Below are 113,954 nucleotides of genomic sequence, written 5' to 3'. Positions count from 1 at the left end.
CCGAAGCCAAGGAACTTAACGAAGACGTCATGCTCGGCGCCGTCATGTTCGGCCACAGGGGCTTCCAGCCGGTCCTCGATGCGATCATCAAGCTCGCCGAAGTGGCCGCCAAGGAGCCGCGCGACTTCCAGCCGGCAGACTACTCCGCTCTCGAAACCGAAATGCTCGGCCTTGCCGAAGGTGAACTTCGCGAAGCCTACAAGATCACCCAGAAGGCCGACCGCTACGCCGCCGTCGACGCCGTCAAGGCGAAGGTGAAGGCGCACTTCCTCCCCGAGGAAGGCGAAGCCCGGTACACGGCCGAAGAAGTCGGCGCGATCTTCAAGCATCTGCAGGCGAAGATCGTCCGCTGGAATATCCTCGACACCAAGAGCCGCATCGACGGCCGCAACCTCGAAACCGTCCGTCCGATCGTTTCGGAAGTCGGTCTTCTGCCGCGCACCCACGGTTCGGCGCTCTTCACCCGCGGCGAAACCCAGGCGATCGTGGTTGCCACCCTCGGCACCGGCGAAGACGAGCAGTATGTCGACAGCCTGACGGGCATGTACAAGGAGCGCTTCCTGCTCCATTACAACTTCCCTCCCTACTCGGTTGGCGAGACCGGCCGCATGGGCTCCCCGGGCCGCCGCGAAATCGGCCACGGCAAGCTCGCATGGCGCGCGATCCGTCCGATGCTGCCGACGCCTGAGCAGTTCCCCTACACGCTACGCGTCGTCTCCGAGATCACCGAGTCGAATGGCTCGTCCTCGATGGCGACCGTCTGCGGTACCTCGCTCGCTCTGATGGACGCCGGCGTTCCGCTGGCAAAGCCGGTGGCCGGTATCGCCATGGGTCTGATCCTGGAAGGCGATCGCTTCGCTGTCCTTTCCGACATTCTCGGCGACGAAGACCACCTCGGCGATATGGACTTCAAGGTCGCCGGTACCGCCGACGGCATCACCTCGCTGCAGATGGACATCAAGATCACTGGTATCACCGAAGAGATCATGAAGGTCGCCCTTGGCCAGGCCCAAGGCGGTCGCGTCCACATTCTCGGTGAAATGTCCAAGGCGATCACCGAAAGCCGCGGCCAGCTCGGCGAATTCGCTCCGCGCATCGAAGTCATGAACATCCCGGTCGACAAGATCCGTGAAGTCATCGGCTCCGGCGGCAAGGTCATTCGCGAAATCGTCGAAAAGACCGGCGCGAAGATCAACATCGAGGATGACGGCACCGTCAAGATCGCTTCGTCCTCCGGCAAGGAGATCGAAGCGGCCCGCAAGTGGATCCACTCGATCGTCGCCGAGCCTGAGATCGGCCAGGTCTACGAAGGCACGGTCGTCAAGACCGCCGACTTCGGCGCCTTCGTCAACTTCTTCGGCGCCCGTGACGGCCTCGTCCACATCTCGCAGCTCGCTTCCGAGCGTGTTGCCAAGACGCAGGACGTCGTCAAGGAAGGCGACAAGGTCTGGGTCAAGCTGCTCGGCTTCGACGAACGCGGCAAGGTTCGCCTGTCGATGAAGGTCGTCGACCAGGCCACCGGCCAGGAAATCCCGAACGAGAAGAAGAAGGAAGAAGCGGCCGAATAAGCCGCCTTCCAAATTTGCTACCGGGCGCGGGAATGCTTCCGCGCCCTTTTTCGTATGAGAAGACGAGACGAGACCATGAGCAGCGAGACGCTGAAGACCCTGTTCCATCCCTTTGCCAGCGGCACAGTCGCGGCGCCCGGCGAGGGCGAGCGCGTGCTCTTCCTCGGCGCCGAGGCAGGCTTTGCGCTGCCGGAAGGCTTTGCCGCCTCGCTCAGCGCCGTCCAGGGCTTTCGGCCGCTCTATCGGCAGTTGCTGGCCCAGCGGATCGAAGCGAAGCCCGAGATAGACGGCGAGGACTACGATGCGGCTCTGGTGCTCTGCACCAAGCACAAGGGTGAGAACGAGGCCAATCTTGCCGCTGCTATCGCCCGTACGCGGCTCGGCGGCCTGATCGTCGTTGCCGGCGCCAAGGAAGACGGCATCCAGCCGCTGCGCAAGCGGATGGAAGGTTTCAATCTCGCCGTCGACCATATGCCGAAATATCACGGCGTCGCCTTCTGGTTTGGCCGGCCGGCGGATGCAGACGAGATTATTTCCAAGCTGGCAAAGGCGCCGGTGCGCGTCGACGGCCGTTTCAATGCAACCGCCGGCATGTTCTCGCATGACCGCATCGATGCCGGATCAGAGCTGCTCGCCTCGCGCCTGCCTGAGGATTTCACCGGCGACGTTGCGGATTTCGGTGCCGGATGGGGCTATCTCTCCGTCGAGATGGCGCGGAAGTCGCGTGGACTGACGCGCCTCGACCTCTACGAGGCCGATCACGCGGCTCTGGAGGCTGCCAGGGATAATCTGGCTAAGAACTGCCCGAACGCGCCTGTGCGCTTCTTCTGGCACGATCTGGCGGGTGAGCTGGTCAAAGATAAATACGATCTCGTCATCATGAACCCGCCCTTCCATGAGGGGCACGCGGCCGAGCCGGCGCTCGGCCAGGCAATTATCAAGACTGCCGCATCCGCCCTTCGCGGCGGCGGCCGCCTGATGCTCGTCGCCAATCGCGGCCTGCCTTACGAGCCGGTTCTGGCGGCGAATTTCAGGGAAAGCGGCGAAACCTGCCGCAACGCCCGGTTCAAGGTGCTGTGGGCGAAGAAATAAGCCTACGCGGCTTCGACGCTGATCCCATCATCGAACAACAAAAAGGCCGTGCGCATCATCTGCGCACGGCCTTTGAGTTTCAAAACGGGTAGCGTTTACTCGACGTCCGCTTTGCGCAGCGTTTCCAGCGTCGGCATGGACGTGACGTTGAAGCCGGCGTCGACGAAGTGGATTTCGCCGGTGACGCCGGAGGAAAGGTCGGAGAGCAGGTAGAGAGCCGAGCTGCCGACCTGATCGATGGTCACGGTCTTGCGCAGCGGCGAATTGCGCTGGTTCCAGGAGAGGATCGCGCGCGCATCGGAGATGCCGGCGCCGGCAAGCGTGCGGATCGGACCGGCGGAAATGGCATTGACGCGGATGCCGCGCGGGCCGTAATCGGCGGCGAGATAGCGCACCGAAGCCTCGAGCGCTGCCTTGGCAACGCCCATGACGTTGTAATTCGGGATGACGCGCGTCGAGCCATTATAGGTCAGCGTCAGCATCGCACCACCATCTTCCATCAACGGAGCGCAGCGCTTGGCGATCTCGGTGAAGGAGAAACAGGAAATGACCATGGTGCGGCTGAAATTCTCACGCGTCGTATCGGCGTAGAGACCCTTCAACTCGTTCTTGTCGGAAAAACCGATGGCATGGACGATGAAATCGAGCTTGCCCCAGCGCTCGCTTATCGCGTCGACCACGGCATCGACCGAGGCGAGGTCCTCGACGTCGCAGGGCAGGACGAAATCCGAGCCGACCTCGGCGGCAAGCGGCCTGACGCGCTTGCCGAGCGCATCGCCCTGATAGGTGAAGGCGAGTTCCGCACCCTGTGCGGCGAGAGCTTTTGAAATTCCCCAGGCGATCGAGTGGTTGTTGGCGACGCCCATGACGAGCCCGCGCTTACCCTGCATGATTCCCGTCATATTATTATTATCCGTTATAGCGCTGGAAGACGAGCGTAGCGTTGGTGCCGCCGAAGCCGAAGGAATTGGAGAGGGCAATGTCGATTTTCGCGTCGTCGATACGCTTGCGCACGATCGGGACACCTTCGAATTCGGGATCGAGCTCGGTGATATGGGCGCTTTCGCCGATGAAGCCTTGCTGCATCATCAGCAGGGAATAGATCGATTCCTGCACGCCGGCAGCGCCAAGCGAATGGCCGGTCAGCGACTTGGTCGACTGGATATGCGGGATCTTCGAGCCGAATACTTCGCGGATGGCGCCGATTTCCTTGCTGTCGCCGACCGGCGTCGAGGTGCCGTGGGTGTTGACGTAGTCGACATCGCCTTTGACGGTGGCGAGCGCCTGGCGCATGCAGCGGATAGCGCCTTCGCCCGACGGGGCGACCATGTCGTATCCATCAGAGGTTGCGCCGTAGCCGACGATTTCGGCATAGATCTTGGCACCGCGGGCCTTGGCGCGTTCCAGCTCCTCGAGCACTAGCACGCCGGCGCCGCCGGCAATGACGAAACCATCGCGGTTGACGTCATAGGCGCGCGAGGCGCTGTCCGGCGTGTCGTTATATTTGGAGGACATGGCGCCCATGGCGTCGAAGAGGTTGGACATCGTCCAGTCGAGATCCTCGTGGCCGCCGGCGAACATCACGTCCTGCTTGCCCCACTGGATCATCTCGGCGGCGTTGCCGATGCAATGCGCCGACGTCGAGCAGGCCGACGAGATCGAATAATTGACGCCGTGGATCTTGAACCAGGTGGCGAGCGTGGCCGATGCAGTCGAGGACATCGCCTTCGGCACGGCAAAGGGGCCGATGCGCTTCGGGCTGTTGTTCTTCACGGTGATCTCGGCAGCTTCGATCAAGGTGCGGGTGGACGGGCCGCCGGAGCCCATGATGATACCGGTGCGCTCGTTGTTGCCGATATCCTTGTCCTCGAGACCGGAATCGGCAATCGCCTGCTTCATGGCGACATGGTTCCAGGCGCCGCCCTGCGACAGGAAACGCATGGCGCGGCGGTCGACCAGTTCGGCAAGTTCCGCCGAACCGAGCTTGGGACTGCCCCAGACCTGGCACTTGAATCCATGTTCGGCGAAATCGCTCGAAAAGGAGATACCCGACTTTGCCTGCCGCAAGGATTCGGTGACTTCGGCCGCGTCGTTTCCGATCGAGGACACGACACCCAGACCTGTGACAACTACCCGTCTCATCTGATCAAACCTTTGTTGTTTTCGTCAGCCGCTCGAAATGCGGTTTCAGGCCGTCTTGTCTTTCGATAGACCGACGCGAAGGTCGGCCGCCTGATATATGGTCTCGCCGTCCGCCTTTAGCCAGCCGTCGGCGGTGCCGAGGACCAGACGGCCGCGCATGACACGCTTGAAGTCGATGCCATATTCGATCAGCTTCGTCTGCGGCCGGACCATGCCCTTGAATTTTACTTCGCCGGTCGAAAGCGCCATGCCGCGGCCTTCTTCGCCGAGCCAACCCAGAAAGAAACCGGTCAGCTGCCACATGCCGTCGAGACCGAGGCAGCCCGGCATGATCGGATTGCCTTCGAAATGGCAGGGAAAATACCAGTCGTCCGGGCGTACGTCGTATTCCGCCCTGAGGTAGCCCTTATCGAAGGTGCCGCCCGTTTCGGAAATGTCCGTGATGCGGTGAACCATCAGCATGGGCGGCAAGGGCAGCTGCGCATTGCCTGGGCCGAACAGCTCGCCATGTGCGCAAGCGATGAGTTCTTCATACGAGAAGCTGGACTGTCTGGTCGTCATAAAGTTTCTTCTTCCCCCCGCGTCAAGCCGATGGATGTGAACGTGTAGTCCAAGTTCTTCAGAAAATGAAGCACAAGCAAGGCAGCTTCATTCATCGCCCCGGACCAGGCTTGCGCCATTATTTGGTGGTCGCATACAGGAAGGCTAGGGCTGGGACCAGACCTAATTGCGTCAAAAGCCCGTTTTTGCCGCGTTTATCAGGCTCCCGTCCCCATTGAACTATTGAAAGGCTCCGATGCAAAAGTTATACCGCTTAAAGAAACATGATTGCTTTATGCCAGAATAACCGGAGTTGGTTTTGATGACGGGTGCACTCCCGATCGCAATAGAGGTAAGGCTGCGCGGTGCAGGCCTGCGCCCCACCCGCCAGCGCGTCGCGCTCGGCGACCTCCTGTTTGCCAAGGGCGACCGGCATTTGACCGTCGAGGAACTGCACGAGGAGGCGGTTGCCGCCAGCGTGCCGGTGTCCTTGGCAACCGTCTACAACACGCTGCACCAGTTCACGGAAGCCGGTCTCATCCGCGTTCTCGCCGTCGAGAGCGCCAAGACCTATTTCGACACCAATGTTTCCGATCATCATCACTTCTTCGTCGAAGGCGAGAACGAGGTGCTCGACATTCCCGTCAGCAACCTGACGATCGCCAATCTGCCGGAACCGCCCGAAGGCATGGAGATCGCCCATGTCGACGTGGTGATCCGCCTGCGGGCGAAGCAGAGCTGACGACGCCTCTAAAGCGCGTCGCGATCTTTCAGATTCGCTCCTTTCGCTTTAGATCTTTGTTTTTACGCATGTCGTTGTCGCAAAACCGCTTCACACTTTTGCGCGACATGCTTTAGCGCGTCGCACCGAATCGGCCTCATGCGACGCCCTCTAGATCTTTATTTTTATGCATGTCGTTGTCCCAAAACCGCTGCGCACTTTTGGGCGACATGCATTAGGCTTCACATGACATCGTCGGGATGCCGGCCGGGCTTGTGCCTGTAGGTCGGGAAGGTCCAGCCAAACCACAGGGCTCCACCGCGCACCGCAAAGGCGGCCACGACGCCGCAGGCAGACGCCAGATAGAGCTGCATTCCAAGCGCATTGGCGAGTGTGAACACGCTGGCGCCGATGAGGGCTGCGGTCACGTAGATTTCCGGCCTCAACAGCACCGAAGGCTCGTTTGCCATCAGATCGCGCAGGATGCCGCCGAAGGTCGCCGTCAGCGTGCCGGTGACGATCGCAATTGTCGGCGAACCGGTGGCGGCGAGGCCCTTGGCAGCGCCGATCACGCAATAGGCGGCAAGGCCGATCGCATCCAGCCAGATCAGCAGCCGATAGCGCGATTCCAGCAAGTGGGCGGTGAAGAAAACGATGACGCCCACGATGCAGCAGACGAGGATATAGGCGGGGTTCAGCACCCAGAAGACCGGCACGCGGCCGAGCACGATATCGCGCACGGTGCCGCCGCCGGTTCCCGTCACCATGGCGAAAAACAAAAAACCGATCAGGTCCAGTTGCTTGCGCGAGGCGGCAAGTGCGCCTGTTGCGGCAAACAGCGCAATACCGGCATAATCGAGATAGACGAGCAGAGACATGCGAGCCCCGGAACCGGCGGAAGTTCAGAGCATGATGCCGAAAAGTGTGAGCGGTTTTCGGACGACATCATGCTCTCACTCTTGAATTGAGAACAGGATTCAGATTTTAGGCCAACTAGGCCTAAAATCATCCTGTTCTCGGGAATCAATCACGGCGGCAAGGGCGGCGCAAGGCGGCGCGGCCATAAAGCTGAAGTCTTTGATTTGATGCATGTCGCTGTCCCAAAACCGCTGCATACTTTTGGGCGACACGCATTAGGAGCCTTTATCCAAAGAGGAAAGCCGTGAAAACGCTGGTGCTCGCCGTTCTGAATATCGTCCTGCTGCTTGCCATGCCGGCTGTCGCCCTCAGTCAGCAATCACTGATCTCCGACCCTGAGATCTACGAGAAGAAACATTTCCAGGAGCAGTGCAAGACGGCCGAGTTTGCCGACGGTTTCATCATCCGGCAGGACATCAACAATGACGGCCTGATCGACGCGGTGGTCAACGAGGGCCAGCTGACCTGCGACGGGCAGAAGGGGCCGCAATGCAATGACGACGGCTGCACCTATAATTTCTACCTGCAGGTTGCCGAAGGCGGTTATTTCATGATCGCGACGGCACAGATCTATGGCTACGATTTCGTCCAGCGCTTCGGCAACATGGTCCTGGCGATGAAGATGCATCCGCGCTTCTGCGACCGCACCGAAGGTGATCCCTGCATCGTGACGGCCCGCGTCCGCGGCACGAAATTCGTCACCATCTCGAAGAAGTAGCTCTCAGTGTATAATCCCGAAAATCTTTCGGGATTATACACTGATTCAAAGTGATAGAGCGTCCTTTGCGCGTCCTATCGGACGCGCGGCGCTCTATTGCGGATAAAGCTCCGACGTGCGGCCGGCGAGATAATAGCCGACCAGGCCGTACCATTCGCGGATCGCCGTCGCCATGTTCTGCGCATTGAGGTTCGGCTGAGTAAAATCCAACCCCGGCCTCACCTGGCCGTCGGTGCGATAATCGGTCGGCCAGGGCACGATATCGATGCCGAGCTTGCGGAAGATGCCGACTGAGCGCGGCATGTGGAAACCCGACGTGATCAGCAGGCAATTGGAAAGGCCCTGGCTTGCCAGGAATTCCCTGGTGTTGACGGCGTTTTCGAAGGTCGTGCGCGATTGCCTCTCCTCGATCAGGCGCTCCCTGCCAACGCCGAAGAGCGGGAAGAAACGCTCGGATGCCGCCGCATCGCCTTCATAGATGCCTGAGATGGAGCCGTCGCCGCCGGATACCAGAATGCGTGACTGCGGAAATTTCTGCGCGAGCCGCAGGGCTTCGACGAAGCGGTCGGCTCCACCGTTGAATTCTATGCCGTGGCGCGCCGTGTTCACCTCGTTTTCAAAGCCGCCGCCGAGCACGATCATGCATTGCAGGCTATCGGGATCTGCGGCAGGCTTTGCGAAGCGCTGCTCGAGACCCTGCATCAGCAGGTTGCCGGCCGTGGTGTAGAGCGTGACGAAGAGGATGAGGGCCGAACCAGCTGCGCAGAGGATGCTTAGGGTACGCCAGCGCAGAAGGCCGGCAAGCAGGGCAAGGAAGACGAAGAAGAATGCCAGCGACAGCGGCTGAGCGAAAATCCAGACAAGCTTCGAAATCAGGAACAAGACCCACTCCTTGAGGATTGGCGGCGATCCTTGCTATCCGATTCGACGGTAACAGGAATGCGACGGTTTTATTTCGCGCGCGTGATGGCCGATCCGCTCGGTGCGATCTTCTGGTTGAAGCGGCGCTGAAGCGGCCGCGGGATGAGCATGGCGGCAAGCGCAAGCACCATGGCGAAGAGGGAGACCAGCCACAGCGCATGTGCGCCCGTCAGCCGTGTCAGGACGGCGCCGGCGATCGCGCCGAGCACCATACCGCCCCAGGGCACGATCTGGATCGTCCATTCGACACGACGATCGCCGATGATCCAGCGGCCGATGCCGCGGCCGAAACGCGACAGGGCGCCGGTCACGTAGGTCAGCCCGATCGGCAGGCCTTCGATGTGTTCGACGGCAGCATTCACCATGCCCATGGAAAAAACGATCATGTAGAACCGTGCGAAGAGCATGTTCTGCACCGTCATCATCGAGGCGAGCGCCAGAACCAGACCGACGCAGCCAAGCACCACGAAAATGCGGCGTTGCGAAACATGAGAGATGACGATGCCTGCCGCATTGCCAAGCACGAAAACGATGATGGCGGAGATCAGGACCGCGGCGTGATAAAGATTGCCATCGCTCAAGGCCAGTGCCGCCCGCGTCGTGTTCCCCGTCATGAAGGAGACGAAATCGCCGGTCAGCAGAAGACCGGTCGCATCGGTCATGCCGGCCAGAAACGAAATCGAGCCGACGAGGGCAAGCCCGGTCAGGGTTCGTCGGGTCCGGATGATGCGGCGGCGTCTTGCTCTGGTCATTGGCTGAAGGTCCTGGAGCCGAATCGCTGAGATTGCGGCAACAAGCATACATCGTCCTATTGAGGAAATGGCAAAGGCGATCGGAAGGGGATTGGAGGCGGACTTGAACGGCAAGACATTTTCGATGTTTGAGAGCCCAGCCTTGTGTTTTGCCAGGCGCGACTTCAGATCACTCGCAAGTCAAGCCTCTTAGGCCGGCTAAGCGCGTATCGACGCATGAAGCTGGCCGCAGACCGTAAGGCTTTCGCGCATTGCCTTCACGCGCATCTCGGCATCTTCGAATGAATAGGCCCAGATTTTGGCAGACCAAGTCGAGAGGCCCATCTTGTATTCGAGGGCGAACAGATAGATTGCCCGCCCGTGTTCGTCCATTCGGACGAACTGAGCGTCGGGCCTTTCGCGGGCGTCGCGAAGTTTGTTGAAACTGATTACGCTCATATTTGAACTCATTTAACACTGAGGCAGGAAGACAATCGTCTATCGCTGGCCTGTCGCCGCCGACAGTTCCAACAGTTGCCAACACCTGTTGTTCCCGGCCTGCCGCCATTTTTCACCGGATTCGAGCGCAGCTCTCTGATGCACGGCGGATAATGCGAAGGTTATCAATACTGTGCGACATCGCACTGGAACGATCTGGCCGGATTGCCGTTCCAAAGTCGAATCGCGCCGCGAAAATCCCTTCCGGCAACGCTAGTGCGCGCGGTCCGCCACAGCCTCCCGGCATCGTTGTGTTTCCGTCGCTTGGGGAGAGGTCCGCCGATGAGCGAAACGACATGTTTGTCCGATACCGCACGGCAACGATTAGGATGTTCGGGACTTTCCTTTCAATCCCAGGAGAGAAAAATGACGTCTCTATCTTCACCACGTCCTGCGTCACATTGCGAAGAAACATCCTCGATCGAGCTGGAGATTGTCGAACTGACACCGGCGTTGCGCGCCTTTGCCCGAAGATTCCTGCGCAGTGAGGACGACATCGATGATCTCGTGCAGGAAACGCTGCTGAAAGCGTTCAATTCAATTCATCTTTACCATCCCGGCACTTCTCTCAAATCCTGGCTCTTCACAATCCTTCGAAATACGTTCTGCAGCAACTATCGCCGGCGGCAGCGTGAGCCGGTCGGAATGGACGTGACGATGGAGCAAGTCGCAATTGCCCCGAGCCAGGAATGGGCGCTTCGCGAGCGCGAGCTGCAACAGGCGCTGACCCGCCTCTCCGACGACAGACGCCGTGCGCTAACGCTGGTGGCGGCCGGAACGAGCTATGAAGATGCCGCCAAGATCTGCGGCTGCCGGGTTGGCACCTTGAAAAGCCGCGTCAGCCGCGCCCGCGAGACCCTGCAGTCGCTGCTGGGGAACCAACTCATCGACTAATCGCGCTTCTGTTTCCGTCGCCGCCAATCAGCAATCATCACACAGCCGTCCTTTGTGAGGCTGAACGTCGGGAGCCACATGGCGCATCCGCCGAGGCTCCCGCACCGCACGCCGAGACGCCGCCCGCCGGAACATATCCTCTCTTTTCAGGTTTGGTGGCTTCAGCTTTTTCCGAACTCTAGGAGACCAAACATGGATAGGAATGAACTTGGAAAAGGTCTCGCGGTGATCACCGGCGCCTCGACGGGCATTGGCTATGAACTTGCCAAATGCGCGGCGCAGGAAGGCTATGATCTGATTATCGCCGCCGACGAGACACGCATCCAGCAGGCAGCGGCGAACCTGAAGAAGTTTGGCACGTCGGTCCAGGCGATCGAAACCGACCTCTCCACCGAAGACGGCGTCGACCGGCTGATGGAAGCCATCGAAGCTTCCGGGCGTTCGGTCGATTTGCTGATGGCCAATGCCGGGCGCGGCCTCGGCAAGGGTTTCCTCGACCAGGATTTTGCGGAAGCGCGAAAAGTCGTCGATACGAACATCGTCGGCACCATCTATCTCGTCCAGCAGGTCGGCAACCTGATGCGCAGCCGCGGCGAGGGTCGCATTCTGCTGACCGGCTCCATCGCCGGCTTCATGCCCGGCTCCTACCAGGCCGTCTACAATGGAACGAAGGCCTTCATCAACAGCTTCTCCTTCGCCCTGCGCGAGGAATTGAAAGAGACTGGCGTGACCGTCAGCTGCCTGATGCCCGGCGCGACCGATACCGAATTTTTCGAGCGCGCCGATCTCATGGATACCTCCGTCGGGCAGGCCAAGAAGGATGATCCGGCTGACGTCGCCAAGATCGGCTTCGATGCCATGATGGACGGTGAAGGGGATATCGTCAGCGGCTGGAAGAATAAACTGCAGGCGGCCGTCGCCAATGTGACGCCGGCAAGCATTCTTGCTCATCAGCATGCCAAAATGGCTGAACCAGGTTCAGGCAAGGAGTAGATTACCCTGACGCGTCGATCCAGACGAGATCGGCAATCCCGTCTACTTCTCACGCGGCTGCTTCAATCGTCTTCCGGCCGCCACCATCTTGCCGTTGCGGCGTAACGTGATGCCCTCCAAAAGCGTTCGGGCGGCATTGCGCACCTCCTCCTGAAAGGCTTTGTCTCTTTCAAAAGCATTGTGGCTAGTGGCGTAGGGCTCCCAATAACCGATGTAACGTTCGACCTCGGCCAATGCTCCGGCCGGGATGAGGTCCATCGACGTCAGCCAGTTGGAGACGCTGCGCCGGACATTCTCGACCCCTTCGGTATCACCGTGAACGACGACCGAAAAAAGGCGGCCGGAAAGATGGCGTGTATAGTCCCATCCCTGCATCTCAAGCTCCTTGGCCTCCTTGGCATGTTTGCCATGCGTGCTTGTCGGGTCCGGATTGCCGCCGTCGGCGCAGACGAGCCGGTCGATCATCAGTTTCAGCGGCGAGGGCGTCTGGTACCAGTTCACCGGGCTGACGATCATGATGCCATGGGCCTCGACCCACATCGGGTAGATATCGTTCATCCAATCGTGGATCTGTCCGAGCGAGTAATTCGGATAACAGGAGCACGGCCAGTGACAGAGTGCGGCCGATGTCGAGAAGCACGCCTTGCACGGATGGATCTGGCGGCCGTATTCGGAAGCGATGCGACTGAGATCGAGGACGCTGACCATGACGCCGGCGGCGGCAAACACCTCCCTTGCGATTTCGACCATCCGAAAACTTTTGGAAAGCTCGCCCGGACAGCTATGTTCGCTTCGCGACGAACCGTTGATGAGGAGGACGCGCAATGGCGCGCTCTCATCCTCGAAGCGCGCTTGCGCAGCGCGGATTTCGTCTCTCGCCGCGAGCCAATCGACGGCGAGATCATAGTCGGGATCGGCAAAACCTGGTCCAGCTTTCCTGGTTATCGGGCTCTTTCGCGAATGGGCGTAAGCATCCCATGCAGCCGCAGCGACTTTGCCGAGTTCGTGTTCCAAAGTCTCGTACGCCCGGTCCTTGAACTGGCTCAGGAAACGCTTCTTGAACTCGCTCTCGTCGAGACGAGGGCTCGGGCTGCCCTTTCGCGGTTCGAGGTCAGGTGCGGTTGCGGCAGGTTCGTCAGGCATGGGGCCTCCACGCATCTATGCGCTCGAAACAACGCAAGCGAGCCAGCTTCTGTTCCGCTGCCTCCAAGCGGTATGCGTCTATCGGGGATCGTGGTTCAGGCCGGAACAATCGGCCGTTGTCCTGGTTCGCAAATAAAGCCGATCGGATATTCCATGCAGCAAGGGGCTTTGGGATCATGAACTCTCGCAGCCAGGCCGTCTTTTCCAACGCAAGACCCGCCGGCTTCGCCCGTATAAATCGCGCCAACTGGATCGACACATTGCGCGTGGTTGCGGCTGTCATGGTTCCGACGGCGGCCAAAGGCGTCATCATTCGCCGCCCGATCATGGAACGCCTGGCACAGCGGCAGGGTCTGGATACCAGCGCCGTCAGGCAGATGCAGCGGCTGGTGAAAAAATATGGCCGGGCACCCCTCCTCTTGCCTATACCGTTCCGGCCGCAGCTGCTTATCCTTGACCCTGCCGACGTCTCCACGGTGCTCCACTGTTCGCCCCAGCCATTTGCCACGGCAACCTGGGAGAAGCGCGCCGCTCTTGCGCATTTCGAACCGAAAAACGTGCTGATCTCAGATGCCTCGCGGCGGGCCGAGCTTCGGCCGATTCATGAACATGCTTTGGCAAGCGCGGACCGGCTGCATCCCTCTTCGGCCCGCTTCAAGACGATCGTCGATTCCGAACTCCCGGAGATTTTGGACGGCATTGGTGCCGACCGGCCGAACGAACTCGATTGGTCTGCGTTCTCGCAAGCCTGGTTCCGGATTGTTCGCCGGACCGTACTCGGCGATCGCGCGCGCAACGACGTCACTTTGACGAAGACCTTGAACGACCTTCGAAGTCGGGCGAATTGGGCTTTTGCAGCTTCCATCGATCGGCGCAAGCTTCGGCAGTTTCAGCAGCAGCTGGGTCAATATCTGCGCCAGCCGGAGGAGGGCAGCCTGATTGGTCGGCTGCCGAAAGGCAGCGATTTCGATTTAGAAAGTCAGGTGGCCCAATGGCTGTTTGCCTTCGACGCTGCTGGAATTGCCGTTTTCCGGACGCTTGCGCTGCTTGCCTGCCATCCGAGCTACTGGGCCAAAGCCGTTGACGAAGTTAAAGATCCCGAACTTGATCGTCCCTTCACGCGCAGTTGCCTGCTCGAGGCTCTGCGCCTCTGGCCGACGACACCCGTCATCCTCAGAGAGCTGACCGAGGAGATCAAAGGCGACAGGACCGTGGCGCGCGGCACGGGCGTCATCATCTTCGCGCCCTTCTTTCACCGTGATCCCGAGCTGGCTTATGCAAACCGGATGGAACCAAGTATCTGGGGACCAAACGACACCTTGCCGACAGTCGGATTCGTACCTTTCAGCGCTGGTGCTGCCATTTGTCCAGCCCACAATCTCGTACCGGCGATTGCAAGCTTCGCCATCGGCGCGCTGTTGTCGGAGGCGGATATCACGCTGCTTCAACCGTCTCTGACGGTCGACAACCTGCCCGGCACCCTCAACCACTTCGATATTCGGCTACGGCTAAGCAGGCAGCGGGTTGGAGCCGGTGCGCCGCATGCTGCGGCAGGCTTTCCGCCTCATTGAAATCCATTCTTTGTCGCAGTGGCGATCCGCAGAAGCGATAGTCTTTAGGTCTTAGCTGCCGGCGGCGGCTCAACTGCATAATGGCGTTGGCCTCGCCGGCACAAATAGACCTCCCGTTCCGGATGATCGTCGATTCGAAAGCCGGCGCTGCGCAGCATCGCCTCGACCGCCGCCTGGTTGGGAATGAACCAGTTTGTCGGATCGGACGCATAACGTTCCTCGACAAAGAAGAGCTTCGGATATTCAGGCTGGTCGAAGATGCTCCATTCGGAAAAGTCGTAATTTTTCCTAAGGTCGGGAATGCGCTCGTCGCCGCGTTGGAGGCATTGGAACAGCATCATGTCACCGACAGCGTGTTCATAGAGAAGATCCAGCGCCAGCAGGGGGTGGCGCAGGTGGTAGAGCACGCCCATGAAAATCACCAGATCGAATTTTTCACCCAGTTGGGCGACGTCATAGACCGACATCTGCCGGAACTCGATCTCCGCTCCCGCTTGTTCCGCCGCGAAGCGGGCCTGCGCCAGGTAGCGCGGGTCGGAATCGATGCCGACGACACGGGCGGCGTTGCGGCGTTTCATCTCGAGGGCATAGAAGCCGGCGTTGCAGCCGACGTCGAGCACGCTGAGGCCGCTGAGATCGGCCGGCAGCACATGCTGAAACCCTTTCCACTTGAAGGTGGGATAGTCTCCGAGGAAATGATCGGCCGCTGTCATGTGGCCGCCGATGTTCAAATTCTGAAACCACGGCCCGAGTTCCTGAATCCGCTTTTGCAGGTCCTGATCTCTCGTCGGCTGTGCTGCACCCATCTCGGCTCTCCTTTGTTATTCATCGCTCACACGTCAGACGCCGATCGCGGTGCGTCCGGTTTTTGCACGTTGCCGCCAGTTCGAGCGCCGCGTGACCTTCGCGCCATCGAAGCCGCCGTCAGGACGAGCCGTGGCGATGAACCAATCGGCCGTCAGGCGCAGACCTTCGGCAAGCGGGACCGTCGGCTGCCAGTCGAGAAGGTCTTTTGCCCGCGAAATGTCGGGCCGTCTGCGCTGCGGGTCGTCTTGCGGCAGCGGCTTGTGGACGACGATCGAAGTCGACGGCACCATGGCCATCACCATGTCGACCAGCTGGTTGATCGTGAATTCGCCGGGATTGCCGAGATTAACCGGGGCGGCCGGATTGGGATCGACATCCATCAGCGCCATCAGACCTGCAACGAGGTCGCTGACGAAGCAGAAGGAGCGCGTCTGGTCGCCGCTTCCGTAAATCGTCAGCGGCGCGCCTGATATGGCTTGTACCAGCAGATTGGAGATGATCCGCCCGTCGCTCGGCTGCATACGCGGCCCATAGGTGTTGAAGATGCGGGCGACACGTGCGTCCACTTTGCCGGTCCGCAGCATATCGAAGCAAAGTGCTTCCGCCGCCCGCTTGCCCTCGTCGTAGCAGGCGCGCGGGCCTATGCAGCTGACATTGCCGCGGTAGTCCTCCGTCTGCGGATGCTGGACGGGATCGCCGTAGACCTCGCTCGTCGACGCCTGCAGAAACGAGGCGCGGTGCCGTTCGGCCAGCGAAAGCAGATTGCCGGTGCCGGCAACACAGGTCATCATCGTATGCACCGGGTCTGCCTGATACTGTGGGGGCGATGCCGCACAGGCGAGATTGTAGATCTGGTCTAAAGGCTCGTCGATTCTATCCAGATGGCAGATGTCCTTTTCGATCAGACGGAACTTCGGATGGTTGATCAGCGGCCGGATATTGTCCTCAGATCCGGTGATATAGCTGTCGACACAGATTACCCGATCGCCGCGGGCAAGCAGCGCATCGCATAAATGCGAGCCGACGAAACCGGCTCCTCCGGCGACAAGCACAGTCTTCACTCTTCCGTTTCGCGTCCTTTGCAGCATCATGCGTCTCCTAGGCTGAAATGGATTGAGGTTCGGGGGCGCTGTCGTTCACCCCTTCTTCTGGCAGTTCTCGCAAGGCGGCGGCGAGTTCACGAGCCCGCACCTCGCCGGTATGGCGCTCAAGCACCGTCGCCCTAGCGGCCGATGCCAGCGCACGACGCCCCTCGGGAGAGATTGTCGTCAGGGCGTCGATCACATGCTCCGATCCTTTGGCGACGACGATTGCCTGACCGTCGGCAAAGAGCTCGTCCAGGCCGCGCCAGTCGTCGCTGATGATCGGCGTGCCGCAGGCAGCGGCCTCGAACAGCCGCACGCTGGGCGACCAGCCCGCTGCAATCATGTCGCTTCGCGTGACGTTCAGCGTAAAACGCTGCCGGCTGTAGAAGCTCGGATGATCGGTAGGAGGCAGGTGCTCGATCCGTTCGACGTTTGCCGGCCAGTCGATATTCCCCGGATATTGAGGACCGGCAACCACGAAGCTCAGATGCGGCAGCTGCCTGGCAGGCGCAACCAGCAGCCGCTCCAGTGTTGGCTGCCGGTCGGGGCTATAGGTGCCGAGATAGCCGAAATCCCATTGGAAGGCTTCGCCGGTCGGCCGGTATCGGCTCGCATCGACGGAGCAGTAGAGAGCGATCGCCTTACGCGCGCCGTATCGGCGTTCGAGCCGCGCCAAAACCTCTCCGCCCGAAAACGAGAAGTAGGCGTCGAAGGTCGCAAGCTGTCGGCGCGCCAGATATTCCTCGTCGCCGCGGTCGAGTTTCGCCAGCGTGACCGGCGTGTCGACATCATAAAAGCACAGCCGTCGCGGCTTAAGGGCGGCGATCGTGTCGATAACCGCCACGCCGGATGGAACGTAAGACCCGATGATGACCGCGTCCGCCGCCTTTATCCGATCGGCATGGTTTTCGATCATCTCATCGATGTCGCTGTAGTGGACGAGCTGGCAGAAGTCGGGATCGGGAAGATCTCGATGCGCTGCATACCAGGGCACGTCGCGCTCCAGGAACAGCACCCGGTGCCCCTCAGCGTGCAAGCCGCCGATGAGGGCGCGATAGGTCGTTGCGTGACCATTGCCCCAGGACGACGACAAGGAGAGGCCGAGGATGACGATATCGAGCGGACTGGTCATTCGGCAGCCTCCGCTCGCGTGGCCCGGGCGCGGAAGATGGCATTGGCGGTCTCGGCGCGATTGCTATAGGTATGTTCGGCAAGCACGCGTCTCAGCGCCCGCTGTCCGATCGCCCTGGCCTGCTGCCATGTCAGGCCGGCCAAAAGATCGGCGACATCCTGGCCGTCGCGCGCCACCAGGATTTCGTCGCCGGGCTTGAGAAACAGGTCGATGCCCTGCCAATAGTCGGTGATCAGGCAGGCGCCTGCGCCGGCCGCTTCGAAAACGCGGGTTGCCGGCGAAAAGCCATTTTCCGCCATGCTTGCACGCGAGATATTGAGCACCGCTTTCGGCGTCGCGTTGAAAGCGTTGTGGTCGCGGGTCGGGACATGCCCGATGTGAACGATGTTCGACGACAACGCTTTGTCACTCCAGCCGGACCCGCCGAGCAGAAACTTTTGCTGCGGCAGGCGTGCAGCCGGTTCGAGGAAAAATTGCTCGACCCGCGCTTCACGATCGGGCAGACGGTTGCCGAGAAAGGCAAGATCTGCGGTGAACCGCGCCTCTTCCTGCACCGGATGATGGGTTTCAGGATCGAGCGCGTTATAGATCGGCACGCAGTCGGCTGCACCGAGGCTGCGATAGGCGTCGACCACGGGATTGCCGCCGCCATAGGTGAGGATGAGGTCTATCCGGCTCAAGGATTTGCGAAGCGGGTGCTCGGGGCTCTGCCGCAGCTCTGAGAGCGTTGCCGGCGCATCCACATCCCAAAAGATTTTCAGAGCCCGTTGTCTGGCGTGGCGAAGAACTTCCTGCAGCAGGAGATCGTCCTCGAAACCGACGCCGCTGGCTTTGACGACGATATCGGCCTCGGCCGCAGCCGCCGTCACCTCCTTCAGCGCCTCGATTGTGCCTTGGTAGACGACGACCTTGCACCATTCCGGCGGATCGATATCGCGGTTTTTCTGCCGGTCGTAGACGTCGGGCTCGTAGAAGGTGATGTCATAGCCCTTCTGCGCCAGAGCGCGCAGCAGGCCGCGATAATAAGTGGCGGCACCGTTCCAATAGGCTGAAACCAGGCTTGATCCGTAAAAGGCGATTTTCATTCGGCAGCCTCCTTGGCTGGCAGCTGCCCGACGACGCCCGCCGTGCCGCATTGCTCCAGAATCGAGAAGAGTTCATCGACGCGATGCCGGCAGGTGTGCCGCGCGCGGATCGTCTCGAGGCCGGATGTGACCAGCGCAGCCGCGAGAGCATCGTCCGCCATCACTTCGCGCAGCAGGCGCGTCATCTCTCGGCCATTTTTGGCAACGAGATAATCCCTGCCCGGCCTGAAAAGCGCTTCGGCATCGTGCCAGGGGGCTGAGATCAGCGGGATGCCGCAGGCCAACGCTTCGAAGACACGGATCGTTGGAATGCCGGGCAGGTTTTCGACATAGGGGCGTCGCGGGATATGCACGGTCACTTTGTGGCCGGCGAAAGCGAGCGGCGCCTCTGCATTGGCGATCCAGCCGCCATAGGCGATGCCTGCATCTTCGAGAGCATCGAGCGCCTGTTGAGGGTAGCGCACACCGCGAACGGTCGTCGTCAGCCCGAGCTCATGCGCGGGGTGGACGAGGAATTCCATCAACTCGGTGGAGCGCTCGTCATCGCCCCAATTGCCGATCCAGATGAGATCGCCGGTCTTTTCGATTTCCGGCCTCGGATAAAACAACGCGTCGTCGGCCGCCTCATGCCAGGTAAAGACCGATCTGCCCCAACCGGCCTGCAGATAGCGCTGCCGTAGCGTCTCGCCGAAGGCGAGCACGCCGTCATAATCTTCAAGCGTCAGTCCGGCGATATCGCCTTTTGCCGACACGGCCCGGTGATGTGTGTCGTGGAACAACAGGGTGAAATCGGCGCCGCTGCGCCGGGCTCGGCCGATCCGTTCCACCAGCGCCGGTTCCGTCCATTCGTGGACGACAACGACGTCGGCCTCGGCGATCGCCGCTTCGTGATCGAAATGCGGTCCGTAAATTTGCGAACGGAGCTGCGGGAACAGTTCGTGAAATTTCTCGACCGCCCTCGGCCCTTGATCGCTGAGCAGGTTGCTGCGGCTCCAGGATTCCTCGGGTTCGAGCGCCAGCGCCTCGTGATGCCGGCGGGTCAGCTCGCGCATGATGCCGCGCAGGAAGTGGGCGTTGCCATGGTTCCAGTCGGAAACCAGCGAATGGGTGTAAAACAGGAATTTCATGATTGCTCCGCCGCTACCGGGGTAAATTTGTCGTTCAGCAGCTGCGCATAGGTTTCGAGCACCGCTGCCGCCTGCCGTTCCAAACCGAAGGCTCGCGAGCGCTCCAGCGATCGCACCACGAGTTCGCCGCGCAATTGCTCGTCTTCGCTGAGGCGCATGCACACTGCTGCCAGGGACCGGGGATCATTCGGATCGAAGAACAGCGCGCATCCGTGCCATAACTCGCGATAGGTCGGGATATCGGACAGCACCAGAGCCGCGCCGCATCGCGCCGCCTCCAGGGCGGTCAGGCCGAAAGGCTCGTAAACGGATGGCGATACGACGATTTGCGCGCGCTGCATCAGGGCGATGGTCTTCGGATAGGACAGCGGTCCGCGATCGTCGGCGTCATTGAGCTGCAGTCGCTGTCCGTTGGGACCTGAGCAAGAACCTGCCATGACGACGGGCAGAGGCATCACCGCTGCCGCCCTGTCGAGCACAGCCCCGTTCTTTCCCTCGTCCCACCAGCGACCGGCCGCGAAGACAAAGATCTTCTTTGGACGCTGGTTGGATCCGACGCGGCTGGCGTTGTGGACCACCTTCAGCCGGGATACAGGACCATAGACGGCCTGCAGCGCATTCGCATGGCTCATGCTCGGCGACAGCACCGCATCGGCGCGGTCGAAGCCCTCACGGTTTGCCTCGCGCTGCCAGACCCAGTCCGGCGGCACCGGCGTCCCGCGCACCGCGGCAAACCACGTGACGACGCAGGAATGGGAAACCGCGACAACGGGCAGCGGCGTATCGATGCCGGCGGCCTGGGACGGCAGGTTGAGATGCAGCAGATCGACGCGATAGTCTCTGGCGATCCGAGAGATTTCGGCGGGCGCGGCTGATATTTCGGCGCTGCTCGCCGCCATCCAGTCGAGAGGGGCATCGAGCCACACCAGCTGTCCCAGCGCTTTCGCCTCTGCGGTCTGCGTTGCCGACGGTGCGGGTCCGAGGCCTGCAAAGACGATTTCCATCCCCTGGCACCGAAACCCGGCGGCGAGATCCATCGTATAACGCCAGACGCCGCCAACCGCATCGAGGGTCATCAATATCCGGTTTCGTCGACGAATCATGCGGAGACCTTTCGATCGCGGCGCGGGATCGGCCGGCCGCCGAAACGGTTTTCGATGAGCCACTCCGCCAGGTGCTGCAGTCCGCTTTCCCAGCCGACACGCGCGCTCCAGCCAAGCGTGTGCTGGAGCGCGCGGGTGTCTGCGACGAAGAAATACTGGTCGCCGGCTCGCCAGTCGTCGAAGGAAGCTTCGACCGGGCGCCCAATCAGCCTGCCGATCTCGCGCAGGACTGCGAGCACGCTGACGGCATTCGCCGGACCGCCTCCGAGGTTGAAGACGCGGCCCTTGATCCCGTCAATGCCATCGAGGACGCCGCGATAGGCGGCAATCGCATCCGCGACATGCAGAATATCTCGGACCTGCTTGCCGTCACCGTAGATCGAGATAGGTTCGCCAGCGAGCGCCCGGATCAGGAAATGCGCCACCCAGCCCTGGTCCTCGGTTCCGAACTGGCGTGGGCCATAGATGCAGCTCATCCGCAGCACAGCCGTCGGGATGCCAAAGGATTTTGCATAATCCAGCACATACTGGTCGGCCACGCCTTTCGAGCAGCCATAGGGGGTGCAGAAATCGAGCGGCCTGTCTTCGCCGATCCCGTATGACCGGATGGTCGCGTCGACCGGCAGGTAGCGATCCTCGGCCTCACGCATGGCAATGTCATCGAGCCCGCCATAGACTTTGTTGGTGCTGGCAAAGATCACCGGAGCCTGGCGGCCGGCCTTGCGCACCGATTCCAGCACGTTGATCGTGCCGCGCGCATTGGCCTCGAAGTCGTCGATCGGATGGATGAGGCTCGTCGTGACCGCAGTCTGGGCGGCGAAGTGAAAGACCGCCTTGGCGTCGGCAAAGGCTGCTTCGATGCTTCTCGCGTCGCGCACGTCGGCAAGGACGGGATGTACGTTTGAGCCATGTCTTTCGGTCAGCCAGCCGAGATTCTGATCGACGCCCGGCCGGCCGAGATTGTCGAGCACGACAACGTCTTCACCGTCCTGAAGGTAGCTGTCGGCAAGGTTGGAGCCGATGAAGCCGCAGCCTCCGGTGATGACGATCGGGGCGGCTCCCTTGGCGACGTTGGGGGTAGCGAGCCGGGCGACCTGCTCGAGCCGTTCGACGCCGCCTTCCATCAGCAGGCGCGCGAGCAGCTTCGGCTGGTTCTCATGGGTGACGGCACCGAGATGGTAATGCCGGGGGTCGAACCAGAGGCCTTCCTGCACCGGCACATCCGGCGGCACATCCCGCCAGGAATACCAATACATCCGGTCGGCCGGCACGCTCAGGGCCTTTACGAAACGCCGTGCCTGTTCCATCTCGTCGTTGCGCCAGGTCGAATAACCGGTTTCGGTGATCCAGATCTCGGCCTTGTCGTTGAAGCGGCCGATAATTTTCCGCATCTCGCCGAGATGCATGTCCCAGCCGCCCCAGGTGCCTTCCTCACTGTCCCATGTGCCGGGGAACCCGTGGAAGCCGACGGCATCGACGACGCCGAGCACGCCGCGCTCGCCCATCAGGTTGAGCCAATAGGGATCAAAGGGGCATGGTCCGCCGAGCACCGGCCGCCAGCCGCGATGTTTGGCCCAATAGGCGGCGGCGCCGACCATCTCGCAAAACAGCAGAAAGTCCTTGTCTTCGCGCCAGTCCCAGTCGAGCAGGTTGTTGGGCTCGTTCCACAATTCGATGTGACTGAAATACCGACCGTATCGGCTGAGCACGTGGTCGACGAAGTCGGCATAGGATTTGAGATCGGCCGGTGCGCCGGAAGACCGTCCTGTCCGGGATAAGGACGGCGGCGTGTAGTGAATGCAGGGCAGAAGATCAATCTCGCGCCCAAGCTTCGGGATCAGCCAATCAAACCATGCTTCGCCTCCTGGAGCGAGATATTCGGCCCATGAGAGATGCGTGCGCAAGTAGCTGGCGCCGCTTATACCGACATCTGCGATCGTCTGCGACGTCCGCTCGTATTCGCCCGGGCGAAACCACTCGACGAAGCCATAGGATCTCGAGGACGCGCCGGTTCCGGCGGACAATGCGGATATGGTCATGATACCAGCCCTCTTTCCTCCAACTGCCGTTTCATCTCTGCGCCGCGATCGATCGCTCCGGTATGTCTCACCCAATCGGCGAAAGGCCCGAGCGCGTTTTCCAGCTTGAAGCGCGGCTCGAAGCCGAGCAGTTCGCGCGCCTTTGCGATGTCGGCAAAGCAGTTGCGGATATCGCCGGAGCGCGCCTTGTTCATGATCTCGGGCCGTATTTCCGGCACGCCCATAGCATCGGCGAGAAGCGTTGCGACCTCAGCGATCGTATAGGCCTGGCCGCTGCCGATATTGATGACATGTCCCGGCGCATTGGGTTTTTCGAGCGCGAGGCGGAAGGCGCGCGCCACGTCGCGCACATGCACGAAATCCCGCCGCTGCTCGCCATCTTCGAAGATCATCGGCGGCTGGCCATTGGCGAGCCTGGAGGCGAAGTTTGCCAAGACGCCGGTATAGGGGTTGGACAAAGCCTGGCCGGCACCGAATACGTTGAAGAGACGGAGCGCCACCGCCTCGACGCCATAGGCTTCGCCAAAAATCAGGACCTGTTTTTCCTGCGCATATTTGGTCAGCGCATAGATCGAGGCGAGATCGACGGGCTTTTCTTCATCCGTTGCAACCGGCCTCAGGACTTTGCCGTCAGCGCCGCGCAGGTTCCATTGGCCGGCCTTGATCTGGTCGCCGCGTCGCCTGACCAGATCGAGCTGCGCACCGTCGGCGGTTTCATAGCGGCCCTCGCCATAGACACTCATGGACGAGGCGACGACAACGCGTTTGGGCCGGCGACCGATCATCGCCTCCAGAAGGACCGCCGTGCCGAGATCATTGCCGCCGACATATCGGGCGATCTCGTACATCGACTGTCCGACGCCGACCTCCGCAGCGAGATGGATGACGCCATCGGCACCCAACAAAGCCCGTTCGACCGCAGTCTTATCCCTGACGTCGCCGCGCATTATTTCGGCAGCCTCGGGCAGCGCCGTTTCAGCATCGCCGTGAACCTGATCGATCAACGCATCGAGGACCCGCACCTCATAGCCGTTGTCGAGAAGTTCCTCGACGACATGCCTTCCGATGAAGCCGCAGCCGCCGGTTACAAGGATCATCGCCATCTGATTTCCGTCCGCTCAAGTTGAAGATGACCTGCCGAACCAAGCGCGGCGAAGATTGTTCCGGCTTCAATGTCATCTTCTTTGACATGTTCTTTGACATCATCCGGAACATCTGGCGGCGTCGCTGGTTCGGCGGCCAATCCATGAGCGAAATATTCCTCGAAGATTGAGAAGCGGCCACCGGCGTCTGCCGGCAAGCAGACCGGCCATGCCAAACGAAGGAGCAATTCATGAACATGTTGGCAAGAGCGGCCGAGGGAGCAATCCGGGCGGCGATCATCACCGGCCCCGGAGAAGTGTCCGTCGAAGAGAGACCTCTTGCCCAGCCGGGACCGGGCCAGGTCAGGATCAGGCTCGAAGGCTCGGGCGTGTGCGCTTCCAATCTTGGCCCTTGGGCCGGCCCGGAATGGATGACCTTTCCGACTGAGCCGGGCGGTCTCGGTCACGAGGGCTGGGGCAGGATCGATGCGCTGGGCGACGGGGTGTCTGGCCTCAATCCGGGAGACCGGGTCGCTGCGCTCTCATATCATGCCTACGCCACCCACGACATCGCGGATGCCGACGTGGTCGTGCCGCTGCCGCCGGCGCTCGACGGCCAGCCTTTCCCTGGCGAGCCGCTCGGCTGCGCGATGAACATATTCCGGCGCAGCCGCATCGAGGCGGGCCAGACCGTCGCCATCATCGGGATCGGATTTCTCGGCGCCTTGCTGACGCAGCTTGTTAGCGGCGCCGGCGCGCGCGTCATCGCCGTCTCGCGCCGTCCGTTTTCCCTCGAAATCGCCAAGCGCATGGGCGCCGCCGAGACGCTGGCGATGGACGACCACTGGCGGATCATCGAAGCTGTAAGAGAGTTGACCGACGGTGCTTTCTGCCACCGCGTCATCGAGGCGGTCGGCAAGCAGTGGCCGCTCGACCTGGCCGGCGAACTGACAGCCGAGCGCGGCCGGCTGGTGGTGGCCGGATACCATCAGGACGGTCCGAGGCAAGTTAATATGCAGCTCTGGAATTGGCGTGGCCTCGACGTCATCAATGCTCACGAACGCGATCCCAGGATATATATCAGCGGCATGCGCGAGGCGATCGAAGCGGTCGTTTCCGGCAGGCTCGACCCGTCATCGCTCTATACCCATTCCTATCCGCTCGAAGGCCTGGGCGAAGCGCTCGACGCCACCCGGGACAGGCCAGATGGTTTTCTCAAGGCGATGGTGACGTGCTGATGAATAGGATGGCAGAGCGCTTCCTGCAGACGCGGGTCAAGCCCTTGAGACTCGGCTTTCTCGGTGTCGGCTGGATCGGCAGAAACCGAATGGAAGCGATCCTCCGCACGCAAATGGCCGAAGCCGTTGCCATCGCCGACCCCTCCGAGGACATGCTGGAAGAAGCCCTGCGCCTTGCGCCCGATGCGGAAATCGTCGGCGGTCTCGATGCGCTCCTGTCGCTCGACCTCGACGGCGTCGTCATCGCCACGCCGAGCGCTCTGCACGCCGAGCAGTCGATCCGGGTGCTGCAGGCGGGCGTTGCGGTGTTTTGCCAGAAACCGCTCGGCCGATCCGCGGCGGAGGCGGCGGCGGTCGTGGCCGCCGCCAGATCAGCCGATAGGCTGTTGGGCGTCGATCTCTCCTACCGTTATACGGAAGGCATGCAGCGCATCCGCGATCTGACCAGAAGTGGCGAGCTTGGCACGGTCTTCGCTGCCGATCTGGTCTTCCACAATGCCTACGGTCCCGATAAATCCTGGTTTTACGACAAGTCGCTGTCGGGTGGCGGATGCGTGATCGACCTCGGCGTCCACCTCATCGACATGGCGCTCTGGTGCCTCGACTTTCCCGAGGTGGTCGACACCACGAGTACGCTGATGAAAGGCGGCGCGCCGATTAGCGCAGCGGGGGATGTCGAAGATTTCGCCGTCGCCACTCTGGCGGTGGCAAATGGTGCTGTCATCCGCCTCGCCTGCTCCTGGCGGCTGCAGGCAGGATGCGATGCGGTTATCGGCGCCGACTTCTTCGGCACATCCGGGGGTGCATCCTTCAGGAATGTCGGCGGGTCGTTCTATGACTTTGCCGCCCATCGCTTCCGCGGCACATCGACTGAAGAAATTGTCCGGCCTCCCGACGACTGGGGTGGCCGGGCGGCAGCGGACTGGGCGGCGCTTCTCGCCAGTGGTCAGGCTTACGATCCGTCCTGCGAACGACTTGTCGATGTCGCCGAAATTATCGACGACATCTATCGGCACGCATGAAGCAGCGGTGTCGGACCGGCCGGACGAAATTGTTTGCAGTCAGCGGTGAATCGGCTGGAACCGCCGAGCCTCTCGCCGGTTTTGGCGGTCGCAAATCATCTGCGGGATGAATATGGCCTCTCGACCAGTAGGGACGACGTCGAAGCCGCGGGCAGCCTCGAGCGATATGCTCGCCCGCAGCAAAATCCCTGTCTGGATCGTCAAGGCGCTTCTTTCCAGCGGCATTAAGCGTGTCAGTCAATTGTCTTCGATGACCGACGACGAACTTCTGGCGCTTCCCGGCATCGGCAAGCGGGCGGTCGAACTCATCCGGTTGTCTCAGAGTACACCCTAAAGCGGCGAGAGCCAGCTGCCAACCAATCCGCAATCGTCGGCTCGCCGATGACTTGAGCGGCGGTTTTTAAAGGCGGAACTCTCCGCCTTCACAGAGGTTGGATTTGCTTAACATGGAAGCATTCAATGTCGGCACCGAGATCCGAGCAGCAGCAGAGCACGATATCCAGACGTCTCGATCGCAACATCGAGGCTCTGCTGAAGCGGCGGGAGCAAGAGGCGGGGCAATCGAGCCGGCAGGAGCGGGCGGCCGATGCCATTACCCGTTTTGCGGGATCGATGATGTTCGTCTACCTGCACCTGCTGGTCGTCACGCTCTGGATCGTCGTCAATACCGGCCTGCTTCCGCTGATACCCGCCTTCGACCCGTCATTCGTCATTCTGGCGATGGTCGCGTCTGTCGAAGCGATTTTCATCTCGACATTCGTGCTGATCAGCCAAAACCGTATGGCGGAGGCCGACGACAAGCGCGCCGATCTCAACTTGCAGATCTGTCTTCTGGCAGAGCATGAGGCGACGGAGGTGTTGACGCTGGTTTCGGCCATCGCCGAGAAACTCGGCGTCGAAATCGAGACGAGAGAGGAGCTCGAGGAACTGAAAGAGCAGGTGACGCCGGAAGAGGTGCTGGACGAAATCGAAGAGAAAATGCGGCGTCGGGAAACCAACACGCCGCTGGCGTAAAGCGGCGCAATCGCGGAACCTGGCCTAAACCGGCAAAGACGCATTTGGTGGAATTGTGCGAAAACCTCGCCAAGGCGACTATACGGAAGGCGACGAACCAACGGGCAGACCGCGCTTTTTTCGAAGCATTAGCGAGATCGGCGATCGACCATGTTCCGATGCCGTCTGCCGGATCCGGCGAGATGTTCAGCGGCCAGAAGATGCCGGATGGCGAGGCGAGAGCGAGACCGGACCTACCGGAGCGGACGATAAGAACCGGCGCAGGCGATGAGCTGCGGCGCGAAAGTTGCCACCGGCTGAAGACAAGCTGTTCACAATGCTCTTTCCACCAGGTCACGCGCGGGTCGGCGCACCTCCTTCGACGGCTCAAGGGATGCCCGGCAAATCGGTCGTGTTTTCGGATAGTTCCTTTTCCTGCTCTCCGGCGGCCATCATCTCGCGAAGCGGCGAACGCGACACATTTGCCTCGATCGCCTGATGACCCGACGTATCGGCAAGCGCCTCGCGGAAATTCTTGGCGTAGTTTTTCGGCATCTTCGGCGGCATCATCGGCTCGTATTGATCGACGAAGGCTTGAATGACCACAGGACCGGCCACGGAAAAAGCTTCCTCCAAAGTCGGCTCGATCTGATCGAAGCCGCTGATCGTGAAGCCGTGGCCTCCCATTGCCTCTGCCGCCTTGGCAAAATCGATCGGCGCCAGTTCGCAGGCAAATTGCGGGTTGCCGAGGAACATCATCTGCTCCCAGGCGATCTGGTTGAGCATGCCGTTGCAGATCACCAGTATTTTCAACGGCAGAGCCATTCGGACAGCGGTCGAGAACTCCCCGAGCTGCATGCCGAATCCGCCATCGCCGATGACCGCGTAGATTGGCCGTTTCGGATCGGCAGCGCCCGCCGCTATCGCATAGGGCAGGCTGGAGGCCATCGAAGCGAGCGCGCCGGAGACGGCGAACTGGTTTGCCGGGCCGAGGTCGATGTGGCGCGCTGCGAGTTCGGTGTTTTGGCCGGAATCGGCCACCAACACGCCGTCGGCCGCGATACGCCTGCCGAAGGCTCGCACCACGGCCTGTGGCTTCAAGGAAGCGCTCAGGTCCGTCTCCATCATCTCCATCTTTCGGCGCCAGTCGGACATCGCCGTTTGCGCCTGCTCCAGAAATGACCGATCCGTTTTGCTGTTCAGCCTGGGCTTCAGCAGCCGCAGCGTTTCCCGCGCCTCGCCCACGAGACCGGCATCGACGGGGAAGCGCAGGCCAATTCGCTGAGGATCGCTGTCGATCTGCACGCCGCGGGCGCCTTCGGGCCGCGGGTAATATTCGATATAGGGAAAGGAGGAACCGACGATCAGCACCGCGTCGCATTGCTCCATGATCTGCTGCGACGGGGCCGTGCCGAGAATTCCGATGCCGCCGGTCGTCAAGGGATCGTCGTCGGCGAGAGCGGTCTTGCCGAGCAGGGCTTTGGCCACCGGCGCCGCGAGGAGGTCGGCAATCTCGCGTAATTCCACCTGGGCGCCGACGGCGCCCCGGCCGGCGAGGATCGCCACCTTGCGGGCATCATTGAGTATCTGGGCCGCACGATCGAGCTCGATTTCCTCAGGGATCTGGCGGCCCCGGAAATAGCGGTTCGGCACGTGTTTGGGACGGTTTCGTTTCGAGCGCGATTTCGCGTCCATCTCCTGAACGTCATTGGCGATGGAGAGATGTGCCACGCCGCGGCGTGAGAGCGCCGAGCGGCAGGCAAGGCTGGCGACGTTTTCCATGTGCGATGCGTCACTGACATGCGCATTATAGATCGCGACATTGTCGAACACGCGGGTCAGGTCGACGTCCTGCTGGGTAAAGGTCTCGATCAGGTCGTGATACTGCGTTCCGGTGATCGCAAGCACCGGCATCTGGTCGAGCTTGGCATCGTAGAGGCCCGTCAGCAGATGCGTGCCGCCGGGTCCGGACGTTGCAAGGCAAACGCCGAGCTTTCCGGTGAACTTGGCATAGGCACACGCCATGAAGGCGGCCGATTCCTCATGCCGAACCTGGATGAACCGGATCCGGTCCTGGCGCTTGCGCAGCGCTTCCATGACACCGTTGATTCCATCTCCGGGAAGGCCGAAGACGAACTTGACGTCCCATTCAATCAGCGTGTCAATCAATATGTCGGCGGCATTGAGCATCGAACTCGTCCTTTGCTTGTCAAAGACCGCAAACCTGCGTCGCTATCAAAGGTTCCGAGCTCAATCCTTGGAGCTGACACGGCAGCAAGCCTATATCGCAGGCTCGGCTGCGTTCAAATCCTATGCGCCAGGCCGTAGACGAGGATGGTGACGTAAAGCAGGAAGGCGATGGCGGCCACGGTCACGATCAGGATGACGGCGATCCGCCCGCCTTTCAGGCTGTTTCGCTGCTGTTTGGCAGTGGGGCGGGTTGCCTGAATCGGATCTTTTTCTGGCTTGTCCATCAGGACCTCGCTTCCGTCGAGACCGGCGCCGGCTCATCACCTCGCTGCCTGCCTCAAATGAGATGATTGCACCGAAAACGATCAAAAGCCCGACCAACATCACGGCTACGATGTAGATTACGAAGCTCGACGGTCCGTCTTCTGGTTCATCCGCCCCTTCCCTGCTCCTCAAACCGCGGGGCAAGTCCAATGTTCCCGGCAGATGATCTTACCGCGTATTTCTGCCTTGCGTGCAGCCATCGACCACGATCGATGTCGGCCCCTGACATATGCAGCGCCTGATTTCCGTCAACAATGCCGCCGGCTCGCATGGTTTTTCCAACCACACGCCCTCGGAAAATGCTGCAGCATCCGGGTGCACCTTCTGCTGGGCGCCGGTGTAAACGATAAATGGGATATGGCGGTCGCGCAAAGATCTGGCGATCGCTCCGGCGATCCCGTCTTTCAGTTCGACATCCATCACCACCAGATCGGGATCGTTCGCCGTCAGCCACTCTTCAGCTGCCCGGCAAGACGAAACTGTCTCTATCTGGTGGAAACCGGCGCGATGAAGCGTGTCCTCCACGTCCATTGCGATGATAATCTCATCCTCCATCAGAAGAATGGATGTCGTCCCAGCAATGTCCATGGCCCAACCCCTAATATGCGGAGTTGATACAATAGACCTTTCCGGCCAAAATGCAGGGATCGTGCGCTATCGCACGGTCCTGTTACGAGCGCGTTTCTTTGCTCCGGCATGTCTGTCACGACGGCCACGCCGCTACCCTCCGTGTCATTTGATCGAGCGCGCTATCGGCTGGAACTTTCACCCGCGCGATCGGTTCGGCGCCGTGCCCCAAGAGAGTGTGTGGGGCCGACATCGAACGGAGGTTTCCATGACGACCGCAAATACGACGACCGATCATTCTGCCATTCGCAAATGGGTGGAAGCCCGTAAAGGGCAACCCACCCGCGTCAAGGGTGCCAAGCAAGGAGGCATATTACGGATAGACTTCGGGGAGCCGGAAGAGAACCTGGAAAAGATCTCCTGGGACGAATTCTTCGCCATTTTCGATGAAAACGAACTTGCCTTTCTTTATCAGGACAAGACCGAGGATGGGACAAGCCGATTCAACAAATTCGTCAGCCGTAAATGACCGGATGATATTCGCCGAGCGAGATGGTCGTGCTGTCATCGCCATGCTCGCGGAGGATACTGGCGGCGGCGAGGCCGGCGGCAAGCTCTGAGCCTAATTCGCGGCCGTGACGCGCGAAAAAGCTCACGCTTGCTATAACAGCACCATTCCTGCCGTGCGGCCGCGCCTGCAGGGGCTTTGTCGCCGGCCAGGCCATTGTCTTTTCAGTCCGGGCGATTTTCAAAACCAGAAAGGCGAAGCACTGCGGTCTGTACGTTAGTGCACAAACTATTGCTCAACGATTCTATATGGTTAGGTTCGCTGCAGCGGCGATCGACGATCGATGCGCGGATCAAGCTATGGACGATGAAGAATTGAATTTTCGAAATGAACTTCTGCGCGCCATGGGGCCGCAGGAGCGTGAACTTCTTGTGCCCCATCTGGAGCCTGTCGATCTTGACGTGCCTTTGATCCTCGAGATGGAAGATACGCCGGTCGGCGATGTGTATATTCTCGAATCGGGACTCGCATCGATCGTCGCGCGGTTTCCAGGCGGGCGCGACATCGAAGTGGGCATCGTCGGCAGGGAGGGCATGACCGGCGCCGCCGTGATCCTTGGCGGTGATCAATCCGCCAACCGGACATTCATGCAGATCTCAGGCCATGGGTTCAAATTGCCGGCAGCCATTCTTTCTGCCGCCATGGAGGAGAGCCGCGCCTTGCGCAGTCTGCTTCTGGCCTATGTCCAGGCGCTGCTGGCGCAGACGACATCGACCGTGCTTGCTAATGGTCATGCCAAACTCGAGGAGCGGCTCGCGCGGTGGCTGCTGATGGTCCATGACCGGACGGACGGCATGACGATATCGCTGACCCATGAATTTCTCGCGGTGATGCTCGGTGTCCGCCGCGCCGGCGTGACGGTTGCGCTGCATCTGCTCGAAGGCAAAGGTCTGATCCGGTCCACCCGAAGGCAGATCGTCATCCTCAACCGGCGCGGATTGATCGAAGAGGCGCACGGCTCCTACGGGGCGGCGGAGGAGGAATATCGACGGCTGATCGGCAGCCATCTTGCGCGTTGAACAGTCTTTTCAATCAGAGTTGGCAGTGACCTGCGGTGACAGGCGGCGCTTCCGTGTCGATGCCAAGCGACCCACCGACAGCAATTTGTCCTGGTCTGCCACTCCATGACGATAAAGGCTGATCAGCAACGCTGCGATCTCCTCAGTCTCCGGCGCTCGCAACGGTCTGCCCGTCTCGCAACAGATGGCATTCAAAATCGCCTGCAGCTGACTGAGGTCAGCTGAATCGAGCGCTTTCAAATGAGCAGACTGGGAATCGAGCATAGCGCCTTTCCCGATACGAAGGCTTCGGATTATGCAGATACCCATAATGGAGCGCAGACACGGTCAGCGCAACGCCCCTTTGAAAACCGTACGCAAGCGCACTGATCTAATGATAGTAACCGGCATCAGGCCCGAACAACGCCGCGACGATCGCGTTGATGTCGGCGGGACGATGGCTGAGGACAAAGCCGGCTGAGCGCGCTTCGGACCGATGGTCCTGAGCGAAGACGAAGGGTATCCGTCGCGTCTCCAGCCAATCGTTTATTGCAAGCATCGCCTCGTCGGAAATGGTGACATCGATGATCGCCGCATCGCATACCAGGCTTTCATCCAAGCAATGCATCGCAATCGCATCGACGCGCCGATCGACGACCACGGCTTGATGCGCGACCAATGCCTCCCTGGCGCCGTCCGACAGGAAGCCTGGCTCCCCGATGATGACGATCGTCTTGCCGGCGACCGGACTGAGCGATTTCATAGCGGACGCCTGCAATGGTTGTTCTGACTGCGATTGTGCCCTTGGATGGCACCTCAGGCCGTCACTGTCTGCGCCGTGCGTAGCATATTCATGCCTGCCATGCGACCTTCATTTGGTTCACCAAACCGCATCGCCTTGTGTTGGTTCCCCGGCCGGCGGCGAGGCCAGCGGGAAACCGAATTCGTACGGTTCCGCACGAGCGGTTGAAATCGAAAATCCGGAATTTTAGGATCGTCTTACATTCCTGGGGAGGAACACGATGACACAGCATTCGGGAATTACGAAGCCGGCTTTGCAGCCTGCTGACGTCGCCATGTTGCAGGCTGTCTTGCGGGGATGGTGCCAGGAAAAATCATGCGGGATTGCCAGTCCGGCGGCGCAACATGTTGCCAGGGAACTTGTCTCCTGGTTTGAGTGCGGCATTCGAGATCAGCGTAAACTCAGCGATCTGATGCGATATATGCACTTGGATTTCAAAAGTTTGCCGGTTTCCACGGAAGCGCCGCGTCGGGAGTCCGTGCGATCGGCCGCCAATATCAGCGAAACCAATGTGCTATGATGGACAGGCTCGGTTATTTCAAATGGGTCACCGCGGACCCGACCGCTCTCAATGCCGTCGATCGGCAGATTGTGGTCAGGCAGATCGTCGATGAGCTTCAAGAGATCTGCGATAGGGACGCTGGAAGCGGCGGCATCGACCGGTACCCGGCGCTCAATCGTCTGCTCCAAACGATCCGCGCCTCCATCATATCCATCGCCAAAGCCGACGACAGTTGCTGGGAAGGTATCATCGACGAGCTTCTCCAGCTTCGCACGACGATGGTTGATCTCAGGGCGAGTCAGGGGGCCAGGATCTCCCACTGATGCCCGAGAAAATCGTGATGCAGGACCTCCTTCATCGCCGCCGGTTATTTCGAGCTTAGCCGACCGTCGACATTTTTCTGAGGAACTAACCCGCAATTTATGGCATTGATTCCGCAACGATGGGGCGGGCGATGCCAAGATTTTACTTCAACATCGTTTCCGCTGCAGGGACGATCGCCGACTTCGAAGGTACCGAGCTGGCGACGCTCGATGACGCCAAGCGGGAGGCCGTACGCGACGCGAGGGCGCTGATGAGCCAGGCGGTCCTTTCGGGAAAAGATATTTCCGCCAGAAGAGTTCATATTTGCGACGAACAGGGCGGCATTCTCCTGATCGTGCCTTTCACCGAAACGATCAGGCCTTTCGACTGACCGATCGCCGGACCGGCAGGCCGATCAGTCGTTCATATTCCCGCTCGGGTATGCCGTAACTTCCGCCGGCGATCTCTTCCAGCTTCGCTCGATCGATGACCCTGACATTCCCGCGGGTGGCCCTGATGATCCTCATTCCCTCGATGACATGCAGCTCGTTGGTGACGCCTGAGCGGCGCACGCCAAGCATTAGCGACAGGAATTCATGGGTGAGCGGCAGATCGTTTCCAATCAGGCGGTCATGGCACATCAGCAGCCAGCGCGCGAGCCGCTCGTGCATATTGTAGCGTCCGTTGGCGAGCGCCGACTGGGCAAGCTGGATGTCGCAACAATGCACGTAGTTGAGGAACATGTCGTTGACCGCCGGAAACTCCGCCAATATCCGCCTGAAGGTGGTGACGGAGACCAGCAGACCGGAGCCGCTAACCTGAAGGAAAGTCCGATTCGGCGTCGTATCCGTCTTCAGGACGACATGGGCTCCCACCAGGCCCTCATATCCGACATGTCCGACCTCGACAGCTTCGTCTTCGGCGCTGGTCGCCACCATCGACGCCAGACCCTCCTCCATGAAACAGACGTGTTCGTTCGGCTGATCGGATTCGACCAAGACATGTTTAGCCGGCAGCTGGACCATTTCGGCATCGGCCATGAGCAAGCCGAAGACATCGGTGGGCAAAGCCTTCAGCAGCAGGTTGCGAACATTACGCTGATCGGGTGCGGGCATGCACGTCTCCTTCGGGAGGGAGCCCGCACTCATACCAGCAGCCGTTGCGATGGTGGGAATGCTCAGCTTATGCGTCAAAAAGGCAGTCATAGCCACATTCGCAAAGGACTTTGTGCGTTTTTGACAATTCCGGCGACAGGTACAGGAGCCGATTTATCACTGGGAATAAATGGTTACGGGTTTTGAGGCAGACGGATTAAAAATCGCGCGCCTGGCCGTTGATCCTCGATCTGAAGCTCGGCCTTCAGCTGCTGCACGAGACCACGGACGACCCTCATTCCCAGGCTTTTACCGTCATTTTCGAAGGACGAAAATTCCGGCGGCAGACCTTTTCCGCCATCGGCGATTTCAAGGAGGATCGCGTCGTCGGTATTTTGCGCCCTGACAGTGACTGTGCCGGAGACATCAGGATAAGCGTGTTTGAAGGCATTCGTCACCAGCTCGTTGACGAGGAGGGCGATCTGGATCGCACGGTCGGCATCGACGGTGCATGGCTCTACGTCGACTGAGACGTTGTGCTGCGCGGCCGATTGCTGCAGGCGTTGGCACAGGCTCGACAGGAAATCCGCGAGATCCACCGTTTCGATATGCGGCTGGCGCCACAATTGATCATGCACCTGGGCAATGGTGCCGACGCGCGCCTCGGCATCGCTGAGCGCCCGGCCGACTTCCGGCTGCTGCGCCAGGCGAGCCTGCATTGCCAGCATGCCTGCTACCAACATTAGGCTGTTTTTGACGCGATGGCTGATCTCGCGCATCATGACTTGCTGATGCTCATCGGCAAAATGACGTTCTGTGTCGTCGCGCAGCACCTTCAGGTAGCCCGCTCTATCGTGATGGGCGCGGAGCGGCATGGTCAAGCCGCTGCCCCAGAACGTCGTGCCGTCCTTGCGCAGGTGAAACCGTTCGTTCTCGGCACGACCGCATTCGAAAGCCGTTCTCATTTCGCGTTCCAAAGCGCCCTCTTTGCGGTCCCCCGGCAGGAACAGGATATGTGCGTCGCGATCGAGGATATCCCGTTCCTCATAACCGAAAATGCGGCAGGCCCCGGTGTTCCAGCTGATGATCAGTCCGTCCCGATCAAAGGTGAAGATCGCATAGTCGGTGGCGCTTTGGAGAATGAGCTGCAGGCGCTCCTGGCTCGAACGCAACGTTTCGTCCTGCTGAAGCGTTCGTGTACGGTCGCGAACGACCTTCATGAGGCCATAGACCCCGCCGGCGTCGTTGCGAAGCGGCATCATCAGCCCGGAAGCCCAAAACATGCTGCCGTCTTTTCTAACGTGCCACCGATTGTCGTCGGCACGGCCTTCGGCGAGCGCCACCCGCCTCTCCTTAAGCGGCACGCCAGCGAGTTGATCCTCGAAGGAGAAGATCAACTCGCTGTTCTGGCCGATCATCTCATATGGGGAATAGCCGAAGAGATTTTTCGCACCCGTGCTCCAAGTGGCGACCGTGCCGTCGATGTCCATGGTGAAAATAGCATAGTCCAAGGCGCTCTCGACGATATGCCGATAGACGTCAGCATTTTCACCCGGAAAGGCATATTGATCCACGCCAATGGGCTCCTCAAGATTAGCATCGTCTTACATTAGCAGCTCCGACGGCGATTTCTCCGCGAGTGCGTTTGCGTACAAAGTCACGATCGAACATCGCCGCGACGTGAAGGAACCGATGCAAGCGCGACAGAGCGACCGATACCCCATTCGGGGTGCACGACCACCGACAAACGGCTTGCAATGGGGTCTGTTGCGGCCCATAATTCGACCATCGTTGGCTGAATTTTTGGCGCCGACGGCTGGGAGACGATCCGCTCTTGCCACACAAGAGGGCAAGGTGATGCGTCCTTTCGAAAGCAATAATCTCTTCCTGCTCCATCTGACGACGCCGCAGATTTTGGTCTTCGAGAGAATTCTCGAGCCGCTTGCTCTGCCGCGCGATTTCGAACTCGCCTCCATCGGCCTGCCCGTCAGCCACTATTACTTCCTGGAAAGCGGCATCGCCTCCATGGTGGCGACTTCGCCTGAAGGCAAGAAAGCCGAAATCGGCTTGGTCGGCAGAGATGGCATATCGCCGCCGGTTCTAACGATGGAGGCGGAGAAATTTTCCTTTGACGTAATGATGCAGGTCGGCGGCGCGGGACGTCGTGTGGAAGCACGGGCTTTGGCAGGGTTTCTGTCCGACCAGCCCGCCGTCCGCCAACTGCTTGCGCGCTTTCTGCATGGCTTTTTCGCGCAGGTCGCCAACACCGCGCTTTCCAATGCCGTTCACAAGATCGACGTTCGATTGGCAAAGTGGATATTGATGTGTCACGATCGTATAGATGGCGAGGAGATCGCGCTGACGCATGAATATATGGCGACCATGCTCGGCGTGCGCCGCTCCAGTGTCACCGAAGCGCTGCATATTCTCGAAGGCGAGCGCTTCATCTATTCTCATCGGGGGCTTGTCATCATCCGCAACCGCGCATCCCTGGAAGCGTTTGCGGCTGATGCCTACGATGCTCCGGGAGTATCGGGCCGCAGCTGGCCCGACCTCGGTCAGCTCTCACTGGTTGCGGTCCAGTAGCCTTCTGCAAGACGCGGGCGCTATTGCGGCGTCAACCGGTCGGGCCTGTTCTTCCATTCCTTGTACGGCTGCAGCAGCTGGCCGGGAAACCGTCTTTCGATCGCGCTCTCGGTGAGAAGGATTTTTGCGAAGACCTCGTCTGTCGAGGATCGATTCAACGCTTCGCTGCGCATCTCCAGATCAGCCATCAGTTCGAAAAGCTCTTCATCCGTCATCGACTCCAGAGCCGAGGCGAACTCACGCTCAGAGACATCCGCAAAATCCGTCACGATGCACCTCCTGCCGATGGCTGCGTTTTGGCCTACCGATCAGCGATTTCTTAGGCGTCATTGCCCTGGCAGGTCCTTCTCGGTCGTCGCAGCCGCCGGAAGCTTTTGCTGCGACCCTTCGCTGTCCGACGCCCGCATCGGAGCCGTCGGCGCACTGGCGACATAGAGGCCCAGCACCAGCGCGCCGATGGCAACAACAAATGCACCCGATATGGCGAGGACGGACCGCTGTCCGTCCTGCTTGATCATTCCGAAAGCAAGAGCAATGCCCAGAAGGGCTGCTCCTCCTGCCACTGCAAACAGCCAGAGATAATTCATCAGCATCGGCTCCAATGTCCGGGCGCCTAACCCTGAGGAATAGCGAAGGTTCCCAGCTACCCAACCGGGCGTCGGTGAAACCCCGCCCCTTGCTGGCATCACAGCTGCGAGGATACAACCCGGCCCGAGCCGCAGCAGCTTAGCGGTTGAGTTCCTCCGCCATCTGCAGGTGATGTTCAAGCGCGGGTTTCGTGCTCGCGGCCCAGGCTTTCAACTCCGCATTGTCGCCGCCTTCGCCATAGCGTTCGAAGAGGTCGACCGCATCCTCGTGGGCGGATTCTTGGTCCGAATGGTACTGCTTGATGAAATCGTCGCCCTGTAGCCCCTTGAGCTTGTCCAGCATATCCTGTTGCGCGCTGGTCATGGCGCTCGGCAGCTCCGCCTTCACCTTGCCGCCGGAGATCAACGCCTTGAGCTCCCTGGTGGTCTTCTCGTGTTCTGTGACCATCTGCTGCGCAAAGGTCTTGGTTGCGGCATCGCCGCGCTCGAGTGCCAACTTGCTGGATTCGATCTCGAACATGTCGCTGGTGGCAGCCTCCAGCACGAAATCCTCGGTCTTCGGTGCGGTTCCCATCAGCGAATTGACACCGGTCTTTTCGGCGGCGGACTGAGCCATCACAGGTCCGGCAAGCGAAACGGCAAGAGAGGCGATGATGATCTTCTTCATGGTTTCTGATCTCCTGGTTGGAGGCATCAGAACTTTGAAAGCGCGAAACTGTTCCCGGCGCGCGGATCAATTGTGGTCTGGCCCCTAGCGCGCAGAGCGGGGAAACGAAAGCGACAGTGAAAAGAGCGATGGCGCAAAACCACTGCCGGACACTCTTGTCGCGCGACGCGCCGGGAGCCAGGTCGAAGCTGCGAAAATGCCTATCGCAAGCAGCAGGTAGGGATCGGTATTCCAATCCGACATCAAGAGCTGAGGTGCCGGCGCGTTGCCGCAATATGGATCAAGCCGGAAAGTCATATCACGCCCGTCCTTGTCGGTTCGTCCGGCAAACACGCCTGAGGAAGGTTTGTTCCTGCGACTATGGATCTGCTCGTTTTCCGATGGAACAACTTTCGCGGATCAAGGTTTGGTCGTCTTCGCGGGAAGCCGAAACGATGAAGATCGTTTTCGTGCACCGCATGTTCCAAACCCGAAGAGCTGCAAGGGCAGTGTCGGCATTGCGGGTTAGTTCAAAAAGGCAGGCGAAGACATGAAGGCACTCACCTGGCACGGCAAACACGACATCCGATGCGAGAGCGTTCCCGATCCTCAAATCCAGGAAGGCCGCGACGCGATCATCAAGGTGACGGCGTGCGCGATCTGCGGGTCGGATCTTCATCTCTTCAACGGTGTGATGCCGGACATGCATAGTGGCGACATCATGGGGCACGAAACCATGGGCGAGGTCGTCGAAGTCGGCAAGGACAATAAAAAGCTCAAGGTCGGCGACCGGGTCGTCGTGCCCTTTACCATCTCCTGCGGCGAATGCTTCTTCTGCCAGCGCGGTTTTTATTCCGGATGCGAACGCAGCAATCCCGATCCGTCGAAGGTCAAGAAGATGTGGGGAAATTCGCCTGCGGGCCTGTTCGGCTACACGCATCTTCTCGGCGGTTACAGTGGAGGCCAGGCGGAGTACCTGCGCGTGCCCTTTGCGGATGTCGGACCGATAAAGGTGCCGGACGGACTGACGGATGAGCAGGTGCTCTTTCTCTCCGATATCTTTCCGACGGGGTACATGGCCGCAGATTTCTGCAATATCCAGCCCGGCGACACGATCGCGATCTGGGGCTGCGGTCCGGTCGGACAAATGGCGATCAAGTCGGCCTTCATCCTCGGCGCCGAGCGTGTCATTGCAATCGATACCGTGCCCGAGCGGCTTGCTCTTGCCGAAGCATCGGGAGCAACCACTCTCGATTTCATGGACGACGATATCTACGACAAGCTCATGGAGCTGACCAACGGGCGTGGTGCCGACGCATGCATCGATGCGGTTGGCACCGAAGCCGATGCTTCGGCAAGCTGGGATTCACGGCTTGACCGCATCAAGGTCGCCACCTTCATGGGGACCGACCGGCCGCACGTCCTTCGCCAGGCAATCCATTGCTGCCGGAACTTCGGCACGGTTTCGATCGTCGGCGTCTATGGCGGTTTCCTCGACAAGATACCGATGGGTTCGGCGATCAACCGCGGCCTGACCTTCCGAATGGCGCAGACGCCGGTGCAGCATTACTTGCCGCTGCTGATGGAACGCATCCAGAAAGGCGAGATCGATCCGTCCTTCGTCATCACCCATCGCGCGACCCTCGAAGAAGGTCCCGATCTTTACAAGACTTTCCGCGACAAGAAGGACGGCTGCATCAAGGTTGTTCTCAAGCCGTAGAGAAGTCGCCCGCGGTCAGGGCAAGCGGGATCGGTGCCATAAAGCTAACCACCGGCGCCTGGGATTATTGCCGGCATTGAGGAAAGGTCAGATCATGCAGAAGGAATCGAACGATCCTATCGAAGACCGACATAAGCTGCACCCACCGGAGATGGAGTTCGAGCCCATCCCGCCAGAAGGTGAAAACCCGGGTGCTGCGGCCGGCAAGCGCGGCAAAGCGCAAGCCGGCGGTCGCCCCAAGGAATCGCCGACAGCGCGACGCAGCCAGGCGGACAATGAAAGGGTGGAAGGATTGCCCGAAACAGACGCAGCAAAAAGCCTGGCGACGGCACCACCGGCGATGAAGCGCGATTGACGGCCCCGTCGTCCTCGGCCGAATCGAAACACCGCGCCGATAACGCGTAGGGCTGAGGCTGATGACACAGGACGTATTCGTTTTTGGAACGCTGAAGAGAGGTTTCGCTCTGCATGAGCAGGGACTTTCCCGCGCAAGGTTTCTCGGAATTTTCAGGACTCTGGAATGTTATCCGATGCTTATTGCCGGTCCCTGGTTCGCCCCGATGATGTTCAACGAACCGGGCAACGGCCATCATGTCGTCGGTGAACTTTATGAGTCCGGCGACGATACGATAGCAAGGCTGGACCAGCTGGAATCCCTCGGCATCCCCGGCAATCTGCGCGTGGCGATAGACGTGGAACCGGTCGCCGGCGGGCCAATACGCACAGCGCTGGCATACATGAAATCGCGGCAGCTCGCTAAGCCCGTTCAATCGGATTATCTGCGCGTCTACGAAGACCGGCGGTTTGTTCCGTTCGACCGGAGAGGCTGAGGCGCCTGTGGACAAATCGGCCCGGAACGGACACGGCAAAAAGCCTAGCGAGGGCACCGTCGATGATGAAGCGCGATTGAACTGCGGCCATCGTCGCCATGTGGGGGCGCGCAAGCGGCCTGCTCGATTTGACGCGAGACGGCTACAGTCTTTCTTTGCGAATGCTCTGCCTGAAGCCGACTTAAGATATTTCTCGAAAGCGAAGGCCTGCGCTTCATCGGAGAAAGCGAGATAGGTCTTGAGAGACCTTCAGATCACTCGTCACGCCAACATAATAGCGATCCGGAAATTCAGTGCTATGGAGAATGTAGACGTACTTCATGAAGGATCATAGCCCGCCTACGTTGCTTCGCAACTTCGGCGCGGCAGCCTCCGCTTCCTTCTCGCCCTCGTACCGTCAAGCCTGCCGGCTTGCCGAGCCGAAGCTCGAAGAGCGTAGGCTGGTGGAGCTAAGCGGGATCGAACCGCTGACCTCTTGCATGCCATGCAAGCGCTCTCCCAGCTGAGCTATAGCCCCATCAAGGTGGTCCGGCTCGAGGCCGGTCCTGGGATGCTCCTCAAGGCGCGTGCCCTGCGGAGTGGCGGCTTATTACTTCCGGATTCCGGAGATAGCAAGCCTAAAAAATCTGGCCCGGAGAATTTTTTCCTCGCCGGGCCGAAATGCGGTCTCAGACTTCGTCGTCGTCGCCGGTCACGCCGATGATATCGCTCATGTCGTCATCATCGTCATCTTCGTCGGGTGTAAGGAAGGTATCGTCGTCGTCGTCGCCTTCGATTTCGACATCGTCATCGCCGATATCGGGGATGTCGTCACCGCTGGCGGCGTCATCGGCATCTTCCAGCGAAACCAGTTCGACTTCGGTGTTTTCAGTATCGACTTCCGCGACCTCCTCTTCCTCGGCAACTTCGGCGATCGCCGAGGTTTCTTCGAAGAAGGACAGAGGGTAGGACTTGCCGGTATAAGGAGAGACGATCGGATCCCGGTTCAGATCATAAAACTTCTTGCCGGTTTCCGGATCGGTACGCTTGGTTCCAAGTTCCGCTTTCGCCACTATAAGCCTCGTGTGAATAGCCGAATATGAGATTCGGCAGATGCCGTTCAAGCCGGCGTTCCATCGGAATTTATAAGCCGGTCCCCTTAATCGCTGTGGCTTCCCATGTCAAAGCCAAACTTTGCGATCCGGGCGCCGGGTTTTTGGCAAGCCGACGGATGACCGCCCGGCGCGTTTATGTTAACGAGCCGCAACAGCTGCGGAAGCGGACGGGAATTGCGACCGGCCAAGCCTGTCTTGCGGCAAAAATAGACTGCGTTTGCAAAGGATTACGCATGCTGCACGGCTCTGCGCCCAGACCCGCCACCGCCCGCAAATCCGCCGGTCTTGCGGGCAGCGTCCGTATTCCGGGCGACAAGTCGATCTCGCATCGTTCCTTCATGTTCGGCGGGCTCGCCTCTGGCGAAACGCGGATCACCGGCCTGCTCGAAGGCGAGGACGTGATCAATACCGGCCGGGCGATGCAGGCGATGGGCGCCCGAATTCGCAAGGATGGCGCGCAATGGGTGATCGACGGCACCGGCAACGGCGCGCTGCTTGCGCCCGACGCGCCGCTCGACTTCGGCAATGCCGGCACCGGCGTGCGGCTGACCATGGGTCTTGTCGGCACCTACGATTTTCGCTCCACCTTCATCGGCGACGCCTCGCTTTCGAAACGGCCGATGGGCCGGGTGCTCAATCCGCTGCGCGAAATGGGCGTGCAGGTTAGCGCCTCCGAGGGCGACAGGCTGCCGGTGACGCTCAGAGGCCCGGGAACGCCGAGCCCGATCCGTTATCGCGTGCCGATGGCATGCGCCCAGGTGAAATCGGCCGTGCTGCTTGCCGGCCTCAATACGCCGGGTGTCACCACGGTCATCGAGCCCGTGATGACGCGCGACCATACCGAAAAGATGCTGCAGGGTTTTGGCGCCGCCCTTTCCGTCGAGACGGACGGGGATGGCGTCCGCACGATCCGGCTCGAAGGCCGCGGTAAGCTCAAAGGCCAGATGATCGACATTCCGGGCGATCCCTCCTCCACCGCTTTCCCGCTGGTTGCGGCGCTGCTTGTCCCCGGCTCCGACATCACCATCGTCAACGTGCTGATGAACCCGACCCGCACCGGGCTGATCCTGACGCTGCAGGAGATGGGGGCCAATATCGAGGTGCTGAACACGCGTCTTGCCGGCGGCGAGGACGTGGCGGATCTGCGCGTGCGCCATTCCGAGCTCAAGGGTGTGACCGTTCCCGAAGAACGCACTCCGTCGATGATCGACGAATATCCTATCCTCGCCGTCGCCGCCTGTTTCGCCGAGGGCGCGACTATCATGAAGGGGCTGGAGGAACTGCGCGTCAAGGAGTCCGACCGCCTTTCCGCCGTCGCCGATGGCCTGAAACTCAATGGCGTCGACTGCGACGAGGGCGAGGATTTTCTCGTCGTGCGCGGCCGGCCAGACGGCAAGGGCCTCGGCAATGCTGCCGGCGGCAGGGTCAGCACACATCTCGACCATCGCATCGCCATGAGTTTCCTTGTCATGGGGCTTGCCTCTGAGCATGCTGTGACGATCGACGACGCGGCGATGATCGCGACCAGCTTTCCCGAATTCATGCAGCTGATGACTGGCCTTGGCGCGAAGATCGAGCTGGTGGCGGAATGATGTGCCAGCCACCATTCCGCGAAGCCAAACTCATTTACCGTTTCGGCGCGCTGCCGCAGGATTGATCGCATGACGAACGAGACCTTCACCATCGCCATCGATGGCCCGGCAGCAGCGGGCAAGGGCACGCTCTCGCGCCTCATCGCAGAGCACTACGGCTTCTATCATCTGGATACCGGCCTGACCTATCGCGCCACGGCCAAGGCGCTGCTCGATGCCGGCCTGCCGCTCGACGACGAGGCGGTAGCGGAAAAGATCGCAAGAGAGGTTGAACTCGCTGGATTGGATCGCGATATACTTTCCAAACATGAGATCGGCGAAGCCGCATCGAAGATTGCCGTCATGCCGGCAGTGCGCCGGGCGCTGGTCGAGGCGCAGCGGCGGTTTTCGACGAAAGCGCCGGGAACGGTGCTCGATGGACGCGATATCGGCACGGTTGTCTGTCCGAATGCGGCGGTGAAATTCTATGTAACGGCGTCGCCGGAAGTCCGCGCAAGACGCCGTTATGACGAGATCCTCGGCAAAGGCCTGACCGCGGATTTCGATGCGATCTTCGAGGACGTCAAGCGGCGCGACGAACGCGACATGGGACGGGCCGACAGCCCTTTGAAACCAGCTGATGATGCGCACTTGCTTGATACGTCGGAAATGAGTATAGAGGCCGCGTTTCAAGCTGCTCAATCGATCATCGATGCGGTCTTGAGCCGAAATGCCTAAATTCAAGCGATTTTGCGTGCTCTGAGCATGGATCGCTTCTAATACAGCAAGCCTGAAATTCCGTCCAAGCGCCGGATTGCCTTCGTAAGAGAAGGCGGACTGGGTTCAGGCCCGTTCAACGCAAACCAACCGGCGCGTACGTGTCCGCTCCGTTTCAGGACACGCAGGAGATTTTATGTCAGTAGCTACCCCCTCCCGCGAGGATTTCGCGGCTCTTCTCGAAGAGTCCTTTGCCAAGAACGACCTGGCCGAAGGCTATGTCACCAAGGGCATCGTCACGGGCATCGAGAAGGACGTCGCCGTTGTCGACGTCGGTCTGAAGGTTGAAGGCCGCATCGCGCTCAAGGAATTCGGCGCGCGCGCCAAGGACGGCCTGTTGAAGGTCGGCGACGAAGTCGAAGTTTACGTCGAGCGCATCGAAAACGCGCTTGGCGAAGCCGTTCTGTCGCGCGAGAAGGCTCGCCGCGAAGAAAGCTGGGTCAAGCTCGAAGCCAAGTTCGAAGCTGGCGAGCGCGTCGAAGGCGTGATCTTCAACCAGGTCAAGGGCGGCTTCACGGTCGACCTCGACGGTGCGATCGCCTTCCTGCCGCGTTCTCAGGTCGATATTCGTCCGATCCGCGACGTGACCCCGCTGATGCACAACCCGCAGCCCTTCGAAATCCTCAAGATGGACAAGCGCCGCGGCAACATCGTGGTTTCGCGCCGTACGGTTCTGGAAGAATCCCGTGCCGAGCAGCGTTCTGAAATCGTTCAGAACCTCGAAGAAGGCCAGGTTGTTGACGGCGTCGTCAAGAACATCACCGATTACGGTGCGTTCGTTGACCTCGGCGGCATCGACGGCCTGCTGCACGTCACCGACATGGCATGGCGCCGTGTGAACCATCCGTCGGAAATCCTGAACATCGGCCAGCAGGTCAAGGTTCAGATCATCCGCATCAACCAGGAAACCCACCGTATCTCGCTCGGCATGAAGCAGCTCGAGTCCGATCCGTGGGATGGCATCCAGGCCAAGTATCCGGAAGGCAAGAAGATTTCCGGTACTGTCACGAATATCACCGATTACGGTGCATTCGTCGAGCTGGAGCCGGGCATCGAAGGCCTGATCCACATCTCGGAAATGTCCTGGACCAAGAAGAACGTTCACCCCGGCAAGATCCTGTCCACAAGCCAGGAAGTCGAAGTCGTCGTTCTCGAAGTCGATCCGTCCAAGCGTCGTATCTCGCTCGGCCTCAAGCAGACGCTGGAAAATCCGTGGGCAGCATTCGCCCGCAGCCATCCGGCCGGCACTGAAGTCGAAGGCGAAGTCAAGAACAAGACCGAATTCGGCCTGTTCATCGGCCTCGACGGCGATGTCGACGGCATGGTGCACCTCTCCGACCTCGACTGGAACCGTCCAGGCGAACAGGTCATCGAGGAGTTCAACAAGGGTGACGTCGTCAAGGCCGTCGTTCTCGACGTCGATGTCGAGAAGGAACGCATCTCGCTCGGCATCAAGCAGCTCGGCAAGGATGCAGTCGGCGATGCCGCTGCTTCTGGCGACCTGCGCAAGAATGCAGTCGTCTCCTGCGAAGTCATCGCGGTCAACGACGGCGGTGTCGAAGTGAAGCTCGTCAACCACGAGGACATCACTTCCTTCATCCGTCGCGCCGACCTCGCCCGCGATCGCGACGAGCAGCGCCCCGAGCGCTTCTCGGTCGGCCAGGTGTTCGACGCCCGCGTCACCAACTTCTCCAAGAAGGACCGCAAGATCATGCTGTCCATCAAGGCTCTGGAGATTGCGGAAGAGAAGGAAGCCGTTGCCCAGTTCGGTTCGTCCGACAGCGGCGCTTCGCTCGGCGACATTCTCGGCGCAGCCCTGAAGAACCGCGGCGGCGAATAAGCCTCGCATCCGCCTTTGAATTGAAGAACCCGCCGGAGCGATCCGGCGGGTTCTTCATTTTCAGGCAGTGAAAAGAGCGGTTCTGCTTTTCATGGAGCGCAGAACCGCTCTGTCCTTTTGTTTCTCCGCAATTCCGGACGGAAAACCGCTTCACACTTTTCCTTGAATTGCTTTATTCCCAGCCGACCATTCGCTGATAGAGGGCATAGACCGGATCGGCGGCCGCGCCTGCCGGCTGATGAGCCACTGGTTCGGCATCGATCATTCTCGGGGTCCTCCGCGCGGGTGCTACGTCGGTCTCTTCGCCGTCGGGCTCGGCATCCTCGCCGCCGGACTGCGCCTGCTGCTCGTCCTGATTCTGATCCTGTGGGGCGCCGTCGCGATGGTGCTGGTGGTGGGCTTCGCCTGCCTTTTCGTTCGACAGGATATCCTTGGCGAACTGATAGGGCAGCTGGGTGTAGGCAAGTCCCTCCGGCATTCTTGCCGCCAGCGGCACATAGGGGGATTCGATCGTCTCCGGGACCGGCATCATTTCCGCTTGGGCGGAGACTTCCGTCGGCTGGCGGGTCTCGACAACCAAGGGCGGGATATCCGGCTGCGACGGGCGGAGCGCTGCGGTCTGGCGGACGTCCGGCGCGGCAAGTTCCACCGGCTGCTTAGTCAAGCTCCCGGTCGCCTCGCTGATGACGGCCTCATCGAGGATCGTATCGATTTCCACCGCCGCCTCGACGGGAACATCCTCCAGCACGGTTTCGATGTCCTGCTCGCGGATGAGGGTGGCGATCATCTCCGAGGCTTCTTCGGTCATGGAGGCGACGATCCCTGCCCAGTTCCTGGGAATGACGGGATCGGCCTTGTCGGACACTATGCGGGGCTGAACGGCCGATTGCTCCACCGCTTCCTGCGTATCCTCGATTTTGTCCAGATCCGTTGACAATAATTGCTGGGCTTCGATCTCCTGCGGCAGGGATTCTTCCGCGGCGACTTCCGCCGCCGCCACCGGGGCAGGCTGGGCCGGGTCTTCTTCAGGCTGTGGCGTTTCCGGATCGGCGGCCTCGACAGTTTCGGCGATAAGCGGCTCTTCGGCAGTCACGAGCGCTGCAGCCTCGGTCAGCGGAGCGACCAATACCGGCACCTTTTCCGCCAGCTGGCGCGTGGCGGCAGCCGGCCTGTTGTCCTCATGCAGCTGGATTTCGGGGCGGGCTTCGGCGCGCATCGGCGAAGCGTCGTTCTGGCGATAGGAGCGCATAACGGCGCGGGCTGCGAGATCGCGATCCTTGTAGCGGACGATTTCCAGATAGGCGACGATGCGGGCGGCTTCCGGGCCTGTCGGGTTTTTCAGAGCTTCGGCAATGGTCCGCAGCGGCAGACCGTGGCCTTGCGCGGTCAGCTGGCGCTCGACCTCGTCGATTCTCGCGGCCGGCAGCCGCCGGATCGCATCGGCAAGCCGGGAGGCGAAGGCAAGATTGCTCTCATCATCTCCACGATCGAGCGAAATCGAGCGGCCTGCCGCATCGATGACATCGAGAAGGGCTTCGACCATGCGCTCGCGCGCCGCAAGGAGCAGAATATTGAGCTTGCCGGCAATGGCGGAATTGAGGTCTGCGGCTTCGACCGCGTTGACAGGCGCGGGGGCAATCACCGATTGGCCGAGACCGCTGACGACGATCGCCGCTGTCTGACCCTGGGACGAAAAGCTTGCATTGGACGCTGCACGAACGGGAGTCAACATGGCATGCTCCTTTCGTAAAGTGACGATGAAAGCAGGCTCTAGAAAAGGACCGCGCTCATCCGGTCCCCTTGCATCCCAGCAGATCCTCCTGTCCGCATGACGCAGTTCCGGCGTCATCGAAATGCATAAAAATTAACAGGAATATTAATGAACAGGCGTTAATGAATCGCTAACGGCCGCCGGCAAGCCTGCCGTATGGCTATTGGCAAACGCAGAATGAAAGCAATTCGCTCAGCTATGGGCGAAGATATCCGCCTCTTCCCAGCCGAGCAGATCGAGCTTGGCGCGGGTCGGCAGGAATTCGAAGCAGGCCGTCGCATGATCGTAACGGCCGTCGCGGATCAGCCGCTCCGTCAGCTTGTCGCGCAACGCATGCAGATAAAGCACGTCGGAGGCGGCATATTCGAGCTGAGCCGGAGACAGCGTCTCGGCTGCCCAATCGGAGGATTGCTGCGCCTTGGAGACATCGACGTCGAGCATCTCCTTGAGATTGTCCTTGAGGCCGTGGCGATCCGTATAGGTCCGGATCAGGCGCGAGGCGATCTTGGTGCAGAAGACCGGGGTCGTCGTGACGCCGAAGGTGTGGAAGAGCACGGCAATATCGAAGCGGCCGTAGTGAAAGATCTTCTGATGGGTGGGGTCTTCAAGCAGGGCGACGAGATTGGGCGCCTCTTTCTGACCGGCGGCGATACGGATGATATCGGCGGTGCCGTTACCCGGGGAAAGCTGGACGACGCAGAGCCGGTCACGGCGCGGCACCAGGCCGAGCGTTTCGGTGTCGATCGCAATCGCGCCGGTGTAGCGAGCGGCATCGGCCGCGGAAATATCGCCTTCGTGGTAACGTATGGTGGCCGCCATGAGACTGTCTTTCGTACGAATGCATCTCTTTGGGCTATAGCGCAAAGGCGCAGAGTGCGAAACCGCTTTGCTGCGGTAGAGCGCCATGTGTCCTCTGGATGCACAAAGGACGCTCTACCTTTTTTAATCTCCGCATCGCACTTTCCGGAAATCGATTCCGATTTTCGGGCCGATGCGCTGCAGTTCAGAATGTCGGCGGCGTGTTGATCCAGAGAAGCACGGTTTCGCCATCGTGGCGGTTGCGCCAGGAATGATCGCGGCGGCTTTCGAAATAAAGTGAATCGCCGGGGCCGAGATCGAAGAACTGATCGCCGTCGAGCACCAGTTCGAGCCGGCCGGACAGAACATGCATGAATTCCTCGCCCTCGTGGCGATAGGCGCCCTCGCTGGCAGCACCGGGCGCCAACACGAAACGATGGCAATCCATCATCCGGCGGCCTTCGGCGAGGAGCTGTACGGTGACACCCGGCGTCGTTTCCGGCCAGGCGCGACATTCACCGGCGCGCACCAGCGCCGGCACCTCCCCGCTTTCCTCACCTGAGAGGCGCGAGACGGTGGTGCCGTAATACTCTGCCAGATCGTGCAGCGTCTTGAAGCTGACGCCCTGCGAGGTGCGCTCCAGTGTCGAGAGCGTCGACGAGGTGACGCCGATGTCGCCGGCCACCTGATCGAGCGTCTTGCCGCTCGCATGGCGCAGGCTGCGCAGCTTACGGCCGAGGCCGGTATCCTGGCTTGCCTCGGCGCCATTGGCGGAAGGTTCCTCGCTCTCCAACGCCTCGCGGATTGCCGCGGGATTGAGGCCGCGCTCGACACGATACCAGGAGATGCGCTTCAGCCGCGCCACATCGTCGGCGCTGTATTGCCGATGGCCGGTTTCGGAACGACCGGGAACCACCAGGCCCTGGCTTTCCCAGAGGCGCAGCGTCGAGGCCGAAACGCCCGCCAGCCGCGCGGCTTCCGCCACCTTGTAGCGCACAGGCCCATTATCGTTCATCCGCCAATATCCCCGATTCCAATCGCCCCAGAGCTTTCATCAAAAAACGTGATGTTTGAAGCAAAAAATGCCGCTTGTTTTCTTGCAGAAAAAATGTAGGTGTTTTGTATGCATTTTGCAGAAGATATGCAAGATAGTTTTCAAACCCTCTCAGCGCAGGAGCCGTCAATGACCCCGACAAGCCTTACGGACCGGAAGAATGCCGCTATTTCACGCGGCGTCGGCATGACCACTCAGATCTATGCCGATCGCGCAGAGAATGCGGAGATCTGGGACAAGGAGGGCCGCCGTTACATCGATTTCGCCGCCGGCATCGCCGTTCTCAATACCGGCCACCGCCATCCCCGGGTCATCGCAGCGGTCAAGGATCAGCTCGAACGCTTCACCCATACCTGCCATCAGGTGGTGCCCTATGAAAGCTACGTGCACCTTGCCGAACGGCTGAACGCGCTGCTGCCTGGCGATTTCGAGAAGAAGACGATCTTCGTCACGACAGGCGCCGAAGCGGTCGAGAACGCCGTCAAGATCGCGCGTGCCGCAACCGGCCGCTCGGCCGTCATCGCCTTTGGCGGCGGCTTCCATGGCCGCACCTTCATGGGCATGGCGTTGACCGGCAAGGTCGTGCCCTACAAAGTTGGCTTCGGCGCCATGCCCGGCGACGTGTTCCATATTCCCTTCCCGGTCGAGCTGCACGGCGTTACCGCCGATCAGTCGCTGGCGGCACTGAAGAAGCTGTTCGCCGCCGATGTCGATCCGCAGCGCGTCGCGGCCATCATCATCGAGCCGGTGCAGGGCGAAGGCGGCTTCTACTCCGCACCCGCCGCCTTCATGAAGGCGCTGCGCGAGCTCTGCGACCAGCACGGCATCCTGCTGATCGCCGACGAGGTGCAGACCGGTTTTGCCCGCACCGGCCGGATGTTCGCGATGGATCATCACGAGGTGGCGCCCGACCTGACGACGATGGCAAAGAGCCTCGCCGGCGGCTTTCCGCTCGCCGCCGTCACCGGCCGCGCCGCGATCATGGATGCGCCGGGACCGGGCGGGCTCGGCGGCACCTATGGCGGCAATCCGCTCGGGATCGCCGCTGCCCACGCCGTGCTCGACGTCATTGCCGACGAAGATCTCTGCAACCGCGCCAACCAGCTTGGCGGACGGCTGAAGCAGCGGCTGGAATCATTGCGCGGAACGGTGCCCGAGATCGTCGATATCCGCGGGCCGGGCTTCATGAACGCCGTCGAATTCAACGACCGGACGACGGGACTGCCGAGCGCGGAATTCGCCAACCGGGTGCGGCTGATCGCGCTCGACAAGGGCCTGATCCTGCTCACCTGCGGCGTCCATGGAAACGTCATCCGCTTTCTTGCACCGATCACCATCCAGGACGAGATCCTCGGCGAAGCCCTCGATATTCTCGAAGCTTCGATGCTCGAAGCAAGCGCGGGCCGTTAGGCGCACCCTAGAGCGGTTCAGCTTTTCAAGGAAGCGCAGAACCGCTCTAACTTTTTGTTTTACGCAATTCCGGACGGAAAACCGCTGCGCACTTTTCCTGGAATTGCTCTAGCCGGATTTCAATGGCTGCCGGCAACCGGCAGCCGCACTCCCAAGGAGGATATGACATGGCTTTCACCAGCGCACTAACCAAGCACGTTCCCTTCTCCTCGCCCTTCCTGCGCGACGCCGGCTATATCAACGGCGCCTGGACGTCAGGCGATGCCACGAGGACTTTCGACGTGCTCAACCCGGCAACCGGTGAATTGCTCGCCTCGCTGCCCGATATGGGTGCGGCCGAGACACGGAAGGCGATCGATGCGGCTCATGCCGCCCAGCCGGGTTGGGCGGCCCGTCCGGCCAAGGAGCGAAGCGCGATCCTGCGCAAATGGTTCGACCTGATGGTCGCCAATGCCGACGAACTCGCCGCAATCCTGACCGCCGAAATGGGCAAGCCGTTCCCGGAAGCACGCGGCGAGATCCTTTATGCCGCGGCCTATATCGAATGGTATGCGGAAGAGGCCAAACGCATCTATGGCGAGACGATCCCCGCGCCTTCCGACGATAAACGGATGATCGTCATCCGGCAGCCGGTCGGCGTCGTCGGAACGATCACGCCGTGGAATTTCCCGGCAGCGATGATCACCCGCAAGATCGCCCCGGCGCTTGCCGTCGGCTGCACCGTGGTTTCGAAGCCCGCCGAACAGACGCCGCTGACGGCGATCGCGCTTGCCGTGCTCGCTGAGCAGGCCGGCATTCCGGCCGGCGTCTTCAACGTCATCGTCGGGGTCGACGGCCCGGCGATCGGCCGCGAGCTCTGCGGCAATGAAAAGGTGCGCAAGATCAGCTTCACCGGTTCGACGGAGGTCGGCCGCATCCTGATGCGGCAGTGCGCCGACCAGATCAAGAAGGTGAGCCTGGAGCTCGGCGGCAACGCGCCCTTCATCGTCTTTGACGATGCCGATCTCGACGCCGCCGTCGAAGGCGCAATCGCTTCCAAATACCGCAATGCCGGCCAGACCTGCGTCTGTGCCAACCGTCTCTACATCCAGTCGAACGTCTATGACGCCTTTGCCGCCAAGCTTGCCGCCAAGGTCGCCGAGATGTCGGTCGGCGACGGTTTCAAGCCGGGTGTCGTGATCGGGCCGCTGATCGATGAACAGGGCCTTGTCAAGGTGGAAGACCATGTCAGCGACGCGCTTGCCAAGGGCGCCAAGGTGCTGACCGGCGGCAAGCGCATCGACGGCGCCGGCACCTTCTTCACACCGACTGTGCTGACCGGCGTTGCGCGCGGCATGAAGGTGGCGCGCGAGGAGACCTTCGGGCCGGTGGCGCCGCTCTTTCGCTTCGAGACGGTCGAAGATGTCATTGCCCAAGCCAATGATACGGAATTCGGTCTTGCCGCCTATTTCTTTGCTGGCGACCTGAAGAAGGTCTGGCGGGTGGCGGAAGCGCTGGAATACGGCATGATCGGCATCAATACCGGCCTGATGTCATCCGAAACGGCGCCCTTCGGCGGCATCAAGCAATCCGGCCTCGGCCGCGAAGGCTCGCGGCACGGCGCCGACGACTATCTGGAAATGAAATATCTCTGCATCGGCGGCGTTTGATCCGCCGCCTCATGGCGCAAGACACCCCAACGACACGCGGCATTGCGCCGCGTGTCGTCAATAATGCGGCGGGCGGGTGACCGCTGGCGCGTCCAACGACTGCTCCTCCAGCGACAGGAAGCGTTCTGTTAGCCGGTCGAGCTTGGTGCGCATCTGCTCGACGGTCTTCCATTGCTCGGCGAGCTGATCGGAAAGCTCTTCGATCGTCTTTGCCTGGTGGGCCAGCATTTCTTCCAGCCGGGTGATGCGGTTCGTCTCGTCGGACATCGATGCTCCTTTGCCGAAACCGGCACAGATGGTTCTCCCAAAGCGGAAATAGGCCGCCTCGTCAATGCTTTCCATGCCCGGCGCGGCCACGCGCAAAACTGTACCGTTTGGTTACTAAAAGACCTTGCCGTGCCTGATGTTGTGGGGTAGGCCCTAATCATCAGGGAGGAATACTGATGGATGCAGGAAACGGCTTTCTTCATCCGGACCGGCTTTTTCCGGCTGATCCGGCAACACGGACCATCGCGCGAGACCTCTACGAGACGGTGCGCAATCTTCCGATCGTCAGCCCGCACGGGCATACCGAACCTTCCTGGTTCGCCGACGACAAACCCTTCGAAGATGCGGCCTCGCTGCTGGTCATTCCCGATCACTATCTCTTCCGCATGCTGCACAGCGTCGGCGTCACCTTGGACGAGCTCGGCGTGCCGCGGCTCGACGGCAAGCCGGTGGCTGAGGGACGGGCGATCTGGCGGACCTTTGCCGCACATTATCATCTCTTCCGGGGAACACCGTCGAGCCTCTGGGTCGACCACGCCATGTCGGCCGTGCTCGGCTGCACCGAACCGCTGACACCAGACAATGCCGATGCGCTCTACGACCATATCAATGCCCGGCTTGCCCTTCCAGAATTCCGCCCGCGGGCGCTGCATCAGCGATTCGGCATCGAAACGATTGCGACGACGGATGGGGCGCTCGACCCTCTGGCACACCACCAGAAGATGGCGGCCGACGGCTGGATCGGCAAGGTGCGCACCACCTACAGGCCGGACAGCGTCACCGATCCCGATGCCGTCGGCTTCCGCGACAATCTCATCAAGTTCGGAGAGATCACCGGCACTGAGGTCACGCGCTGGGACGGCCTGATCGAGGCGCATCGGCGCCGGCGCGCCTATTTCCGCCAGTTCGGCGCCACCGCGACCGATCACGGCGTGCCCACCGCCTTTACATCAGACCTGCCGCTTGCGGAAAAACAAGCGCTGCTCGCCAAGGCGCTGAAGGGTCCGCTTTCGCCTGAGGAAGCCGAGCTCTTCCGCGGCCAGATGATGACCGAGATGGCCGGGCTTTCGGCCGAAGACGGCATGGTCATGCAGATCCATGCCGGTTCCAGACGCAATACCGACCGTGGGCTTTTCTCGACCCGAGGCCCCAATATGGGCGCCGATATCCCGACACGCACGGACTGGGTCGGCGGCTTGAATGCGCTGCTATCAAAATATGGCCACGAACCGGGTTTGCGCGTGCTGCTCTTCACGCTCGACGAAACGACCTATGCACGCGAGCTGGCGCCGATGGCTGGCCATTGGCCCTGCCTGATGATCGGCCCGCCCTGGTGGTTCCACGACAGCCCGCTCGGCATCCGCCGTTACCTCGACCAAGTCGTCGAGACGGCGGGTTTTGCCAATATGGCGGGTTTCAACGACGATACGCGCGCGCTGCTTTCGATCCCGGCCCGACATGACGTCTGGCGCCGCGAAGTCTGCCGCTTCCTTGCACAGCTCGCCGCCGAGTACCGGATTTCCAAGCGGGAAGCCGAGATCGTCGCAGGCGAGCTCTCCTATGGCAATGCAAAGAAGGCCTACAAGCTGTGACCGAACGACTGCAGACCCTTTCAGGCCTCGCCTCGACGGCGAAGCTTCCCGCCTATGACCGCAACCAGCTGAAAAGCGGCATCCTGCATCTTGGGCCGGGCGCCTTCTTCCGCGCGCATTTCGCGCCGTTTACCGATGCCGCACTTGCCGCAGAGGGCGGAGACTGGGGCATCGAGGTGGCAAGCCTGCGAACGGCCGATGTCGCCGATCACCTGAGCGCTCAGAACGGGCTTTATACGACGCTGATCCGCGACAGCTCGGGCACGACGGCTGAGGTGATCGGTTCGATCCTGAAGGCGCATGTGGCGCCGCGCGATCCGGCCGGCCTGCTGGCGCGGCTCGAAGATCCCGCTATCCGCATCGTCAGCATGACGGTGACGGAAAAGGCCTATGGTTTCGATCCGGCAACCGGCGGCCTCGATCTGAAGCACCCCGATATCGTCGCCGATCTCGCCAGCCGGCATGCGCCGCGCGGCGTTATCGGTTACCTCGTCGAAGGCCTTGCGCGCCGCCGGCAGAAGGGGATCGCGCCCTTTACGCCGCTCAGCTGCGACAACCTGCCGAGCAACGGCGCCGTTCTGAAACGCCTCGTGCTCGAATTCACCTCCCGTATCGATCCCGACCTGCATCGCTGGATCGAAGCGAATGTGCCCTTCCCTTCGACGATGGTCGACCGCATCACGCCGGCAAGCACCGAAGCGACCTATGCCGATGCCGAGCGGCTCACCGGCCGCACTGACATGGCGGCGGTCGAGACAGAGCCTTTTACGCAATGGGTCATAGAAGATCATTTCGCCAATGGCCGGCCGGCCTGGGAAAAGGTCCGCGGCGCGCTGATGGTCGAGGAAGTCTCGGCCTACGAAAAAATGAAGCTGCGGATGCTGAACGGCGCCCATTCGCTGCTCGCCTATCTCGGTTACATCGGCGGCTATGAATTCATTCGCGACGTGATGGACGATGCAGCCCTGGCAGCACTTGCCTACCGCCACATGCATGCGGCCGCGCGTACGCTCGATCCGGTGCCGGGCATCGATCTCGATGCCTATGCCAGCGAATTGATAGCACGCTTTGCAAACAAGGCGATCGCACATCGCACCTATCAGATCGCCATGGACGGCACGCAGAAACTGCCGCAGCGGCTGCTGGAGCCGGCAAGCGAGGCGCTGGCGCATGGCGACAGGGCGGAGACCTATGCGATCGCCGTTGCAGCATGGATGCGCTATGCGATCGGCGAGCATGGCAACGGTGAGCGCTACGAACTGCGCGATCCCAGGGCTGCGGAAATTGCCGCTCTCATTGCCGATATCCCGCGCACCGGCCTGGCGATCTCGGCGGCTCTCTTCACCCTTCCGGGACTCTTCCCGGCAGCTTTGACAGGCCACCGGGCCTGGACGCAGGATGTGGCTGACAAGCTGGAGATCCTGATCCAGGACGACCGGCTGCCGCTGTTCTGAGGCTTGGAGCCTCAGGCTCTTCTTCAGCCCAGGAGAGTCGTTTTCCGCAAATATAGTAGGTCACGCCAACGCGGGGTGGCTGGGTTCTTGTAATGAGAGGGCGTGCCGTGGTCGCCCCCCTCTGCCCTGCCGGGCATCTCCCCCACAGGTGGGGAGATTGGCTGGGCGCGACGGCTTCCCCAAACAACTGGTGTCACAGCGGGCGAAACGGTAGATGGGCACGAAGGTTTAGCCACTTGTGATCTCCCCACCCGTGGGGGAGATGCCCGGCAGGGCAGAGGGGGCTCACACGGTGTGCCCTCTCCTCGTCATCTCTGTTCAAAGCTTCGCTCGAAGGCAAAGAATGAGGTAATTCGAGTCGTCAGGCCTTCACCCGCGCCATATCGGGATCGTAGAGCGGCGACAGCGATACCTTGCAGGGGATGCGTTCCCGCGCGACGTCAAGCTCATAGGTGCCGGAGAGGACGAAATCCTCGGTCACGCCGTCGGGGTTGCGGACGTAGCCGTAGCCAATCGGCTTGCCCAGCGTATAACCGAAGCCGCCGCTCGACAGCCAGCCGACGCGCTTGCCGTCGCGATAGATCGTTTCACGGCCGAGCAGCACGGCATCGGCATTCTCGGGAACGAAGCAGGCGAGGCGCTTCTTAACGCCTCCCGAAAGCTGCTGCTCGATCGCCTCACGGCCCCGGAACGGGATATTCTTCCGCATCTTCACCGCCCAGCCGAGACCGGCCTCGACAGGCGTATGGTCGGGACCGATATCCGAGCCCCAGGCGCGATAACCTTTTTCCAGGCGGCAGCTCTCAATGGCGCGGTAGCCGGCATTGACGAGGCCGAGCTCGCCGCCTGATGCCATCAGCACGTCGTAGACCGTGGTCGCATATTCAATGGGAATATGCAGCTCGTAGCCGAGCTCGCCGACATAGGTGATGCGCAGCGCCCGCACGGGGCAGCCCGCAATGCCGATTGTCCTGACCTTGCCGAAGGGGAAGGCCGCATTCGAGACGTCGCTGCCCGTCACCTTTTCCAGCACGGCGCGGGAATTCGGTCCCATCAGCGACAGCACGGAATAGGCGGATGTGACGTCGACCAGCTCGGCATGCATCTCCGCCGGGATATTGCGTGCGATCCAATCGAAGTCATGGGTGGCGAAGCCGGTACCGGTGACGATGTAATATTCGTTCTCGGCGATGCGGGCGACCGTCACGTCGCATTCTATGCCGCCCTTGTCGTTCAGCATCTGCGTGTAGACAAGCGATCCCACCGGCCTTGCGACATCGTTGGAGGCGATCCAGGACAAGGCTGCCTCGGCATCCCTGCCCTTCAGCACGAATTTGGCAAAGGACGTCTGGTCGAAGATGACCGCCGCTTCGCGCACCGCCTTATGCTCGCGGCCGACCGCGTCGAACCAGTTCTGCCTGGTGTAGCTGTAGACATCCTTCGGCTCCTCGTTGGCGAAGAGATCGGCAAACCAGTTCGGCCGTTCCCAGCCGAGCTTTTCGCCGAAACAAGCGCCCTGCGCCTTCAGCCGGTCATAGAGCGGCGATTTGCGGCAGGGGCGGCCGCTCGAATGTTCCTCGAACGGCCAGGCCATGGTGTAATGTTTGCCGTAGGCTTCGAGCGTGCGTGTCCGCACCCAGTCGGTATCGAAATGCGGCCGGCCGAAACGACGGATATCGACCGGCCAGAGATCATAGGGCGGCTCGCCCTTCGTCACCCATTCGGCAAGCGCCATGCCAGCGCCGCCGGCAGAGGCGATGCCGAAGGCGTTGAAACCGGCGCCGACGAAGAAATTCTTCAGCTCCGGCGCCTCGCCGAGAATGAAGTTGCCATCCGGCGTGAAGCTTTCAGGGCCGTTCAGCAGCTGCTTGACGCCGACATTTTCCAGCGCCGGGACCCGGCCGAGCGCCTGTTCCATGATCTGCTCGAAATGATCGAAATTGCTGTCCAACAGCGTGTAGTGAAAACCGTCGGGAATGCCGTCCTTCGCCCAGGGAATGGGATTCGGCTCGTAGCCGCCCATGACGATGCCGCCGACCTCTTCCTTGTAGTAGGTCAGGCGATCGGGATCGCGCAGCGTCGGCAGGTTGGAGGGCACGCCGAAGGATTCGGTGATGATGTATTGGTGCTCGACGGAGACCAGCGGCACGTTGACGCCGAAGCGGGCGGCGAAGGTACGCGTCCATTGGCCCGCACAGACGACGACGCGCTCGCATTCGATACGACCTTGCGCCGTAACGACGGCACGAATCTTCCCCTTGTCGATTTCAAGGTCGAGGACTTCGGTATCCTCAAAGATCGAAACGCCCGACATGCGGGCGCCCTTTGCCAGCGCCTGGGTGATGTCGGAGGGATTGGCCTGGCCGTCGGTCGGGAGGAAGGCGGCGCCGACGAGATCGTCGACCGTCATCAGCGGCCAGAGGTCGAAGGCTTCCTGCGACGTCAGCAATTGCATTTCGAGGCCGAAGGACTGCGCGGTGGTTGCCTGGCGCCTGACCTCGGTCCAGCGTTCCTCGTTGCAGGCAAGGCGCAGGCCGCCATTCATCTTCCAGCCAGTGCCGAGGCCCGTTTCCTCTTCCAGCCGTTTGTAGAGATCGACGGAATAACCGAGAAGCTGGGTGATGTTGGCGCTGGTGCGCAGCTGGCCGACGAGGCCGGCGGCATGGAAGGTGGTGCCTGAGGTAAGCTTCTTGCGCTCCAGCAGCACGGTATCGGTCCAGCCGAGCTTGCCGAGATGATAGGCTGTCGAGCAGCCGATGATGCCGCCGCCGATGACCACGGCTTTCGCCGCCTTCGGTAATTCCTTCGTCATTTATCGGTCCTGTTCAAAGGCTTGATAGGCGCGCTCGAAGCGCGCGAGATTTTCGGCCGTATAGCCGGCGTAATCGAAATCGATGCTGGAATGGATTTCTGAAATCATGCTCCAGAGCGTCTCGCGCAGCAGCGAGGCGCATTTCATCGCGGCATAGCGCCTGTTGAGATCATCGGTCAGCGGCCGGTCGAAATAGGTCTCCAGCATCGTGTGCTCGGCCGCTTGCGAGAGCTCGTTGTTGGAGGCCAATCCGCCGAGATCGAAAAGCGGCGTGTTGAAACCGGCATAGTCCCAGTCGATCAGCCAGAGCCGCTTGCCGTCATCGAGAAAGTTGGCGGCCAGCAGGTCGTTGTGGCCGAAGGCGATCTCGAAAGGCCCTGCCGCTTCTTCCAGCGTCTCAGCCCTACCGACGAGCCCCGGCAGCAGAGGAAGATAGCTGCTCGCCGACGCCTTCAGATTGGCGGCGTAATCTCGGATGACGTGGAAGACCCAGAAGATCATTGCCTGGCCGCGGAAATGCCGGGCGATGTCGCGATGGCAAGCGCGCACCAGCGGCAAGACCCGGGCGAGCGTGTGCGGGGTCCTGATATCCTCCGGCGACAGCGCCCGCGCCTCGATATATTCGAGCACCAGGACGCCCGGCGAATGGTGGATGACGGCAGGCGATATGCCGGCCGCATGGGCGGCGCGGCTCGCGGCAAGCTCGTTCTGCCTGTTGATGTGGTGGATCGGAATATCGGTGCCGAGCCTGACCACACAGCGTGCGACGGCATCGCTGACCAGATAGTTCCTATTGGTGATGCCGCCTGCTATCGGCGAGATTGCGATCGGCCCCTGCCAGATGCCAAGCGCATGAATCCTATCTTCAGGCGTCATGCTCAACCCCCCAGAGCATGATGCCGAAAAGTGTGAGCGGTTTTCGGACGAAATCATGCTCTAACTATATAATGTAGAACAGGATTCAGATTTTAGGCCGACCCGGCCTAAAATCATCCTGTTCTAGCGGCCCCTCGTGAAATGATGGGCCAGAGGAGGATCGGCTGTCAAGCAGCCGCGCGCTTAGATCGTCTTGCCGGCGGCGTCGAAGACGTGGCAGCGGGCCGGATCGAAGGAAGCCTTCACATTGGCGCCGGGGGCCACCTTCTGCTGGCCGTCGAGTGCGACGGTCAGGAGCTGGTTATCCGGCGTCGTGGTGTAGAGCATGGTAGCGCCGCCGAGGTTTTCAACGAGATCGACGTTGACGGTCGAAAGCGTGATTGCGCCTTCGGCCAGCGAAAGATGCTCGGGGCGGATGCCGAAGGTGACCTCCTCTCCCGTGCCACCCTTCAGCCGGCGCGGCAGGCGGACGGAATTGCCGCAGACATGGATGCTGGTTTCGGTCTCGCCAACCTGCTCTATGCGGGCCTTCAAAAAATTCATCTTCGGGCTGCCGATGAAACCGGCGACGAAGCGGTTGGCCGGGTTGTTGTAGAGATCGAGTGGGGCGCCGACCTGCTCGATGCGGCCGGAATTCAACACCACGATCTTGTCCGCCATCGTCATGGCTTCGACCTGGTCATGGGTGACATAGATCATCGTATTGCCGAGGCTGCGGTGCAGGCGGGAGATCTCGACGCGCATCTGCACGCGCAGTTCGGCATCGAGGTTCGACAGCGGCTCGTCGAACAGGAAGATCCGCGGCTCGCGCACGATGGCGCGGCCGATCGCGACGCGCTGGCGCTGGCCGCCGGAGAGCGCCTTCGGCTTGCGCTCCAAGAGCTTCTCGATCTGCAGAATCTCGGCGGCGCGCTTCACCTTCGGCTGGATATCGGCCTTCTTGTAACCCGCCGTCTCCAGGCCGAAGGCGAGGTTTTTATAGACCGACATATGGGGATAGAGCGCATAGGACTGGAAGACCATGGCGATGCCGCGCTTGGCAGGCGCCACCTCGTTCATGCGCTCGTTGTCGAGCAACAGCCCGCCGCCTGAGATCTCCTCGAGACCGGCGATCATGCGCAGAAGGGTGGATTTTCCACAGCCCGAGGGGCCGACGAAAACGACGAATTCGCCGGGATCGATCGTCAGGTCGATGCCATGGATCACATCCATCGCGCCGTAGCGCTTCTCGACCTTCTGAAGAACGACACTGGTTGCCATCTTCTCAAAACCCTCTCTTTTTATTTTACCGGTTACTTCGTTCTTGCGCGCCAATCGGCGTATTTCGGACTATCAGAACCCACCGGCAGCGGCACGTCGGCGCCGCTATCGGAAGACTGATAAATGGCGGTGACGAGTTCCAGCGCGCGCCGGGCGTCCTTTGTCGTCACCGGCAGCGGCGCATGGCCGCTGAGGAAAGCGTGGAACTGGCCCATCTGGGTGGTGAAGCGCGGCGCGACCGGCTGCCAGTCGCCAACCACCCTGTCGATCTGCTGCTGCACGTCGTCGTTTGCGGCGATGATCTTCCAGGGGTCCTTGCCGGGTGTATAGGGCTCGTGACTGCTCTCGAAAGTGACATTCTCGAAGTGCAGCCTGAGCCGGCTAATCTGCTCCTGCGAACCAAGCGTGCAGGAAAGCGAGACAAAGGCGCCGCTTTCCATCAGCAGGCTGGCGGAGGCACAATCCTCGACCTCGATATCGTTGACGCGGGTGGCGACGCGGCCGAACACCCTTGCCGCCGGGCCCATCAGATGCATCATCATGTCGTGCAGATGCAGCGCATGGGTGACGAGCACGCCGCCGAGCTCCGTCGCCCATTTGCCGCGCCAGGGCACGGCGTAATATTCCGGCTTGCGCAACCAGAAGGTTTCGACCGAAGCGGTATAGGCTTTGCCGGCAATACCGGCGTCGATGATCCGCTTGGCCTTCTGAATGCCGTCGCCGTAACGGTACTGGAAGATTGGCATCAGCACGCCTTTGGCGGTCTTTTCCGCTTCCATGATGGTATCGACGGCGGCAAGCGAGCCCGTCAGCGGCTTTTCGCAGACGACATGCTTGCCGGCGGCAAGCGCTGCGACCACCTGTTCCAGATGGATGCCGGGAGGGGTGCAGATATCGATGATATCGATCGTGTCGTCGGCCAGCAATTCCGCGAAGGAAGTGGTGCGTCGTTCGATGCCGAACTCATCACCGACCGCTGCCAGGCGCTGCTCATTCAGGTCGCAAATCGCCACGACCTTGAACTTGTCGGAATGCGGCAGGTAACCCTCGACGATGTGGGAGCGGCCGATACCGCAGCCGACGATCGCGACCGTCTTGATGCTCATGTCGCTCTTTCCCGTCATCGCCATCAACGCTTCATGCCCGTCGTTGCGATGCCCTCGATCAGCAGGCGCTGGAAGAACAGGAAGAAGAAGAACACCGGCACGAGCGTCAGGGTCGACATGGCGAACAAACCGCCCCAATCCGATGCGCTGGTTGAGTCGACGAAGGTGCGCAGGCCGAGCTGGATCGTATAGGTGTTCATGTCGTTCAGGTAGATCAGCGGGCCGAAGAAATCGTCCCAGGTCCAGATGAAGGAGAAGATGGCGGCCGTTGCCAGCACCGGCAGCGACAGCGGCAGCATGATCTTCCAGTAGATGCGCCAAGCGCTGCAGCCGTCCATCATCGCCGCCTCATCGAGTTCGCGCGGGATGCCGCGGAAGAACTGCACCATCAGGAAGATGAAGAAGGCATCGCTTGCCAGGAACTTCGGCACGACAAGCGGCAGGATAGTGTTGACCCAGCCGAGATCGAGAAAGAGCACATATTGCGGGATCAACGTCACGTGATAGGGGATCATCAACGTGCCGAGCATGATCGCGAACCAGAAATTCCGGCCGGCAAAACGCAGCCGCGCAAAGGCGAAAGCCGTCAGCGAACAGGCGATGACATTGCCGGTCACCACCAGCAGCGAGATGACCAGCGAATTCCAGAAGAACCGGCCGAAGCTGACATCGAGGCCGACCCAACCGCGCGCATAGGAGGAGAAATCGATCGACGACGGGATGAGCGAGGTCGACGAGAAGATCTCGGTTTCCGGCCTGACCGATGCCGAAACCATCCACAACAGCGGATAGAGCATGAGGAGCGAAGCGGCGATCAGCAGGGCGTGGATGATGAGCGACGCCGGCAGGCTGCGTTTGGTGATGTCGGATGGCGGCCTGGCCGCAGTGACGGAAGCGGTCATCTCAGTCATCGTAGTGCACCCAATAACGCGAGGTCAGGAAGGAGAAGGCGGTGAAGATCGCGATGATCACCACCAGGATCCAGGCGAGCGCCGAGGCATAGCCCATGCGGAAATTGCCGAAGGCTTCCTGATAGAGGTAGAGCGTGTAGAACAGCGTCGAGTTGATCGGACCGCCGGTGCCGCCGGAAATGATGAAGGCCGGCGTGAAGGCCTTGAAGGCATCAATCGTCTGGACGACGGCATTGAAAAAGATCACCGGCGTCAGAAGCGGCAGCGTGATCTTGTAGAATTGCCGGAACTTGGAGGCGCCGTCGAGGCTGGCGGCCTCATACATATCCTGCGGGATCTGGCGCAGCCCGGCCAGGAAAATAATCATCGGCGAGCCGAACTGCCAGACGGACAGCGCCACCAGCGTATAGATCGAATAGTTCGGATGCGAGATCCAGCTCGGACCTTCGATACCGAAATACGAAAGCGCGGCATTGACGAGGCCATCGCCGGCGAAAAGCTGGCGCCAGAGCACGGCGATCGCCACGCTACCGCCCAGCAGTGACGGCAGATAGAAGATGGCACGATAGACCGACAGCCCGCGCAGGCCGCGGTTCAGCGCCATGGCGACCAGCAATGCGAAGGTCAGCTTGAACGGCACCGAGAAGACGACATAGGTCAAGGTGACATACATGGCGGCCGAAAATTTCGGATCCGCCGTGGCGATGCGCACGTAATTCGCCATCCCCACCCACCGCGGCGACTGAAGCATGTCGAAGTCGGTGAAGGAAAGGTAGAGCGAAATCAGGGCCGGCCCGAGCGTCAGCCCGAAAAAGCCGATGAGCCATGGAAGAAGGAAAAGATAGCCGGGAGCATTGGCATTCCAGAGACGCTTGAAGCGTCCTTCGGCCACGGCCCCCTGATATCTTTCCACATTGATGGCCCCTGCGGGCGTGCGCATCGCATTGCTCATACGGGATCAGCCTCGTGCGAGAATCTGCGTGATTTCAGCGACAAGCTGTTTGCCGCCGTCGGAAGGAGACAGCTGTCCGAAGCCGACCTGTTCGGCGATGTTGCGTAACATCAGATCAGCTTCACCGGCGCCGGCCGGCGGCGGCGGCGGCAATTTGCCGGCGAGATCGCCGAGGCCGCTGACATAGGCCAGCGCAACTTTGCCGTTCTCATCAAGCTTCGCCGCGACCACCTCGCGCATGGCGCTCGATTCCGGAATGCCGCGTTCGACATCCAGAAGCAGCGCTGCCTCGGGGTTCTTGACGAAGAAATTGACGTAGTCCACGGCCATATCTATGGCTTTCGACTGGGCGGAGACCGAGAAGAACATCGAAGGCTTGCGATAGTGGCCGCCCTTCGAATCCCCCTTGACGCGCATGTAGTTGGTCAGCGCCAGCTTGTCCTTGTTCATTGCCTGATAGCCGACGAACTGGTTGGAATGGGCAAAACCGGCGGCCGACTTGCCGAGCGAGACCGTGTTGGTTTCGATGTCGTTCTTGTCGAGAGCCTGGATATCGGCAGGAACACAGGCGCCGGCCTCACGGAACTTGGCCCACATGTCGTACCATTCTGAGGCATCGTCCACGTCGAAGGCGATCTTGCCGTCTGCAGTATAAAGCGCCTTGCCGCGCTGACGCAGCCAGTTTTCGAACAGCGGTTCGCTGCCGCTGCCGTCGGCGATGCCGAACATGCCCTTGCGTTTTCCTGCCTTGGTGATCTCCGCACCCATGCGGGCGAACTCTTCCCAGGTGGTCGCCTGGGTCGGCAGATCGACGCCGGCCTCCTTGAAGGCGGTGGTGTTCAGGACCGTGGCCGCCGAATTCGCGCCCAGGCTGACGCCATAGAGATGACCGTCGACGCTGCCGCCTTCGATCTGCGCCTTGTCGAAATCGTCGAGGTTGAGCTTGGCCGGCATATAGGATTCGAGCGGAGCGAGCGCACCGCGCCGCGCATATTGGACGATATAGCGATAGTCCATCTGGATGACATCGGGCGCGTTGCGGCCAGCCACCTGGGTCGCAAGGCGCGGCCAGTAGTCGCCCCAGCCGAGGAATTCGCCGGTGATCGACGTTCCCGGCTTCTTCGACTGATAGAGCTGCGATACCTTGTTGGTGCGGTCGGCGCGCGGTTGCGAGCCCCACCACAGGAGACGCAGTCGCGTTTCCTGTGCCAAAGCGCTGGTTCCCAGCGCCGAGAGCGAGAGAAGCGCGGCGCCTCCCGCGACGAAATTACGTCTGCTTACACGGAATGTCATTTCTTTTCCTCCTCCAAAGGGAAGCGCCTCCACACGCTTCCGAACCTAGTTACCCTTGCATAAATAACTAATTGGTTACAAGCTACGGGCAAAGCGGCGAGCGTGTCAAGCGGTGTCGCTCGCGGGGCTTTCAAATTCGGTTTTTACAATTTCGCACCGAAGGCTTATGAGCGCAACATGTGAGACGGAGGTGGAGAGATGAACGACAGCGGGGGGAATGGGGAAAAGAAAAGGTTGCGGCGCCCATCTGCCGAACGCACGGCCCAACGCGATCCGGAGCGGACACGCGCTGCTATCCTTGACGCGGCAACCCGGGAATTTGCCGAAAACGGCATGGGCGGGGCTCGTGTCGACGCCATCGCCGAGCGCGCCGGCACCAACAAGCGCATGCTCTATCATTATTTCGGCGACAAGGAGCAGCTCTACCTCAGAGTGCTCGAAGAAGCCTATGTCGGCATCCGCACCGCCGAACGCGCGCTGCATATCGGCGACCGCAGCCCCGAGGAAGGCATCGGCGAACTGGCGCTCTTCACCTGGCGTTATTTCCTCCAGCACCCGGAATTCCTCAGCCTGCTCGGCACGGAAAATATGCATCGGGCCCGCTGGCTGCGCCAGTCCGTCCGGCTCAAGGAACTGCATTCGCATCTGATCGGCGAGCTTTCGGACGTGCTCGAACGGGGAAAGAAGCAGGGGGTCTTCATCCAGACCGCCGATCCCCTGCATGTCTACCTGACGATCGCCTCGCTCGGTTATTTCTACCTGTCCAACCAGTACACGCTTTCGACGATCTTCGGCCGCGACCTGATCGAACCGACCCACCTCAATGCCTGGGAAAGGCATATCGTCCACGTCACGCTGACCTCGATCAAGCGCTGAATTTGTAAAATCGGATTTGACTATTGACAGCCGCGTTGCTCTTCTGCCATCAAGTAACTGTTTAGTTACCGGCTCGGGAGGACCGGACGAGGATGCCCGCTCCCGCCGCAAAAATTTGCTGGGAGGAAAAAATGGCACGCTTGGGGATCATCTTGCACGGCGTTACCGGCCGCATGGGTTACAATCAGCACCTGGTGCGTTCTATTCTCGCCTTCCGCGACCAGGGCGGCATCACGCTGAAATCGGGTGAGAAACTCGAGATCGACCCCATCATCGTCGGCCGCAACGGCGCCAAGATGGAAGAGCTGGCGAAGAAGCATAACATCAAGCGCTGGTCGACCGATCTCGATGCCGCGCTCGCCAATCCCGACGACACGATCTTCTTCGACGCCGGCACGACGCTGATGCGCGCCGAGCTGCTGTCCAAGGCGCTCGATGCCGGCAAGCATGTCTATTGCGAAAAACCGATCTCCGACGATCTGCAGGTGGCCCTCGATCTTGCCCGCAAGGCGCGCGGCTCCGGCCTCAAGCATGGCGTCGTGCAGGACAAACTCTTCCTGCCCGGCCTGCGCAAGCTGGCGCTGCTCAGGGATTCCGGCTTCTTCGGCAAGATCCTCTCGGTGCGCGGCGAATTCGGCTACTGGGTTTTCGAAGGCGATTGGGGCGTGCCGGCCCAGCGCCCCTCCTGGAACTACCGCAAGGGCGACGGCGGCGGCATCATCCTCGACATGCTCTGCCACTGGCGCTACGTGCTCGACAATCTGTTCGGCGAAGTCAAAGCCGTATCCTGCCTCGGTGCTACGCATATTCCACGCCGCATCGATGAGCAGGGCAAGTCCTATGACTGCGACACCGACGATGCGGCCTATGCGACCTTCGAGCTCGAAGGCGGCGCGATCGCGCAGATCAATTCCTCCTGGGCCGTCCGCGTCCGCCGCGACGACCTCGTCACCTTCCAGGTCGACGGCACGCATGGTTCGGCCGTCGCCGGTCTGACGAAATGCTGGAGCCAGCACCGCGTCAACACGCCGAAGCCGGTCTGGAACCCGGACCAGCCGCAGACGATCGACTTCTACAAGACCTGGGACGAGGTTCCCGATACGCAGGCTTTCGAGAACGGTTTCAAGGCGCAGTGGGAAATGTTCATCCGCCATGTCGTCGAAGACGCACCGTGTCCCTATGGCCTGGAAGCCGGCGCCAAGGGTGTGCAGCTTGCCGAACTCGGCCTGAAATCCTGGGTCGAGCGTCGCTGGCTCGACGTTCCCGCACTGGAGTTCTGAGCCGTGACGACGATCAATCTCCCTCTCGACGGCAAGATCGTTCCCTACACGCTGACCGGCACGCCGATCGAACTGAAGAAGCGCGACGCCAAGGCCTTTCCGCGCATCGCCTTTGCCGCCGCCCATGTCGTCGCCGATCCGCTCGCCGACAACGATCCATGGCTGACGCCGGCGATCGATTGGGAGCGCACCCTCGCCTTCCGTCACCGGCTCTGGGATCTCGGCCTCGGCGTTGCCGAAGCGATGGATACGGCACAGCGCGGCATGGGCCTCGGCTGGCCGGAAGCGCGCGACCTCCTCCGCCGGGCGCTTGCCGAAGCGGCCGGCCGCAAGGACGCGCTGATCGCCTGCGGCGCCGGCACGGACCATCTGACGCCGGGACCCGACGTCACCGTCGACACGATCCTCAGGGCTTATGAAGAGCAGATCGAAACGGTGGAGGCCGCCGGCGGCCGCATCATCCTGATGGCGAGCCGGGCGCTTGCCGCTGCCGCCAAAGGGCCGGACGACTATATCCGCGTCTATGACCGCATCCTCCGCCAGGTCAAGGAACCTGTCATCATCCACTGGCTCGGTGAAATGTTCGATCCGGCGCTCGAGGGTTATTGGGGCAACGGCGACCACATCGAAGCCATGTCCACCTGCCTCGAGGTGATCGAGGCCCATGCCGACAAGATCGACGGCATCAAGATCTCGCTGCTCTCCAAGGAGAAGGAAGTGGCGATGCGCCGCCGGCTGCCGAAAGGCGTGCGCATGTATACCGGCGACGATTTCAACTATGCCGAACTGATCGCCGGCGACGAAGAGGGCCATTCCGACGCCCTGCTCGGCATTTTCGATGCGATTGCTCCGGCAGCCTCGGCGGCCCTCGATGCGCTCGGCCGCAAGAGCAACCACGAATTCTTCGATCTGCTGGAGCCAACCGTGCCGCTGTCGCGCCACATCTTCAAGGCGCCGACCCGCTTCTACAAGACCGGCGTCGTCTTCCTCGCCTATCTCAACGGCCTCCAGGATCATTTCGTCATGGTCGGCGGCCAGCAGAGCACACGGTCGCTGGCGCATCTGGCCGAACTCTTCCGTCTGGCCGACAAGGCACGGGTTTTGGCCGATCCCGAGCTTGCCGCAAGCCGCATGCGCCAAGTGCTCGCCGTCCACGGCGTCAACTGAAGACACCGGATGGAGGAGAATGACATGCAGGTCGAAGGACTTTCGATCAATCTGGCGACGATCCGCGAACAATGCGGCTTTGCAGAAGCCGTCGACGTCTGCCTGAAACACGGCATCACCGCGATCGCGCCCTGGCGCGACCAGGTCGCCAAGGTCGGTCTCGACGAGGCGGTGCGGATCGTCAAATCGAACGGTATCAAACTGACCGGTCTTTGCCGCGGCGGCTTCTTCCCGGCGGCGAACGATGCCGACTGGCAGAAAAACCTCGACGACAACAGGCGTGCCATCGACGAGGCGGCGGCATTTTCAGCCGATTGCCTCGTCCTCGTCGTCGGCGGTCTGCCGGGCGCGTCGAAGGACATCGTCGCAGCCCGCCAGATGGTGTTCGACGGCATCGCCGCCGTGCTGCCGCATGCGCAGGCCTCCGGCGTAAAGCTCGCCATCGAACCGCTGCATCCAATGTATGCCGCCGACCGTGCCTGCGTGAACACACTCGGTCAGGCGCTCGATATGTGCGAGCAGCTCGGCGAGGATGTCGGCGTTGCGGTCGATGTCTATCATGTCTGGTGGGACCCCGATCTTGCCAACCAGATTGCCCGCGCCGGGCGCATGAAACGCATCTTTGCCCATCACATCTGCGACTGGCTGGTGCCGACAAAGGACATGCTGCTCGACCGCGGCATGATGGGCGATGGTGTGATCGACCTCAGAGGCATAAGACGGATGGTGGAGGCCGCCGGTTTCCTCGGCGCTCAGGAGGTGGAGATCTTTTCGGCCGAGAACTGGTGGAAACGCCCGGCCGACGAAGTGATCGCCACCTGCGTCGAGCGCTTCAAAAGCTGCTGCCAGGCCTGATTTTCATTAAAAGTTTCATCACGCATGCAGGAGGATCATTCGATGGAGAAACGCCGTTTTGCCCTGATCGGTACGGGAAACCGCGGCACCACCATGTGGGGCAAGGATCTGCTTGCCGGCTGGCGCGAACATGTCGACCTCACCGCGATCGTCGAAAAGAATTCGCTGCGCGGCGAACGCGCCCGCAACATGATCGGCAGCAATGCGCCGCTCTACGAAAACATCGATTCGATGCTTGCTGAGCAGAAGCCGGATCTCGTCATCGTCTGTACGCCCGACCATACGCATGACGATATCGTCGTGCGGGCGCTGGAGTCCGGCATCGATGTCATTACCGAAAAGCCAATGACGACCTCGGTCGAAAAGATTCGCCGGATTCTGGATGCCGAAAAGCGCACTGGTCGCCGGGTCGATGTGTCCTTCAACTATCGCTATGCGCCGACGGCTGCGAAGATCAAGGAGCTGCTGAATGCCGGCGAGATCGGCCGGGTCACCTCGGTCGATTTTCATTGGTATCTGAACACCAAGCACGGTGCCGACTACTTCCGCCGCTGGCATGCCTATACGGAAAATTCCGGCAGCCTGTTCGTTCACAAGGCGACGCATCATTTCGATCTGCTGAACTGGTATCTCGACAGCGATCCCGATTCCGTCACCTCCTTCGCCGACCTGCAGAATTACGGCCGCAAAGGCCCATTCCGCGGCCCACGCTGCAAGCTCTGTCCGCACGCGCATGAATGCGACTACTATCTCGATCTCGAGGCCGATCCCTTCCTCGATTCACTCTACGAGGATCCCTCGAAGATCGACGGCTACTTCCGAGACGGCTGCGTCTTCCGCGAGGACATCGACATTCCCGATACGATGGTGGTGTCGCTCCGGTACCGCAACAACGTCCATGTCTCCTATTCGCTGAACACCTTCCAGCCGATCGAAGGCCATCACCTTGCCTTCAACGGCACCAAAGGGCGCATCGAGCTTCGCCAGTATGAAGCCCAGCCCTGGGAAGAGCCGAAGCAGGACACGATCCTGCTCATCCGCAATTTCCCTGATGGTAAGGAGGCAGTGGAGCGCATCGTCGTTCCGCATTTCACCGGCGGCCATTACGGCGGCGACGACCGGATGCGCAACATGATCTTCAAGCCCGAAGTGGAAGACAAGCTTGCGCAACGCGCCGGCACGCGGGCAGGCGCCATGTCGGTGCTCTGCGGCATTGCCGCGCTGGAGAGCTCGCGCACCGGCAAGGTGGTCGATATTGCCGATCTCATGCCTGAACTTGCCAATGACGGTTCGCCAAATTCGCTGAGGACATCGCGCTGATGCGTGGTCCCTCGGGCTTTTGCTTGAATTGCTAAGCCGCTCGACGCCTCAGGCGATGTTTTTGAGATTTGCCTGGTGGATCTGGTAAAGCAGCGGCTGGCCGGTCACGAAGCGCTCTATCTCGTCCACCGCCATCTCGCCGAGTCGCGCCCGTTCCAGCCCGATGGCGCCGGCAATATGCGGCGTCAGAAAGACGTTCGGCAGATCGTAGAAAGCAGAGCCCGCCTCCGGGATTTCCGGATCGGTGACGTCGAGGACCGCATCTATACGGCCGGTCTTCAGCACCGGAAGCAGGGCGGCCTCATCGATGAGAATGCCGCGCGCCGTGTTGATGAGCGTCGCGCCGTCCTTCATCAGCGACAGCCTTCGCGCATCGATCATATGCTGTGTCGACGGCAGCGACGGCGCATGCAGGGAAACGATATCCGATTGCCGCATCAATTCGTCGAGATCAACCTTTTTTGTTCCCAGGCCGGCTGCCTCGGCGGCATCAAGCGTCGGATCGGAGAGCAGCAGTCTATAGTCAAAAGGTCGCAAGAGCTCGATCACGCGCCGGCCGATGCGCGAAGCGCCGACGATGCCAACGGTGCGGCGGTAGTTTCCGATCGCTTCACGCTGCATCAAATGTGTCCGGTTACGGTTTCGGTCGGCAACATAGAGATCGCGGAAACGAAAAACACGCTTGCCGGCGAAGATGATCGCCGCCAGCGTGAATTCGGCCACCGGCACGGCGTTGGCCTCGGCCGCATGGCTGACCGGGATACCGGCTTCGAAGATGGCGTCGTCGATGACGCCCTTTACCGTGCCCGCCGCATGGACGATGAACTTCAGATGCGGTGCCGCGGCGAGAATTTCAGGCCCGACATAAGGCCCGCCCCAGCCGGTGATCAGGATTTCCGCCTCAGCCAGCAGACGTCTCGCATGCTCGTCGTCGAAGCGCTGCAGCGGCTTGGAATCCAGCAGGCGACCGATGCCACCCAGCCGCCGCAGAACCTCATCCGGCAGGACATGCTGCGTGCGCGATGGTTGCATGGCAAGGATAATGGCCAGCTGGCTCATGGCATTTGTCCGGGCGCTTCGATGGCGCTGACCGTCACGCCCTTTTCCCTCACCAGGGCCTCCAGCGCTGCAATCTCAGGCGCTTTCGGCGGTCTCGTCCAGGCAGACGAGAGGGCGGCGGGATCGTCAAGTGCCAGCACTGCCGTCACCAGGATGGTTTCACCGGCCGGAATCTGCCCGCGCAGCTGCGGCACCAGGGTTTTCGCGACGATCACATTGGTGTTGGGCATTGCCTTCTGGACGAGGCCCGAACGTTTGACCGAGGAGCCGAGATCGAGAATGCCGGTGAAATCGGCTTCGCCGACCGCATAGGCAATCCCACCCGAAGCGGACAGCGTATCCAGCTCGAAATCCCGGCGGCCGATGGCAAATCCGCCTTCGGCAATCCGCAGCGGCCGGCTTGTCCTGATCCTATGGAGGCGGATATGCCAGGGTGCGGCGGGCATGAGCCAGGTTTCGACGTCGACATCGGCAAAAGGCGACCATTTCGCAAACAGCACCTCGCCTGCGATCTTGGCTTCCTCGTTCGTTTCGCGCACGCGGTAGTGCAGGCCGTCATCGCTGAAGGCAAGCGCTGAATCGAAGGCGGCAAGCGCAAAGGCACGCTCATCGGCCTCGACGCTGAAGCCGTAGCGGGCCGAATAGGCGAACTTCGCATATTTTTCCGTGCCGCACCGCATCTGCAGGTTTTCCTGGCCGGAAGACAGCGCCACGACATCGCCGCCCGCCCGCATGATCACCATGCCGGGATGACGCTGCGAGACGATGTCAGGTGCTTGCTCCGGCACTTTCTCCTTCGCCGTCCAGAATGGGTGATCCTCGGCGATCGCCAGCGGCAGGAAGGCCTTGAAAGCCCAGTAGGGTGAGCCGGCGGAATTGTAACTCTCCGACATCAGCAGGTTCGGATAGCCGAAACCGATCGACAGCACGCCGTCGCGATCGGCAATCGGCTTATCCTTCCACCAGCGCAGATGCTGGAGGCAGAGATGCTTGACTTCGCCCCAGGGCAGAGCCTCGACATCGGCAAAGGCGAGCGCCGACCAGAAACCGGCGCAGGCAAAGCGATAGGTCAGGCTGCGGCCGAAGGGGATCGTCGCCCCGTCGGCGGCAAACCAATGCCGGAAATCCCGAGCGAAGAGGACCGCGCGCTCGCGGTAGCGCTTTGCATAGTCGTCGTCGACGAGCTTCGAATAGATCAGGCCATAGAAATGCATGGCGAAGGGAATGTAGTGGTCGATGCGGCGGACGTTTCCATCGCGATACCAGCCGTCGCCGATATAAAAACCTTCGAGCTCCTCAAGATATTGCTGCGTCAGGCTGCGGTCGAAATCGGCGCCGAGACGATCGAGCGCAATATCGACGAAGATCCGGAAGAATTTCCAATTGTTGTCGGCATAATCGAACTGCCTGACATGCTTGAGATAGGCGACGACATTGCCGCGGGCGCGCGCATCGAGCGGCTCCCAGATCTTTTCCGGCACCAGCGCCAGGGCGAAACCGAGAGCGGCAAGCTCGACCATCCGCTGATCGCGGCCATTGACCGTTCCCCAATATTCGGGATGGGCGGGGTCTGTGCCGTTTGCGAGGCCTTCGGCGAAACGATGCCAATGGGCGAATTCGCCGTTGCCGGCGCCAAGCGGCGCCAATCCCCAGAGCGGGCGGGCGAACCCTTCCAGATCGGCCGCCGCCCGGTCGAAATGGGCGCCGCCGCCATTGAGGGTGACGCGGGCATTACCGTTCGAGAAACAGGCAAGCAGCGGATCGAAGAGCGCAAGCAGGGCGCGGCTCATATCGGCGCGGGTTTCCAGCGGATTGCCGGCGAGCGGGTTGGCGCTGGCGGGATCATAGGTCATCGCATCTCTCACGGGTTTTCGGCATTCGGATTCGGAACAGTTCCACCCGGAACGGGAACGACCGCCTGGCAAATGTGGCGGGCCGGTGCCGTCCTGTTGCGGAAACGGGCAAGCATCAGCGACACGGCCTCACGCCCGAGAGCGGCGCGATCGACGCGCATGGTGGACAGCCGTGGATTGGTCATCAGCGCGCAGGGCAGATCGTCGAAGCCGACGATCGCGAAATCCTCCGGCACACGCAGGCCGGCCTCGGTCACAGCCTCGAGCACGCCGACGGCGATGAAATCATTCATGCAGAAGGCGGCGGTAAAACCGGCATTCTCGGCAAGTGCTGCGGCGGTGCGTTCATGCGCCTCACGGATGGGGCTGCCCTGGAGGGTCAGGGACACGAAACGGCCCTCGGCACCGGGGACGGCGTTAATCGCCGCCTCAAAACCGCGCACGCGCTCCCGGATCGTATGGCGGTGGGAGCCGCTCAGATGCAGGATGCGGCGATGGCCGGCCTTTATCAACCGGCCGGTCGCCTCATAGGCGCCAAAGAAATTAGCCGGCGAAACGCCATCGAACTGCATCCTTGGATCGGTGCCGTTGACAAGAACCGTCGGGGTCATGCTGGCCTGTAGCCAGCCGCGCAACATGTCGTTCGGATCGATACCGACGAGAAAGAGGCCCTCAGCGCTCGCGGTCTGCATATAGTCGCGCACGGCATCCGGGGTGGTTCGATCCTCGCGGACCAGCCGGACTTCGAAGGGCATGCCCGCTTCGGCAGCGCCAGCGCGCAGGCCGTCGACGATCGCTTCATAAAAGACGCTGAGAGTGCCGGTGACGCCGTCGCTGGCAATCAGCGCCAGTCCTCCTGCAACGGCTTCGGAAGCAGGCTTGACGGGATAACCGTTCTCGGCTGCCACTTTCAATATCTGGCGGCGCACGTTTTCGCTGATACCAGGTTCGTTGGCGAGCACGCGTGACACCGTGGAGACCGAGACGCCGGCTAATGTGGCTATATCGGCTTGACGCGGCCGTCTGATTTTTTGGTCGTTCATGGAGCATAACATTATGCAAATAATGCAAATTTGCAAGAAAATGGTTGGTTCTTGCAAATAAATTTTTTTTGCGTAGTCTGTTTGCTGAAATGCCCTGACAACGCCATTGGAGGATGGCAGCGGGCATATTGGAACAAGGAGGATATCATGCAGGTCAATCGCCGTTCATTCCTGATGGGTTCAGCCGGTGCGGCCGCCGGCCTCGCCTTCGGTGCCGGAAGCGCCACTCCGGCCTTTGCCGAAGACGCACAGCTACGGGCCATGTGGTGGGGTTCCAACGATCGCGCCAAGCGCACACTTGACGTCGCCAAGCTCTATCAGTCCAAGACGCCCGGCGTCACTATCGTCGGTGAATCGCTTTCGGGCGACGGCTACTGGACGAAGCTCGCAACGCAGATGGCCGGCCGCTCGATCGCCGACATCTTCCAGCTCGAGCCAGGAACCATCTCGGACTATTCCAAGCGCGGCGCCTGCATGCCGCTCGATGAATTCGTCCCCTCGACGCTGCAGGTCGACAGCTTCGGCGCCGACATGCTGAAACTGACCACCATCGACGGCAAGCTCTATGGTGTTGGCCTCGGCCTCAACTCCTTCTCGATGTTCTTCGACACAGTCGAGTTCGAAAAGGCAGGCATCCCGGTGCCGACGCCCGACCTCACCTGGGATGAGTATGCCAAGCTCGCCGTAGAACTCGCCAAGTCCTCCGGCAAGAGCGGCGGCCCCTATGCGGCGCGCTACGCCTATGTGTTCGATGCCTGGCTGCGCCAGCGCGGCAAGAGCCTCTTTGCGAGGGAAAGCGTTGGGCTGGGCTTCACGGCCGACGATGCCAGGGAATGGTTCGACTACTGGGAGAAACTGCGCAAAGCGGGTGGCACTGTTGCCGCCGACGTACAGACGCTCGATCAGAACACCATCGACACCAATGCGCTTGGTCTCGGCAAGTCGGTGATCGGCATGGCCTATTCAAACCAGATGATCGGCTATCAGCTGATCATCAAGAACAAGCTCGGCATCACCATGCTGCCGCGTGAAAAGAAGGGCGGTCCATCCGGCCATTATTACCGCCCGGCACTGATCTGGAGTGTGGGCGCAACGACCAAGCAGGGCGAAGCTGCCGCGAAGTTCATCAGCTTCTTTGTCAACGATCCCGAAGCCGGCAAGATCCTCGGCGTCGAGCGCGGTGTGCCTATGTCGCCGACAGTGCGCGAAGCCATCCTGCCGCAGCTTAACCCGACGGAGCAGGAAACGGTCAAATATGTGAACCTGCTCAAGGATCAGGTCGGCGAATATCCGCCGCCGGTGCCGATGGGCGCAACCCAATTCGACCAGCGCGTGCTGCGCCCGATTTGTGACGAACTCGCCTTCGAACGGGTCTCGCCCGCCGATGCGGCAACACGGCTCATCGAAGAGGGTAAGGCAACGCTCAAGGGATGATCGGTCGCCTGATATGAGAGGAGAGGCCCGCAACACCCCGGCGGGCCTTTCTGTTTTCTGGCTATCAGTTGGCCAGACTTTCGACCACGCGCCAGTCCGGCCGGCCGAGATTGAAGGGCCAGGCGTGCACATCCCGATCGTTGAAATAGACGACTTCCTGCAGATTCGGAAAGGCGCTCTGCTTCAAGGTGGCCGTTTCGATCCACGGCTTCATATAGGCGTCGCCGCCTTCATAGCCGAGCTCAGCCACCCAGATGGGCTTGCCGTAGCCGGCGACGAGATCATATCCCTGCTTCAGCGCTTCCGAGAAGGTCCGGTGCTCATTGTAGGCAAGCTCGTCGTAGCGCTGCAGACCAAAGACCGAGAGGCCGACGAGATCGACATAATCGTCGCCGGGATAATAGGTCTCGAGGCCAGGCTCTCCCTTCGGCGACCACATGAGCTCGGTACCGGGCGCCTCCTGGCGGACGATGTCCATCATCCGCCTGTAGGCGGTGATATAGTCCTGCGGGCTCCAGCCGGACCATGAAAACCGCCCTGACTTGTCTTCCATCTCCTGCCCCCAGCGGACGATCACCGGGCTTTTCAGCGCCGATATCATCTGCGCGATCGCACGCATGTTGACATCGTAGTCGCCGCGCAGAACCTTTGCGCGAAGCTCGGCGGAGGTCAGCCGCCAATCGACGTCCCAGGACCATGGCTCCACGGTGATCAGCAGGTTGCGGCCTCTGGCCTGCGCATAGGCATCGGCGACGCGCAACGTCTCGAGGTCGACGTCCTCCCATGGCAGGAACAGGGCTTCAGTCGCGACATTCGCCTGGGCGCCGAAATCGCCGTGCGGATCATAGGCACCGAACTTGATGCCCTCGGCATGAAGCACGGGGCGCTTGTCGATGATCGTCCGCACGGCCGCCGCCGGGTTCGGGGCAATGCCGGCATATTGCACTTCGCTTCGGCCCGGCAGATCCGCGACACACAGTAGCAGCAGCGCTATCGCGGCGGTCGAGAGGTTTTTTTTCATCAGCTTCTTCATGGCTCACCCTCCTTTTCGGGCTACTTCCTGGCTCAGCAGGATCTGCTTCAGTTCGCTTGCCTTCGCGCTCACGGTGTCCGTGGGAACAAGCTTCTGGAACTCATCACCCTGACGCACCGATGCGTGGCGGAAGACGTACCATTCGCCGTTCGGCTGGCGCCGCTGGTAGATCGTGTTACCGATCTTGCGATGTCCGAAACAGGTGCTGGCGCGGGCCGCGCCCTCGGCATTCGTCCAGGTGGCGCGCATGCAGAGCTGACCGAGATCGTCGACCACCCATCTGCCTTCGGCGAAGGACGGCTGCCCCTTGTCGTTGCTCCAGGCAACGAACCGCCGGCCGTCATCGAAGAAACGGCCGCCGCCGGTGTTCCAGGTCCAGGTCTTGTCGCCGTAGATCCGATAGAGCTCATAGGCGCTGAGCGGCGTCGGCGCGTCCCTTTTGGCAACCTCGGCGCCGTGCGCTGCCACCGGCAGGCACAGGCTGAGAGCAAGCGCAGCTCCCAATAGTCTCGATCCGATACTCATTACATCCTCCATACTCGACACTTGCCGGTTCCGCCGGCTCACGCACCCTGTTCGTCTCGGCCGGTTCTGCCGAAACCATTCCATCTCAGGTGGAATTTCACGATCCTGGTCTTGCCGCCGCCGAGGCCGGCGCCGGCCACGGCAAATTGCGTTTCGGTGAAACTGACAAACGTCTGGCCGTGCGAAAGAGCTTCGAGGCCGCGCAGGCCGTGGCTCCCCGCCTGCGTGCCGCCGGCGACGAAGATCGCCAGCCCGGTGGCTGTCGCAAGCCACAGCCCGCGCGATTGCGGCAGCAGCGGCAGATCGTTTTCGACCGCATGGCGAACGACGATCAGCACCGTCAGCGACAGGTAGACCGAGAGGTTCATCATGGCGAAAACATAAAAACCCTGGGCGGCCGCGGCATCGGTCGCAAACATCATTGCGGCGGCCGAAAGGCCGGCGAGCCCGATATAGGGCGCGATGACGCGCAGCGGCAAAGACTGCTGCTGCTGCCTTCCCTTCGGCGTGATGAGGAAATCGACGAAGGAGCCGCAGATATAATCGCGGACAGCGGCAAGGCTGCCGGCCAGCGACCACGGCCAGCGCAGAAAGATGAAGGCCAGCCCTTCCCAGCCGAGCAGTTTCGCATCGTGCGGCCTGAAGGTTGCCGTGGCCCGCCAGAAGAAGGCAAACAGCGTCAGCACGATCGACATTGGCACGAAATGCAGCAGGAAATCCGGATAGGTGACATTGACGAAGACACGGCCCGTCAGCAGCGCGGCAACCGGCAGCAGGAACATCATGGCCATGAAAGCCGAAAAGAGCGGGTACCAGAGCTCAGAGAACGCGAACTGGAACCTCAGCCGCCAGGGCAAGTGCATGATATGGCGGCGGGAATGTTGCAACAGAATGGTGACCAGGCTGCGCGACCACTGGAATTCCTGGACGACGAGGTCGGTGAAATTCGCCGGTCCGTCGCCATGGGCGATCGCATAGACGGCATGCACGCCACGCCAGCCGCCGGCATTCATCATCAGCGTCGTCGAATGGTCTTCGGCAAGTTCCGGGCCGAGGCCGCCGATCTGACGAAGGGCTGATGTGCGGACCGCATAATGGGAGCCGATGCAAAGAGGCGCCCAGCCATTATTGTAACCCGTCTGCAGCGAACCGTGCAGGCTTGCCTCCGCATAGAGCCTGCCACGCGCCGCCCAGCTTGTCCCGGCATTGGCATCGCAAATGCTCGGAGCGGAGACATAGCCGATCCTGGGATCGGCGAAGGGGCGCAGGATTTCACGGAGGTAGGTCGGCGTCGGCATATGGTCGGCATCGAACTGGGCGACGAAATCGTAACGCGCATAGCCGAAATGGTCGTAGAAATAGGCGAGGTTGCCTTCCTTGCAACGCGTCCGGCGCGGCCAGGTGGTGCGATGATACTCCGCCACACCCTTTCGGGTGGAGATCAGTACGCCGTGCGCCGCACACCAACGCCTGGTTTCCTCCGAAGGGTCCTCGTCGGCGAGCCAGACATCGAAATCGACGCCGATCTGGTCGAGCATCGCCTGCAGCGTGGTGCGGACGACGGCAAAGGGCTCGGACGGCGCCTTAGTGACGATCATAGCCACCCGCCCTTCCGGCAGCCGCGCGCGAGGGCTGAGCGTCCTCGCATCGAGGAAGATCAGGATGAAATAGGCCGGCACAAGCGTGATCCAGGCAAGCACGAGGGTGACGAGCACGAAGGTGGCCCAGGAAATGATATGGGCGGACTGGCACCACCAGATCCAGAAATAGCCGAGTGCTGTCAGCCAGCAGAGGATGCCGAAACCATAGGCGACGCGGTTCCAGCCGGTGAAAACAGGATCGAACGCGTCCGCTGCGGCGGCTTTGGCCGTCCTGACGCGGTGGCCGGTCTGGGAAATGTCGCTCATGCCGTCACCTGCAGGCCGAAGGTGGGGCCGGCGGTGCGAATGATCGTATCGATGTCCGAGAGGACGGGGGCAAAGCCGAGTTCCGCCTGCGCCTTTGCAGTATTGGCAAAGAGGATCGGCGGGTCGCCGATGCGGCGCGCGCAATAACGGACGGGGACTTCGCAGCCGCTGGCGCGATGGATCGCCTCGAGAATCTCCCGCACCGAGGTGCCCCGACCGGAGCCGAGATTGACGCTTAGCGAGCCGCCGTCCGCCATCAGATGATTGACGGCGGCGAGATGCGCCTGCGCGAGATCGCTGACATGAATATAATCGCGAACACAGGTTCCGTCCTCGGTCGCATAATCGGTGCCGAAGATATCGAGCCGCTCCAGCCTGCCGGCGGCGGCGAGAAGGGCGCGCGGGATGAGATGGGTCTCGGGTTGATGACGCTCGGCGAGCTCGCCGTCTGGATCGGCTCCGGCCGCATTGAAATAACGCAATGCGGCAAAGCGGATGCCGTAGGCAGCGGCAAAATCCTCGAGCGCCATTTCGAAGATCAGCTTGGTGCGGCCATAGGGATTGACCGGGTGCTGCGGGCTTTCCTCCCGTATCGGCAACGAGGCGGGGACGCCATAGGTGGCGCAACTGCTCGAAAAGACGATCCGGTCGATATCCTGGTCGAGGCAGGCCTCGAGCAGGGTCAGACTGCCGACGACATTGTTGCGGTAATATTTCCTGGGCATGTCGACGGATTCGCCGACATAGGCATTGGCACCACAATGAATGACGCAATCGGGCGAAAACTCTGCAAGAGTCCGGCGCAGGGTAGCGGCGTCGGCAAGTTCCGCCCGAATGAGCGGACCCCAGCGGACACTGTCGGCATGCCCTGTCGAGAGATTATCGTAGGTAACCGGGATCATGCCGGCGCGCGACAGCGCTTTGCAGATATGACTGCCTATGAAACCGGCGCCGCCGGTGACGAGAATGTAGCGGGGCATCTCATACGACCTCCGCCTTCTCTGTGCCGGCGAGCAGTCCGTCGAAATAGTCGACGGTGCGAGCCAAGCCGGTTTCGAGCCCGATGCGGGGCTGCCAGTCCAGCTCGGCCATGGCCCGGGAAATATCCGGCCGCCGCTGACGGGGGTCGTCGGTGACCGCCGGCAGGTGGACGATCCGGGAACGCGAGTTCGTCAGGTCCCGGATGATTTCCGCCAGGCGTCGAACGGTCATTTCGGCTGGATTGCCGAGGTTGATCGGGCCGTTGCAGGCGCTGCCGGCGGCCGAAAAACGCAGGAAACCCTCGATGAGATCGTCGACATAGCAGAAAGAACGGGTCTGCTGGCCATCGCCATAGATCGTCAGATCCGCGTTGCGCAGGGCCTGCACGATGAAATTGGAAACCACCCGCCCGTCGTCCAGGCGCATGCGGGGTCCGTAGGTATTGAAGATGCGGCCGACCTTGATGTCGACGCCATAAGTCCTGTGATAGTCGAAAAACAGGGTTTCGGCGCTGCGCTTGCCCTCGTCGTAGCAGCCGCGCGGTCCGATCTGGTTGACATTACCGCAATAGGATTCGTGCTGCGGGCTCAGGGTCGGGTCGCCATAAACCTCCGACGTTGACGACTGGACGACGATCGCACCGGTCTTTCGCGCGCAATCCAGGGTATTGACGGCGCCGAGCACGTTGGTGAGCAGCGTCCCCACAGGATCCCGCTGATAATCGGGCGGAGAGGCCGGAGAGGCGAAATTGAAGATGAGCGACGCTTCAATGTCGAAGGGCTGGCGAACATCATGCTCGACGATGTGGAAGCCGGTGTTCGACGCAAGGTGGTCGACGTTCGCACGGCGGCCGGTGGAAAAATTATCGAGGCATGTGACGCTGTGGCCGCGCTGCAGGAGCCTTTCGCAGAGATGCGAACCGAGGAAGCCGCCCCCGCCATTCACAAGAACGGTGCGCAACGCTTGCGCTACCGGTATGCTTGACACTTCAGAATAGCCTTCGTTGGGAACGAAACTACGCATTACAAACTCCCTCCCAGGTATTTAGTCTTTTGATTTATTTGTGCGTCTCAAGTCTTCCTATCCGTCTGGATGTTCACGAACCTCCTATCAAATCATGAATAGCTTTGTAGTTATTCTTCGGGTAACTGACTTACTACTCAAATGATAAGACGATTAGCGCGAAGGTCAACTTCAAAAAGTTCTAGTATCCAAAATAATTACACAAGTATTCTTCAAAGTAACAAATGATTAATCACACTTAACCATTCTCCGTCACAATGCTTTCACTGCCGCTCAAGCTTCACTCAACGCAGCTAAATAAAAGGGAAGGCGGGAGATTGGCCGAGCTCAACTGCACCGCCGGTCTTGCATCCGGAAGCGCCATATGCGAGGGGTTTGGGATGTTGAAAAAACACGATGCAGCGCAGCTGAAAAGCCGGCGTATCCGCTCGGCGATATTCGCCTGGGGAACGGCGCTTCTTGCGATCGGACCGACGGCCTGCACGGCCGTCGGCGACGATATCGCGGTCGTCGCGAAGAAGAATGCCGCCGTGGTCGAGGCGCCGCGCGTTTCCAAGGCCTATGCCTATCCGGCAAATCGGGCCGAGCGCCCGGCTGCGGCTACGGTCCGGACCGTAGCCTATCACGGCTCGGCGCCTTATATCTGCTCTCCAAGCGGCTTCGGACAGAAGTCGCGCTGTTTTGCACGCCCCCCGATCTGAAGCAAAAGCGTCAGATCAATTGCGCCAACGGCCGGACATATCGTCTTCACCGGCGGGATGCTCATTGAAGAAACGGGATGCAGCTTCCGTGCGGTTTCTGACGTTCATCTTCTTGTAGATGTTGCGGACGTGAACCTTCACGGTATTTTCGGATAGATGCAGCTTGTCGGCGATGATCTTGTTCTGCGTGCCCTTGCATATGAGATCCAGGATCTGAACCTCCCGGGTCGTCAAAGCGGAGATGCTGTCGCGTCTCAGCTTGAGCGCATTGCTGCGGGCCGCATCGACCGATTTTGTCTGATAGAGCGAAGGCTCCAGCTGGGAGTTTTTGTTGGTGAGGCGATTGAGAAGTGCTGACGGAAAATGTTCGCCGCCCTTCATCAGCAGATCCACTGCAGCCATGAAGACATCGAGCCGCAGGTTGAGTGGCAGAACGCCATCGATGATCCGCGCTTCTACCAACCGGCTGACATAGGGCTCGAGCATGTCGATAGCTTCGACGACAAGTCCGATCGAGGTTTCAGGGTGGTTTTCGCGGGCGGCCTGCAGCGCTTCATGAAGCTCCGGGCCGGGTATATGATAGAATAAAACGAGTTTTATATCGCTGGCATCTTTTTCCAGAATCGGCTTTGTACTCGTTATGCTTGCCACTTCACAGTTCGGAAATTTCTTCGCCAGTGCTTCTACCATGCATTCTGAAAACAGATCCGCCTTGGCTACCACTAGTATAGTATCTCCGGACGGACCCAACTTCCTTCCTTGGTCCGCATTCTCCATCCCTGAGCCTGTCATGAACATATACGCCTCCCCTAGCGTTACACTTTACTCAAACGTGGAGCGATGGCGGGTATTAGATAGTATGAAATGCCGGTCCCGAACGTCATCGCCTTATTTTTTAGACATTTCTTAATTATGTTAATACGGATTGAGAAGGAAGGAAATGGCCCAAAGTGATTAGTTTTAGTGGGCGAAAAACGATACGTTACAAAGCTTTAGTTGTATTTTCACCGCAATATATACTTCAAGGCTATATTTGCTCCGACTATAGATGATCAGTTGAATGTAATATTTCAGTACAAATTTTCATGTTTTAGTTGTGCAGGGCGGGCCGGATATGTCGACAGGTGCCCGTCAACTCTGCGGCGAATGCCGGGAGCCCCGGATTATCGCTGCTCGCCGACGCCGCCGCCGAACAGATCTTAGCGCTCCGACGACAGGAGCTATCCGAGGGCTACTCGAGCAGGGCAGATCCGCCTTAGCCCGAATTGATGTCTATCGGATTCGCATTTTTTCCAGCATCCTGTGATCGTCGTCCAAGTGGCGACATGGAAAAGCCAGGTATCGTCATGCGTTTTTGATGCACGGTCTCCATTATAGGGCAACTCAACGAAAAGAAAACCTGACCACTCCCTATCCTCTCAGGATTCGGAGCCGGATATGTGCGGCCTTGTACTGAGTACGTACGTTCCCAATACCAACGGTTTGATCAACAAATCGCGATGAAGCTGCAGATGACTAGTATCGAATACATCTGCCGATGTTAACCGCATCGGAGCGAGCGCGAGTAAAATCCCATTTGAGATGAGAGGGATTTCGAAAAGCTGCTCCGGTTTTTTCTGGAGAATGCAATGTCTGACGACACCGAAATCACGAAGGTCGGGGCGCTTGCCGACGGCTTTGCCAACAGCGCGATCAATTCGACTAAAATCGACGACGATTCGACCGGTTATGTCGGCGGCCTCGCCAATGGCGACAATCGCGATAATACCGACAACAGCGTCGACGTCGACGTCAAGGCTGAAATCGATGTCGCGACCAACAATGGCGACAACCGCGACAACGAATACGACTGGAGCTACAAGTCCGACGACGATACGAGCACCAAGACCACGACGATCACCGATACCGACACCAAGACCGACTACGACTGGAGCTATGACAGCAAGTCGTACAACGACAACGATACCGACACCAAGACGATCACGGACACCGATACGAAGACCGTGACCGACACCGATATCAAGACCGTTACGGAGACGGAGACGGATACGAAGACCGTCACCGACAGCTTCAACACCTCCGACAGCTTCAACAAGACGGACACAGACTTCGCCGTCATCGAGGACGTCAAGGACTCCAATCTCGGCGTTGCCGGACACGACCTCACCTTCAACCTCGGGGACGACTTCTCCTTCACTCTCGACGTCGACAGCATCCTGAACGATTCGCTGAACGGCCAAGGCAACGACAGCGGCTTCAGCGCCGTCCAGGCGAACCATCTGGCTGACCAGGATAGCGCCTGGAACACCAAGATGGACAACGCAGGCGCTCAGAACCACCTGAATGCCAATGGCGGCACCGCCGACAGCGCAGAAGGCATGGAGATGGACGGCAAAGGCTGGGATCTCAAGGCCGGCGACGACGCGAGCGGATCGAGCGCGGCCGATGCTTCGGCGATCCTGGCCAATTCCGGCTTCCACCTAGAGCTCGTTCAGGGTGCGAACCTGCTCAGCAACACAGTCGACTCCAGCGTCATCGGCGGCAATTCTCATGCCTCCGACGTCGGCGAGGATACCGGCACCTGACACAACCTCCAGCGACCAAGACGAACTGCACCGGCCCAAGCCGGTGCAGTTTGATTGCTTGAAAACGATTTGACGACCACACCACGGCTCCTGGCGGGCGCCACCAAGGCCGATCGTCATCTCGAATGGGAGGGCCGAACCATGCATATCGAGAAGATTTCGGAAATCATTGCGCACTTCATCGGTCTCTTCGAGATGACGACCGACGAGATGAGGTTGCGTACCAACTATGCCGAAGGCGCAGGACCGGGCGCGGATGGACCGGCTCTGCCGGATCAGGATGCCTTTACCGCCGCTTTCTCTTCCGATCTCCAGCTCAAGGACTACGATCCGGGCATCAATTACAAAAGCGGCAGCTACGAAATCGAATTTGGCCCGGCGCGCCATTTCGGCCGCGTCTTCGAAGAGAGCCTCGAGAAGCTGGCGGCGATTGCCGGAAAGGACATCCCGTTACCGCATTTCGGCGATCCTACGGATATCGTGCTCACGGATGAGCCGGAACTGACAGTCTTTGCCGGGCCTGGTTCGGCGATCAGTCATGTCCTCCAGGTCAACGCCCTCTACGACGACGACTATCTCGATATGACGGATGGCGTCCATGCGCCTCGAGACACGAGCTTCGTCATCGAGCGGCTCGCGGATTTCAGCACCAAGGCCGAGATCTTCACGCCTTTTGCAAGCCTCCACCGGACAGATACCTATGATGGCGCCCTGAAGATCGCCGAGGATCTCGAAAGCTATATTCAGAATGCCCAAAATACCGAGGACAGCGGCGCAACCTCGCTCGGCACCGACGCGACGCATGAGTTCGTCCGCCTCGACCCCGAGGTCAACGACACCGTTTACATCAATGGCAAGGCCGAGACCGATATACCGGTCCTCGATGACTTCCTGCCCGATCGCGGTCTCGCCAAGCTCCCGGAAGAGCCCGATGGCATCAATACATCCGTCGAGCAGGACGACCCGAGCGGCAACAGCCTCGATGTCACCGCCGGTGCAAATCTCGTCGTCAACGTCGCCTCCGTGATCCATACCGGCGTCATTGCGTCGGTCACCGCCGTCATGGGCAATTATCACCAGGTCGACGCGGTCTCCCAGGCCTTCGTCTACAGCGACAATGACGAGATTGCCTCGGCGCTGCGCTCATCCGGTCATTCGGCCGAGGAAGCCGGAACCATCGCCAAGAACATCGCCGTCTTCGAACAAAGCACCTTCGAAGCATCGAGACATGCCGAACCCGATTCTGCCGATCCGACGTTCCCCAACAGCTGGCGCGTCAGCGTCATCGACGGCGACGTCTCCTTCGTCCAGTGGATCGAGCAGTATCAGTTCGTCACCGACAACGACACGATGACGGTCACCACCTCAGGATCCGAAGCCACGGTTCTGACGGGCGGCAATACTGCGATTAATTTCTCCTCCTTTTTCCAGATGGGCCTGCAATATGATCTGGTGATCATCGGCGGCAACGTGCTCGATATCAACAGCATCACGCAGGTCTCGCTGCTCTACGACAATGACTGGGTGCGGGCAGAGGGCGACCTCGATCCCGGCGCCGACCTACAAACCGGCAACAACCTGATCTGGAATTTCGCCTCGATCCACAATGTCGGGACGGGCGGCCCGTTTGCGGCCATGCCGGACTACATGGTCGAGACGCAGAAGGCGATCGAAGATCGCGATCCCAACATTCCGGAAGGGCTGTCCTTCGATATGAATTTCCAGGGATATGCCGGCCTCAACATTCTCTATATCACCGGCAATCTCTACGACATGACGATCATAAAACAGGTCAGCATCCTCGGCGATTCCGACGATGTGACCCATGCGGCATCGACCATCCTCGAAAACAATCCCGACGCAACGGTTACGATCGACACGGGCAGTAATGCGGTCGTCAACATCGCCGAGATCGTCGACTACGACAGTTTCGGCCAGACGACCTATCTGGCAGGCCAGCTCTATTCAGACGCCATCCTCATTCAGGGCGGACTGGTGGAGCATGACACGACACAGCCGCAGCCGGTCGACGACAGGCTCGCCAATGAAGTCATCGCCTTTCTCGACAACGACGATCCGGCGGGCGGCGATTCCGCTGACGGCGTCATCAATGCCGGGCACGATTTTTCATGGTCGTCGACGCACCCCGCCGACGTAATGCAAGCCATGGTCGCCTGACCTTGAGTATTGCGAGGAAACCACGATGAACCAGATTTCGAAACAAATCTTTGCGGCAGGCAGCGCCCTCGATCTGAGATCGGGCACTATTCCCTCCGCTGCTCCCTCGGATGCGCCGATGACCGATGTGTGCATATCCGCGATCGACGAGGCGGTCGAGAACCTTCGCAGGCTGAGCGGCGCCGCTGCTTCGTCTCCCGATCGCCACAAGAAGACGTCCGAAGCTGCGGCAAACGAGGCTGCCGATATCGGACGCGCAAGCGCTACGCAGGCGCCGCTCCCGGAAAAGATGGTGGTGCCGGAAGCTAAAGTGGAAACGGCACCTCATGTCGCGGTGGCGCAGGGCCTGGCGACAGCAAAAACGCCGGAAGCGCCAGCCCGGCCGCAGATCGAAGCGCGGGTGACCCCCGAACTGCCGAAAGAGAAGACCGAGCTTAAATCGAGCCCGACGATGCCTTTCGGCAAGACCATCGAAGGCGAAAGCGGTCCGATCAGCGAAAACAACAGGCGGCTGCGCACCGGCGGCGGCGGAAATGGCAAGAATTCCGACCCCGGGGGCGGCGGGGGCGGGGGCGGGGGAAGCGGCGGCGGTTTTCACAAGCGTAGCGAGCCTGTGAATTTCGCCGCCAGCCTCTCGCGCGGCATGGCGGCGGTACGGCGCAACATGGTGGTCGTCATGATGTTCACGATCGCCATCAACGTCCTTCTGCTGGCAATCCCGCTCTATCTATTCCAGATATCCGATCGTGTGCTGACAAGCCGTTCCGTCGACACGCTCGTCATGCTCTCGATCGCCGTGCTCGGCGCCGTGCTACTACAGGCCTTCATGGATTCGGTGCGCCGCTTCATCCTGATGCGCACCGCGGTGGAGCTCGAAGTACAGCTCGGCGCGCCGATCCTCAGCGCTGCAGCCAGGGCATCGCTGCATGGCAGCGGCAAGGACTACCAGACGCTGCAGGATCTGCAGCTGCTGCGTGGCTTCCTGACATCCGGCACGCTGATCGCATTTCTCGATGCGCCGCTGATGCCGTTCTTCGTGGTCGTCGTCTATTTCGTGCATCCGCATCTCGGCATCATCATCATGGTCTGCTGCGCGGTCCTTTTCGTCATCGCCTATCTGAACCAGAAATTCACCGCCCGGCAATTCGCCGAATCCAACGGCTATCTCAGCCGGGCGAATTTCCATCTCGATTCCATGTCGCGCAATTCGCAGATCATCAACGCAATGGCGATGATCCCCGAGGCCGTGAAAATGTGGGGCCGGGAAACGGCGGGCTCGCTGAAATCGCAAGTCGAGGCACAGGACCGCAACATCATCTTCTCCGGCATATCGAAGGCCTGCCGCATGATCACCCAGGTCACCCTGCTCGGCTGGGGCGCGCATCTGTCGCTCTCCGGCGAGCTGACGGGCGGCATGGTGATTGCGGCCTCGATCATCTCGGGACGCGCGCTGGCACCAATCGAAGGCGCCATCGAAGGCTGGAACCAGTTCAACCGGTCGGCAACCGCCTATAGCAGGATCAAGGGACTGCTGTTGAATTCCCCATTGAACTTCCCGCGCCTGCGTCTTCCCAATCCCGAAGGCCGGCTCGATGTCGAACGCATTCTCTTCGTGCCGCCACCGCAAAAGAAGGTCATTCTCAACGGCATCTCCTTCTCGCTCAGGAAGGGGGAATCGCTTGCGATCATCGGCAATTCCGGGTCAGGCAAAACGACGCTCGGCAAGATGCTCGTCGGCTCGATCGTCCCGACATCGGGAAATGTACGCCTCGACCTGATGGATCTGCGCAACTGGGACCAGCGCCAGTTCGGCGAAAGCATCGGCTATCTGCCGCAGGACGTGCAGCTCTTTCCCGGCACGATCAAGGCCAATATCTGCCGCATGCGCGACGACGTCGACGATCACCAGATCTACGAGGCCGCGGTGCTGGCCGACGTGCACGAACTCATCGCAGGCTTCCCGCAGGGCTACGAAACCATCGTGGCGGCCGATGGCGCTCCGCTTTCGGGCGGCCAGAAGCAGCGCATCGCGCTCGCCCGCGCCTTCTTCGGCAATCCCAAATTCGTGGTGCTCGACGAGCCGAATTCGAACCTCGATACGCAGGGCGAGGCAGCCCTTGCCAAGGCACTGATCCACGCCAAGAAGCAGGGCATTACCACCGTCACCATCACCCAGCGCCCGGCTCTTCTCCAATGCGTCGACAAGATCCTTGTGCTCAAGGACGGCACTGTCGCCATGTTCGGGGAAAGGATCGAGGTGCTGCAGGCGCTTTCCAAGAACAACGGCAATAACGGTCAACAAGCACCGCGCATCGAGGGATGAACGACATGGGACGGAAAAATCGGGAGACGACCGGTCCGGCGCAGCTTGAGTGGTATAGCGATGTGCCGCGCTCGATCCGTGTGCACAGCATCGTCGGCCTGACGGTTCTCTTCACCTCGTTCGGAGGCTTCGGCTTCTGGGCGGCGACGGCGCCGCTCGCCTCCGCCGTTATCGCGCAGGGAAGCTTCGTCGCGACCGGCAACAACAAGATCATCCAGCATCTGGAAGGCGGCATCATCAAGGAGATGCGCGTCAGCGAAGGCGATACGGTCAGGGAAGGCGACATCCTGCTGACCCTCGATCCCACAGCATCCCGCTCAAACGAGCGGATGCTGCAGCTTCGTCGCCTGCGCCTTGAAGCCGTCGTCGCCAGGCTCCGTGCCGAAGCGCAGGGCCTGCGCGAATTCCAGCTTCCCTATATCGTGACGAAGGAGGCCGGCGATCCTGATATCAACGCGATCATCCAGAGCCAGAACGTCGTCTTCCACAGCAAGCAGATCAAGCTTGAAGAGCAGCTCAATCTGATCGGAAAGAACATCGCATCGCTCGAATTCCGGTTCGCCGGCTATAGGGGCCAGCGAGAATCCTTCGAAAGGCAGCTGTCGCTGCTGACCGAGGAACGCGACTCCAAGGCTCGGCTGGTCAAGGTCGGCTATATGCGCAAGACGGATCTGCTGGCAATCGAGCGGGCGATCGCCGATGCGATGGGCGACATTGCCCGACTGAACGGCGAGCTCAACGAGAGCGAGGCGGAGATCGCCAAATTCCGCCAGGAAGCCGTCATCGCCGTCAACTCCAACAAGCAGGCGGCACTCGATGCGCTCGAGACCGCCGAAACAGATCTGGACAGTGTGCGCGAACAAATGCGCGAGGCCGCCGGCGTGCTCGAACGCACCACTATCCGTTCGCCGGTGTCGGGCACGGTGGTGCGCTCCTATTTTCACACAGCCGGCGGTGTCATCACAACAGGAAAGCCGATCATGGAGATCCTGCCGTCGCATGTGCCGCTGATCCTGGAAGCGAAGGTGCTGCGAACTTCGATCGACCAGTTGCATGAGGGAGAAACGGCCTCGATCCGCCTCACGGCGCTCAACCGGCGCACGACCCCTGTTCTGCAGGGCAAGGTCTTTTACGTCTCAGCCGATTCGATCGAGGAAAATGCGGGAGCTTCGGTCAAGGACGTCTATATCGTCCGTGTCGGAATACCCGATTCCGAGATTGCGCGGGTGCACAATTTCCATCCCGTTCCTGGAATGCCGGCCGAAGTGCTGATTCAGACGTCGGAACGCACCTTCTTCGAATATCTGAGCAAACCAATCACCGACAGCATGTCCCGCGCTTTCAAGGAGCGCTGATCATGGCGGCGATGTCCGATGTCCTGCTGCGGGTCGGCCGCCTGAACTATGTCTGGACGAACACCGAAAGCCTGCTGATCTACATCATCGCCCATCTTCTCCGGGTCGAAAAGGATGCAGCAATCGTCGTGTTCCTGACGCTGAACACCACGCGCGCCCGGATCGATCTCATCGAACGGCTGTCCAAGCTCGCTTCGACCTCCCCTTCCGACCGGAAGGCGATCCTTTCGGCCATGGCGCGGCTGAAGAAGGAATCCAAGATCCGCAACAAGTACAATCACTGCATCTATTCCTTCGACGAAAAAGGAGAGATTTCGAGCACACAGCTGATGCGGCTCGTCGAGGACGACAAGCAGATCCGCTACGGCAAGATCGAACAGATGGACGCGCGCGAGCTCGACCTTCTGGAAAAGTCGATCGCCGAGATCGTCGCCATCAGCCGGACGCTCTGGGCCTTCATCCATGCGAGCCCGCGGATCTCCGGCGAACTCTGATCTAATCCTTATGTATCCATGTTCTCAAAACCGCTGCACACTTTCGGGCGATGTCCGTAGAAGCGCTACATCCTTCAGGACCCGTTGCGCTCTATCGTTTTGAATCTGTGTATAATTCCTACCAAAAACCGGATGCGATTTTGGGTTATGCGCCGGCTCAGGACTAATCCCATTTGGGCTCCGTAAATCATCCGGACGGTTTATTTGAAGATCGGTGTTTCCCATTAGAATGAAACCTCCCGAGTGACGTATGGGGTATTGGGGGGCGGACATGCGCATAGATATCATCGACACCATTGCGGGGTTCGAGGCGGTACGCGAGAACTGGGATCAGGTCTTCCTGGAAGATCCCGACGCGCAGCATTTCCTCTCCTGGATATGGCTGAAGAACTATCTCTCCCACCGACGCCGCTGGTTCATCCTCGCCCTTCGCGAACGCGATCCCGAAGCACCCTATGTCGCCTTCTTTCCGCTGCGCCTCATCACGCATCTGAACGAGAAGACCGGGCTCTTCTACGACGAGATCATCATGGCCGGGAATTTTGCGGCCGATTACACCGGCTTCATCGTCAAACCGGATTACGAGCATCACGCCATTGCCGGCTTTGCTTCGTTTCTCAAGCATCAGAACTGGACCGACCTGAAGCTCGAATATTTCAGCGGTCCTGCCGGCCGGCGCGAGAAGATGATCGAGGCGCTGCAGGGGCCGGAGGTGATGTTTCGCGACAGCTCGCCCAAAAACAGCGAGAATATCGACAATACGATCTGCCCGATCGTCCCCCTGCCGGCAAGCTTCGACGACTATCTCGAACAGCGCATGAGCAGCCAGACTCGCCAGAAGCTCCGGCGGTTCCTGCGCAAGGTCGAAGGAGACGATATTTACCGGATCACGATGGCAACCGCCGAGACCATCGATCGGGACTTGGACATCCTCTTCAATCTCTGGCGGATCAAGTGGAGTGCCCGCAAAGGCGCGGAGCGGACCGAGCGGCTGATCATCACCACACGCGAAATGCTGATGGACAGCTTCAACTGCGGCAATCTCGAGGTGCCGGTGTTTTGGCATGGCGACCAGCCGCTCGGCGCGCTGGCGAATATCGTCGACCGGCAGAAGCAGGCGATCCTCTTTTATATCACCGGCCGCGACGAAAACTGGAAGACGCCGTCCCCCGGTCTCATCCTGCATGGTTACTGCATCCGGCGAGCGATCGAACACGGCTTCAAGACCTATGATTTCCTTCGCGGAAACGAACCCTATAAATATATGTTCGGGGCGGAGGAAAGGCGGATCAGCTGCACCCTGTTCCGCACCCGCAACGGCCAGAATCTGCATGGCGTGCTCAATCCACGCAGTATTCGTTTCGTCTATGAAGAGGCGCTCGACATGTACCGCAACGGAGCCCGGAGCAAGGCGGAGATCGCCTTCAACCAGGTCCTGCAATCGGCTCCAGGCCATACCGGCGCTGAATTCGGGCTCGCCAATCTGCTATTCGACCGCGGCAAGCTGACGGAGGCATTGGCTGCCTACAAGGTTCTCGTCGAGCAAGCGTCCGATCCGACACCCATCCAAATGCGGCTTGGCGACACGCAGCTTGCCCTGCATCAATATGAGCAGGCCGCAGAGACTTTCCGCCGGGTCGGCGAGATCGGGCCCCATCTCATCCAGGCACATTACAAGCGCGGTATCGCGCTTGCGGCCAGCAAACGGCTGGCCGAGGCGGAGGCCGTCTTCGCCGCGATCCAGGACGTGCATTCGGACGATCCGACTTCGCTCGATTATGCCGCCAAGGCGGGGATTGCCCTCGAACGCCTGCGCTCGATCGCCGAGCCCGCCGTTGGCAAGGCGGAGGTCGTGCCGGAGACCATAGCCCGCTGGAACCGGGGACGGCAACTCAGCGAGCGACGCCGGCCACGTCTGCATTGATGTGGCCTTGCCATGGTGCGGAAATGCGGTCCGGCGGCTCCGGGACGCGCAGCCACCATGGTCTTTGATTTTGAGCTGCAATCGTTGCTAAAAGAAAGCGCGAGCCTATTTTTGCAACTCCTCAGTGAGAAGTCATGCAGACAATTGCAGACGGCGCCGAAAGGGAACGGCTTCTGGCCATTCTCGATTTCTGGCACAAGATCGAGTTCTTCATTCCTTACGATCTCTCCAGCCGCATCGTCTCCGGTGAAGGCCGAACTGTTTTCTGGCTGCATGCGAAAACGCTCGAGGATGACGGTGCCGCACTCAGCCGTCCAGCGATCCCCGAGGAGAAGCAAATCACGGGTTTTACCCTCTTCCTCGGGATTTTCAACAAATCCGAAATTGCCGATATCCGCAGACACTTCGATAGCGTTACAGCCGATATCGCCGAATATGACGATGCCGAACGCGGTGATCTCGATGGCGATACCTGCTTAGCCAGCCTGCAGCTCTCCCCCTTGGGAGAGCCGATGTTCGAAACATTTTCGGTTTCCACGCTTCCATGGGCTCTGGGACGGGTGCGGAAATCCGGCCTCTCCTCGCTCAGCCACGAGGCATTTGCCGACAGCAAGCGGCAGCTCTCGGAATTGCTTCAAAACTTTCGGGCTCAACGGCATCTGAGATCTTCATCCTCCGAGGACATGGTCGATCAGCCGATCGATGCCAACGAAATCCTGACACTGCATGAATTGCTCTGCGATTGGGCCGGCTTTGCCTCGAAGCACAAAAAGCCCATCGCCGCTGTTGAAATACGCTATCGAGACCGGGTGGAAAAACCTGAGCTTATCTCCTTGCCGCCACCGCCTGATAGTAATGCGATCGATGCCGACGACGAGGACGAGAGTGCAAGCGTTGAAGATGACATCGGCATCCTGAACAGCTTCTTCATCGAAGACATCGAGCGGGCGATGATACGCGTCACGCATGGCGATATCCCCGCGCCGCTCAGGCAATATCTCACCCCGCTGGCGCGTGAGAAACGGATCGACCTCTACTCGGAGGACGGACGCCGGGCGATCGTTCGGGCCTTGCATCCTGGAAAACTCAACCGCGGGCGCTGGCTCAGCGAACCTCACCACGCCATGAGCCTCATGCAACAGTTCGCGATCAATTCGGCAATCGACGACCTGTCGGAAACGGGACTGTTCTCGGTCAACGGCCCGCCAGGGACGGGAAAGACGACGCTGCTTCGCGACATGTTCGCGGATAATATCGTTCGGCGCGCCCGCATCCTGGCCTCCTTGAAGACGGCTCGCGATGCCTTCGATGGCGCGCCGCGCCGCGTCATTTTCTCGGACCGGAGCACGGCCTCGATATCGCGCTGATCCCGGCCCTGGCAGGATTCGAAATGGTCGTCGCCTCTTCCAACAACGCCGCCGTGGAGAATATTTCGCGCGACCTTCCGAAGAGAAGCTCGGTCGCGAGAACGTCTTCCTTCCAATATCTGCAGACCATCGCGCACAAAATCGCTTGCCAGAAGGACAATGGGGCGGTCGTCAAGCTCTCGGACGGCGACCGCCCATGGCGGCTGATCGCCTGTGCGCTCGGCAATTCCCGGAATCGCCGAGCGTTCAAGGAACGTTTCGCCTTCATGGAGATCGCCGAAAGGCCGAAGCCCGGCTGGTCCGGTGCCTACAAACCAGAGACCATCTGGGAGTGGCTAAAGGGTTATAAGGGACCAAACTTCGCCGAAGCATCGGCGGCATTTCAGGCCGCCGACAAGGTGGTTCGCGACAAGATCGGCGAATATGCACGCTATGCCGATCTCCATGAAGAAATCTCCCTGATTTCGCAGGATACTTTCTGCCGCGAGGCGCTTGAAAAGGTCAGGGCGGCCGCAAGCGAGCTTCGACATGCGCAGGACCGATGCGACATGGTCGCGGCCGAAATGCTCCGTATCAGGGAAGGATTGTCTCAGCTGAAGGAGGAGGAACAACTGCTCGACCGCAGCGCTCCCGCGTGGTGGGAGAAAGTGCTGCCGGCCAATCCTGCCCGCCAGCATCGGCAAAGTGTTATCGCCAATGCGCGCAGGCAGTTGGAATTGCGCAAGGCACTGGCGCAATGCGAGCGTCATATTGCAAAAACCCATGGACCTGCGCTGAAACGGGCGCTGCGGGGACATCAGCGGGCGGAACAGACGCTAGGATCGCAACGGGAAATCTGGTCGAGGAAGAGAGAGGAATACGATCGCCTCGGAAAGATTCTCGATCATCCCATCCTACCCGGGCGTCTCGCCGATCTCGAGACCGATCAGTTCCAGATTGACGGTCTGTGGCATCGAGACGAACTGGCAGGTCTGCGTTCTGCATTGGTGGAAGCGGCATTGACGCTGCATGAAGCGTGGCTGGCTGACGTGGGCAAGAAAGGCGGAGGTTTTGGAGGAAACATCGTCGCCACCAACAAACTGCTTTCCAACAATGGACCCGCCGACGGCGAGCACATTGCGTTGATCTGGCAGAGCCTTTTCATGATCGTTCCCATCGTCTCGACGACCTTCGCCTCCTTTGCCCGGCAGTTCCGCGGTCTCGACACCGGCTCGATAGGCTGGGTTTTCATCGATGAAGCTGGTCAGGCGGTGCCGCAAGCGGCCGTCGGCGCCCTGTTGCGGGGCCGCCGCGTTATGGTGATCGGCGATCCCCAGCAGATCGAGCCGGTCTTCACGCTGCCCAGCGCGCTGATCACCGCCATCTCGGCTCTCTCGCCCCACACGGCGGCAGGACAATATTCGCCGAACAGGGCGTCGGTGCAGATGCTGGCCGACGCCACCAACCGCTATGGGACGGCGGTCTCGGGCGAGGAAGCCGACGGGCTCTGGATCGGCAGCCCCCTCAGGGTACATCGGCGCTGCATCGATCCGATGTTCGGCCTTGCCAACCAGATCGCCTATCAGAACAAGATGGTATTCGGGCTGGAAGAACGCCGACCAGCCGGCGACGTGCCGCCGTTTTACGGCGACAGCGCCTGGATCGATGTCAAGGGCAGGGTATCGGGCAAACAGGCCGTTGCGGAACAGACCGATTTCATCGTCGACGTCCTTACCGCCACCTATCGCCGGGACGGCGCGTTGCCAGATCTCTATATCATCTCGCCGTTCAAAGAGATCAAGAACAGTCTGAGGCAGGCTCTCGCCCACGCGACATGGATCGATCCGAACGGAAATATGCGCGCATCTCCACCGAAGCTGTCGAGGTGGTTGAAGGAAAGGATAGGCACGGTGCATACCTTCCAGGGCAAGGAAGAAGACATCGTTTTCATGGTGCTCGGCGCCGATGCCGACCATAGCGGAGCGGCCAGTTGGGCCGCTTCGAAGCCGAACCTCTTGAACGTTGCCCTCACGCGCGCCAAGCGCCGATTCTATATCGTCGGCGATCGCAGCCTCTGGGAGGGCCTGCCTTATTTCCGGGAGACAGCGAGCGCCTTGGATACATTGCAGGCAGCAGAATTCCTGGGCCGCATTGAATTGGACTGAAGGATCGGGATCCGATTACTGCTCACTGGATCCTTGCCTCGACCGACGTCTGGAATCGTTTCGCAAGCGACCTTCGCCACATCCGGACTGGCCTGGTTTGCTCCGCCAATGACAATAATCTTGTGAAAAATCCGATATTAGGGCACAATTTGTGAACGCATCGGAATTTGCGGCGCAATCTCAATTCCGGCCGTCTCGCGCCGGGTAGCAGTTCGCGTCGGAGGGTCGGCGTCGATGGAACCGGGGTTCTTTCTTGTGTTCGCTACGGTGTCCGTGATCACGGCCCTGACGGTGGTCTTGGCCCGGAATCCGGTGCACAGCGCAATGGCGCTGATGGCGTGTTTCCTCAACATCTCGGCAATCTTCGTTATGCTCGAGGCGCCGTTGCTCGCGGTCATCCAGATCTTCGTCTATGTCGGCGCGATTATGGTCCTGTTCGTCTTCGTGATCATGATGATCGATGTGCGCGAAGCTGTCTTGCAACGGTTCTTGCCGGGCGGCAACATGGCGGCTCTGGTGTTGCTCGTCCTGCTTGGGATCGAGATGGTTGCGCTGGTGCTCTGGAGCGGCCGCTTTTCGCTCACGCAGCCCGTCACCGTGCGCGGTGGCGATCAGGTCAGGCAGCTCAGCACAACGCTGTTCGCCGACTATCTCCTGCCGTTTGAAGTTGCGTCCGTCATCCTGCTGGCCGCCCTGATCGGGGCCATCGTGCTGGCGCAGAAGGAGCAGCGGTGATGGTTCCGCTCTGGTGGTATATTTTGCTCGGAGTGGCGCTGTTCGTGATCGGAGCGGCGGGCGTGCTGCTCAGGCGCAACATTCTGGTCGTGCTGATGTCGCTGGAGCTGTTGCTCAACTCGGTCAACATCAATTTCATCGCTTTCGGACGTTACTACGCCGATTTCCGCGGTCAGATCTTCGCGATCTTCGTCATCGCAATCACCGCGGCGGAGGTTGCCGTCGCCCTCGGAATCCTGGTCGCCCTCGTGAGGAACAAATCTACCCTCAAGGTCGACGACGTGACCATGATGAAAGGATAGTGGCTTGGACCCGGTGATATCGATCCGGCCGCTACTTGCCGTCGCCGTCGCGGGCCTGGCGGCCCTTGCAGTTCTTCTCCTGAACAACCGCGAGAAACTCCGCGATATCGTCTCGCCATTGGCGGCAATCGCCATGTTCGCAATTGTCGTCTCGATGGCGCCCACGGTGCTGGCGGGCGGGACGGTCGAATTGCGCCTGTTTGAGGTTCTGCCGGGGATTGACTTGGCCTTCCGGGTCGATGCGCTCGGCATGGTGTTTGCCACCGTCTCGTCGCTGCTGTGGATTGTCGCGGCGATCTATTCCATCGGCTACATGCGGCACTTGAACGAGCATGCGCAGACCCGGTTCTTCGCCTGCTTTGCCGCCAGTCTCGCGGCAGCGGTCGGGGGCGCCTTTTCCGCCAATCTGTTCACGCTGGTGATCTTCTACGAGATGCTCACCCTCGTGACCTATCCGCTCGTTTACCACCACGAAGACGAAGAGGGATGGGCGGGCAGCCGCAAGTACCTGGTCTATTTGATGGGAGCGTCAAAGAGCGTGCTTCTCGCCGCGCTGGCGCTGACCTACCACATTGCGGGATCGCTCGACTTTGTCACGGGGGGCCTGCTGGCAGGGAGCGATGCTTCGGCGGCGCTGCTGACAGTCGTCTATTTCTGCTACCTCTTCGGCTTCGCCAAGGCTGCGGTGATGCCGATGCACGCATGGCTGCCTGCCGCGATGGTGGCGCCGACACCGGTCAGTGCGCTCCTGCATGCCGTGGCCGTGGTCAAGATGGGCGTGTTTTGCGTGCTGCGGTTGGTGTTCCATGTGTTCGGCACGGGGCTGGTGGACGGGCTAGGACTGGGCATCGCCACGGCCTATCTGGTCTCGTTCACGATTCTGATGGCGTCGGTCTACGCCCTGACGCGGGACGACCTGAAGGCGCGGCTCGCCTATTCGACGGTCAGCCAGCTCTCCTACATCGTGCTGGGGGCGGTTCTGCTCTCGCCGGTCGCGATGGTCGGTGGGATCATCCACATCGCGGCGCATGCATTCTCAAAGATCACACTGTTTTTCTGCGCCGGGTCGATCTATTGCGCGTCTGGCAAGCGCAACATCAGCGACATGGCTGGTATCGGCCGCCGGTTGCCCTGGACGATGGGGGCGTTCTTCGTCGGCTCACTCAGCATGATCGGCGTGCCACCGACTGCGGGGTTCGTGAGCAAGTGGTATCTGGCGCGAGGCGCGGTGGAGGCGGGGGAAATCGCGTTCCTGATCGTGCTCCTAGCGAGTTCGGTTCTCAACGCCGCTTATTTCCTGCCGGTCAGCTATGTCGCCTTTTTCGGGACGGAGGCGCAAGGGAGCCCGGCAACGGTCCGTGAAATTCCGATGGTGACGATCCCGCTAGTTGCGACCGCCATCCTGTCGGTGGCGATGGGCATCTTCCCCGACTATTTCGTCGCCTTGGCGGAAGGAGTTGTCAGGTGATAAAGCGCGTGGTCGATTTCTTTGGCGACGGAAAGTATGCGACCGAACGGCGTCGGCTTTTCTATCTGGTGCTCGTCCTGATCGTCATCGCCGACTTCCTGGTGCCGCGCGAACACGCCGAATACCCGTGGGACCGTCTGCCGGGCTGGTCGGCCGTCTACGGCTTCTTATCCTGCGTGCTGCTGATTTTCGTTTCCAAGTTCCTCGGTCATCGGGCTGGGCTCATGCGGCGCGAGGACTATTATGACTGACTTCGTCCATCCCGCCCTGCTGTTCATTCTCGGTGCCCTGCCGATCCCCTTTCTGAACGGGTCGATCCGCAAGGCCTATCTGCTGCTGATCCCGATACTTGCGATCCTCACCGTGCTCACGATGCAGTCAGGCAGCTACGGCGCGGCATCGTTCATTGGGCAGGAAATCCTCATCGCGAAGGTCGACAAGCTGAGCATCGTCTTCGCAACGGTCTTCACCATTATGGCGCTGATCGGAACGGTCTACGCTCTGCACCTGACGCGCCCCGGCCAGCATGTCGCTGCGTTCGTCTATGTCGGCAGCGCGCTTGGCGTGGTTTTCGCCGGCGACTACCTGACCTTGTACCTGTTCTGGGAAGGCATGGCGTTTGCCTCTGCCTATCTGGTTTTCGGCCAGGGCGGCCGGCAGGCGGTTGCCGCCGGTTTCCGCTATCTCATGGTGCACATCACCGGCGGCGTCGTTCTGCTCGGTGGCGTCATTCTCCACGAGCTCGCCACGGGTTCGCTGCTCCTCGGCCCGATCGCGGGGGGGATGGGCGTCGGCGCCTACCTGATCCTTGCCGGGTTCATGCTCAACGCCGCGGTGCCGCCCCTTAACGCTTGGCTGACTGATGCTTACCCGGAGGCGACTGTCACCGGGGCGGTGTTTATGAGCGCCTTCACCACGAAGACCGCCGTCTATGTCCTGGCGCGGACGTTTCCGGGGACCGAGCTTCTGGTTTGGCTCGGCACTGCAATGGCGCTTTACGGTGTCATCTACGCGGTGCTGGAGAACGACTGCCGGCGGCTGCTCGCCTATCATATCGTCAGCCAAGTGGGCTACATGGTGGCAGGTATCGGCATCGGCACCGAGATGGCAATGAACGGCGCCTCCAGCCACGCCTTCGCGCATATCCTCTACAAGGCACTGCTATTCATGGGCGCAGGAGCGGTGATCCACGTGACCGGCCGCCGCAAGCTCACCGAACTTGGCGGGCTCTACAGGACCATGCCGATAACGGTGGCGCTCTATATGGTCGGCGCCTTCGCAATCTCGGCGTTTCCGTTCTTCTCAGGCTTTGTCACCAAATCGATGGTGATTGCCGCCGCCGGACAAGATCATCGGGCGCTGGTGGTGGTGGCGTTGACGATGGCGTCGTCGGGGACGTTCCTACACACGGGCCTGAAGCTCCCGTATTACATGTTTTTCGGCGTGGACCGGAAACTGGAGGCGCGGGAGCCGCCGCGCAACATGCTGGTTGCGATGGGCATGGCGGCGGTGCTCTGCATTGCGATCGGGGTATTCCCGCAGCCGCTTTACGCTCTCCTTCCCTATTCGGTCGACTTCGAACCCTATACGGGCGTCCATCTCACCGAGAGCCTCAGCTTGTTGATGTTCACCGCACTGGGATTCGTGCTGTTCCTCAGGGCGCTCGACCCCGAGAACACGATCAGCATCGACACCGACTGGTTCTACCGCAAGGGCGCGCGGCTCTTCATGTGGTTCGCCGAAAAACCGCTGGCGCGCTATGAGAAGGCGGTAAGCAACGTGTCCGAGACAGCCGCGCTACCCTTCCTGCATGGGACGGCACGGGCGGGACTGTGGATCGATCTCACCGGCGTGGACGCCGTCGTGAACGGCGTCGCCCGCTCGATCCTGCGCGGCGGCGGGCGGCTCCGGCGGCTCCAGACCGGCGTCGTGACCCATTACGCGCTGGCGATGATCGCTGGTGTGATCGCAGCCGCCGTGGTCTTCGCCGTAGTATGGCGGTAGGGGGCGCGATGGGATTGCCGCTTCTGAGCTTCATAATTTTCACGCCCGTCGCCGGGGCAGCGGTTCTGATGTTTCTCCGCGGCGACGATGCGGTGCGCTGGACAGCGCTGGGTGTCACAATCCTCGACCTCGCCCTCTGCATCGCCATGCTGGCCGGATTCGACACCACGACCCACGAGATGCAGTTCACAGAGAAGCGCCCTTGGGTGCCCGCGCTCGGGATCACTTATGCGCTTGGTATCGACGGGATAAGCGCGCTCTTCTTGTTCCTGACCGCGTTGCTGGGTTCGATCTGTGTGCTCGCCTCGTGGGTTGCGATCGACCGCAAGGTGAAGGCGTTCATGGTCAGTCTGCTCTCCATGCAGGCGCTGATGCTGGGGGTGTTCTGCGCGCTCGACCTGTTCCTGTTCTACGTTTTCTGGGAAGCGATGCTGATCCCGATGTACCTGATCATCGGCGTCTGGGGCGGCGACGGCCGGATCTATGCGGCGTTCAAGTTCTTCCTCTACACTCTGGCGGGCAGTGTCCTGTTCCTGGTCGGTGTCATCGTGCTCTATTTCAACGGCGGCGAGACCTTCGACATCCTCGCCCTCACTGCACAGGATTTGCCATTCCGGGTCCAATCCTGGCTGTTCTTCGCCTTCCTGATCGCCTTCGCGGTCAAGGTGCCGATGGTCCCGGTCCATACCTGGCTGCCGGACGCCCATGTACAAGCGCCGACCGCGGGCAGCATCATCCTCGCGGGCGTACTCCTGAAGATGGGCGCCTATGGGTTCCTGCGGTTCTCGCTGCCGATGCTGCCAGAGGCGTCGGTATATTATTCGACACCGATGCTTTCGCTTTCAGCGCTTGCGATCGTCTATGGCGGGTTGCTCGCGCTGGCACAGGACGATCTGAAGAAACTGGTGGCCTATTCCAGCATCAGCCACATGGGCTTCGTGACCATGGGGATATTTGCGCTGAACCTCCGCGGGCTCCAAGGAGGTATCCTGCAAATGTTCAATCATGGCGTGACGACGGGCGCGTTGTTCCTGTTCGTCGGCTTGATTTACGAGCGGACCCATACCCGCAGCATCGCTGATTATGGCGGGCTGATGAAGGCAGCACCCGTCTATACCGCGTTTCTTGCGCTGTTTACTCTGTCGTCGATGGCGCTGCCGGGAACGAATTCGTTCGTCGGCGAGTTGCTGGTCCTGTCGGGCGGGTTTGCGGCCAACCTGGCCATCGGCGCGGCCGCCGTTGTGGGCGCGTTGCTTGGCGCGGCCTATCTGCTTGGCATGTATAGGAAAGTCGCGCTTGGTCCGGCCAGCGTCAGCGTCCGGTTCAAGATACGCGACGTGAACGCCCGCGAGCTGGCAGCGACCCTGCCGCTGGCCGTCTTCGTGCTGTGGGTCGGGCTCTATCCGAAGCCCTTTCTCAATATCATGGACGCTTCGGTGGAACATCTGCTGGTGCAGGTGCATGCCAAGGGGAGCGGCCAATGATCGTCGCCGCACTTTTCCAGTCGGCCCTCGCAAGCCTGCCCGAGATCGTGGTGATTACTGGAGCCTGCATCCTGCTGATCCTGGGACAGTTTTTGCGCAAGGGGCAGAAGTATTTCCTTGTCTGGGCTTCCGTCACGGTCGTGCTGATTGCCGCCTTGGCGACACTGATGCTGGCGGGAGAAGTGCGGCCGGCCTATACTGGCATGTTCATCGCCGACCGCTTCGCGGTCTTCTTCAAGTTCGTGTTCTACATAGCCACCATTCTGACATTCCTGCTTTCGCGGAAATATGCCGAAATCGAAGGGATCGGGAGCAGCGAATACTATGTCCTGCTGCTTTTGGCCCTTTCGGGAATGATGATCATGGCCTCGGCGACCGATCTCCTCTCGATCTACGTGGGCCTCGAGTTGATGGTGCTTTGCACCTACGTGCTGACCGGATTTCTGCGGCGTGAGCGGCGATCGAACGAAGCGGCGCTGAAATACGTAATCCTTGGTGCGGTCTCGACCGGAATTTTCCTCTACGGCGTTTCGCTGGTCTACGGGCTCACCGGCACGACGCAATTGGACGGTATGGCTGCGGCCGTGACCGGCGCTCCGCGCGACCCCGGCTTGCTGCTGGCGGTGGTCTTCATCGTCGCGGGGCTGGTCTTCAAGGTCGGTGCGGTGCCGTTCCACATGTGGGTGCCGGACGTCTATGAAGGCGCGCCGACGACGATTACCGCCTTCATGTCCGTGGGGCCTAAGGCGGCGGGGTTCGCGGTGATCCTGCGGGTGTTCCTCAACCCTCTGGTCGCAACCTCCAACGTTTGGATCATCGTCGCGGTCATTGCTGTGGTGACGATGGCGCTCGGGAGTTTCGTTGCACTGGTGCAGGATAATTTCAAGCGCCTGCTGGCCTATTCCAGCATCGCCCATGCCGGGTTCGCTCTTTTCGGCGTGGTGGCCGGCGGGGCGGACGGGATCGCCAGCGTGATGATCTATCTGCTGATCTACTCGCTCATGAATCTCGGCATTTTCGGCATCGTCATCCTGATGCGGAACGGCGATTTTTCCGGCGAGGTTATCGAAGACTATGCGGGTCTCGCCAAGTTGCATCCGGGGCTGGCACTTCTGATGCTGCTCTATCTGTTCTCGCTGGCCGGCATTCCGCCAACGGCCGGGTTCTTCGCCAAGTTCTACGTGCTGGTGGCGCTCGTCGAGCGAGGGTTCGTCATCCTGGCGGTGATCGCAGTGCTGCTGAGTGCTGTTGCCGCCTACTTTTATATCCGCATCGTCATGGTGATCTACATGCGCGAGCCGGAAAGGACGTTCGACCCGGCGCTGACGCCCTTGGTGCGCGCGACGCTCGCCTTCACTGCTGCCGGCACCATCGGCATCGGCCTGTTTCCCGCATGGTTTTTAAGACTTGCCCAGCATTCCGTGTTGGCGGCTGACCGATTGAATTTGCAATGATCTGTCCGACGGAATAAACTCAAAGCTCAAGAAAGGATTGCCCAAGTTGCTTCCCGGGGCGACCGCATTACGGTCCTGAACAGGACGGTCGCGGCCTGAGGAAAGCTCTCAGTGGGTAACCGGTGCAGTGCGATATGGCTGCGATGGAATTCTTGCCGGTTCTTTTTATGATCGTCGGAGTCGTTCTGGTGACGGGGGCAACGCTTCTTGTCTCCTCGCTGCTGCGTCCGTCCAATCCCTATCCCGAAAAGAACATGCCCTATGAGTGCGGCATGGACGCCGCGGGTGAGGCCGCCGCGGGGCGCTTCAGAGTGCCGTTTTTTATCCTTGCGATCCTGCTGGTCGTCTTCGATGTCGAGACGATGTTCCTCTTTCCCTGGGCCGTCGTCCTGAAAGACATCGGGCTGGTCGGCTTTGTCGAGATGTTCGTCTTCATATTGCTGCTTCTTGTGGGCTTCGCCTACGCCTGGCTGAAGGGAGCACTCGAATGGGAGGCGTAAACAACGCGATCCGCGACAGCGTGCTGTTCACCACGGCCGAGAGCGTTATCAACTGGAGCCGAAGCTCGGCGCTGTGGCCCGAAACTTTCGGAATTGCCTGCTGCGCCATCGAGATGATCTCGGCGGGGTGCGCCCGCTATGATCTCGACCGGTTCGGCGTGGTGTTCCGGCCATCGCCCCGCCAGTCCGATGTGATGATCATCGCCGGCACAGTAACGCGGAAGTTCGCGCCCGTGGTGCGCCGCCTGTATGACCAGATGCCGGAGCCCCGCTGGGTCATCGCCATGGGCACCTGCGCTATCTCGGGCGGGGTCTACAACACCTACGCGGTGGTGCAGGGAGCGGAGACCTTCGTGCCGGTGGACGTGCATGTGCCCGGCTGCCCGCCGCGGCCCGAGGCGCTGATGCATGGATTCCTGCTACTTCAGGAGAAGATCAAAAAATCCCGAGCACTGGCCGGGACTCCTCTGGATCGGGTTGCAGCGTCATGAGTGTGGAGACGCCCCTCATCCGCACTACGATCACGGAGCGTTTCGGCGAGGCAATCGACGATCTTGGCTTCGCGCATGGTGTACATGCCTTCGCCGCTCCGCCTGACATGATCGTCGAGCTTTGCCGGTTTCTGAAGGAACACCCGGCGTTGCGGTTCAACTTCCTGTCGGACATCTGCGGGGTCGATCATTATCCTGAGATGCCACGCTACGAGACGGTGTACCACCTCTATTCGCTACCGAACAAATGGCGCGTTCGCATCAAATGCCGCCTCGCCGATCCGCCGCGGGTCCCGTCGGTGGCGGGGGTCTGGCGAACCGCCAATTGGCATGAGCGCGAAGCCTGGGACATGTACGGGATCAGGTTCGAGGGCCACCCCGATTTGCGCCGGATCTACATGTGGGAAGGGTTCGAGGGCTTCCCGCAGCGCAAGGATTTTCCGCTCCGTGGTTACAAGGACAAGCTGAACCCGTTTGGCGCCGAAGGCACGCCGCCGACGCAGCCCGACCTCGCCACCAAGAACATTCCATAAGGGAGGCCGCTCCACGCCGGAAACTTAAAATGACCGAAGTCACCGAACTGATCAGCCCGCAAGGCGAAGCGTTCGACACCAAGGAGGTGCTTCTCAATCTCGGCCCCCAGCACCCCAGCACGCATGGGGTTCTTCGGCTCGTCCTCGAATTGGACGGTGAGTACGTCAAGCGCGTGGATCCACACATCGGCTACCTCCATCGCGGCACTGAAAAACTGGCGGAGAGCTTCACCTACACCCAGATTTTTCCGCTCACCGACCGGCTCGACTACCTCTGTCCACCGTCGAACAACCTCGCCTTCGCGCTGGCGGTGGAGAAACTCCTCGGCATAGAAGCACCGATTCGCGCACAATATATCCGCGTGATGATGGCCGAGCTGGCGCGGATCTCCGGCCATGTCTTGATCACCGGCGCGCTGCCGATGGACCTCGGCGCCATGACCGCCTTGCTTTACGCCATGCGGGAGCGTGAAATGATCATGGATCTCCTGGAAATGATCAGCGGTGCGCGCATGCACACGTCCTTCTGCAGGGTCGGCGGAGTGCGCGAGGATCTGCCTGACGGTTTCCTTCCCAAGATCAGGGAGTTCTGCGACATCTTCCCGAACCGGATCCGCGACTATGAGCGGTTGCTCGAAAACAACCGGGTATTCCTGAAGCGCACGCAGGGGATCGGCGTAATCTCCGCCGAGGACGCCATCGATCTCGGACTGAGCGGCCCGAACCTGCGCGCCTCGGGCGTCGACTGGGACATCCGCCGCGACGAGCCCTATGAGATTTACGACCGGCTCGACTTCAATGTCATCACCCGCGACGAGGGCGACTGCTATGCACGCTGGCAATGCCGCGTCAAGGAGATGCGCGAGAGCATCCGGATCATCGAGCAATGCCTCGACCAGATGCCCGAAGGGCCGTTCCAGATCGACATGCCAACAATCGCCTTCCCGGTGGACAAGGACAAGGTGCATTGCTCGATGGAAGCACTGATCCAGCATTTCGACCTGTCGGCCTATGGTTTCAAGGTGCCGAAGGGCGAGGTCTATTCGGCGATCGAGGCGCCAAAGGGCGAGCTCGGCTTCTACATCATCAGCGATGGGTCGCCAAAACCATTCCGCATGAAGGTGCGGGCACCCTCGTTCGTCAACCTTCAGGGACTGTTCGGGGTGACCAACGCCCGCTATCTGGCCGACATGATCGCCGTGCTCGGCAGTCTCGACCCGGTGATGGCGGAGGTGGACAAGTAGCAGGGATTTGAATGCAATGACCATGCGCGAAAAGATAAAAGAGGCAGCGGCGCGGTATCCCGACCAGCGCTCTGCGATCATGCCCGCGCTTCTGATCGCGCAGAGGGAGCATGGCCATCTGCCTGGTCAGGTGCTGGAAGAAGTCGCCGACACTCTCGGAGTCGAACGGATCTGGGTCTACGAGCTGGCGACCTTTTATACGCTCTTCCATACCGAGCCGGTGGGCATGTTCCACCTGCAACTCTGCGACAATGTTTCCTGCATGCTGTGCGGAGCCGAGGACCTGCTGAAGCATCTGGAAACGGCGCTGGCGATCAGCAAGGGCGACACCACGCCGGACGGGCTATTCACGCTTTCCTCCGTCGAGTGCCTCGGTGCCTGCGAGATGGCTCCGGTGATGCAGGTCGGCGACGATTACCACGGCGCCCTTGATGTCGCGAGTATCGACGCGCTTCTTGACAGGTTGCGGACTGAGGCGGGGCAAGCGACAGGTGTCGATCTCGCCGCCACACCGCCCGGAGAGTAGCGCCATGTTCGAGCCGGTTCTTCTCAAGAACATCGACGTGCCGGACAGTCATTTGCTGTCAACCTACGAAGCCGGCGGAGGCTACCAGGCGCTGGCCAAGGTGCTGCGCGAATACACGCCTGACGAGGTCGTCGAGCTTGTCAAACGGTCCAATCTGCGCGGTCGAGGCGGCGCCGGATTCCTGACGGGCATGAAATGGAGTTTCGTGCCGAAGCAGTCGGGCAAGCCGAAATATCTCTGCTGCAACGCCGATGAGGGCGAGCCGGGCACCTTCAAGGACCGGATCCTCATGGAGCGCGATCCGCACCAGCTCATCGAGGGACTGGCGGTAAGCGCTTACGCGATCGGGGCCGAAATCGCCTATGTTTACATCCGCGGAGAATATGTGACGGCGATCCGTCACCTTGAGGAGGCGATCGCCGAGGCTCACGCGAAGGGTTATCTAGGATCGCGCATTCTAGGCTCGGATTTCAATTTCACCGTCCACATCCACTGCGGCGCCGGCGCCTATATCTGTGGCGAGGAGACCGCGATGCTCGAGTCCCTCGAGGGCAAGCGGGCGCAGCCGCGATTGAAGCCGCCCTTTCCGGCCGTGGCCGGGCTCTACGCCAGCCCCACAGTCATCAACAATGTCGAGACGCTCGCTTGCGTGCCGCATATCGTTGTGCGGGGGCCGGACTGGTTTCGGGACATCGGCCCGGATAAGAGCCCCGGCCCGAAGCTCTACTGCGTCAGCGGGCAGGTGCGCAAACCCGGCCTCTACGAGTTGCCGATGGGCATACCGCTGCGCGAACTGGTCGATCACGCCGGCGGCCCTCCACCGGGGCGCAAGATCAAAGCGGTGATCCCCGGCGGTGTATCGGCACCGGTCATCCCGGAGCATGGGCTGGACGTGGGTATGGATTTCGATTCGCTGGCTGCCGCCGGCTCGATGCTCGGTTCGGCTGGCGTTATCGTGATCGACGATAGCACCTGCATGGTCAAGGTCGCCACCAGGATCATCGAGTTCTTCCACCATGAGTCCTGCGGCAAGTGCACGCCCTGCCGGGAAGGATTGAACTGGGTCGTGAAGGTCCTGCGCCGGGTTGAAGGCGGGGATGGCGCACCCGGCGATCTGGAGCAGTTGGACATGCTCTGCAAAGGCATTTTCGGCAATACGTTTTGTGCTTTGGGTGATGGCGCCGCGATGGGATTGCGGGCAGCCCTTAAGCATTTCCGCGAAGAGTTCGTCGCCCATGTCGAGGAACGAAGGTGCCCGTTTCACTGAAGGATTGCGTGGCACAGATTGCGAGGAAGTATGGTTAGCGTTACGATCGATGGGCAAATACTGGAAGTCGAGCCCGGTTCGACGGTGCTGCAGGCTGCCCAGCATTTGAGTATCGATATCCCGACCTTCTGCTATATGAAGCGCCTGCCGGCGCTGGCCTCCTGCCGCATGTGTCTGGTCGAGATCGAGGGGCTGCGGCGGTTGCAGCCGTCCTGCGCCACCACGGTCACCGACGGCATGGTGGTGCGGACGAACACGCCTCAGATCGAGGAAACGCGCTCTTCCATGCTCGACATGCTGCTCGCCAACCACCCCCTCGACTGCCCGATCTGCGACAAGGGCGGCGAATGCGAGCTTCAGGACATGGTAATGGCCTACGGGCCCCGCGAAAGCCAATTCCGCGATGACAAACGTGTGTTCCACTCCGAGGACATTCGTCTGAGCCCGGTCATCATCATGAACGTCAACCGCTGCATCCAGTGCCAGCGCTGCGTCCGGATGTGTGAGGAGGTCGTCGGCGCGGTGGCGCTGGGCACCGTCGAAAAAGGCATGGATACCGCCGTCACCGGCTTCGAGGGCAGTCTGGCAAGTTGCGACCAGTGCGGCAATTGCGTCGAGGTCTGCCCGGTCGGCGCGCTGATGAACTTCCCCTATCGCTACAAGGCGCGCCCCTGGGATCTCGTAGAGACCGACACGGTCTGCCCGCATTGTGGCACCGGTTGCCAGCTGACGGTGGGCACGCGCAAGGGCGAGTTCATGCGGGTGCGCTCGAAGTGGGACGAAGGTGTCAACCACGAAACGCTCTGCGTGCGAGGACGCTTCGGCCTCGATTTCGTTGCAAGCCGGGACCGGATCAAGCAGCCAATGATCCGTCACGATGGCGCCCTGGTTCCGGTTTCCTGGGACGAAGCGGGGGACTATCTGCGCCGGCGACTGTTGGCCGTCGAGAGCAAGGATGCCGGCGGGCTGGCCTCGCCTCGCCTGCCCAACGAGGTGCTTTATCAGTTCCAGAAGCTGATGCGAACAAGATTCCGGACCAACAACATTGATTGTTCGTCACGCTGGGCCGCACCCTTCGATACTCTCGGCCCGCTATTGGGAACTTTCTACAGCCGCACGCCGCTGGACGACGTAATCGGCAACGACTGCGTGCTCGTCGTCGGAGGCAATATAACCGAGGAGAACCCGGTCACCGAATACCTGCTGCGGGACGGCGCGCGGCGGCGGCAGACCGGATTGCTCATGCTATCGGCGCGGCCATCGCGTCTGGACGCCGATGCCAGGGTGGTGGTCCGTGTGCCTCCGGGCGGAGAAGCGGCGAGCCTTGCGGCGGTGGTCGCCGGTCTCGTAGCGGCAGCTGGTCAGGCCTTGCCGGGCGGCGCTTTTGCGGACATCGACGCGGTAATCGGCAGGCCGGCGACGGGCGCCGACAGTGACGGGCCGGATCGCCTGGCCGCCGCGCTCAAGGAAGGCCGCAGCGTCACCGTGCTTGTCAGCGTCGACCTCCTGAGATCACCCGAAGCGCGTGCGACGCTGCAGCAGCTCAACAACCTGCTGCACGTTCTCCGCCTGCTAGGCAAGGGCCTGACGATGCAGTTTCTCTTCGACCGTGCCAACCAGATGGGCGCCTGGGACATGGGGGTCCTGCCGGCGGCTCTGCCGGGGCTGCGGGCGGTCGCTGATGATGCGGCGCGCGCAACTCTTGCACGAACCTGGGGCGCCGAAATCCCGTCTGAACCCGGCGCGGATCTCGACGCCATGCTGGAGCTCTGCGTCGGTGGGCGGATGGGCGCGCTCTACATCATCGGAACCGACCCCCTGGTTGCCTATCCCGACCGGGACTTTGTGACGCGGGCGCTTCGCGCCGCCGATCTCCTGATCGTGCAGGACGCGTTCCTCACGGATACGGCGGGCATGGCCGAGGTCGTCTTGCCCGCGGCGGGCTACGGCGAGGAATCTGGAACGTTCACCAATAACGAGGGCCGGATCCAGAATGTTCGCAAATTCCGTGAGCCCGTTTTCGAGGCGCGAGGCAATCTGGCGATTGTCGACTTCGTCGCGGCGCTACGCAACCAGGCGCTGCGGCCATCGACGCAAGCCGAAATTTTCGACGAGATTGCCCGGCTGGTTCCGGCCTATCAGGGGCTGACGCAGGACGGGCTTGGCGCCGACGGCGCATTCACCAAGGCGGTGCCAACATTGCCGGCTGGCGTGTTCCTTGCGCCGCCGCCCGTTCCAACAGCAGCCGACCGGCTCATGCTGATCACCGGCGACTGCCTGTTCCACAACGGATATCTTTCCGAACGGTCGGACATCCTGAACACGGTCGCCAACGATCCCTATGTCGCGATGAGCGCGCAGGATACCGCGGAGCTTGGCCTTTCGGATGGCGATCAGGTAATCGTGCGTTCCGGCCAGGGCGAACTGACGGCGCAGCTCAAGGTCGACAGGCGGTTTCCCAAGGGCCTCGTCTTCGTTCCGGAAAACTATAGAGCCTTGCGTCTCAACAGCCTGCTGCGGCGGGGCGAATATCCATGCGCGGTGGAAGTCCAGAAGGCGCATGCCACTCTTGAGGTCGACCGCCCAGGCCGGATCTGGCGTGGGGTCTGAAGATTTGGGGTCGGGGCACCGCAAGGCTCCGCGGCAAGCTGCCCGCCCCGGCGTCTTCACATCGAGTTGGCGACATCAGTGATACCTGGTCCCGCATATGTAATCCTGCAGATCCTGCTCTGTACGCTGCGCTTCGTCGAGCCTGTGTTTAACCACGTCGCCGATGCTGACCACGCCGACAACGTCGCCTCCATCCGTGACCAGCACATGGCGCGTACGCCGCTGGGTCATGATCCCCATCGCGACGGGCAGCAAATCCTGTGTCGAACACGTCGCCACATTGCGGTTCATGATGTCCGCGGCCCGCTTTGCCGCCGCCTCGGCCCCGTATTCCGCCACCGCATTGCAGCAGTCCCGCTCAGACAGCGTACCGAGGTATTTGCCGTTCGATCGGCTGACGACGACGAAGCCGATATTGTTGTCTCGAAACAGCCGCAGTACCTCCACCATCGTTTGATCGGGAGCAACTGCGATGACACCGACACCCTTGTTTTTCATGATTTCACCGACAAACATCTAAGCCTCCTTCCTAGCGCTTCGGTTTGACAGCTGGCGCGCTTTCATGTTCGCCGGATATTCCGCCACCAGTTGTAGCCCTGCGTCTCTTTCGTCTGGACAAGTACGTCCTTCTTCGTATTCAGGCGCGCGGCAACCACGCCGCCGCCGGTTGCCGCCTTACCCGGCTTGGCGAGCAGATCATCGCGCCCGATCACCAGGTCAGTTGAGGAAAAACTCGAGAATTCGTATTGTTGGCCAAGCGCGATCGCGTCCGCCGGGCAGGCGTCCTCGCACAGCCCGCAGAACAGGCAGCGGGCCGTGTCGATCTCGAATTTGGCCGGGTGCCGCTTGCCCTTCTCGTCCTCGTAGGGGACGACTTCGATACAGTCGCAGGGACAGATCCGCGCGCAGAGTTCGCAGGCCACGCACTTGATCTCGCCCTCTTCATCACGCGTCAGGAAGTGATGCCCGCGATAGCGGGAGTAGGGCAGCCACTTTTCCTTGTCCGGATACTGCATGGTCACGGATCTGGAGAACATGTAGCCGAAGGTCAGAGCCAAGGCGCTCGCCAGATCGGCAAAGAACGCCCAACCAATCCATGTTCCAACTCTGTCCTGCGCGCGCGACATCGCCGCCTCGCTACGGAGCCGCTACGACTCCTAAAAGTACACCGGTTATAATTATGTTCGCCATTGAAAGAGGAAGCAAGACTTTCCATCCGATCGCCATCAGTTGGTCGTAGCGGTAGCGGGGGAAAGTGAAGCGGAACCAGATAAACACGTAGACGAAGAACGCGATCTTGAGCACAAACCACAGGAGCGGTGGCAAGGGAATCAGAACTCCGTTCCAACCGCCGAAGAACAGGATCACCACCAGGACCGACACAAGCAATACGATGGCATATTCGCTGACCATGAAGAAGGCAAAGCGGATACCGCTGTATTCGGTATGGAACCCGGCCCCCAGATCACCCTCCGCCTCCGCCAGGTCGAAGGGTATGCGCTGTGCTTCGGCGAGCCCGGCGACGAAGAACACGAAGAATCCGACCGGCTGGTAGACGATGTTCCAGACATCGGCCTGCGCCCGCACGATCTCGAGCAGGCTCATGGATTGCGCCAGCATGACCACGCCGATGACCGCGAACCCCATCGGGATCTCGTAGCTGATCATCTGCGCGCAGGTCCTGAGGCTGCCCAGAACAGCGTATTTGCTGTTGGAGGCCCAGCCGCCGAAGATCACGCCATAAACCTCGATCCCGATCACCGAGAAAACAAATAGGAGCGCCACATTCATGTTGGAGACGTAGAGCGTGATCTCGTGGCCGAGGACCGAGACAGTTTCGCCGAAGGGGATCGCGACGAACACCACAAAGGGCGGGGCGAGCGCCAGGATTGGCGCCAGTTTGAACAGGAACCGGTCGGCCTCGGCCGGGATGTGATCCTCTTTGGTCAGGAGCTTGATTCCGTCCGCCACCGGCTGCAACAGCCCGTGCCATCCCACGCGCATCGGCCCCATCCGCTGCTGCATGTGCCCGGCGATCTTGCGTTCCAGCCAGGTTAGCGGCAAGGGTAGCAACAGCAGGATCGCAATCAGGAAGGCGACCTTCAAGACGATCAGGCCAAGGGCGACGATAAGTTCCATGATCCGGCTACTTATTCATCGGGTTGAAGCGCACGACCGGACTTTGGCTCCGGCTATACAATGAGCACTGCGCGCACTTGTCAGACTAGATGGTACAACGGCGACGCACCGCATACAATGCCGGTTATGTCGTCGCTGGCTATGATGTGTCCGGGCTCAGGACGTTTTGAGACGAGTGGCTCGCCGTGCAAGATGAAAGCTTCGCGTTTCCGCCGGTTGCACCGCGCCATTTGCGTATCAAAAGCTGCCGAGGCTCTCATCGCTGCCGGATGAAAGTTCCGTGGCAGGCCAGCTGGCGTCCGGGGAGCTGGACACCCAGCAGAAACGCAAAAAGCTCCTCGACGCTTACGCGGAGGAGCTTTCTGTTAAGCGACTTGAATGGCAAAATATTCAAGTGTGTATC

106 protein-coding genes, 1 tRNA gene and 2 pseudogenes (1 of these 109 running past the window's edge) are annotated in these 113,954 nt (G+C 60.7%); 55 read left to right on the top strand and 54 right to left on the bottom strand.

Features of this window, described 5'->3' with window-relative positions; translation table 11 throughout:
• Both pnp and RWJ89_RS13070 read left to right on the top strand, forming a co-directional pair.
• Positions 1-1,568 carry the 3' portion of a polyribonucleotide nucleotidyltransferase gene (gene pnp / locus RWJ89_RS13075; RefSeq protein ID WP_026265531.1) on the top strand. 571 nt of this gene lie to the left of the window's left edge, so the window shows 1,568 of its 2,139 coding nt (coding positions 572-2,139); its start codon lies off the left edge, out of view; its stop codon occupies positions 1,566-1,568.
• Positions 1,569-1,643: 75 nt separating this feature from the next.
• On the top strand, positions 1,644-2,660 hold the full coding sequence (locus tag RWJ89_RS13070; RefSeq protein ID WP_316031013.1) for a class I SAM-dependent methyltransferase: 1,017 nt from the start codon (positions 1,644-1,646) through the stop codon (positions 2,658-2,660).
• A gap of 95 nt (positions 2,661-2,755) precedes the next feature.
• Here the strand turns inward: RWJ89_RS13070 and fabI are convergent, their stop codons facing one another.
• From fabI to fabA, 3 genes are read right to left on the bottom strand one after another with little or no spacing between them, the layout of a single operon-like run.
• The gene (gene fabI / locus RWJ89_RS13065) at positions 2,756-3,562 is read right to left on the bottom strand and encodes an enoyl-ACP reductase FabI (protein WP_131665386.1); all 807 of its coding nucleotides are present in this window, start codon (positions 3,560-3,562) and stop codon (positions 2,756-2,758) included.
• Between the two features lie 7 nt (positions 3,563-3,569).
• Positions 3,570-4,802 (bottom strand): beta-ketoacyl-ACP synthase I, encoded by a 1,233-nt coding sequence (gene fabB / locus RWJ89_RS13060; RefSeq protein ID WP_077977140.1) that lies wholly within the window; start codon positions 4,800-4,802, stop codon positions 3,570-3,572.
• Between the two features lie 45 nt (positions 4,803-4,847).
• A complete protein-coding gene (gene fabA / locus RWJ89_RS13055; RefSeq protein ID WP_017962726.1) occupies positions 4,848-5,363 on the bottom strand; it encodes a 3-hydroxyacyl-[acyl-carrier-protein] dehydratase FabA in 516 nt (171 codons plus the stop codon).
• Positions 5,364-5,664: 301 nt separating this feature from the next.
• Between fabA and irrA the strand changes: the two genes are divergently transcribed.
• Positions 5,665-6,084 carry an iron response transcriptional regulator IrrA gene (gene irrA / locus RWJ89_RS13050; RefSeq protein WP_131665388.1) on the top strand — a complete coding sequence of 140 codons (420 nt, stop codon included), beginning with the start codon at positions 5,665-5,667 and terminating at the stop codon, positions 6,082-6,084.
• Positions 6,085-6,305: 221 nt separating this feature from the next.
• Here irrA and RWJ89_RS13045 read toward each other — a convergent pair whose 3' ends face one another.
• Complete coding sequence (locus RWJ89_RS13045; protein ID WP_017962724.1) at positions 6,306-6,941, bottom strand: trimeric intracellular cation channel family protein; 636 nt, start codon at positions 6,939-6,941, stop codon at positions 6,306-6,308.
• Positions 6,942-7,225: 284 nt separating this feature from the next.
• Between RWJ89_RS13045 and RWJ89_RS13040 the strand changes: the two genes are divergently transcribed.
• On the top strand, positions 7,226-7,699 hold the full coding sequence (locus tag RWJ89_RS13040) for a hypothetical protein (RefSeq protein ID WP_003544300.1): 474 nt from the start codon (positions 7,226-7,228) through the stop codon (positions 7,697-7,699).
• A 93-nt stretch (positions 7,700-7,792) separates the two neighbouring features.
• Here the strand turns inward: RWJ89_RS13040 and RWJ89_RS13035 are convergent, their stop codons facing one another.
• The 3 genes from RWJ89_RS13035 to RWJ89_RS13025 form a co-directional block, all read right to left on the bottom strand.
• On the bottom strand, positions 7,793-8,581 hold the full coding sequence (locus RWJ89_RS13035) for a YdcF family protein (RefSeq protein WP_131665389.1): 789 nt from the start codon (positions 8,579-8,581) through the stop codon (positions 7,793-7,795).
• Between the two features lie 68 nt (positions 8,582-8,649).
• Positions 8,650-9,372 carry a YoaK family protein gene (locus RWJ89_RS13030; protein ID WP_131665390.1) on the bottom strand — a complete coding sequence of 241 codons (723 nt, stop codon included), beginning with the start codon at positions 9,370-9,372 and terminating at the stop codon, positions 8,650-8,652.
• Positions 9,373-9,570: 198 nt separating this feature from the next.
• On the bottom strand, positions 9,571-9,810 hold the full coding sequence (locus tag RWJ89_RS13025) for a hypothetical protein (RefSeq protein ID WP_131665391.1): 240 nt from the start codon (positions 9,808-9,810) through the stop codon (positions 9,571-9,573).
• 405 nt (positions 9,811-10,215) lie between these two features.
• Here RWJ89_RS13025 and RWJ89_RS13020 point away from each other — a divergent pair, with 405 nt between their 5' ends.
• Positions 10,216-10,743: a sigma-70 family RNA polymerase sigma factor gene (locus RWJ89_RS13020; protein WP_131665457.1), complete on the top strand. Its 528-nt coding sequence runs from the start codon at positions 10,216-10,218 to the stop codon at positions 10,741-10,743.
• 192 nt (positions 10,744-10,935) lie between these two features.
• Positions 10,936-11,736 carry an SDR family NAD(P)-dependent oxidoreductase gene (locus tag RWJ89_RS13015; protein ID WP_131665392.1) on the top strand — a complete coding sequence of 267 codons (801 nt, stop codon included), beginning with the start codon at positions 10,936-10,938 and terminating at the stop codon, positions 11,734-11,736.
• A 42-nt stretch (positions 11,737-11,778) separates the two neighbouring features.
• On the opposite strand, the gene RWJ89_RS13010 is transcribed toward RWJ89_RS13015, so the two are convergent.
• Positions 11,779-12,879, bottom strand: coding sequence for a flavodoxin family protein (locus RWJ89_RS13010; RefSeq protein ID WP_316031012.1), 1,101 nt, complete (start codon positions 12,877-12,879; stop codon positions 11,779-11,781).
• A 176-nt stretch (positions 12,880-13,055) separates the two neighbouring features.
• On the opposite strand from RWJ89_RS13010, the gene RWJ89_RS13005 reads away from it, so the two are divergent.
• Positions 13,056-14,450, top strand: coding sequence for a cytochrome P450 (locus RWJ89_RS13005; RefSeq protein WP_316031011.1), 1,395 nt, complete (start codon positions 13,056-13,058; stop codon positions 14,448-14,450).
• Between the two features lie 44 nt (positions 14,451-14,494).
• Here the strand turns inward: RWJ89_RS13005 and RWJ89_RS13000 are convergent, their stop codons facing one another.
• The 9 genes from RWJ89_RS13000 to RWJ89_RS12960 are packed head-to-tail and all read right to left on the bottom strand — an operon-like array spanning position 14,495 to position 24,128.
• Positions 14,495-15,256 carry a TIGR04290 family methyltransferase gene (locus RWJ89_RS13000; protein ID WP_168345525.1) on the bottom strand — a complete coding sequence of 254 codons (762 nt, stop codon included), beginning with the start codon at positions 15,254-15,256 and terminating at the stop codon, positions 14,495-14,497.
• Between the two features lie 33 nt (positions 15,257-15,289).
• Positions 15,290-16,345: a UDP-glucuronic acid decarboxylase family protein gene (locus RWJ89_RS12995; protein ID WP_222319576.1), complete on the bottom strand. Its 1,056-nt coding sequence runs from the start codon at positions 16,343-16,345 to the stop codon at positions 15,290-15,292.
• Between the two features lie 10 nt (positions 16,346-16,355).
• Positions 16,356-17,474 carry a CgeB family protein gene (locus RWJ89_RS12990; protein ID WP_316031010.1) on the bottom strand — a complete coding sequence of 373 codons (1,119 nt, stop codon included), beginning with the start codon at positions 17,472-17,474 and terminating at the stop codon, positions 16,356-16,358.
• A complete protein-coding gene (locus RWJ89_RS12985; RefSeq protein ID WP_131640090.1) occupies positions 17,471-18,559 on the bottom strand; it encodes a CgeB family protein in 1,089 nt (362 codons plus the stop codon). The genes RWJ89_RS12990 and RWJ89_RS12985 overlap by 4 nt, the downstream gene beginning before the upstream one ends.
• Positions 18,556-19,686 (bottom strand): CgeB family protein, encoded by a 1,131-nt coding sequence (locus RWJ89_RS12980; protein ID WP_316031009.1) that lies wholly within the window; start codon positions 19,684-19,686, stop codon positions 18,556-18,558. The genes RWJ89_RS12985 and RWJ89_RS12980 overlap by 4 nt, the downstream gene beginning before the upstream one ends.
• Positions 19,683-20,762, bottom strand: a complete 1,080-nt coding sequence (locus tag RWJ89_RS12975; RefSeq protein WP_316031008.1) for a glycosyltransferase family 4 protein — start codon at positions 20,760-20,762, stop codon at positions 19,683-19,685. The genes RWJ89_RS12980 and RWJ89_RS12975 overlap by 4 nt, the downstream gene beginning before the upstream one ends.
• A gap of 23 nt (positions 20,763-20,785) precedes the next feature.
• Positions 20,786-22,828, bottom strand: a complete 2,043-nt coding sequence (locus tag RWJ89_RS12970; RefSeq protein WP_316031007.1) for an NAD-dependent epimerase/dehydratase family protein — start codon at positions 22,826-22,828, stop codon at positions 20,786-20,788.
• Positions 22,825-23,931: an NAD-dependent epimerase/dehydratase family protein gene (locus RWJ89_RS12965; protein ID WP_131640094.1), complete on the bottom strand. Its 1,107-nt coding sequence runs from the start codon at positions 23,929-23,931 to the stop codon at positions 22,825-22,827. Before RWJ89_RS12965 ends, RWJ89_RS12970 begins: the two co-directional genes overlap by 4 nt.
• On the bottom strand, positions 23,922-24,128 hold the full coding sequence (locus RWJ89_RS12960) for a hypothetical protein (protein WP_131640095.1): 207 nt from the start codon (positions 24,126-24,128) through the stop codon (positions 23,922-23,924). Before RWJ89_RS12960 ends, RWJ89_RS12965 begins: the two co-directional genes overlap by 10 nt.
• A gap of 33 nt (positions 24,129-24,161) precedes the next feature.
• On the opposite strand from RWJ89_RS12960, the gene RWJ89_RS12955 reads away from it, so the two are divergent.
• The 4 genes from RWJ89_RS12955 to RWJ89_RS12940 all read left to right on the top strand — a co-directional run bounded on the left by RWJ89_RS12955 (position 24,162) and on the right by RWJ89_RS12940 (position 27,184).
• The gene (locus RWJ89_RS12955) at positions 24,162-25,148 is read left to right on the top strand and encodes an MDR/zinc-dependent alcohol dehydrogenase-like family protein (protein WP_316031006.1); all 987 of its coding nucleotides are present in this window, start codon (positions 24,162-24,164) and stop codon (positions 25,146-25,148) included.
• On the top strand, positions 25,148-26,170 hold the full coding sequence (locus RWJ89_RS12950; protein WP_316031005.1) for a Gfo/Idh/MocA family protein: 1,023 nt from the start codon (positions 25,148-25,150) through the stop codon (positions 26,168-26,170). Before RWJ89_RS12955 ends, RWJ89_RS12950 begins: the two co-directional genes overlap by 1 nt.
• A 112-nt stretch (positions 26,171-26,282) precedes the next feature.
• Positions 26,283-26,504 (top strand): helix-hairpin-helix domain-containing protein, encoded by a 222-nt coding sequence (locus tag RWJ89_RS12945; RefSeq protein WP_316031004.1) that lies wholly within the window; start codon positions 26,283-26,285, stop codon positions 26,502-26,504.
• Positions 26,505-26,629: 125 nt separating this feature from the next.
• Entirely contained in the window at positions 26,630-27,184 is a 555-nt protein-coding gene (locus RWJ89_RS12940; RefSeq protein WP_316031003.1) for a DUF1003 domain-containing protein, read from the top strand.
• A gap of 366 nt (positions 27,185-27,550) precedes the next feature.
• Here the strand turns inward: RWJ89_RS12940 and RWJ89_RS12930 are convergent, their stop codons facing one another.
• The 3 genes from RWJ89_RS12930 to RWJ89_RS12920 form a co-directional block, all read right to left on the bottom strand.
• Entirely contained in the window at positions 27,551-29,353 is a 1,803-nt protein-coding gene (locus tag RWJ89_RS12930) for a thiamine pyrophosphate-dependent enzyme (protein ID WP_316031002.1), read from the bottom strand.
• Between the two features lie 113 nt (positions 29,354-29,466).
• Complete coding sequence (locus RWJ89_RS12925; RefSeq protein WP_165503831.1) at positions 29,467-29,637, bottom strand: hypothetical protein; 171 nt, start codon at positions 29,635-29,637, stop codon at positions 29,467-29,469.
• Between the two features lie 208 nt (positions 29,638-29,845).
• Positions 29,846-30,265, bottom strand: a complete 420-nt coding sequence (locus tag RWJ89_RS12920; RefSeq protein WP_316031001.1) for a response regulator — start codon at positions 30,263-30,265, stop codon at positions 29,846-29,848.
• A gap of 247 nt (positions 30,266-30,512) precedes the next feature.
• Here RWJ89_RS12920 and RWJ89_RS12915 point away from each other — a divergent pair, with 247 nt between their 5' ends.
• A complete protein-coding gene (locus RWJ89_RS12915; protein WP_168283242.1) occupies positions 30,513-30,773 on the top strand; it encodes a hypothetical protein in 261 nt (86 codons plus the stop codon).
• Here the strand turns inward: RWJ89_RS12915 and RWJ89_RS12910 are convergent.
• Positions 30,760-30,969 carry a hypothetical protein gene (locus tag RWJ89_RS12910; RefSeq protein WP_168283243.1) on the bottom strand — a complete coding sequence of 70 codons (210 nt, stop codon included), beginning with the start codon at positions 30,967-30,969 and terminating at the stop codon, positions 30,760-30,762. The two genes, RWJ89_RS12915 and RWJ89_RS12910, sit on opposite strands and share 14 nt — an antisense overlap.
• A 142-nt stretch (positions 30,970-31,111) precedes the next feature.
• Between RWJ89_RS12910 and RWJ89_RS12905 the strand changes: the two genes are divergently transcribed.
• Entirely contained in the window at positions 31,112-31,831 is a 720-nt protein-coding gene (locus tag RWJ89_RS12905; protein ID WP_168283244.1) for a Crp/Fnr family transcriptional regulator, read from the top strand.
• A gap of 9 nt (positions 31,832-31,840) precedes the next feature.
• Here the strand turns inward: RWJ89_RS12905 and RWJ89_RS12900 are convergent, their stop codons facing one another.
• Together RWJ89_RS12900 and RWJ89_RS12895 are read right to left on the bottom strand one after the other, a co-directional pair.
• Positions 31,841-32,095, bottom strand: a complete 255-nt coding sequence (locus tag RWJ89_RS12900) for a hypothetical protein (protein ID WP_025396602.1) — start codon at positions 32,093-32,095, stop codon at positions 31,841-31,843.
• A 106-nt stretch (positions 32,096-32,201) separates the two neighbouring features.
• The gene (locus RWJ89_RS12895; protein ID WP_131640101.1) at positions 32,202-32,573 is read right to left on the bottom strand and encodes a hypothetical protein; all 372 of its coding nucleotides are present in this window, start codon (positions 32,571-32,573) and stop codon (positions 32,202-32,204) included.
• Positions 32,574-32,832: 259 nt separating this feature from the next.
• Between RWJ89_RS12895 and RWJ89_RS12890 the strand changes: the two genes are divergently transcribed.
• The 3 genes from RWJ89_RS12890 to RWJ89_RS12880 all read left to right on the top strand — a co-directional run bounded on the left by RWJ89_RS12890 (position 32,833) and on the right by RWJ89_RS12880 (position 33,808).
• Positions 32,833-33,132: a hypothetical protein gene (locus RWJ89_RS12890; protein WP_025396600.1), complete on the top strand. Its 300-nt coding sequence runs from the start codon at positions 32,833-32,835 to the stop codon at positions 33,130-33,132.
• Positions 33,129-33,437 carry a hypothetical protein gene (locus tag RWJ89_RS12885; protein WP_245289791.1) on the top strand — a complete coding sequence of 103 codons (309 nt, stop codon included), beginning with the start codon at positions 33,129-33,131 and terminating at the stop codon, positions 33,435-33,437. Before RWJ89_RS12890 ends, RWJ89_RS12885 begins: the two co-directional genes overlap by 4 nt.
• Positions 33,438-33,568: 131 nt before the next feature.
• Positions 33,569-33,808: a DUF6894 family protein gene (locus tag RWJ89_RS12880; RefSeq protein WP_316031000.1), complete on the top strand. Its 240-nt coding sequence runs from the start codon at positions 33,569-33,571 to the stop codon at positions 33,806-33,808.
• On the opposite strand, the gene RWJ89_RS12875 is transcribed toward RWJ89_RS12880, so the two are convergent.
• Both RWJ89_RS12875 and RWJ89_RS12870 read right to left on the bottom strand, forming a co-directional pair.
• Positions 33,792-34,532 (bottom strand): Crp/Fnr family transcriptional regulator, encoded by a 741-nt coding sequence (locus tag RWJ89_RS12875; protein ID WP_316030999.1) that lies wholly within the window; start codon positions 34,530-34,532, stop codon positions 33,792-33,794. The genes RWJ89_RS12880 and RWJ89_RS12875 overlap by 17 nt on opposite strands.
• A gap of 173 nt (positions 34,533-34,705) precedes the next feature.
• Entirely contained in the window at positions 34,706-36,085 is a 1,380-nt protein-coding gene (locus tag RWJ89_RS12870) for a sensor histidine kinase (protein WP_316030998.1), read from the bottom strand.
• A 4-nt stretch (positions 36,086-36,089) separates the two neighbouring features.
• Here RWJ89_RS12870 and RWJ89_RS12865 point away from each other — a divergent pair, with 4 nt between their 5' ends.
• Entirely contained in the window at positions 36,090-37,097 is a 1,008-nt protein-coding gene (locus tag RWJ89_RS12865; protein WP_316030997.1) for a Crp/Fnr family transcriptional regulator, read from the top strand.
• Between the two features lie 20 nt (positions 37,098-37,117).
• On the opposite strand, the gene RWJ89_RS12860 is transcribed toward RWJ89_RS12865, so the two are convergent.
• The 3 genes from RWJ89_RS12860 to RWJ89_RS12850 form a co-directional block, all read right to left on the bottom strand.
• Positions 37,118-37,366, bottom strand: coding sequence for a hypothetical protein (locus RWJ89_RS12860; RefSeq protein ID WP_025396594.1), 249 nt, complete (start codon positions 37,364-37,366; stop codon positions 37,118-37,120).
• A gap of 57 nt (positions 37,367-37,423) precedes the next feature.
• Positions 37,424-37,684, bottom strand: a complete 261-nt coding sequence (locus RWJ89_RS12855) for a hypothetical protein (RefSeq protein WP_316030996.1) — start codon at positions 37,682-37,684, stop codon at positions 37,424-37,426.
• A 139-nt stretch (positions 37,685-37,823) separates the two neighbouring features.
• Positions 37,824-38,351 (bottom strand): DUF4142 domain-containing protein, encoded by a 528-nt coding sequence (locus RWJ89_RS12850; protein WP_221944956.1) that lies wholly within the window; start codon positions 38,349-38,351, stop codon positions 37,824-37,826.
• Between the two features lie 529 nt (positions 38,352-38,880).
• Here RWJ89_RS12850 and RWJ89_RS12845 point away from each other — a divergent pair.
• The 3 genes from RWJ89_RS12845 (at position 38,881) to RWJ89_RS12835 (ending at position 40,880) form a co-directional block, all read left to right on the top strand.
• Positions 38,881-40,050 carry a zinc-dependent alcohol dehydrogenase gene (locus RWJ89_RS12845; protein WP_221944967.1) on the top strand — a complete coding sequence of 390 codons (1,170 nt, stop codon included), beginning with the start codon at positions 38,881-38,883 and terminating at the stop codon, positions 40,048-40,050.
• A gap of 94 nt (positions 40,051-40,144) precedes the next feature.
• Complete coding sequence (locus RWJ89_RS12840; RefSeq protein ID WP_221942268.1) at positions 40,145-40,405, top strand: hypothetical protein; 261 nt, start codon at positions 40,145-40,147, stop codon at positions 40,403-40,405.
• Positions 40,406-40,466: 61 nt separating this feature from the next.
• Positions 40,467-40,880, top strand: a complete 414-nt coding sequence (locus tag RWJ89_RS12835) for a gamma-glutamylcyclotransferase family protein (protein WP_131665414.1) — start codon at positions 40,467-40,469, stop codon at positions 40,878-40,880.
• Between the two features lie 150 nt (positions 40,881-41,030).
• On the opposite strand, the pseudogene RWJ89_RS12830 reads toward RWJ89_RS12835, so the two are convergent.
• The 3 genes and pseudogenes from RWJ89_RS12830 to RWJ89_RS12820 all read right to left on the bottom strand — a co-directional run.
• Positions 41,031-41,202 (bottom strand): annotated as a pseudogene (locus RWJ89_RS12830) (GIY-YIG nuclease family protein); the annotation flags it as partial.
• Positions 41,203-41,321: 119 nt separating this feature from the next.
• A tRNA-Ala gene (locus RWJ89_RS12825) sits at positions 41,322-41,397 on the bottom strand.
• Positions 41,398-41,548: 151 nt separating this feature from the next.
• Positions 41,549-41,932, bottom strand: coding sequence for a TIGR02300 family protein (locus tag RWJ89_RS12820; protein ID WP_012759632.1), 384 nt, complete (start codon positions 41,930-41,932; stop codon positions 41,549-41,551).
• Positions 41,933-42,207: 275 nt separating this feature from the next.
• Between RWJ89_RS12820 and aroA the strand changes: the two genes are divergently transcribed.
• The 3 genes from aroA to rpsA all read left to right on the top strand — a co-directional run bounded on the left by aroA (position 42,208) and on the right by rpsA (position 46,162).
• A complete protein-coding gene (aroA, locus tag RWJ89_RS12815) occupies positions 42,208-43,566 on the top strand; it encodes a 3-phosphoshikimate 1-carboxyvinyltransferase (protein WP_316030995.1) in 1,359 nt (452 codons plus the stop codon).
• 69 nt (positions 43,567-43,635) lie between these two features.
• Positions 43,636-44,283: a (d)CMP kinase gene (cmk, locus tag RWJ89_RS12810; RefSeq protein ID WP_131665416.1), complete on the top strand. Its 648-nt coding sequence runs from the start codon at positions 43,636-43,638 to the stop codon at positions 44,281-44,283.
• 175 nt (positions 44,284-44,458) lie between these two features.
• Positions 44,459-46,162 carry a 30S ribosomal protein S1 gene (gene rpsA / locus RWJ89_RS12805; RefSeq protein WP_003544285.1) on the top strand — a complete coding sequence of 568 codons (1,704 nt, stop codon included), beginning with the start codon at positions 44,459-44,461 and terminating at the stop codon, positions 46,160-46,162.
• A gap of 172 nt (positions 46,163-46,334) precedes the next feature.
• Here the strand turns inward: rpsA and RWJ89_RS12800 are convergent, their stop codons facing one another.
• The 3 genes from RWJ89_RS12800 to RWJ89_RS12790 form a co-directional block, all read right to left on the bottom strand.
• Entirely contained in the window at positions 46,335-47,894 is a 1,560-nt protein-coding gene (locus RWJ89_RS12800) for a hypothetical protein (protein ID WP_316030994.1), read from the bottom strand.
• A 231-nt stretch (positions 47,895-48,125) separates the two neighbouring features.
• Positions 48,126-48,752: a ribonuclease D gene (locus tag RWJ89_RS12795; RefSeq protein ID WP_020052310.1), complete on the bottom strand. Its 627-nt coding sequence runs from the start codon at positions 48,750-48,752 to the stop codon at positions 48,126-48,128.
• A gap of 184 nt (positions 48,753-48,936) precedes the next feature.
• A complete protein-coding gene (locus tag RWJ89_RS12790; RefSeq protein ID WP_131665418.1) occupies positions 48,937-49,746 on the bottom strand; it encodes a MerR family transcriptional regulator in 810 nt (269 codons plus the stop codon).
• 168 nt (positions 49,747-49,914) lie between these two features.
• Here RWJ89_RS12790 and RWJ89_RS12785 point away from each other — a divergent pair, with 168 nt between their 5' ends.
• The gene (locus RWJ89_RS12785; protein ID WP_316030993.1) at positions 49,915-51,195 is read left to right on the top strand and encodes a 4-aminobutyrate--2-oxoglutarate transaminase; all 1,281 of its coding nucleotides are present in this window, start codon (positions 49,915-49,917) and stop codon (positions 51,193-51,195) included.
• Positions 51,196-51,362: 167 nt separating this feature from the next.
• Positions 51,363-52,844, top strand: coding sequence for an NAD-dependent succinate-semialdehyde dehydrogenase (locus RWJ89_RS12780; protein WP_316030992.1), 1,482 nt, complete (start codon positions 51,363-51,365; stop codon positions 52,842-52,844).
• A 57-nt stretch (positions 52,845-52,901) separates the two neighbouring features.
• Here RWJ89_RS12780 and RWJ89_RS12775 read toward each other — a convergent pair whose 3' ends face one another.
• Positions 52,902-53,111 (bottom strand): SlyX family protein, encoded by a 210-nt coding sequence (locus RWJ89_RS12775; RefSeq protein WP_131665421.1) that lies wholly within the window; start codon positions 53,109-53,111, stop codon positions 52,902-52,904.
• A 176-nt stretch (positions 53,112-53,287) separates the two neighbouring features.
• Between RWJ89_RS12775 and uxaC the strand changes: the two genes are divergently transcribed.
• Together uxaC and RWJ89_RS12765 are read left to right on the top strand one after the other, a co-directional pair.
• A complete protein-coding gene (gene uxaC, locus RWJ89_RS12770) occupies positions 53,288-54,703 on the top strand; it encodes a glucuronate isomerase (RefSeq protein WP_222376957.1) in 1,416 nt (471 codons plus the stop codon).
• Entirely contained in the window at positions 54,700-56,157 is a 1,458-nt protein-coding gene (locus tag RWJ89_RS12765) for a mannitol dehydrogenase family protein (protein WP_168283258.1), read from the top strand. The genes uxaC and RWJ89_RS12765 overlap by 4 nt, the downstream gene beginning before the upstream one ends.
• 361 nt (positions 56,158-56,518) lie before the next feature.
• Here the strand turns inward: RWJ89_RS12765 and RWJ89_RS12760 are convergent, their stop codons facing one another.
• The 7 genes from RWJ89_RS12760 to RWJ89_RS12730 form a co-directional block, all read right to left on the bottom strand.
• Positions 56,519-58,969 carry a GcvT family protein gene (locus RWJ89_RS12760; protein ID WP_316030991.1) on the bottom strand — a complete coding sequence of 817 codons (2,451 nt, stop codon included), beginning with the start codon at positions 58,967-58,969 and terminating at the stop codon, positions 56,519-56,521.
• The gene (locus RWJ89_RS12755; RefSeq protein ID WP_131640113.1) at positions 58,970-59,845 is read right to left on the bottom strand and encodes a phosphotransferase; all 876 of its coding nucleotides are present in this window, start codon (positions 59,843-59,845) and stop codon (positions 58,970-58,972) included.
• Positions 59,846-60,028: 183 nt separating this feature from the next.
• Positions 60,029-61,105 carry an ABC transporter ATP-binding protein gene (locus RWJ89_RS12750; protein ID WP_316030990.1) on the bottom strand — a complete coding sequence of 359 codons (1,077 nt, stop codon included), beginning with the start codon at positions 61,103-61,105 and terminating at the stop codon, positions 60,029-60,031.
• Between the two features lie 32 nt (positions 61,106-61,137).
• A complete protein-coding gene (locus tag RWJ89_RS12745; protein WP_316030989.1) occupies positions 61,138-62,235 on the bottom strand; it encodes a Gfo/Idh/MocA family protein in 1,098 nt (365 codons plus the stop codon).
• Positions 62,235-63,122, bottom strand: a complete 888-nt coding sequence (locus RWJ89_RS12740) for a carbohydrate ABC transporter permease (RefSeq protein WP_003544261.1) — start codon at positions 63,120-63,122, stop codon at positions 62,235-62,237. The genes RWJ89_RS12745 and RWJ89_RS12740 overlap by 1 nt, the downstream gene beginning before the upstream one ends.
• Positions 63,115-64,074 carry a carbohydrate ABC transporter permease gene (locus tag RWJ89_RS12735; protein ID WP_131665428.1) on the bottom strand — a complete coding sequence of 320 codons (960 nt, stop codon included), beginning with the start codon at positions 64,072-64,074 and terminating at the stop codon, positions 63,115-63,117. The genes RWJ89_RS12740 and RWJ89_RS12735 overlap by 8 nt, the downstream gene beginning before the upstream one ends.
• 6 nt (positions 64,075-64,080) lie before the next feature.
• Positions 64,081-65,367 carry an ABC transporter substrate-binding protein gene (locus RWJ89_RS12730; RefSeq protein WP_131665429.1) on the bottom strand — a complete coding sequence of 429 codons (1,287 nt, stop codon included), beginning with the start codon at positions 65,365-65,367 and terminating at the stop codon, positions 64,081-64,083.
• 198 nt (positions 65,368-65,565) lie between these two features.
• Here RWJ89_RS12730 and RWJ89_RS12725 point away from each other — a divergent pair, with 198 nt between their 5' ends.
• The 5 genes from RWJ89_RS12725 (at position 65,566) to RWJ89_RS12705 (ending at position 70,865) form a co-directional block, all read left to right on the top strand.
• Entirely contained in the window at positions 65,566-66,243 is a 678-nt protein-coding gene (locus tag RWJ89_RS12725) for a TetR/AcrR family transcriptional regulator (protein ID WP_131665430.1), read from the top strand.
• Between the two features lie 131 nt (positions 66,244-66,374).
• Positions 66,375-67,523, top strand: a complete 1,149-nt coding sequence (locus tag RWJ89_RS12720) for a Gfo/Idh/MocA family protein (RefSeq protein ID WP_168283261.1) — start codon at positions 66,375-66,377, stop codon at positions 67,521-67,523.
• A 3-nt stretch (positions 67,524-67,526) separates the two neighbouring features.
• Positions 67,527-68,690, top strand: a complete 1,164-nt coding sequence (locus tag RWJ89_RS12715) for a dihydrodipicolinate synthase family protein (RefSeq protein ID WP_168283262.1) — start codon at positions 67,527-67,529, stop codon at positions 68,688-68,690.
• Between the two features lie 24 nt (positions 68,691-68,714).
• Positions 68,715-69,545: a sugar phosphate isomerase/epimerase family protein gene (locus RWJ89_RS12710; RefSeq protein WP_168283263.1), complete on the top strand. Its 831-nt coding sequence runs from the start codon at positions 68,715-68,717 to the stop codon at positions 69,543-69,545.
• A 42-nt stretch (positions 69,546-69,587) separates the two neighbouring features.
• A complete protein-coding gene (locus RWJ89_RS12705; RefSeq protein ID WP_168283264.1) occupies positions 69,588-70,865 on the top strand; it encodes a Gfo/Idh/MocA family protein in 1,278 nt (425 codons plus the stop codon).
• Positions 70,866-70,913: 48 nt separating this feature from the next.
• Here the strand turns inward: RWJ89_RS12705 and RWJ89_RS12700 are convergent, their stop codons facing one another.
• From RWJ89_RS12700 to RWJ89_RS12690, 3 genes are read right to left on the bottom strand one after another with little or no spacing between them, the layout of a single operon-like run.
• On the bottom strand, positions 70,914-71,924 hold the full coding sequence (locus tag RWJ89_RS12700; RefSeq protein WP_316030988.1) for a hydroxyacid dehydrogenase: 1,011 nt from the start codon (positions 71,922-71,924) through the stop codon (positions 70,914-70,916).
• Positions 71,921-73,777 carry a DUF2264 domain-containing protein gene (locus RWJ89_RS12695; protein ID WP_222011214.1) on the bottom strand — a complete coding sequence of 619 codons (1,857 nt, stop codon included), beginning with the start codon at positions 73,775-73,777 and terminating at the stop codon, positions 71,921-71,923. The genes RWJ89_RS12700 and RWJ89_RS12695 overlap by 4 nt, the downstream gene beginning before the upstream one ends.
• 8 nt (positions 73,778-73,785) lie before the next feature.
• Positions 73,786-74,820, bottom strand: a complete 1,035-nt coding sequence (locus tag RWJ89_RS12690) for a LacI family DNA-binding transcriptional regulator (RefSeq protein WP_222062255.1) — start codon at positions 74,818-74,820, stop codon at positions 73,786-73,788.
• Positions 74,821-74,967: 147 nt separating this feature from the next.
• Here RWJ89_RS12690 and RWJ89_RS12685 point away from each other — a divergent pair, with 147 nt between their 5' ends.
• Positions 74,968-76,254, top strand: a complete 1,287-nt coding sequence (locus RWJ89_RS12685) for an ABC transporter substrate-binding protein (RefSeq protein ID WP_131665438.1) — start codon at positions 74,968-74,970, stop codon at positions 76,252-76,254.
• A 64-nt stretch (positions 76,255-76,318) separates the two neighbouring features.
• Here RWJ89_RS12685 and RWJ89_RS12680 read toward each other — a convergent pair whose 3' ends face one another.
• Genes RWJ89_RS12680 through RWJ89_RS12660 form a run of 5 tightly spaced genes read right to left on the bottom strand, consistent with a single transcriptional unit; the run spans position 76,319 to position 81,723 of the window.
• The gene (locus tag RWJ89_RS12680; protein WP_222062254.1) at positions 76,319-77,287 is read right to left on the bottom strand and encodes a glycoside hydrolase family 26 protein; all 969 of its coding nucleotides are present in this window, start codon (positions 77,285-77,287) and stop codon (positions 76,319-76,321) included.
• A 3-nt stretch (positions 77,288-77,290) separates the two neighbouring features.
• Positions 77,291-77,812 carry a DUF995 domain-containing protein gene (locus tag RWJ89_RS12675; protein ID WP_222062253.1) on the bottom strand — a complete coding sequence of 174 codons (522 nt, stop codon included), beginning with the start codon at positions 77,810-77,812 and terminating at the stop codon, positions 77,291-77,293.
• A 38-nt stretch (positions 77,813-77,850) separates the two neighbouring features.
• A complete protein-coding gene (locus RWJ89_RS12670) occupies positions 77,851-79,719 on the bottom strand; it encodes a glycosyltransferase family 2 protein (RefSeq protein WP_316030987.1) in 1,869 nt (622 codons plus the stop codon).
• Positions 79,716-80,699, bottom strand: coding sequence for a UDP-glucose 4-epimerase GalE (gene galE, locus RWJ89_RS12665; RefSeq protein WP_168283269.1), 984 nt, complete (start codon positions 80,697-80,699; stop codon positions 79,716-79,718). The genes RWJ89_RS12670 and galE overlap by 4 nt, the downstream gene beginning before the upstream one ends.
• A 1-nt stretch (position 80,700) precedes the next feature.
• A complete protein-coding gene (locus tag RWJ89_RS12660) occupies positions 80,701-81,723 on the bottom strand; it encodes a UDP-glucuronic acid decarboxylase family protein (protein WP_221945005.1) in 1,023 nt (340 codons plus the stop codon).
• 380 nt (positions 81,724-82,103) lie between these two features.
• On the opposite strand from RWJ89_RS12660, the gene RWJ89_RS12655 reads away from it, so the two are divergent.
• Positions 82,104-82,424, top strand: a complete 321-nt coding sequence (locus RWJ89_RS12655) for a hypothetical protein (RefSeq protein WP_168283271.1) — start codon at positions 82,104-82,106, stop codon at positions 82,422-82,424.
• 15 nt (positions 82,425-82,439) lie between these two features.
• Here RWJ89_RS12655 and RWJ89_RS12650 read toward each other — a convergent pair whose 3' ends face one another.
• Positions 82,440-83,222: a helix-turn-helix transcriptional regulator gene (locus RWJ89_RS12650; protein ID WP_131665445.1), complete on the bottom strand. Its 783-nt coding sequence runs from the start codon at positions 83,220-83,222 to the stop codon at positions 82,440-82,442.
• Positions 83,223-84,052: 830 nt separating this feature from the next.
• Between RWJ89_RS12650 and RWJ89_RS12645 the strand changes: the two genes are divergently transcribed.
• From RWJ89_RS12645 to nuoG, 21 genes and pseudogenes are all read left to right on the top strand, one after another.
• Positions 84,053-85,009 (top strand): fibrinogen-binding protein, encoded by a 957-nt coding sequence (locus tag RWJ89_RS12645; protein ID WP_131665446.1) that lies wholly within the window; start codon positions 84,053-84,055, stop codon positions 85,007-85,009.
• 141 nt (positions 85,010-85,150) lie between these two features.
• A complete protein-coding gene (locus RWJ89_RS12640; RefSeq protein ID WP_222062329.1) occupies positions 85,151-87,187 on the top strand; it encodes a hypothetical protein in 2,037 nt (678 codons plus the stop codon).
• A gap of 25 nt (positions 87,188-87,212) precedes the next feature.
• Positions 87,213-89,510, top strand: a complete 2,298-nt coding sequence (locus RWJ89_RS12635; RefSeq protein WP_316030986.1) for a type I secretion system permease/ATPase — start codon at positions 87,213-87,215, stop codon at positions 89,508-89,510.
• Between the two features lie 5 nt (positions 89,511-89,515).
• The gene (locus RWJ89_RS12630; RefSeq protein WP_131665448.1) at positions 89,516-90,865 is read left to right on the top strand and encodes an HlyD family type I secretion periplasmic adaptor subunit; all 1,350 of its coding nucleotides are present in this window, start codon (positions 89,516-89,518) and stop codon (positions 90,863-90,865) included.
• Between the two features lie 2 nt (positions 90,866-90,867).
• Complete coding sequence (locus RWJ89_RS12625; RefSeq protein ID WP_017962677.1) at positions 90,868-91,359, top strand: hypothetical protein; 492 nt, start codon at positions 90,868-90,870, stop codon at positions 91,357-91,359.
• A gap of 271 nt (positions 91,360-91,630) precedes the next feature.
• The gene (locus tag RWJ89_RS12620) at positions 91,631-93,283 is read left to right on the top strand and encodes a GNAT family N-acetyltransferase (protein ID WP_316030985.1); all 1,653 of its coding nucleotides are present in this window, start codon (positions 91,631-91,633) and stop codon (positions 93,281-93,283) included.
• A gap of 134 nt (positions 93,284-93,417) precedes the next feature.
• Positions 93,418-96,794: pseudogene (locus tag RWJ89_RS12615) on the top strand (DEAD/DEAH box helicase).
• 234 nt (positions 96,795-97,028) lie between these two features.
• Positions 97,029-97,529 (top strand): NADH-quinone oxidoreductase subunit J family protein, encoded by a 501-nt coding sequence (locus RWJ89_RS12610; RefSeq protein ID WP_168285214.1) that lies wholly within the window; start codon positions 97,029-97,031, stop codon positions 97,527-97,529.
• Positions 97,529-97,831: an NADH-quinone oxidoreductase subunit NuoK gene (gene nuoK, locus RWJ89_RS12605; protein ID WP_017961910.1), complete on the top strand. Its 303-nt coding sequence runs from the start codon at positions 97,529-97,531 to the stop codon at positions 97,829-97,831. The genes RWJ89_RS12610 and nuoK overlap by 1 nt, the downstream gene beginning before the upstream one ends.
• A 4-nt stretch (positions 97,832-97,835) precedes the next feature.
• Positions 97,836-99,299 carry a monovalent cation/H+ antiporter subunit D family protein gene (locus RWJ89_RS12600; RefSeq protein ID WP_077977074.1) on the top strand — a complete coding sequence of 488 codons (1,464 nt, stop codon included), beginning with the start codon at positions 97,836-97,838 and terminating at the stop codon, positions 99,297-99,299.
• Positions 99,296-99,550 carry a hypothetical protein gene (locus RWJ89_RS12595; RefSeq protein ID WP_017961912.1) on the top strand — a complete coding sequence of 85 codons (255 nt, stop codon included), beginning with the start codon at positions 99,296-99,298 and terminating at the stop codon, positions 99,548-99,550. Before RWJ89_RS12600 ends, RWJ89_RS12595 begins: the two co-directional genes overlap by 4 nt.
• Positions 99,543-101,303, top strand: a complete 1,761-nt coding sequence (locus RWJ89_RS12590; protein ID WP_316030984.1) for a Na(+)/H(+) antiporter subunit D — start codon at positions 99,543-99,545, stop codon at positions 101,301-101,303. The genes RWJ89_RS12595 and RWJ89_RS12590 overlap by 8 nt, the downstream gene beginning before the upstream one ends.
• 8 nt (positions 101,304-101,311) lie before the next feature.
• A complete protein-coding gene (locus RWJ89_RS12585; protein ID WP_222006476.1) occupies positions 101,312-102,787 on the top strand; it encodes an NADH-quinone oxidoreductase subunit M in 1,476 nt (491 codons plus the stop codon).
• The gene (locus RWJ89_RS12580; RefSeq protein WP_222001235.1) at positions 102,784-104,241 is read left to right on the top strand and encodes an NADH-quinone oxidoreductase subunit N; all 1,458 of its coding nucleotides are present in this window, start codon (positions 102,784-102,786) and stop codon (positions 104,239-104,241) included. The genes RWJ89_RS12585 and RWJ89_RS12580 overlap by 4 nt, the downstream gene beginning before the upstream one ends.
• A 134-nt stretch (positions 104,242-104,375) precedes the next feature.
• On the top strand, positions 104,376-104,741 hold the full coding sequence (locus RWJ89_RS12575; protein ID WP_077977070.1) for an NADH-quinone oxidoreductase subunit A: 366 nt from the start codon (positions 104,376-104,378) through the stop codon (positions 104,739-104,741).
• On the top strand, positions 104,729-105,232 hold the full coding sequence (locus RWJ89_RS12570) for a NuoB/complex I 20 kDa subunit family protein (protein WP_017961917.1): 504 nt from the start codon (positions 104,729-104,731) through the stop codon (positions 105,230-105,232). The genes RWJ89_RS12575 and RWJ89_RS12570 overlap by 13 nt, the downstream gene beginning before the upstream one ends.
• Positions 105,229-105,765: an NADH-quinone oxidoreductase subunit C gene (locus RWJ89_RS12565; RefSeq protein ID WP_316030983.1), complete on the top strand. Its 537-nt coding sequence runs from the start codon at positions 105,229-105,231 to the stop codon at positions 105,763-105,765. The genes RWJ89_RS12570 and RWJ89_RS12565 overlap by 4 nt, the downstream gene beginning before the upstream one ends.
• A 29-nt stretch (positions 105,766-105,794) precedes the next feature.
• Positions 105,795-107,009 (top strand): NADH dehydrogenase (quinone) subunit D, encoded by a 1,215-nt coding sequence (nuoD, locus tag RWJ89_RS12560; RefSeq protein ID WP_316030982.1) that lies wholly within the window; start codon positions 105,795-105,797, stop codon positions 107,007-107,009.
• A gap of 16 nt (positions 107,010-107,025) precedes the next feature.
• Complete coding sequence (gene nuoE / locus RWJ89_RS12555; protein ID WP_072637295.1) at positions 107,026-107,535, top strand: NADH-quinone oxidoreductase subunit NuoE; 510 nt, start codon at positions 107,026-107,028, stop codon at positions 107,533-107,535.
• 4 nt (positions 107,536-107,539) lie between these two features.
• Positions 107,540-108,802 carry an NADH-quinone oxidoreductase subunit NuoF gene (gene nuoF / locus RWJ89_RS12550; RefSeq protein WP_131665453.1) on the top strand — a complete coding sequence of 421 codons (1,263 nt, stop codon included), beginning with the start codon at positions 107,540-107,542 and terminating at the stop codon, positions 108,800-108,802.
• Between the two features lie 30 nt (positions 108,803-108,832).
• On the top strand, positions 108,833-111,412 hold the full coding sequence (gene nuoG / locus RWJ89_RS12545) for an NADH-quinone oxidoreductase subunit NuoG (RefSeq protein ID WP_316030981.1): 2,580 nt from the start codon (positions 108,833-108,835) through the stop codon (positions 111,410-111,412).
• 75 nt (positions 111,413-111,487) lie between these two features.
• Here nuoG and RWJ89_RS12540 read toward each other — a convergent pair whose 3' ends face one another.
• From RWJ89_RS12540 to nuoH, 3 genes are read right to left on the bottom strand one after another with little or no spacing between them, the layout of a single operon-like run.
• Positions 111,488-111,928 (bottom strand): CBS domain-containing protein, encoded by a 441-nt coding sequence (locus RWJ89_RS12540; RefSeq protein ID WP_077977066.1) that lies wholly within the window; start codon positions 111,926-111,928, stop codon positions 111,488-111,490.
• A 44-nt stretch (positions 111,929-111,972) separates the two neighbouring features.
• Positions 111,973-112,539, bottom strand: a complete 567-nt coding sequence (locus RWJ89_RS12535; RefSeq protein ID WP_131665455.1) for an NADH-quinone oxidoreductase subunit I — start codon at positions 112,537-112,539, stop codon at positions 111,973-111,975.
• A gap of 10 nt (positions 112,540-112,549) precedes the next feature.
• Complete coding sequence (nuoH, locus tag RWJ89_RS12530) at positions 112,550-113,551, bottom strand: NADH-quinone oxidoreductase subunit NuoH (RefSeq protein ID WP_020052263.1); 1,002 nt, start codon at positions 113,549-113,551, stop codon at positions 112,550-112,552.
• Positions 113,552-113,954: the final 403 nt, after the last annotated feature.

The organism is Rhizobium sp. 10PS4 (genome assembly GCF_032464805.1).
GTDB lineage: Bacteria > Pseudomonadota > Alphaproteobacteria > Rhizobiales > Rhizobiaceae > Rhizobium > Rhizobium laguerreae.
Note: the sequence above shows the minus strand (reverse complement) of the source record. Positions and strands in the feature narration are given on the sequence as shown.

Coding starts and splice junctions, on each gene's coding strand:
- RWJ89_RS12940 (WP_316031003.1), top strand. CDS start 26,630: ATGTCGGCACCGAGATCCGAGCAGCAGCAGAGCACGATATCCAGACGT.
- RWJ89_RS12690 (WP_222062255.1), bottom strand. CDS start 74,820: ATGAACGACCAAAAAATCAGACGGCCGCGTCAAGCCGATATAGCCACA.
- RWJ89_RS12625 (WP_017962677.1), top strand. CDS start 90,868: ATGGCGGCGATGTCCGATGTCCTGCTGCGGGTCGGCCGCCTGAACTAT.
- RWJ89_RS13025 (WP_131665391.1), bottom strand. CDS start 9,810: ATGAGCGTAATCAGTTTCAACAAACTTCGCGACGCCCGCGAAAGGCCC.
- RWJ89_RS12880 (WP_316031000.1), top strand. CDS start 33,569: ATGCCAAGATTTTACTTCAACATCGTTTCCGCTGCAGGGACGATCGCC.
- RWJ89_RS12920 (WP_316031001.1), bottom strand. CDS start 30,265: ATGGACATTGCTGGGACGACATCCATTCTTCTGATGGAGGATGAGATT.
- RWJ89_RS12775 (WP_131665421.1), bottom strand. CDS start 53,111: ATGTCCGACGAGACGAACCGCATCACCCGGCTGGAAGAAATGCTGGCC.
- irrA (WP_131665388.1), top strand. CDS start 5,665: ATGACGGGTGCACTCCCGATCGCAATAGAGGTAAGGCTGCGCGGTGCA.
- RWJ89_RS12660 (WP_221945005.1), bottom strand. CDS start 81,723: ATGCGTAGTTTCGTTCCCAACGAAGGCTATTCTGAAGTGTCAAGCATA.
- RWJ89_RS12580 (WP_222001235.1), top strand. CDS start 102,784: ATGATCGTCGCCGCACTTTTCCAGTCGGCCCTCGCAAGCCTGCCCGAG.
- RWJ89_RS12750 (WP_316030990.1), bottom strand. CDS start 61,105: ATGGCAACCAGTGTCGTTCTTCAGAAGGTCGAGAAGCGCTACGGCGCG.
- RWJ89_RS12925 (WP_165503831.1), bottom strand. CDS start 29,637: ATGGACAAGCCAGAAAAAGATCCGATTCAGGCAACCCGCCCCACTGCC.
- RWJ89_RS12725 (WP_131665430.1), top strand. CDS start 65,566: ATGAACGACAGCGGGGGGAATGGGGAAAAGAAAAGGTTGCGGCGCCCA.
- RWJ89_RS12710 (WP_168283263.1), top strand. CDS start 68,715: ATGCAGGTCGAAGGACTTTCGATCAATCTGGCGACGATCCGCGAACAA.
- RWJ89_RS12670 (WP_316030987.1), bottom strand. CDS start 79,719: ATGAGCGACATTTCCCAGACCGGCCACCGCGTCAGGACGGCCAAAGCC.
- RWJ89_RS12990 (WP_316031010.1), bottom strand. CDS start 17,474: ATGACCAGTCCGCTCGATATCGTCATCCTCGGCCTCTCCTTGTCGTCG.
- nuoE (WP_072637295.1), top strand. CDS start 107,026: ATGACCATGCGCGAAAAGATAAAAGAGGCAGCGGCGCGGTATCCCGAC.
- RWJ89_RS12700 (WP_316030988.1), bottom strand. CDS start 71,924: ATGAGCCAGCTGGCCATTATCCTTGCCATGCAACCATCGCGCACGCAG.
- RWJ89_RS12845 (WP_221944967.1), top strand. CDS start 38,881: ATGAAGGCACTCACCTGGCACGGCAAACACGACATCCGATGCGAGAGC.
- RWJ89_RS12885 (WP_245289791.1), top strand. CDS start 33,129: ATGATGGACAGGCTCGGTTATTTCAAATGGGTCACCGCGGACCCGACC.
- RWJ89_RS12650 (WP_131665445.1), bottom strand. CDS start 83,222: ATGTTCATGACAGGCTCAGGGATGGAGAATGCGGACCAAGGAAGGAAG.
- fabB (WP_077977140.1), bottom strand. CDS start 4,802: ATGAGACGGGTAGTTGTCACAGGTCTGGGTGTCGTGTCCTCGATCGGA.
- nuoG (WP_316030981.1), top strand. CDS start 108,833: ATGGTTAGCGTTACGATCGATGGGCAAATACTGGAAGTCGAGCCCGGT.
- uxaC (WP_222376957.1), top strand. CDS start 53,288: ATGGATGCAGGAAACGGCTTTCTTCATCCGGACCGGCTTTTTCCGGCT.
- RWJ89_RS12840 (WP_221942268.1), top strand. CDS start 40,145: ATGCAGAAGGAATCGAACGATCCTATCGAAGACCGACATAAGCTGCAC.
- RWJ89_RS12910 (WP_168283243.1), bottom strand. CDS start 30,969: ATGGCCTGGCCGGCGACAAAGCCCCTGCAGGCGCGGCCGCACGGCAGG.
- RWJ89_RS12685 (WP_131665438.1), top strand. CDS start 74,968: ATGCAGGTCAATCGCCGTTCATTCCTGATGGGTTCAGCCGGTGCGGCC.
- RWJ89_RS12705 (WP_168283264.1), top strand. CDS start 69,588: ATGGAGAAACGCCGTTTTGCCCTGATCGGTACGGGAAACCGCGGCACC.
- RWJ89_RS12740 (WP_003544261.1), bottom strand. CDS start 63,122: ATGACTGAGATGACCGCTTCCGTCACTGCGGCCAGGCCGCCATCCGAC.
- RWJ89_RS12955 (WP_316031006.1), top strand. CDS start 24,162: ATGAACATGTTGGCAAGAGCGGCCGAGGGAGCAATCCGGGCGGCGATC.
- RWJ89_RS12850 (WP_221944956.1), bottom strand. CDS start 38,351: ATGAAGAAGATCATCATCGCCTCTCTTGCCGTTTCGCTTGCCGGACCT.
- RWJ89_RS12965 (WP_131640094.1), bottom strand. CDS start 23,931: ATGGCGATGATCCTTGTAACCGGCGGCTGCGGCTTCATCGGAAGGCAT.
- RWJ89_RS13015 (WP_131665392.1), top strand. CDS start 10,936: ATGGATAGGAATGAACTTGGAAAAGGTCTCGCGGTGATCACCGGCGCC.
- RWJ89_RS12565 (WP_316030983.1), top strand. CDS start 105,229: ATGAGTGTGGAGACGCCCCTCATCCGCACTACGATCACGGAGCGTTTC.
- RWJ89_RS12780 (WP_316030992.1), top strand. CDS start 51,363: ATGGCTTTCACCAGCGCACTAACCAAGCACGTTCCCTTCTCCTCGCCC.
- RWJ89_RS12790 (WP_131665418.1), bottom strand. CDS start 49,746: ATGAACGATAATGGGCCTGTGCGCTACAAGGTGGCGGAAGCCGCGCGG.
- RWJ89_RS13005 (WP_316031011.1), top strand. CDS start 13,056: ATGAACTCTCGCAGCCAGGCCGTCTTTTCCAACGCAAGACCCGCCGGC.
- RWJ89_RS12645 (WP_131665446.1), top strand. CDS start 84,053: ATGTCTGACGACACCGAAATCACGAAGGTCGGGGCGCTTGCCGACGGC.
- nuoK (WP_017961910.1), top strand. CDS start 97,529: ATGGTTCCGCTCTGGTGGTATATTTTGCTCGGAGTGGCGCTGTTCGTG.
- RWJ89_RS12640 (WP_222062329.1), top strand. CDS start 85,151: ATGCATATCGAGAAGATTTCGGAAATCATTGCGCACTTCATCGGTCTC.
- RWJ89_RS12980 (WP_316031009.1), bottom strand. CDS start 19,686: ATGAAATTCCTGTTTTACACCCATTCGCTGGTTTCCGACTGGAACCAT.
- RWJ89_RS12620 (WP_316030985.1), top strand. CDS start 91,631: ATGCGCATAGATATCATCGACACCATTGCGGGGTTCGAGGCGGTACGC.
- RWJ89_RS13000 (WP_168345525.1), bottom strand. CDS start 15,256: ATGGGTGCAGCACAGCCGACGAGAGATCAGGACCTGCAAAAGCGGATT.
- RWJ89_RS12975 (WP_316031008.1), bottom strand. CDS start 20,762: ATGACCCTCGATGCGGTTGGCGGCGTCTGGCGTTATACGATGGATCTC.
- rpsA (WP_003544285.1), top strand. CDS start 44,459: ATGTCAGTAGCTACCCCCTCCCGCGAGGATTTCGCGGCTCTTCTCGAA.
- RWJ89_RS12585 (WP_222006476.1), top strand. CDS start 101,312: ATGGGATTGCCGCTTCTGAGCTTCATAATTTTCACGCCCGTCGCCGGG.
- RWJ89_RS12540 (WP_077977066.1), bottom strand. CDS start 111,928: ATGTTTGTCGGTGAAATCATGAAAAACAAGGGTGTCGGTGTCATCGCA.
- RWJ89_RS12755 (WP_131640113.1), bottom strand. CDS start 59,845: ATGACGCCTGAAGATAGGATTCATGCGCTTGGCATCTGGCAGGGGCCG.
- RWJ89_RS13020 (WP_131665457.1), top strand. CDS start 10,216: ATGACGTCTCTATCTTCACCACGTCCTGCGTCACATTGCGAAGAAACA.
- RWJ89_RS12970 (WP_316031007.1), bottom strand. CDS start 22,828: ATGACCATATCCGCATTGTCCGCCGGAACCGGCGCGTCCTCGAGATCC.
- galE (WP_168283269.1), bottom strand. CDS start 80,699: ATGCCCCGCTACATTCTCGTCACCGGCGGCGCCGGTTTCATAGGCAGT.
- RWJ89_RS12590 (WP_316030984.1), top strand. CDS start 99,543: ATGACTGACTTCGTCCATCCCGCCCTGCTGTTCATTCTCGGTGCCCTG.
- aroA (WP_316030995.1), top strand. CDS start 42,208: ATGCTGCACGGCTCTGCGCCCAGACCCGCCACCGCCCGCAAATCCGCC.
- RWJ89_RS12760 (WP_316030991.1), bottom strand. CDS start 58,969: ATGACGAAGGAATTACCGAAGGCGGCGAAAGCCGTGGTCATCGGCGGC.
- nuoD (WP_316030982.1), top strand. CDS start 105,795: ATGACCGAAGTCACCGAACTGATCAGCCCGCAAGGCGAAGCGTTCGAC.
- RWJ89_RS12995 (WP_222319576.1), bottom strand. CDS start 16,345: ATGCTGCAAAGGACGCGAAACGGAAGAGTGAAGACTGTGCTTGTCGCC.
- RWJ89_RS12865 (WP_316030997.1), top strand. CDS start 36,090: ATGGGCTCCTCAAGATTAGCATCGTCTTACATTAGCAGCTCCGACGGC.
- RWJ89_RS13010 (WP_316031012.1), bottom strand. CDS start 12,879: ATGCCTGACGAACCTGCCGCAACCGCACCTGACCTCGAACCGCGAAAG.
- RWJ89_RS12735 (WP_131665428.1), bottom strand. CDS start 64,074: ATGAGCAATGCGATGCGCACGCCCGCAGGGGCCATCAATGTGGAAAGA.
- RWJ89_RS13030 (WP_131665390.1), bottom strand. CDS start 9,372: ATGACCAGAGCAAGACGCCGCCGCATCATCCGGACCCGACGAACCCTG.
- RWJ89_RS12730 (WP_131665429.1), bottom strand. CDS start 65,367: ATGACATTCCGTGTAAGCAGACGTAATTTCGTCGCGGGAGGCGCCGCG.
- RWJ89_RS12895 (WP_131640101.1), bottom strand. CDS start 32,573: ATGAAATCGCTCAGTCCGGTCGCCGGCAAGACGATCGTCATCATCGGG.
- RWJ89_RS12795 (WP_020052310.1), bottom strand. CDS start 48,752: ATGGCGGCCACCATACGTTACCACGAAGGCGATATTTCCGCGGCCGAT.
- RWJ89_RS12785 (WP_316030993.1), top strand. CDS start 49,915: ATGACCCCGACAAGCCTTACGGACCGGAAGAATGCCGCTATTTCACGC.
- cmk (WP_131665416.1), top strand. CDS start 43,636: ATGACGAACGAGACCTTCACCATCGCCATCGATGGCCCGGCAGCAGCG.
- RWJ89_RS12575 (WP_077977070.1), top strand. CDS start 104,376: ATGGCTGCGATGGAATTCTTGCCGGTTCTTTTTATGATCGTCGGAGTC.
- RWJ89_RS12855 (WP_316030996.1), bottom strand. CDS start 37,684: ATGAATTATCTCTGGCTGTTTGCAGTGGCAGGAGGAGCAGCCCTTCTG.
- nuoH (WP_020052263.1), bottom strand. CDS start 113,551: ATGGAACTTATCGTCGCCCTTGGCCTGATCGTCTTGAAGGTCGCCTTC.
- RWJ89_RS12745 (WP_316030989.1), bottom strand. CDS start 62,235: ATGGCGATGACGGGAAAGAGCGACATGAGCATCAAGACGGTCGCGATC.
- RWJ89_RS12635 (WP_316030986.1), top strand. CDS start 87,213: ATGAACCAGATTTCGAAACAAATCTTTGCGGCAGGCAGCGCCCTCGAT.
- RWJ89_RS12800 (WP_316030994.1), bottom strand. CDS start 47,894: ATGTTGACTCCCGTTCGTGCAGCGTCCAATGCAAGCTTTTCGTCCCAG.
- fabA (WP_017962726.1), bottom strand. CDS start 5,363: ATGACGACCAGACAGTCCAGCTTCTCGTATGAAGAACTCATCGCTTGC.
- RWJ89_RS12570 (WP_017961917.1), top strand. CDS start 104,729: ATGGGAGGCGTAAACAACGCGATCCGCGACAGCGTGCTGTTCACCACG.
- RWJ89_RS12835 (WP_131665414.1), top strand. CDS start 40,467: ATGACACAGGACGTATTCGTTTTTGGAACGCTGAAGAGAGGTTTCGCT.
- RWJ89_RS12680 (WP_222062254.1), bottom strand. CDS start 77,287: ATGAAGAAGCTGATGAAAAAAAACCTCTCGACCGCCGCGATAGCGCTG.
- RWJ89_RS13045 (WP_017962724.1), bottom strand. CDS start 6,941: ATGTCTCTGCTCGTCTATCTCGATTATGCCGGTATTGCGCTGTTTGCC.
- fabI (WP_131665386.1), bottom strand. CDS start 3,562: ATGACGGGAATCATGCAGGGTAAGCGCGGGCTCGTCATGGGCGTCGCC.
- RWJ89_RS12610 (WP_168285214.1), top strand. CDS start 97,029: ATGGAACCGGGGTTCTTTCTTGTGTTCGCTACGGTGTCCGTGATCACG.
- RWJ89_RS13070 (WP_316031013.1), top strand. CDS start 1,644: ATGAGCAGCGAGACGCTGAAGACCCTGTTCCATCCCTTTGCCAGCGGC.
- RWJ89_RS12720 (WP_168283261.1), top strand. CDS start 66,375: ATGGCACGCTTGGGGATCATCTTGCACGGCGTTACCGGCCGCATGGGT.
- RWJ89_RS12905 (WP_168283244.1), top strand. CDS start 31,112: ATGGACGATGAAGAATTGAATTTTCGAAATGAACTTCTGCGCGCCATG.
- RWJ89_RS12675 (WP_222062253.1), bottom strand. CDS start 77,812: ATGAGTATCGGATCGAGACTATTGGGAGCTGCGCTTGCTCTCAGCCTG.
- RWJ89_RS12630 (WP_131665448.1), top strand. CDS start 89,516: ATGGGACGGAAAAATCGGGAGACGACCGGTCCGGCGCAGCTTGAGTGG.
- RWJ89_RS12875 (WP_316030999.1), bottom strand. CDS start 34,532: ATGCCCGCACCCGATCAGCGTAATGTTCGCAACCTGCTGCTGAAGGCT.
- RWJ89_RS12655 (WP_168283271.1), top strand. CDS start 82,104: ATGTTGAAAAAACACGATGCAGCGCAGCTGAAAAGCCGGCGTATCCGC.
- RWJ89_RS12945 (WP_316031004.1), top strand. CDS start 26,283: ATGGCCTCTCGACCAGTAGGGACGACGTCGAAGCCGCGGGCAGCCTCG.
- RWJ89_RS12890 (WP_025396600.1), top strand. CDS start 32,833: ATGACACAGCATTCGGGAATTACGAAGCCGGCTTTGCAGCCTGCTGAC.
- RWJ89_RS12950 (WP_316031005.1), top strand. CDS start 25,148: ATGAATAGGATGGCAGAGCGCTTCCTGCAGACGCGGGTCAAGCCCTTG.
- nuoF (WP_131665453.1), top strand. CDS start 107,540: ATGTTCGAGCCGGTTCTTCTCAAGAACATCGACGTGCCGGACAGTCAT.
- RWJ89_RS12900 (WP_025396602.1), bottom strand. CDS start 32,095: ATGCTCGATTCCCAGTCTGCTCATTTGAAAGCGCTCGATTCAGCTGAC.
- RWJ89_RS12930 (WP_316031002.1), bottom strand. CDS start 29,353: ATGCTCAATGCCGCCGACATATTGATTGACACGCTGATTGAATGGGAC.
- RWJ89_RS12985 (WP_131640090.1), bottom strand. CDS start 18,559: ATGAAAATCGCCTTTTACGGATCAAGCCTGGTTTCAGCCTATTGGAAC.
- RWJ89_RS12695 (WP_222011214.1), bottom strand. CDS start 73,777: ATGACCTATGATCCCGCCAGCGCCAACCCGCTCGCCGGCAATCCGCTG.
- RWJ89_RS12915 (WP_168283242.1), top strand. CDS start 30,513: ATGACGACCGCAAATACGACGACCGATCATTCTGCCATTCGCAAATGG.
- RWJ89_RS12535 (WP_131665455.1), bottom strand. CDS start 112,539: ATGTCGCGCGCGCAGGACAGAGTTGGAACATGGATTGGTTGGGCGTTC.